Annotated in this window: 77 protein-coding genes, 1 pseudogene and 1 riboswitch; of the genes and pseudogenes, 32 read left to right on the top strand and 46 right to left on the bottom strand. The window is 71.9% G+C overall.

The genetic code is table 11. The features are described from left to right. Positions 1–214 precede the first annotated feature (214 nt). From ACH4PU_RS34060 to ACH4PU_RS34015, 10 genes are all read left to right on the top strand, one after another. Positions 215–823, top strand: coding sequence for a CDP-alcohol phosphatidyltransferase family protein (locus tag ACH4PU_RS34060; protein WP_398281130.1), 609 nt, complete (start codon positions 215–217; stop codon positions 821–823). A gap of 96 nt (positions 824–919) precedes the next feature. Then, the gene (locus tag ACH4PU_RS34055; RefSeq protein WP_398281127.1) at positions 920–3415 is read left to right on the top strand and encodes a sugar phosphate nucleotidyltransferase; all 2496 of its coding nucleotides are present in this window, start codon (positions 920–922) and stop codon (positions 3413–3415) included. A 101-nt stretch (positions 3416–3516) separates the two neighbouring features. Next, positions 3517–4434 (top strand): DUF881 domain-containing protein, encoded by a 918-nt coding sequence (locus tag ACH4PU_RS34050; protein WP_398281124.1) that lies wholly within the window; start codon positions 3517–3519, stop codon positions 4432–4434. Then, positions 4431–4763, top strand: coding sequence for a small basic family protein (locus tag ACH4PU_RS34045; protein ID WP_004947174.1), 333 nt, complete (start codon positions 4431–4433; stop codon positions 4761–4763). The genes ACH4PU_RS34050 and ACH4PU_RS34045 overlap by 4 nt, the downstream gene beginning before the upstream one ends. Positions 4764–4768: 5 nt before the next feature. Further along, positions 4769–5665: a DUF881 domain-containing protein gene (locus ACH4PU_RS34040; protein WP_398281120.1), complete on the top strand. Its 897-nt coding sequence runs from the start codon at positions 4769–4771 to the stop codon at positions 5663–5665. A 130-nt stretch (positions 5666–5795) separates the two neighbouring features. Continuing rightward, entirely contained in the window at positions 5796–6632 is an 837-nt protein-coding gene (locus tag ACH4PU_RS34035) for an FHA domain-containing protein (protein ID WP_398281117.1), read from the top strand. 73 nt (positions 6633–6705) lie between these two features. Next, on the top strand, positions 6706–7488 hold the full coding sequence (locus ACH4PU_RS34030; RefSeq protein WP_398281114.1) for a MerR family transcriptional regulator: 783 nt from the start codon (positions 6706–6708) through the stop codon (positions 7486–7488). 77 nt (positions 7489–7565) lie between these two features. Further along, a complete protein-coding gene (locus ACH4PU_RS34025) occupies positions 7566–8039 on the top strand; it encodes a bifunctional nuclease family protein (protein WP_004947186.1) in 474 nt (157 codons plus the stop codon). A 201-nt stretch (positions 8040–8240) separates the two neighbouring features. Next, positions 8241–8975, top strand: a complete 735-nt coding sequence (locus ACH4PU_RS34020; RefSeq protein WP_398281111.1) for a MerR family transcriptional regulator — start codon at positions 8241–8243, stop codon at positions 8973–8975. Between the two features lie 135 nt (positions 8976–9110). Next, the gene (locus ACH4PU_RS34015) at positions 9111–10538 is read left to right on the top strand and encodes a DNA polymerase IV (RefSeq protein WP_398281108.1); all 1428 of its coding nucleotides are present in this window, start codon (positions 9111–9113) and stop codon (positions 10536–10538) included. Between the two features lie 274 nt (positions 10539–10812). Here the strand turns inward: ACH4PU_RS34015 and ACH4PU_RS34010 are convergent, their stop codons facing one another. Further along, positions 10813–11181, bottom strand: coding sequence for a PRC-barrel domain-containing protein (locus tag ACH4PU_RS34010; RefSeq protein WP_398281105.1), 369 nt, complete (start codon positions 11179–11181; stop codon positions 10813–10815). A 191-nt stretch (positions 11182–11372) separates the two neighbouring features. Next, a riboswitch (glycine riboswitch) is annotated at positions 11373–11494 on the top strand. Positions 11495–11684: 190 nt separating this feature from the next. Here ACH4PU_RS34010 and gcvP point away from each other — a divergent pair. Continuing rightward, positions 11685–14570 (top strand): aminomethyl-transferring glycine dehydrogenase, encoded by a 2886-nt coding sequence (gcvP, locus tag ACH4PU_RS34005; protein ID WP_398281102.1) that lies wholly within the window; start codon positions 11685–11687, stop codon positions 14568–14570. A 79-nt stretch (positions 14571–14649) separates the two neighbouring features. Here the strand turns inward: gcvP and ACH4PU_RS34000 are convergent, their stop codons facing one another. Continuing rightward, a complete protein-coding gene (locus ACH4PU_RS34000; RefSeq protein WP_004947198.1) occupies positions 14650–14856 on the bottom strand; it encodes a DUF5999 family protein in 207 nt (68 codons plus the stop codon). 344 nt (positions 14857–15200) lie between these two features. Beyond that, positions 15201–15797, bottom strand: coding sequence for a hypothetical protein (locus tag ACH4PU_RS33995; RefSeq protein WP_398281098.1), 597 nt, complete (start codon positions 15795–15797; stop codon positions 15201–15203). 478 nt (positions 15798–16275) lie between these two features. On the opposite strand from ACH4PU_RS33995, the gene ACH4PU_RS33990 reads away from it, so the two are divergent. Both ACH4PU_RS33990 and ACH4PU_RS33985 read left to right on the top strand, forming a co-directional pair. Continuing rightward, positions 16276–17772, top strand: coding sequence for a glutamate--cysteine ligase (locus ACH4PU_RS33990; RefSeq protein ID WP_398281095.1), 1497 nt, complete (start codon positions 16276–16278; stop codon positions 17770–17772). A 311-nt stretch (positions 17773–18083) separates the two neighbouring features. Continuing rightward, positions 18084–18821 carry a CPBP family intramembrane glutamic endopeptidase gene (locus tag ACH4PU_RS33985; protein ID WP_398281149.1) on the top strand — a complete coding sequence of 246 codons (738 nt, stop codon included), beginning with the start codon at positions 18084–18086 and terminating at the stop codon, positions 18819–18821. 15 nt (positions 18822–18836) lie between these two features. On the opposite strand, the gene ACH4PU_RS33980 is transcribed toward ACH4PU_RS33985, so the two are convergent. Beyond that, positions 18837–19664, bottom strand: a complete 828-nt coding sequence (locus ACH4PU_RS33980) for a PhzF family phenazine biosynthesis protein (RefSeq protein ID WP_398281092.1) — start codon at positions 19662–19664, stop codon at positions 18837–18839. Between the two features lie 178 nt (positions 19665–19842). On the opposite strand from ACH4PU_RS33980, the gene ACH4PU_RS33975 reads away from it, so the two are divergent. Beyond that, positions 19843–20244, top strand: coding sequence for a hypothetical protein (locus tag ACH4PU_RS33975; RefSeq protein ID WP_398281089.1), 402 nt, complete (start codon positions 19843–19845; stop codon positions 20242–20244). On the opposite strand, the gene ACH4PU_RS33970 is transcribed toward ACH4PU_RS33975, so the two are convergent. Beyond that, positions 20225–21574, bottom strand: coding sequence for an LGFP repeat-containing protein (locus tag ACH4PU_RS33970; RefSeq protein WP_398281086.1), 1350 nt, complete (start codon positions 21572–21574; stop codon positions 20225–20227). The genes ACH4PU_RS33975 and ACH4PU_RS33970 overlap by 20 nt on opposite strands. A 338-nt stretch (positions 21575–21912) precedes the next feature. Here ACH4PU_RS33970 and ACH4PU_RS33965 point away from each other — a divergent pair, with 338 nt between their 5' ends. The 4 genes from ACH4PU_RS33965 (at position 21913) to ACH4PU_RS33950 (ending at position 25660) form a co-directional block, all read left to right on the top strand. After that, positions 21913–22521 (top strand): PadR family transcriptional regulator, encoded by a 609-nt coding sequence (locus ACH4PU_RS33965; RefSeq protein WP_398281083.1) that lies wholly within the window; start codon positions 21913–21915, stop codon positions 22519–22521. Positions 22522–22666: 145 nt separating this feature from the next. Then, entirely contained in the window at positions 22667–23209 is a 543-nt protein-coding gene (locus ACH4PU_RS33960; RefSeq protein ID WP_398281080.1) for a Clp protease N-terminal domain-containing protein, read from the top strand. Positions 23210–23221: 12 nt separating this feature from the next. Beyond that, positions 23222–24313, top strand: coding sequence for an EamA family transporter (locus ACH4PU_RS33955; protein WP_398281077.1), 1092 nt, complete (start codon positions 23222–23224; stop codon positions 24311–24313). Between the two features lie 219 nt (positions 24314–24532). Next, positions 24533–25660, top strand: a complete 1128-nt coding sequence (locus ACH4PU_RS33950) for a DMT family transporter (protein ID WP_398281074.1) — start codon at positions 24533–24535, stop codon at positions 25658–25660. Here the strand turns inward: ACH4PU_RS33950 and ACH4PU_RS33945 are convergent. Further along, entirely contained in the window at positions 25647–26357 is a 711-nt protein-coding gene (locus ACH4PU_RS33945) for a pyridoxamine 5'-phosphate oxidase family protein (RefSeq protein WP_398281071.1), read from the bottom strand. The two genes, ACH4PU_RS33950 and ACH4PU_RS33945, sit on opposite strands and share 14 nt — an antisense overlap. Positions 26358–26392: 35 nt before the next feature. Between ACH4PU_RS33945 and ACH4PU_RS33940 the strand changes: the two genes are divergently transcribed. Continuing rightward, complete coding sequence (locus ACH4PU_RS33940) at positions 26393–27724, top strand: aminotransferase class I/II-fold pyridoxal phosphate-dependent enzyme (RefSeq protein ID WP_398281069.1); 1332 nt, start codon at positions 26393–26395, stop codon at positions 27722–27724. 531 nt (positions 27725–28255) lie between these two features. Here ACH4PU_RS33940 and ACH4PU_RS33935 read toward each other — a convergent pair. Further along, positions 28256–29278 carry a DMT family transporter gene (locus ACH4PU_RS33935; protein ID WP_398281066.1) on the bottom strand — a complete coding sequence of 341 codons (1023 nt, stop codon included), beginning with the start codon at positions 29276–29278 and terminating at the stop codon, positions 28256–28258. Between the two features lie 74 nt (positions 29279–29352). Here ACH4PU_RS33935 and ACH4PU_RS33930 point away from each other — a divergent pair, with 74 nt between their 5' ends. Both ACH4PU_RS33930 and ACH4PU_RS33925 read left to right on the top strand, forming a co-directional pair. Beyond that, positions 29353–30297 (top strand): LysR family transcriptional regulator, encoded by a 945-nt coding sequence (locus tag ACH4PU_RS33930; RefSeq protein WP_398281063.1) that lies wholly within the window; start codon positions 29353–29355, stop codon positions 30295–30297. A 33-nt stretch (positions 30298–30330) separates the two neighbouring features. Then, positions 30331–31443, top strand: coding sequence for a DUF6183 family protein (locus tag ACH4PU_RS33925; RefSeq protein WP_398281061.1), 1113 nt, complete (start codon positions 30331–30333; stop codon positions 31441–31443). 26 nt (positions 31444–31469) lie between these two features. Here the strand turns inward: ACH4PU_RS33925 and ACH4PU_RS33920 are convergent, their stop codons facing one another. Next, the gene (locus ACH4PU_RS33920) at positions 31470–31967 is read right to left on the bottom strand and encodes a hypothetical protein (protein WP_398281058.1); all 498 of its coding nucleotides are present in this window, start codon (positions 31965–31967) and stop codon (positions 31470–31472) included. A 1665-nt stretch (positions 31968–33632) separates the two neighbouring features. Between ACH4PU_RS33920 and ACH4PU_RS33915 the strand changes: the two genes are divergently transcribed. Beyond that, on the top strand, positions 33633–34520 hold the full coding sequence (locus ACH4PU_RS33915; protein ID WP_398281055.1) for a DUF5655 domain-containing protein: 888 nt from the start codon (positions 33633–33635) through the stop codon (positions 34518–34520). 236 nt (positions 34521–34756) lie between these two features. Here the strand turns inward: ACH4PU_RS33915 and ACH4PU_RS33910 are convergent, their stop codons facing one another. From ACH4PU_RS33910 to ACH4PU_RS33805, 22 genes are all read right to left on the bottom strand, one after another. Continuing rightward, positions 34757–36139: a DUF317 domain-containing protein gene (locus tag ACH4PU_RS33910; RefSeq protein WP_398281052.1), complete on the bottom strand. Its 1383-nt coding sequence runs from the start codon at positions 36137–36139 to the stop codon at positions 34757–34759. 54 nt (positions 36140–36193) lie between these two features. Further along, entirely contained in the window at positions 36194–37327 is a 1134-nt protein-coding gene (locus ACH4PU_RS33905; RefSeq protein ID WP_398281049.1) for a DnaB-like helicase N-terminal domain-containing protein, read from the bottom strand. Further along, positions 37327–38583: a DNA cytosine methyltransferase gene (locus ACH4PU_RS33900; RefSeq protein WP_398281146.1), complete on the bottom strand. Its 1257-nt coding sequence runs from the start codon at positions 38581–38583 to the stop codon at positions 37327–37329. The genes ACH4PU_RS33905 and ACH4PU_RS33900 overlap by 1 nt, the downstream gene beginning before the upstream one ends. Beyond that, positions 38583–39458 (bottom strand): hypothetical protein, encoded by an 876-nt coding sequence (locus tag ACH4PU_RS33895; RefSeq protein WP_398281046.1) that lies wholly within the window; start codon positions 39456–39458, stop codon positions 38583–38585. Before ACH4PU_RS33895 ends, ACH4PU_RS33900 begins: the two co-directional genes overlap by 1 nt. A gap of 218 nt (positions 39459–39676) precedes the next feature. Next, the gene (locus ACH4PU_RS33890) at positions 39677–40540 is read right to left on the bottom strand and encodes a hypothetical protein (protein ID WP_398281043.1); all 864 of its coding nucleotides are present in this window, start codon (positions 40538–40540) and stop codon (positions 39677–39679) included. 111 nt (positions 40541–40651) lie between these two features. Further along, positions 40652–41452: a hypothetical protein gene (locus tag ACH4PU_RS33885; protein WP_398281041.1), complete on the bottom strand. Its 801-nt coding sequence runs from the start codon at positions 41450–41452 to the stop codon at positions 40652–40654. Positions 41453–41496: 44 nt separating this feature from the next. Beyond that, positions 41497–42099, bottom strand: coding sequence for a hypothetical protein (locus ACH4PU_RS33880; protein ID WP_398281038.1), 603 nt, complete (start codon positions 42097–42099; stop codon positions 41497–41499). An 86-nt stretch (positions 42100–42185) separates the two neighbouring features. Further along, complete coding sequence (locus tag ACH4PU_RS33875) at positions 42186–43988, bottom strand: type IV secretory system conjugative DNA transfer family protein (RefSeq protein WP_398281035.1); 1803 nt, start codon at positions 43986–43988, stop codon at positions 42186–42188. A 33-nt stretch (positions 43989–44021) separates the two neighbouring features. After that, complete coding sequence (locus ACH4PU_RS33870; RefSeq protein WP_398281032.1) at positions 44022–44792, bottom strand: DUF317 domain-containing protein; 771 nt, start codon at positions 44790–44792, stop codon at positions 44022–44024. Next, complete coding sequence (locus ACH4PU_RS33865) at positions 44789–45385, bottom strand: hypothetical protein (RefSeq protein WP_398281029.1); 597 nt, start codon at positions 45383–45385, stop codon at positions 44789–44791. The genes ACH4PU_RS33870 and ACH4PU_RS33865 overlap by 4 nt, the downstream gene beginning before the upstream one ends. A 104-nt stretch (positions 45386–45489) precedes the next feature. Beyond that, the gene (locus ACH4PU_RS33860) at positions 45490–46314 is read right to left on the bottom strand and encodes a DUF317 domain-containing protein (protein ID WP_398281026.1); all 825 of its coding nucleotides are present in this window, start codon (positions 46312–46314) and stop codon (positions 45490–45492) included. Positions 46315–46453: 139 nt separating this feature from the next. After that, the gene (locus ACH4PU_RS33855) at positions 46454–47260 is read right to left on the bottom strand and encodes a DUF317 domain-containing protein (RefSeq protein ID WP_398281023.1); all 807 of its coding nucleotides are present in this window, start codon (positions 47258–47260) and stop codon (positions 46454–46456) included. Continuing rightward, entirely contained in the window at positions 47257–47649 is a 393-nt protein-coding gene (locus tag ACH4PU_RS33850; protein ID WP_398281020.1) for a hypothetical protein, read from the bottom strand. Before ACH4PU_RS33850 ends, ACH4PU_RS33855 begins: the two co-directional genes overlap by 4 nt. A gap of 359 nt (positions 47650–48008) precedes the next feature. Then, positions 48009–48686, bottom strand: coding sequence for a hypothetical protein (locus ACH4PU_RS33845; RefSeq protein WP_398281018.1), 678 nt, complete (start codon positions 48684–48686; stop codon positions 48009–48011). Then, positions 48683–49444: a hypothetical protein gene (locus ACH4PU_RS33840; protein WP_398281015.1), complete on the bottom strand. Its 762-nt coding sequence runs from the start codon at positions 49442–49444 to the stop codon at positions 48683–48685. The genes ACH4PU_RS33845 and ACH4PU_RS33840 overlap by 4 nt, the downstream gene beginning before the upstream one ends. A gap of 29 nt (positions 49445–49473) precedes the next feature. After that, positions 49474–50169, bottom strand: a complete 696-nt coding sequence (locus tag ACH4PU_RS33835; RefSeq protein ID WP_398281012.1) for a hypothetical protein — start codon at positions 50167–50169, stop codon at positions 49474–49476. Between the two features lie 27 nt (positions 50170–50196). Beyond that, on the bottom strand, positions 50197–51006 hold the full coding sequence (locus tag ACH4PU_RS33830; protein ID WP_398281009.1) for a relaxase/mobilization nuclease: 810 nt from the start codon (positions 51004–51006) through the stop codon (positions 50197–50199). A gap of 41 nt (positions 51007–51047) precedes the next feature. Further along, entirely contained in the window at positions 51048–51827 is a 780-nt protein-coding gene (locus tag ACH4PU_RS33825; protein ID WP_398281006.1) for a tetratricopeptide repeat protein, read from the bottom strand. Then, a complete protein-coding gene (locus ACH4PU_RS33820; protein ID WP_398281003.1) occupies positions 51824–52267 on the bottom strand; it encodes a hypothetical protein in 444 nt (147 codons plus the stop codon). Before ACH4PU_RS33820 ends, ACH4PU_RS33825 begins: the two co-directional genes overlap by 4 nt. A 95-nt stretch (positions 52268–52362) precedes the next feature. Continuing rightward, positions 52363–52860, bottom strand: a complete 498-nt coding sequence (locus ACH4PU_RS33815) for a hypothetical protein (protein ID WP_398281000.1) — start codon at positions 52858–52860, stop codon at positions 52363–52365. A 27-nt stretch (positions 52861–52887) separates the two neighbouring features. After that, positions 52888–54144 (bottom strand): MFS transporter, encoded by a 1257-nt coding sequence (locus ACH4PU_RS33810; protein ID WP_398280996.1) that lies wholly within the window; start codon positions 54142–54144, stop codon positions 52888–52890. Between the two features lie 545 nt (positions 54145–54689). After that, a complete protein-coding gene (locus ACH4PU_RS33805; RefSeq protein WP_398280993.1) occupies positions 54690–55877 on the bottom strand; it encodes a hypothetical protein in 1188 nt (395 codons plus the stop codon). A gap of 400 nt (positions 55878–56277) precedes the next feature. On the opposite strand from ACH4PU_RS33805, the gene ACH4PU_RS33800 reads away from it, so the two are divergent. After that, positions 56278–56547 carry a DUF3459 domain-containing protein gene (locus tag ACH4PU_RS33800; RefSeq protein WP_398280990.1) on the top strand — a complete coding sequence of 90 codons (270 nt, stop codon included), beginning with the start codon at positions 56278–56280 and terminating at the stop codon, positions 56545–56547. Between the two features lie 107 nt (positions 56548–56654). On the opposite strand, the gene ACH4PU_RS33795 is transcribed toward ACH4PU_RS33800, so the two are convergent. Then, the gene (locus ACH4PU_RS33795) at positions 56655–64013 is read right to left on the bottom strand and encodes an SDR family NAD(P)-dependent oxidoreductase (protein WP_398280987.1); all 7359 of its coding nucleotides are present in this window, start codon (positions 64011–64013) and stop codon (positions 56655–56657) included. Between the two features lie 180 nt (positions 64014–64193). Here ACH4PU_RS33795 and ACH4PU_RS33790 point away from each other — a divergent pair, with 180 nt between their 5' ends. Both ACH4PU_RS33790 and ACH4PU_RS33785 read left to right on the top strand, forming a co-directional pair. Continuing rightward, complete coding sequence (locus ACH4PU_RS33790; protein WP_398280984.1) at positions 64194–64826, top strand: 3-oxoacyl-ACP synthase III family protein; 633 nt, start codon at positions 64194–64196, stop codon at positions 64824–64826. Positions 64827–64850: 24 nt separating this feature from the next. Next, the gene (locus tag ACH4PU_RS33785; protein WP_398281142.1) at positions 64851–65225 is read left to right on the top strand and encodes a 3-oxoacyl-[acyl-carrier-protein] synthase III C-terminal domain-containing protein; all 375 of its coding nucleotides are present in this window, start codon (positions 64851–64853) and stop codon (positions 65223–65225) included. 589 nt (positions 65226–65814) lie between these two features. On the opposite strand, the gene ACH4PU_RS33780 is transcribed toward ACH4PU_RS33785, so the two are convergent. The 14 genes from ACH4PU_RS33780 to ACH4PU_RS33715 all read right to left on the bottom strand — a co-directional run bounded on the left by ACH4PU_RS33780 (position 65815) and on the right by ACH4PU_RS33715 (position 82185). Continuing rightward, positions 65815–68385: a TniQ family protein gene (locus tag ACH4PU_RS33780; protein WP_398280981.1), complete on the bottom strand. Its 2571-nt coding sequence runs from the start codon at positions 68383–68385 to the stop codon at positions 65815–65817. Next, the gene (locus ACH4PU_RS33775) at positions 68382–69527 is read right to left on the bottom strand and encodes an AAA family ATPase (protein ID WP_398280978.1); all 1146 of its coding nucleotides are present in this window, start codon (positions 69525–69527) and stop codon (positions 68382–68384) included. Before ACH4PU_RS33775 ends, ACH4PU_RS33780 begins: the two co-directional genes overlap by 4 nt. Next, positions 69524–71704, bottom strand: a complete 2181-nt coding sequence (locus ACH4PU_RS33770; RefSeq protein ID WP_398280975.1) for an integrase — start codon at positions 71702–71704, stop codon at positions 69524–69526. The genes ACH4PU_RS33775 and ACH4PU_RS33770 overlap by 4 nt, the downstream gene beginning before the upstream one ends. Then, positions 71701–72369: a TnsA-like heteromeric transposase endonuclease subunit gene (locus ACH4PU_RS33765; protein ID WP_398280972.1), complete on the bottom strand. Its 669-nt coding sequence runs from the start codon at positions 72367–72369 to the stop codon at positions 71701–71703. Before ACH4PU_RS33765 ends, ACH4PU_RS33770 begins: the two co-directional genes overlap by 4 nt. 223 nt (positions 72370–72592) lie before the next feature. Next, entirely contained in the window at positions 72593–73339 is a 747-nt protein-coding gene (locus ACH4PU_RS33760; protein ID WP_398281139.1) for a glycosyltransferase, read from the bottom strand. 59 nt (positions 73340–73398) lie between these two features. Continuing rightward, complete coding sequence (locus tag ACH4PU_RS33755) at positions 73399–74031, bottom strand: hypothetical protein (protein ID WP_398280969.1); 633 nt, start codon at positions 74029–74031, stop codon at positions 73399–73401. A 261-nt stretch (positions 74032–74292) separates the two neighbouring features. Then, positions 74293–74856, bottom strand: coding sequence for a hypothetical protein (locus ACH4PU_RS33750; protein ID WP_358345609.1), 564 nt, complete (start codon positions 74854–74856; stop codon positions 74293–74295). 18 nt (positions 74857–74874) lie between these two features. Further along, positions 74875–76389 (bottom strand): ATP-binding protein, encoded by a 1515-nt coding sequence (locus tag ACH4PU_RS33745; protein ID WP_398280966.1) that lies wholly within the window; start codon positions 76387–76389, stop codon positions 74875–74877. Between the two features lie 29 nt (positions 76390–76418). Further along, on the bottom strand, positions 76419–76880 hold the full coding sequence (locus ACH4PU_RS33740; protein WP_398281136.1) for a DUF6238 family protein: 462 nt from the start codon (positions 76878–76880) through the stop codon (positions 76419–76421). Between the two features lie 38 nt (positions 76881–76918). Then, complete coding sequence (locus ACH4PU_RS33735; protein WP_398280963.1) at positions 76919–78391, bottom strand: SCO6880 family protein; 1473 nt, start codon at positions 78389–78391, stop codon at positions 76919–76921. 93 nt (positions 78392–78484) lie between these two features. Further along, positions 78485–79870, bottom strand: coding sequence for an ATP-binding protein (locus ACH4PU_RS33730; protein ID WP_398280960.1), 1386 nt, complete (start codon positions 79868–79870; stop codon positions 78485–78487). A 35-nt stretch (positions 79871–79905) separates the two neighbouring features. Next, on the bottom strand, positions 79906–80586 hold the full coding sequence (locus ACH4PU_RS33725) for a hypothetical protein (protein WP_398280957.1): 681 nt from the start codon (positions 80584–80586) through the stop codon (positions 79906–79908). Beyond that, positions 80586–80894: a DUF6112 family protein gene (locus ACH4PU_RS33720; RefSeq protein ID WP_221903327.1), complete on the bottom strand. Its 309-nt coding sequence runs from the start codon at positions 80892–80894 to the stop codon at positions 80586–80588. Before ACH4PU_RS33720 ends, ACH4PU_RS33725 begins: the two co-directional genes overlap by 1 nt. A gap of 130 nt (positions 80895–81024) precedes the next feature. Continuing rightward, complete coding sequence (locus tag ACH4PU_RS33715; protein WP_398280953.1) at positions 81025–82185, bottom strand: C40 family peptidase; 1161 nt, start codon at positions 82183–82185, stop codon at positions 81025–81027. 523 nt (positions 82186–82708) lie between these two features. On the opposite strand from ACH4PU_RS33715, the gene ACH4PU_RS33710 reads away from it, so the two are divergent. The 7 genes from ACH4PU_RS33710 to ACH4PU_RS33680 all read left to right on the top strand — a co-directional run bounded on the left by ACH4PU_RS33710 (position 82709) and on the right by ACH4PU_RS33680 (position 87313). Then, entirely contained in the window at positions 82709–83464 is a 756-nt protein-coding gene (locus ACH4PU_RS33710; protein ID WP_398280950.1) for a DNA-methyltransferase, read from the top strand. Positions 83465–83654: 190 nt separating this feature from the next. Then, a complete protein-coding gene (locus tag ACH4PU_RS33705) occupies positions 83655–84275 on the top strand; it encodes a DUF4913 domain-containing protein (RefSeq protein WP_398281133.1) in 621 nt (206 codons plus the stop codon). After that, positions 84272–84754, top strand: a complete 483-nt coding sequence (locus ACH4PU_RS33700) for a hypothetical protein (protein WP_398280947.1) — start codon at positions 84272–84274, stop codon at positions 84752–84754. The genes ACH4PU_RS33705 and ACH4PU_RS33700 overlap by 4 nt, the downstream gene beginning before the upstream one ends. Then, on the top strand, positions 84751–85350 hold the full coding sequence (locus ACH4PU_RS33695; RefSeq protein WP_398280944.1) for a DUF3631 domain-containing protein: 600 nt from the start codon (positions 84751–84753) through the stop codon (positions 85348–85350). Before ACH4PU_RS33700 ends, ACH4PU_RS33695 begins: the two co-directional genes overlap by 4 nt. A 493-nt stretch (positions 85351–85843) precedes the next feature. Beyond that, entirely contained in the window at positions 85844–86161 is a 318-nt protein-coding gene (locus ACH4PU_RS33690; RefSeq protein ID WP_398280941.1) for a hypothetical protein, read from the top strand. Positions 86162–86230: 69 nt separating this feature from the next. After that, on the top strand, positions 86231–86569 hold the full coding sequence (locus ACH4PU_RS33685) for a hypothetical protein (protein WP_398280938.1): 339 nt from the start codon (positions 86231–86233) through the stop codon (positions 86567–86569). A gap of 15 nt (positions 86570–86584) precedes the next feature. Continuing rightward, positions 86585–87313 carry a hypothetical protein gene (locus ACH4PU_RS33680; RefSeq protein ID WP_398280935.1) on the top strand — a complete coding sequence of 243 codons (729 nt, stop codon included), beginning with the start codon at positions 86585–86587 and terminating at the stop codon, positions 87311–87313. Positions 87314–87390: 77 nt separating this feature from the next. On the opposite strand, the pseudogene ACH4PU_RS33675 reads toward ACH4PU_RS33680, so the two are convergent. Further along, positions 87391–87490 (bottom strand): annotated as a pseudogene (locus ACH4PU_RS33675) (IS481 family transposase); the annotation flags it as partial.

Genomic DNA, 87490 nt, shown 5'->3' with positions numbered 1-87490 from the left:
GGACCGTGTGGGAGAGTAGGACGCCGCCGAGCAAATTTTGACAGTAAGCCCTGGTGGGGAGCATCGCTCCCTGCCAGGGCTTACTTGCGTTTACGGCACCTTCGCGCTCGTTTACGGCGCCTTGGCACTGCGCCCACCCGCGCATACCGACCGCCCCGGCTACCGGTAAGGTCAAGAAGAAATCAACAGGAACCGTCCCACAGGAGGCCCCCGGGTGGAGGTCCATGAGACGCGCGTACAGACCGACCGCGTCCTCACCATCCCCAACATCCTCAGCATGGCTCGCCTCGTCGGCGTCCCCCTCTTCCTGTGGCTGATCCTCCAGCCCGTCTTCGACGGGCCGAACTGCGACGGATGGGCGCTGCTGGTGCTGGCGTTGAGCGGCGTCAGCGACTACCTCGACGGGAAGCTCGCACGGCGCTGGAACCAGATCAGCAGCCTCGGCCGGCTGCTCGACCCCGCCGCCGACCGGCTGTACATCCTCTCCACACTGGTCGGAATGACCTGGCGGGAGATCCTGCCGCTCTGGCTCACCGCGGCCCTCCTGGCCCGCGAGGCGATGCTGCTGGTCATGGTGGGGATCCTGCGACGGCACGGATACCCGCCGCCCCAGGTGAACTTCCTGGGCAAGGCCGCGACCTTCAACTTGATGTACGCGTTCCCGCTGCTGCTTCTCAGTGACAATGACAGCTGGGTCCAGCTGCCCGCCACTATTTTCGGATGGGCGTTCGCCGGATGGGGTACAACCCTCTATTGGTGGGCAGGAATCCTCTATGTGGTTCAAGTCCGCCGACTGGTCAAGGCGGATACCACAGCCGACTGATCCCGTCGTAGCCGTACGTTCACGCGTACGTACAACGGAGGCGATCGAGGGGATTTAGTCGGTGGTCCGTCATCTCTCAAGGAGGACGCTTCCGACATGAAGGCCGTCGTGATGGCCGGTGGCGAAGGCACCCGCCTTCGCCCCATGACCTCAAGCATGCCCAAGCCGCTCCTGCCGGTGGCCAACCGCCCGATCATGGAGCACGTACTCCGGCTCCTCAAACGGCACGGGCTCACGGAGACGGTGGTCACCGTCCAGTTCCTCGCCTCACTGGTGAAGAACTACTTCGGTGACGGCGAGGAGCTCGGCATGGAGCTCACCTACGCCAACGAGGAAAAGCCACTCGGCACGGCGGGCAGCGTCAAGAATGCGGAAGAGGCCCTCAAGGACGACACCTTCCTCGTCATCTCGGGCGACGCCCTCACCGATTTCGACCTGACGGATCTCATCCGCTTCCACAAGGAAAAGGGCGCCCTCGTCACCGTCTGCCTCACCCGGGTGCCCAACCCGCTCGAATTCGGCATCACCATCGTGGACGACGCCGGAAAGGTCGAGCGCTTCCTGGAGAAGCCGACCTGGGGCCAGGTCTTCTCCGACACCGTGAACACGGGCATCTACGTCATGGAGCCCGAGGTCTTCGACTACGTGGCGCCCGACGTCCCGGTCGACTGGTCGGGTGACGTCTTCCCCCAGCTGATGAAGGAAGGCAAGCCCATCTACGGCTACGTCGCCGAGGGCTACTGGGAGGACGTCGGCACCCACGAGAGCTACGTCAAGGCCCAGGCCGACGTCCTCGAGCGCAAGGTGGACGTCGACATAGACGGCTTCGAGATCTCGCCCGGCGTCTGGGTCGCCGAGGGCGCCGAGGTCCACCCCGACGCCGAACTCCGCGGCCCCCTCTACATCGGCGACTACGCCAAGGTCGAGGCCGGCGCCGAGATCCGCGAGCACACCGTCGTCGGCTCCAACGTCGTCGTCAAGAGCGGCGCGTTCCTGCACAAGGCCGTCGTCCACGACAACGTCTACATCGGCCAGCAGAGCAACTTGCGCGGCTGCGTCGTCGGCAAGAACACCGACATCATGCGCGCCTCCCGGATCGAGGACGGCGCCGTCATCGGCGACGAGTGCCTCGTCGGCGAGGAATCGATCATCCAGGGGAACGTCCGCGTCTACCCCTTCAAGACGATCGAGGCCGGCGCGTTCGTCAACACCTCGGTCATCTGGGAGTCTCGCGGCCAGGCGCACCTGTTCGGGGCGCGCGGGGTGTCCGGCATCCTCAACGTCGAGATCACCCCCGAGCTGGCCGTCCGGCTGGCCGGCGCGTACGCCACGACGCTCAAGAAGGGCGCCACGGTCACCACGGCCCGCGATCACTCCCGAGGCGCGCGCGCCCTCAAACGGGCCGTTATCTCGGCCCTCCAGGCCAGCGCCATCGAGGTACGGGACCTGGAGAACGTCCCGCTGCCCGTGGCGCGGCAGCAGACCGCGCGGGGCAGCGCCGGCGGCATCATGATCCGCACCACGCCGGGGGTGCCGGACTCCGTCGACATCATGTTCTTCGACGAGCGCGGCGCCGACCTGTCGCAGGCCGGGCAGCGGAAGCTGGACCGGGTCTACGCCCGCCAGGAGTACCGGCGCGCGTTCCCCGGCGAGATCGGCGACCTGTCCTTCCCGTCGAGCGTCTACGACTCGTACACGGGCTCGCTGCTGCGGTCCGTCGACACCACGGGCGTCGCCGAGGCCGGGCTGAAGGTCGTCGTGGACGCGTCCAACGGCAGCGCCGGCCTCGTCCTCCCCAGCCTCCTCGGCCGACTCGGCGTGGAGGCGCTGACCATCAACTCCGGGCTGGACGAGGCGCGGCCCACCGAGACCGCCGACGCCCGGCGGTCCGGCCTGGTGCGGCTCGGGGAGATCGTCGCCTCCGCCCGGGCCGCGTTCGGTGTGCGGTTCGACCCCGTCGGCGAGCGGATCTCGCTGGTGGACGAGCGCGGGCGGATCGTCGAGGACGACCGCGCGCTGCTGGTCCTGCTCGACCTGGTCGCCGCCGAGCGGCGGTCCGGCCGGGTGGCGCTGCCGGTCACCACGACCCGGATCGCCGAGCAGGTGGCCGCCTACCACGGTACGCAGGTGGAGTGGACGACGACCTCGCCGGACGACCTGACCCGGGTCGGCCGGGCGGACTCGACCATCTTCGGCGGCGACGGGCGCGGCGGCTTCATCGTGCCGGAGTCCAGCAGCGTGTTCGACGGCACGGCGGCGTTCGTCCGGCTGGTCGGCCTGGTGGCCCGTACGCAGCTCACGCTCAGCCAGATCGACGCCCGGATCCCCCGGGCGCACGTCCTGCGGCGCGACCTGGCCACGCCGTGGGCGGTAAAGGGCCTGGTGATGCGTCAGGTGGTCGAGGCGGCCGGGGACCGCTCGGTCGACACGACCGACGGCGTCCGGGTCGTCGAGGCCGACGGGCGGTGGGTGATGGTGCTCCCCGACCCGGCCGAGGCCGTGACGCACCTGTGGGCCGAGGGGCCTGACGACGCGTCCGCCCAGGCGCTGCTGGACGAGTGGTCCGCCGTGGTGGACGGCGCGGGCCGCTAGCGGCCCGGACGGCACGCGAGGGCGTCGTCTTCCCGGTCCCGTTCCGGCACGCCGGTGGGGCCATTGGGAGACGACGCCCCCGACGTGCGACGATGTGCGGCATGTCGCAGCAGCCCCCCGTTCGGAGGACCCCCGCACCGCCGCCGCGCCCCGACGCCTCCATGTCGCTGCTGACCAATGTGATGGACCACAGCCTGGACGACGGCTACGCGGAGGCGGCGGCCCGGCGGGCCGAGGGCGGCCAGGGGCTGCCGGGCAAGCTCCGGGCGAGGCTGGGGCTGGCCGCGGCGCTGCTGCTGGCCGCCGTGGTGGTGACGCTCGGTGCCGCGCAGGCGCGCATATCGGCACCGACGCTGGCCAAGGAGCGCGAGCAGCTCATCGGCCGCATCGAGAAGGAGACGGCGGCGGCGGACGCGCTGCAGAAGAACGTCAACGGGCTGCGGGAGAGCGTCGGGGACCGGCAGCGAGAGGCCCTGGAGGAACACGGCGGCGACAAGGCCGAGTTGGTGTCCCTGCTCGCCGGGGCCACGCCGGTGCACGGCCCCGGGGTCAAGGTGGTCGTCGACGACGCCAAGCAGGCGAAGAGCGGGGGCGGCGGCCCCCGGGAGAGCAGCGGCTTCTCCGACACCGGCCGGGTGCGCGACCGCGATATGCAACGCGTCGTCAACGGCCTCTGGCAGGCCGGTGCGGAGGCCGTCGCGATCAATGACCAGCGCCTGACCTCGTTGTCGGCGATCAGGGCGGCCGGGGACGCCATACTGGTGGACAACAAGCCGCTGGCGCCGCCGTACACGGTGCTGGCGATCGGCGACGGCCGGCGGATGAGCACCTCGTTCCAGGACAGCGTCGACGGCCAGTACCTGCACGTCCTCCAGCAGAACTACGGGGTCAGGGCCTCCATCTCCGTCGAGGACGACATCCGGCTGTCGCCCGCGCCGAGTCTGACCGTACGAACCGCACGGCCGCAGGGGGGCGGCGCGGCCGGCCGCGCCGCCGACACAGGGAAGGGCACATCGTGATCGCCGTATTGGGCCTCATCGTGGGAGTCGTGGTCGGACTGGTCGTCCGCCCCGTGGTGCCGACGGCGGTCGAGCCCTACCTCCCCATCGCCGTCGTCGCGGCCCTGGACGCGGTGTTCGGCGGGCTCCGGGCGATGCTGGACGGCATCTTCGACGACAAGGTCTTCGTGGTGTCGTTCCTGTCGAACGTGGTCGTCGCGGCCCTCATCGTCTTCCTGGGCGACAAACTGGGCGTCGGGGCGCAGTTGTCCACCGGTGTGGTGGTCGTCCTGGGCATCCGCATCTTCTCCAACGCCGCCGCCATCCGGCGGCACGTGTTCCGGGCGTGAGGCCGATGAGCGACGACGACACGCCCGGGCGGCCGGAGGACACGCCCGGTCGGGGAGAGCAGGAGCGGAAGGCGTCCGCGCCGGGCGGTCCCGAGGCGCGGCCGGCTGGGGAAGCGGAAGGTCCGGAGGACGCCGGCGGGACGCGCCGGGACTCCGCGCCCGAGCCGCCCGCCGAACCGCCCCTGACGGGCCGTCAGCGGCTGGTGAAGGGCCTGTGGCCGCCCCGGTTCACCCGGGCCCAGCTGACCGTCGCCCTGCTGCTGTGCGTGCTGGGTCTGGGTCTGGCGATCCAGGTGCGGTCGAACAGCGAGAGCAGCGTGCTGCGTGGTGCGCGCCAGGAGGACCTGGTGCGGATCCTGGACGAACTCGACAACCGCACCAAGCGGCTCGAGGACGAGAAGCGGAAGCTGGAGGGCCAGCGGACGGAGCTGGAGAGCAGCTCGAACCAGGCCGCCGAGGCCCGTAAGCAGACGGCGCAGAAGGAGCAGCAGCTCGGCATCCTGGCGGGCACGGTGGCCGCCCAGGGGCCCGGCATCGTCCTCACGGTGAGCGACGGCAAGGGGGCGGTGGAGCCCGACATGCTGCTGGACACCGTCCAGGAGCTGCGGGCGGCCGGCGCCGAGGCGATCCAGCTCAACGATGTCCGGGTGGCCGCCGACACATATTTCTCCGGTGGCGCGGGGAAGGTGGAGATCGACGGCAAGAAGGTGTCGCAGCCTTACAAGTTCAAGGTCATCGGCAAGCCCGACGATCTGAAGCCCGCTCTCAACATCCCCGGTGGTGTGGTGCAGACTCTGCAGAAGGAGCAGGCCGGGGTCGACATCTCCCGGTCTGAGAAGATCGTTGTCGACGCCTTGCGTCCGGCGAAGCGGCCTGACTACGCTCGGTCGTCATCGCGGTGAGGCGGGCGAACGCAGGGGTTCTGCGGGGAGGGCGGGGACTTGCGGGGGGTCGGCGCACCAAGACGGGGGTGCGTGATGGAAACTGTCCATCGGCCTTGGACGTTGTAAGGATGTCCAGGTCGGACGGTGTGTGCAGCGAGGTTTTGTCCTGCCCCACGGGCGGGTCTGTTTCGGTCAAGGGGAATCGCCCGTGAAGTTGTTTGCGAAGTTGTTCGGCAAGAGCTCCCGCCAGAGCGGCGGCGGTTCCGCGCGTCACCGGGCCCAGGCCCCGGTGGAAGGCGATGAGCGGGGCCAGGAGGGGCGTCCCCTCTTCCGCGACCAGGCGGGTGTCCACGGCGGCGCCCAGGGGGGCCAGGGAGTTCCTCCCGGCGATCCCACGGCGACCGCGCGCATAGGTCTCGGTACGCCGATGTCGGGTGCGGGGGAAGGGGCTGCGTTGCCGGTCTGTACGAGGTGTGGTCATCGGAACGGCGAGAACAGCCGGTTCTGCTCCAACTGCGGTGCGCCGCTGCGGCCGGGTGCCGTCGCCGAGCGCGCCTCGGAGACCACGTCCACGATCTCCATCTCCGGTCTGGAGGCGTACGACTCCGAGACCACCGGCCAGACGGCCATCCCGTCGCTCTCCCCGGAGGCCCAGGCCGCCGTGGAGGCGCTGCCGCTGGGTTCGGCGCTGCTGGTCGTCCGGCGCGGTCCGAACTCGGGCAGCCGCTTCCTGCTGGACGGCGAGGTGACCACGGCGGGCCGCCACCCGCAGAGCGACATCTTCCTCGACGACGTCACGGTCTCGCGCCGCCACGTGGAGTTCCGGCGGGGGCAGGACGGCGGCTTCAGCGTCACGGACGTCGGCAGCCTCAACGGCACGTACGTGAACCGGGAGCAGATCGACTCGGTGGTGCTGTCGAACGGCGACGAGGTGCAGATCGGCAAGTACCGCCTGGTCTTCTTCGGCAGCCAGCGGGCCATCTGACCCCTCCCGGACGTGGTCCGGGAGGCCGGCCGCCCGGGAGACAGCCGCCGGGAGGACAGCAAGGGATAGGGCCATGCTTCAGACACCGTCGGGCGGTGCCGGCTCCTCTGGCACCGTCGGTGCGGAGGGCCGGCTGGTGAGCATCGGAACGGTGCTCAACCTGCTGCGCGAGGAGTTCCCCGAGGTCACCATCTCCAAGATCCGTTTCCTGGAGGCGGAGGGCCTGGTCGAACCGCAGCGCACGCCGTCCGGTTACCGCAAGTTCAGTACGGCGGACGTGGAGCGGCTCGCCCAGGTGCTGCGGATGCAGCGCGACCACTACCTGCCGCTGAAGGTCATCCGCGAGCACCTGGACGCGCTGGCCCGCGGCGAGCGGATCCCGCTGCCCGCCCCCGGGCAGCCCCGGGACGGCCTCGACCTCGGGGAGCTCGTCGAAGGGCCCGAGGATCCGGTGGAGGCCGCACCCGAGCCCGTTCCCGTGGGGCCCGGAGGGCGGATCGGCCGCGCCGAGCTGCTGGAGCTCACCGGGGTCACCGAGGGTGAGCTCGTGGAATGGGAGTCGTACGGGCTGGTCGTCCCCCACCCGGACGGCGGATTCGGCGCCGACTCCGTGGCCGTCGCCCGCCTCGTCGCCGACCTGGGACGATTCGGGCTGGAGCCGCGGCACCTACGGGCCGTGAAGGCCGCGGCGGACCGCGAGGCGGGTCTGGTCGAACAGGTGGTCGCACCCCTGCGCAGGCATCGCAACCCGCAGACCAGGGCCCATGCCGAGGCCACCGCCCGGGAGCTCGCCGGGCTGTCCGTCCGGCTGCACGCGGCGCTGGTGCGCTCGGCGCTCCAGCCGCGCGGACAATGACCGCCCGGGCGGTGCGGACAGTGACCGAAGGCGGCCCCGACTACCCAAACCGGCCGAGCACGTCCTAGGGTTGCTGTGTGAACGAGCTCGATGTCGTGGGTGTCCGGGTGGAAATGCCCTCCAACCAACCGATCGTGCTCCTGCGCGAAGTGGGAGGCGACCGCTACCTCCCCATCTGGATCGGACCGGGGGAGGCGACGGCGATCGCCTTCGCCCAGCAGGGGATGGCTCCGGCCCGACCGCTGACCCACGACCTGTTCAAGGACGTGCTGGAGGCGGTGGGGCAGCAGCTCGCGGAGGTCCGCATCACGGACCTGCGCGAAGGCGTGTTCTACGCGGAGCTGGTCTTCGCCAGCGGAGTCGAGGTCAGCGCCAGGCCGTCCGACGCCATAGCGCTGGCCCTGCGCACCGGAACGCCGATCTACGGCAGTGACGGGGTGCTGGACGACGCGGGGATCGCCATCCCGGACGAGCAGGAGGACGAGGTGGAGAAGTTCCGCGAGTTCCTCGACCAGATCTCGCCGGAGGACTTCGGTACCAACAGCCAGTGAGGCGGCCGGCGGGCCCCTTTCGGCAGGCTCACCAGGGCGTGCCCGGGGCCGCGGCAGGGTATTCGAGTAGCCTTTCCCCCGCGGGGACACGTAAAACCACTCTCAGGGTGATTATCACTCGGCGTGCCGAGTGTGGCGATCGTTGACGCACCCCGAGCGACTGCCTACCGTCGAGAAGGCAGGTCAAGGACGGAGGTCGGCGTGAGAAGCACGGGCGACGGTACAGCGGTCGGCAGTCCGTATCCGCTGCACGGGGGATCGGTCGAACCGGTGACCCTCCCTCATAGCCTGAACGGTGCGGGCGGTACCCCCGCCCACGGCCTGAGCGGCGTGGGAACAGCGGGGAGCACTCCCGTCCCCGGCGCGGCGGTCACCGCTCAGCGGGGGCCCCGGGCCGGCGGCTCGAGAGACGTGGACGGCGAGGGCGGCGCGGCGCCCGCCGCGGAGACCATCGGCTACCGCGGGCCCACCGCCTGCGCGGCGGCCGGCATCACCTACCGGCAGCTCGACTACTGGGCGCGCACGGGGCTCGTGGAGCCGAGCGTCCGGCCCGCGTACGGGTCCGGCAGCCAGCGGCTGTACAGCTTCCGGGACGTCGTCGTCCTCAAGATCGTCAAGCGGCTGCTGGACACCGGTGTCTCGCTGCAGAACATCCGCACCGCCGTCCGGCACCTGCGCTCCCGCGGCATGGCCGACCTCGCGCAGATGACGCTGATGAGCGACGGCGCGACGGTCTACGAGTGCGCGTCCACCGACGAGGTCGTGGGGCTCCTCCAGGGGGGCCAGGGCGTCTTCGGGATCGCCGTCGGGGTGGTCTGGCGGGACGTCGAGAGCGCGCTCGCCCAGCTCCATGGGGAGCGGGTGGACACCGGCGAGACGCTGATCGGCCACAATCCGGCGGACGAGCTGGCGCGGCGGCGCAATCGGGCGGGCTGAGGGCGGCTCCAGGCGGTACGAAGCGGGTTCGGGGTTCCTCCCCGGGCCCGCTTTCGTGTGGGCGTGACGCGGCGCGGGCGGGCTCGTCGTCGCACGTCAGCGCGATTGTCAGTGGTATGCGGGACCATTCGTGGTGTGAGAGGTTCACCGACGATCCTGCATCTCGACATGGACGCCTTCTACGCCTCGGTGGAGCAGGCGGCCAAGCCCAGCCTGCGCGGAAAGCCGGTCGTCGTGGGCGGCATCGGTCCGCGCGGTGTGGTGGCCACCGCGTCGTACGAGGCGCGGGTCTTCGGGGTGCACTCGGCCATGGCCACGGCCCAGGCCCGCCGGCTGTGCCCCAACGCGGCCTATCTGACCCCGCGCTTCAGCCTGTACCAGCAGGTGAGCGGCGTGGTCATGGGGCTGCTGGGCGAGCTGTCGCCGCTGGTGGAGCCGCTCAGTCTCGACGAGGCGTTCGTCGACCTGGAGGCGGGCGGCGTCGAGCCGGACTCTGGGGCCGTACGGGCGGTGGGGGAGCGCCTGCGCAGGGACATCCTGGCGGCGACGGGGGTCAGCGGGTCGGTGGGGCTCGCCGGGTCCAAGATGCTCGCCAAGATCGCCTCCGAGCAGGCGAAGCCGGACGGGCTGGTCGTCATCGAGCCGGGCACGGAGCTGGAGCTGCTGGGGCCCCTGCCGGTGCGGACGATCCCGGGCGTCGGGCCCGCCACCGCCGAGACGCTGCGGCGCGCGGGCATCCACACGGTGGCGGAGACGGCCGAGGCGGGGGAGGCGGAGTTGGTGCGGCTGCTGGGCAAGGCGCACGGGGCCGGGCTCCACGCCCTGGCGACCGGCCATGACGACCGGCCCGTCGTGGCCGAGCGGGACGCGAAGTCCGTTTCCGTGGAGGACACCTTCGCCGAGGACCTGACCGACCGGACGCGTGTGCAGCTGGAGCTCGCTCGCCTCGCCGACCGCTGCGTCCGGCGGCTGCGCGCGGCCGGGCGGTCGGGGCGGACGGTCGTCATCAAGGTGCGGCGGTACGACTTCTCGACGCTGACGCGCTCCGAGACGCTCCGGGGGCCGACGGACGATCCCGCGGTGGTCCGGGAGGCGGCCGCCCGGTTGCTGGAGGGGGTTGATACGACGGCGGGGGTGCGGTTGCTGGGGGTGGGGGTGAGCGGGCTCGCCGATTACACGCAGGAGGATCTGTTCGCGCAGGCGCGGGCCGCTGAGGCCGCGGGGGCGGCCGCGGACGAGGGAGGGCTGACGGATGCCGAGGGGGCGCCCGAGACGAGGGCGGACGACGACGCGTCGCCGGCCCGGCGGTGGCTGCCGGGGCTGGACGTGGTGCATCGGGAGCTCGGGCGGGGGTGGGTGCAGGGGAGCGGGCTCGGGCGGGTCACCGTGCGGTTCGAGGAGCCGTGGTCGGTGGCTCCTGGGCGGGTGCGGACCTTCGCCGTCGACGAGCCCGGGCTGGAGCCTGCCGAGCCGGTGCCGTTGATCCGGCCTTCGGGGGAGGGCGCCTCCCGGGGGCGGGTCGCCGGTGAACCGGCGGAGGGGACGGTTCGGTCGCGGGCTTGAGCGGGTCGGTGTCCTAGTGTGTCGGTCCTGCCCGGCGTGGTGGGGTGCCCCGATCCCGCCCTTTCACCGTTTCTTGCGGGGGCGAGCCCCCGCACCCCCGAAACCGCGCTCCGCGCGGTTGTCCTCAAACGTCGGACGGGCTGGATAGTCAGCCCGTCCGGCGTTTGAGGACGAGCGGCGAAGCCGCGACAAGCGGGGTCTGGGGCGCAGCCCCAGGAAACGGTGAAAGGGCGGGACCGGGGCACCCCACCGCCTCTGCGGGCACCCTCGCGGTTCAGCGGTCGGCGTCCCGCTCCCGCCCGCCCGTCCCGGGCGCCGGCGTGTCCGGGCCCGGCAAGGGCATGCGGTAGTGGTGGTAGAGGCGGAGTTCCTGTTCGGGGGAGAGATGGCGGCCCACTCCCAGGTCGGGGGCGGTTCTGATGAGGGTGCGGTCGTAGGGGATGCGCAGGGACTCGTCGACGACCTCGCTCGGTTCCAGGGGGACGAAGGCGTCGCGGCCGAAGAGGCCGGTGCGTACGGCCGCCCACTCGGGTTCGCCGGTGGCGTCGTCGAGGTAGACCTCGTCCACCGTGCCGATCTTCGCGCCGTCGCGGTCGTACGCTTTACGGCCGATCAGGGTCCGAGGATCGATATCCGACTGCATCTGTCCTCCCGGGAGTCACTTCTGTCCCCTCTCTGTCCCCTGGTTTCCCCGGGAGACCTCTCGCAAAGCCCGGAAAAACCCTCGGGAGGCGAGATAAGCCGCCAATCAGGAGTAATGGGGGAGCCCGCGGAAAAGCACCGGCCGGGAGATCCGTCGTCGGCATCGCCGCTGGTAGGCTGGCGATTGGCTGTGGACCCCGCGCGGGAGAGTCCTCCAGGAGCCGGAGAGGCATCCGCCTCGACGGGTCCGACGGGGGCGCCGAAGGAGCAAATCCTCCCCGGAATCTCTCAGGCACCCGTACCGCGCGGACGAGGTCACTCTGGAAAGCAGGGCGGGCACCGGACCGGGCACCATGCCGAGCCCCTCCTCACCGACGGTGAAAGCCGGGTCGCGTCACCAGGACCCGGTGAAGCTCTCAGGTCGAGATGACAGAGGGGGAGGCCGTCCGGGTACCCGCGCCGTGGTACCCCTCGCAGGTCGCAATGACCAGGAGGCCCCCGCAGATGACCGCCCACCGCATCGCCCTCTCCGACCTGGAGCGCGGCACTCCCTTCGCCGGCCGCCACATAGGCCCCGACAGCGGGGCGCAGGCGAAGATGCTCGCCCATGTCGGCTTCGGCTCGCTGGACGAACTCACCGCCGCCGCCGTGCCGGACGTGATCAAGAGCGCCGAGGCGCTCCGGCTGCCCGCGCCCCGCGGCGAGGCCGAGGTGATCGCCGAGCTGCGCGGTCTCGCGGACCGCAACCAGGTGCTCGTGCCCATGATCGGACTCGGCTACCACGGCACGTTCACCCCGCCGGTGATCCTCCGCAACGTCATGGAGAACCCGGCCTGGTACACGGCGTACACCCCGTACCAGCCGGAGATCTCCCAGGGCCGCCTGGAGGCCCTGCTCAACTTCCAGACCGTCGTCGCCGACCTCACCGGGCTGCCCACCTCCGGCGCGTCCCTGCTCGACGAGGGCACCGCCGCCGCCGAGGCGATGGCGCTCTCGCGGCGCGTGGGCAAGGTCAAGGACGGGGTGTTCCTCGTCGACGCCGACGCCCTGCCGCAGACCGTGGCCGTCATCGAGACCCGCGCCGAGCCGACCGGCGTCGAGGTCGTCGTCGCCGACCTCTCCGCCGGCATCCCGGACGAGATCGCCGAGCGCGGCGTCTTCGGCGTGCTGCTCCAGTACCCGGGCGCCTCCGGTGCCGTCCGCGACCTGCGGCCGGTCATCGAGCGGGCGCACGAGCTGGGTGCGATCGTCACCGTCGCCGCCGACCTGCTGGCGCTGACGCTGCTCACCCCGCCCGGCGAGCTGGGCGCCGACATCGCCGTCGGCACCAGCCAGCGGTTCGGCGTGCCGATGGGCTTCGGCGGGCCGCACGCCGGTTACATGGCCGTCCGCGAGCAGTTCGCGCGCAGCCTGCCCGGCCGCCTCGTCGGCGTCTCCGTCGACGCGGACGGCGACAAGGCGTACCGCCTGGCCCTCCAGACCCGCGAGCAGCACATCCGCCGCGAGAAGGCCACCAGCAACATCTGCACCGCGCAGGTGCTCCTCGCCGTCATGGCCGGGATGTACGCCGTGTACCACGGGCCCGACGGGCTCACCGGCATCGCCCGCCGTGTGCACCGGTACGCCACGCTGCTCGCCGAGGGCCTGCGGGCCGGCGGCGTCGAGGTCGTGCACGGCGCGTACTTCGACACCGTCACCGCGCGGGTGCCGGGCCGGGCGGACGAGATCGTCGCCGCCGCCCTGGAGCAGGGCGTCAACCTGCGCCGGACGGACGCCGACACCGTCGGCATCGCCTGCGACGAGACCACCACCCGCGAGCACCTGGCCGCCGTCTGGGCCGCGTTCGGGGTGACCGCCGACGTCGAGGCGCTGGACGCCGGCACCGCCGACGCGCTCCCCGAGGGGCTGCTGCGAGGCTCCGGCTTCCTCGCCCACCCGGTCTTCCACCAGCACCGCTCCGAGACCGCGATGCTGCGCTACCTGCGCCGCCTCGCCGACCGGGACTACGCGCTGGACCGGGGCATGATCCCGCTGGGCTCCTGCACCATGAAGCTCAACGCGACGACCGAGATGGAGCCGGTCACCTGGCCGGAGTTCGGCGCGCTGCACCCGTTCGCCCCGGCGGAGCAGGCCGAGGGCTACCTCACGCTCATCCGCGAGCTGGAGGAGCGGCTGGCCGAGGTCACCGGCTACGACAAGGTCTCGCTCCAGCCCAACGCCGGTTCGCAGGGCGAGCTGGCCGGTCTGCTGGCCGTCCGCGCCTACCACCGTGCCAACGGCGACGAGCAGCGGACCGTGTGCCTCATCCCGTCCTCCGCGCACGGCACCAACGCGGCCAGCGCCGTGATGGCCGGCATGCGCGTCGTCGTGGTGAAGACGGGCGAGGACGGCGAGGTCGACGCCGACGACCTGCGCGGCAAGATCGAGAAGCACCGCGACGAGCTGGCCGTCCTCATGGTCACCTACCCGTCCACGCACGGCGTGTTCGAGGAGCACATCAGCGAGATCTGTGCCCTCGTCCACGAGGCGGGCGGCCAGGTGTACGTGGACGGCGCCAACCTCAACGCCCTGGTGGGGGTGGCGAAGCCGGGCGAGTTCGGGGGCGACGTCTCGCACCTGAACCTGCACAAGACCTTCTGCATCCCGCACGGCGGCGGCGGTCCGGGCGTCGGCCCCGTCGCCGTCCGCGCGCACCTCGCGCCGTACCTGCCCAACCACCCGCTCCAGCCCGCCGCGGGCCCGGAGACCGGGGTCGGCCCGATCTCGGCCGCGCCGTGGGGCTCGGCCGGCATCCTGCCGATCTCCTGGGCGTACGTCCGGCTGATGGGCGGCGAGGGCCTCAAGGCCGCGACCCAGGTCGCGGTGCTGAGCGCCAACTACATCGCCAAGCGCCTGGAGCCGCACTACCCGGTGCTCTACACCGGTCCCAACGGCCTCGTCGCCCACGAGTGCATCGTCGACCTCCGGCCGCTCACCAAGGCCACCGGCGTCACCGTCGACGACGTCGCCAAGCGCCTGATCGACTACGGCTTCCATGCGCCGACGATGTCGTTCCCGGTGGCCGGCACACTGATGATCGAGCCCACCGAGAGCGAGGACCTGGGCGAACTCGACCGGTTCTGCGAGGCGATGATCGCGATCCGCGCGGAGATCGAGAAGGTCGGCTCCGGCGAGTGGGACAAGGACGACAACCCGCTGCGCAACGCCCCGCACACCGCCGCGTCGATCGCCGGTGCGTGGGAGCGCCCGTACGACCGGGAGACGGCGGTCTTCCCGGGCGGCGTCTCCGCGGCCGACAAGTACTGGCCGCCGGTGCGCCGGGTCGACGGTGCGTTCGGTGACCGCAACCTCGTCTGCTCCTGCCCGCCGCTGGACGAGTACGAGGGCTAGGCGGCAGGCCCGTCACACGGGGAGGGCCGGTCCGGCGGGAACGCCGGGCCGGCCCTTTCGTCGCGTCGTACGTGGTACGTCAGGCCGCCGTCACCACATGCTCGGCGCCGAGCGGCCGGTGCGGGGCGATGATCTGCCCGTCCGGCAGCAGTTCGCCGGTGTCCTCGAAGCAGAGGACGCCGTTGCACAGCAGGCTCCAGCCCTGCTGGGGGAAGTGCGCCACGAGGTGGGCGGCTTCCCGGTCGGCGGAATCGGCTGACGGGCACGCGGGATGGTGCTGGCACATGGGAGGGTTCTTTCGCTGGGATGTCTCTGCTGCTGTCGCTGTGCTGCGGCTCGATGCGGTGGTCATGCCGCCCCCCGTGACGATGTGGTCTGTCGGTCCCAGTGTTGCCCTACGGGCGTGATTCCGCAGGGATTTCGTAGCAGCGGTCCGCTGTGGAGGAAGACGCGTCACCCATGCGGACGGTTGCTGTCAACAAGTCTGCTCCTTCGGTCGGTTCGGGTCGAGCTCCGCGCGCTGAGCCATGTGGGTGACATGGGGTGACAGAGGGTGCACGAGGGGCGGGAGGGGCGGAAACTACGCGGCGCCCCGCGGCCGAAGGGGTCGCGGGGCGCCGTCGGGACGTGTCAGGCGGTCTTCAGCATCGGTGCCGTGAGGTGGGACGGGGTCAGCCGGAGGGTGAGGACCGGCAGCAGGTCGGCGAAGCGGTGCGGGCGGTGGGCGGCGATGCCGGGCGGCGCGGGGGCGAGCGGCACCAGGAGGTCGCCGGGGGCGGGCAGGCCGGACTCCGCGTCGGCCGTGATGTCGCCGTGCAGCCACAAGGTGAGCATGTAGAGGCCGGGCACGGTCAGCAGGCGCGGCTGGTACGGCGTCGACAGCGACTCCGCCTGCCGCAGGGCGAGTTCGGTGGAGAGGACGTACGGTCCCTCGAAGAAGTGCGAGAACGTCCAGCCGTCGGCGGTGGGCCGGGCCTCGCCCGCGGCGATGGCGCGCTCGTCCTCCTTGATCAGGAAGCGCCATCCGGTGAGCCGGGTGCGGGGCGCGGCGCCGGCCGGGGGGTGCTGTTCCAGGACGTGGACGGGGAGCGGGAGTTCGCAGCTGAGCGCTCCCTGGGCGGCCTTCAGGGACGGGGTGCGGGTCTCCCGGACCGCGGTGGGGGAGCCGAGGGCGGTGCGGACGCTACGGAGGGCAGGCGCGGGGGCAGGGGGGATGTGCAGCGGCATGATGGGTCGCCTCTCACTTCGGAGACACGCAGGTGCTGGCAGGTGACGACGCTGTCGGTGTGCGGGGTCAGAGGGGGGCCGGGACCGCTGCCGGGGCGCCTACTCTCTGCCTCACTCCGAGTTTATACGACACATGTTCACAGGGTGTTTCGGCTAGCTGTCGCCGGTATTTCCGGCAAGGGGAAATCAGGGCCGCCTGCGGGGTCGTTTTCGGTGTTTTCGTTCCCGGTCGCGCACACCTGACCTCGGTTTCTTTCCCGGGAACGGTCGGCCGAAACTCGTCGGTGTTTATCACCAGCGCAATGCGACATGCCATGAGCTGCCGTCATGCCATCGGAATGTGCCGGAGTGCGCTTGGTTGCCAGCCTACCGGTTATACGGGGACGGGGTGAGGCGTTTCGATCGCCTCGTCTGGGCATCATCGACCGTGACGGGGACGGGCCGGCGCCGAGGGCGACCGCTGGAGGAGGACGCGTCCATGGGTGAGAAGGTCGCCGCCGTGGAGTTCGGCCTGGACGACCGGCAGCGGCATCGGGACAAGCTCCGGCAGTGCCTGGAAGGGCTGGGGAGGTTACTGGAGGAGAAGCGTTTCGACCGGCCCCGGAACCTTATGGGGCTGGAGATCGAGTTGAATCTGGCGGGCTCCGACGGAATGCCGAGCATGATGAATGCCAAGGTGCTGGAACGTATCGCGAGCCATGATTTTCAGACCGAACTCGGTCAATTCAACCTGGAAGTGAACATTGTCCCGCACCGGTTGTCGGGACGAGTTCTCGACCAACTCGCCGAGGAGCTGCGCACCGGCCTCTCCTATGCCGACCGGAAAGCCCGGGAAGTGGGCTCCCGAATAGTGATGATCGGCATTCTGCCCACGCTCGGCCAGTCCGATCTCGTCCCCGACAACTTCTCCGCCGCCGACCGTTACGCGCTTCTCAACGAGCAGGTGATGGCCGCCCGCGGCGAGGACGTCAGCATCGACATCGCCGGCGTCGAACGGCTGACCTGCACCGCGCGGTCCATCTGCCCCGAGGCCGCCTGCACTTCGGTGCAACTGCACCTCCAGGTCACCCCCGGCCGGTTCGCGGCCGTCTGGAACGCGGCCCAGGCGGTGGCCGCCGCGCAGATCGCGGTGGGCGCCAACTCCCCGTTCCTCTTCGGCCGCGAGCTGTGGCGCGAGAGCCGGCCGCCGCTGTTCGTCCAGTCCACCGACACCCGCCCGCCCGAACTGCAGGCGCAGGGCGTACGGCCACGCACCTGGTTCGGGGAGCGGTGGATCGACTCGGCGTACGAACTCTTCGAGGAGAACCTCCGCTTCTTCCCCCCGCTGCTCCCCATCAGCGGCGACGAGGACCCCCTGCGGGTGCTGGACGCGGGCGGGGTGCCGCGACTGGACGAACTCGTCCTGCACAACGGCACCGTCTACCGCTGGAACCGGCCCGTCTACGGCATCGCCGACGGCGTCCCCCACCTGCGGGTGGAGAACCGCGTCCTGCCCGCCGGCCCGACCGTCACCGACGTGCTGGCCAACACGGCGTTCTACTACGGGCTCGTCCGGGCCCTCGCGGAGGAGCCGCGCCCGGTGTGGACGCGGCTGCCGTTCGCCGCCGCGGCCGACAACTTCGACGCCGCCTGCCGGCACGGCATCGACGCCGTGCTGCGCTGGCCCAAGGGGCGCAACGGGGGCGTGGCCCAGGTGCCCGCCGTCCGGCTGGTCCGCGACGAACTGCTGCCGCTCGCCGCCGCCGGCCTCGACGCCTGGGGCGTCGAACCCGCGGACCGCGACCGCTACCTCGGCGTCATCGAGGGCCGCTGCCGCCGGCGCGCCAACGGCGCGTCCTGGCAGGCCGCCACGTACCACGCCGCGCGCGACCGCGGCCTGGACCGGCACGCCGCGCTGGCCGCCACCACGCGGCGCTACTGCGAGCTGATGGCGACCGGGGAGCCGGTGCACACCTGGCCGGTGGGGATCGCCTGACCTCGTGACTCCGCGGCTTCGCGGCTTCGCGGCTCGGCGGCTTCGCGGCTCGGCGGCCTCGCGCAAAGAGCCCCTCTGTGGTCCGGGCCCGCGGGCGTCGGGCAAGCTGGGACGACGCGGTGGCGGTCACCGCCGCGTACGGACACCCCGTACCGCCCGCGCATCGACGCGCGGGCGGTACGGCGAGGGGCGCAGGCAGGAGTGGACCACGAGTGAACAGAGCGACACGGCGGGACGACGCCCGTGACGCGGAGGAGCGTCCGGACGTCCCGGCCGGCCCGGCCGCCGTCCCCGTACCGTCGCGGCGGACGCTGCGCACCGAGACCGTCCTCGTGCTGGCCCTCTCCCTGGGCGCCAGCGGGGTCTCGGCGCTGATCAGCTTTATCGGCGCGCTCACCCGGCCGGGCGGGCTCAAGGACCAGGCGGCCCGGCTCAACACCTCCCACGCGCCCGGCCGGCCCTGGCTGGACCTGGCCTGGCAGCTGTTCGGCATCGCGACCGCGCTGGTGCCCGTCCTCCTCGTCGCCCATCTGCTGTCGCGCGAGGGCGCCGGGCTGCGGTCGATCGGATTCGACCGCAGCCGCCCCGGCTCCGACCTCGCGCGCGGCACCGCCGTCGCCGCGGTCGTGGGCGGCACGGGGCTGCTGCTCTACCTGGGCGCGCGGGCCGCCGGGTCCAACCTGACGGTGGTGCCCGAGTCGCTGCCGGACGTGTGGTGGAAGTTCCCGGTGCTGCTCGCCTCCGCCGTGCAGAACGCGGTGCTGGAGGAGGTCGTGGTCGTCGGCTACCTGCTGCGCAGGCTGGGCCAGACGGGCTGGGGGCCCCTGGCGGCGCTGGCCGCGAGCGCGGTGCTGCGCGGGTCCTACCACCTGTACCAGGGCGTCGGCGGGTTCCTCGGGAACGTGGCGATGGGCGTCCTCTTCGTCCTCCTTTACCGGCGGTGGGGACGGGTGGGGCCGCTGGTGGCGGCGCACGCGCTGATCGACATCGTGGCGTTCGCCGGGTACGCGCTGCTCGCGGGGAAGGTGGGGTGGCTGCCGACGGCGTGAGCGGCCCGGCCCCCGTCAGACCAGGAACTCGCCGTCGATCACCGTCACCGCGCGGCCCGTCAGCAGCGTGCGCTCGCCGCGCAGCGCGGTGCGGACCCGTCCCCGCCGGGCGCCGCCCTGCAGGCCCGTCAGCTCGGTGCGGCCGAGGCGGGCCGCCCAGAAGGGGGCCAGCGCGGTGTGCGCGCTGCCGGTGACCGGGTCCTCGTCGATGCCCACGTTGGGGAAGAAGCCGCGGGAGACGAAGTCGTAGCCGAGGGCGGGGTCGGCGGCCGGCGCGGTGACGATGATCCCCCGGCGGGACCGGCCCGCCAGCGCGCGCCAGTCGGGGGTCAGGGCGTGCACGGTCCGCTCGTCGGACAGCTCGACGAGCAGGTCGCCGATGTGGTCGCTGGTGCCGTGCACGCTCAGCGGTGCGGCGCCGAGCGCCTCGGCCAGCCCGTCGGGGACGGCCAGCGGGGTGAGCGAGGACGTCGGGAAGTCCAGCGTCAGGGACCCGTCGTCGTGCGCCGTCGTGGTGAGCACACCGCAGCGGGCGGCGAAGCGCACGGTTCCGGTGGCGGCTCCGGTGGTGTGCAGGACGTGGGCGGCGGCCAGGGTGGCGTGGCCGCACATGTCGACCTCGGTGGACGGGGTGAACCAGCGCAGCGCCCAGTCCGCTTCTCCCTCGTCCCGCTCGCCCGTGCCGTCCAGCGGCCGGGCGAACGCCGTTTCGGAGAGGTTGACCTCGGCGGCGACGGCCTGGAGCCGGTCGTCGTCGGGGAAGGGGCCGTCGAAGAGCATGACGCCGGCCGGGTTGCCGGCGAAGGGGCGGTCGGTGAACGCGTCGACGATTCGGATTCGCATGGCAGGACCGTAGGACGCGGGGACGGTTCCCGACACGGCCAATCGCCGGGAGGTGGCCTTGTTCGGCCCGGTGGGGTACGGGCCGGGGCCCGGAGGACGGCCGCCGCGCGGTCTCCCGCCGCTGGGGGCACGAGCCGAAGTTCGCGACGCACGGCGGCCGGGCGTCCCGCTCGACGCGGTGCGGGGCGCGACGCCCGCCGTGGGCATGGGCGTCGTCGCCGACCAGCCCGGCAACGCCGCCGCGTTCGCCCGGCGCGGCCTCGGCCGCGCGCTGGAACTCCCGGCGTCGCGCGAGGAGATCGCCGCCGCCGTGGTGGCCGTCCTCGGCGACCCTTCCCAGGCCGCCGCCATGACCGCCGCGGGCGCCGCGCCGGCGGATCTGCTCCCGCTCGACAGCGGCGCTGCCCGACAGCGCGTGACGTGCGGGGCCCCCGCCCGGCCCCTCCGCGGCGCCGGGAGCGGCGCCACTTCGCCAGGGCGTCCATCGTGCCGTCGGACCGAGCAGGAGAGTCGGACGGAGACGGAGAAGACCGGACGGGCCGGCCCTCCCGCGGCGGTGGTCAGGTGCAGGTCATGTTGACGGGTGCGTGGTCCGGGTCGTTCCGGTGGCACAGGTGCTGCCCGGCCTTCAGGTCCGTGATGGAGCCCTGCCACACGGCGCCCTGCCACAGAGCCTGCGGGGAACCGGAGTTCTCCAGCAGACGCGGGTAGCGCAGGACCTCCCAGGACGGGTACTTGTCCTTGTTCGTGTCGACGTCGAAGCCGGTGAAGTTCTTGTTCTTGTCGTCGTAGCCGTGCGGGTGGATGTGGAAGGTCGCGTTGATCCGGCCGAGATCCGCGTACTTCGAGCCCGGGGCGTCCACGAACGAGTTGACCGCCGACACGTCCACCCGGATGCCGCCGTCACCGTAGGGCTCCGCCCAGTACTCGTTCCGCGGGGTCCGGTCGTCCTGGACGACCTTGGCGTGCTCGGTACGCGCCAGAGGCTTGGCGTTGCGGCACGTCAGGTCCCCGACACAGGACCGGTCGACATAGATCCCGACCTGGCCCGTGGCGGTGTCCCAGGCGATGGCCACCTTGGAGCTCGCCTCGGGTTCGGTGCTCCACAGGCGGTGGTTGCCCAGGGAGTGGTTGACCGGGTCGCCGTCGTCGCCGATGTAGCCGCGCACCACGACGATGCCCCGGTCGGGGCCCTTGGGCAGCAGTGTGGCGCTCTCCTTCAGATCACCCGGGGCCGGGCCGCCCTGGAAGAAGTGGGCGTTGGTGCGGGGGATCAGCGGGTTCGCGGTCTCGTTCGGCGACCACCGGATGGGGCCGTGCTCGAACATCTGGGTGACGCCCTCCTGCTGGAGTTCGTCGGTGACGGGGTAGCCGTACACCCCGCCTTCCCAGCCCGCCTGTCCCCAGCGCTGTCCGATGAGGCCCCAGACGGGGTGGACGCCGTTGGAGCGGGTGGGATGCCAGTAGAGCGAGCCGCCCTGGAAGACCTGACGCTTCCCGGCGCCGTCGGGGAGGGAGAGTTCGTCGCTGGTGGGGTAGCCGAGGGAGCCCTTCTCCCAGCCCATGGCGGCCCACTTGTCGCGGATGAGGCCCCAGATGACGTGGGCGTCGGTGGAGGGGCTCCAGTAGACCGAGCCGCCGTCGAAGACGCTGAACCGGCCCACCCCGTCGGGAGCGGTCTGTTCGTCGGTCCGCGGGCAGCCGAGCGTGTCGCGGTACTCCCGGTACTTTTCCAGGATGCGGCCCTGGACCGTGTGGCCGCAGATCCGTTCCGGGTCCGTCCCGGCGGCGGAGGCCGTCGCCGGGAAGAGGGCGGAGCCGGCGAGGAGGGCGGTGAGCAGGAGCGGAATTCTCGCTCCCCGTCCGCGGGCTCGTCCGCGGGGCGTCGAGTGTTCTCCGGTGATGTTCACCCGAGCGATTTTCGTGCCCATGTCAACGGTCGGACAGTGTCCGAAGAGCCAAGGGATCGGTGGGTCCGCGGCGGAAGTGCACAGGCGGGCCCGGCCGGGAGAGCCGCCGGGGATCCCCCGGGTGCCTGTCTGACTGGCCCTCTTGGACGCGAAACCGCAGTTCAGGGCGGTGCCTGCGGATGGCCGGCCAGCCGGGAAACGGTATGGCCACTATCGGTCGATGCCGCCTCGCGGGGAACTCGAGCAGTCCGGGCGCGGTCGGGGCGGGGTCTTGCCCTACACGCGTTACCGATATATCGTCGAAGCATCGCGAACGATCGATGAACTGGAGGAACGATATGCGGTACTCCCATGGTCACGAGCACCCCGGCTTCGGTCGGCGTGGTGATGGCGGGCATGGCGAACGGGGCGAGCGCGGGCGGCGGGCCTTCGGGCCGTTCGGACCGTTCGGGCCGCCCTTCGGCGGGCCCCCGTTCGGCGGGCGGGGGCGTGGTGGTCCGGGCGGCCGGGCGCGGCGCGGTGATGTGCGGGCGTCGATCCTGGCGCTGCTCAAGGACCGGCCGATGCACGGTTACGAGATGATCCGCGAGATCGCGGAGCGCAGCGGCGGCGCGTGGCGGCCCAGCCCCGGGTCGGTGTACCCCACCTTGCAACTGCTTGAGGACGAGGGGCTGATCAGCAGTGCGAGCGAGGGCGGCAAGAAGCTGTTCGCGCTCACCGAGGACGGCCGCGCGGAGGCCGACGCGGGCTCCCCGGCCCCCTGGGAGCAGGTCGCCGGGGGCGCAGACCGCGAGACCGCGCAGGAGGTCAGGCAGGCCGGCTTCGCGCTGATGGAGGCGTTCGGGCAGGTCTGGCGCACCGGCAGCGCGGAGCAGCGGGAGCAGGCGCTCGCCGTCGTCAACGAGACGCGCCGCAAGCTCTACCTGATCCTCGCCGAGGGCGACTGACGCGTCGTCGGTCCCCTGGGGGACACCGCCCGTGCGTCTCCTCCTCAAGGAGGAGCGCGCGGGCGTCCGCGCCCAACCGGAGGGGGACGCGCGAATGATTCCGCCCGGGGATGCCTCCAGCGCCCCGGACTGATGGGGTGGGAGGGTGCAAAGCCGTATACCTGACATCGGCGGGGCGGACGAGGTGCCGCTGAGCACGGAGGTGGCGGCGGCGGTCGCCGGCGCCCGCCGGCGCGCCCTGCGCGACGGTGACCGGCAGATCGACACCGCCCACCTGCTGCACTCCCTGCTGGAGGCCGACCCCGAGACCCGGCTCGCGCTGCCCGGCGGCCCGGACCGGGTCGTACGGCTGCTCGGCTACCTCGTGCAGCGCAGCATCGGCTACGGCCTGCGCTGGCGCGGCTCGGTCGAGGACTCCCGGGCGCTGCCGCTGCTGCCGGAGGGCAGGGTTCCCGGTTGGTCGCCCGCCGCGGCCATCGCCATGGGCGAGGCGTACGCGCGGGCCGCCACCCGCGGTCCGGGCCCGGTCGAGGGGCTCGACCTGCTGGCCGCGCTCGCCCTCGACCCCCGCTGCCGGGCCGTTGAGGTGCTGGAACGCGCCGGGATCGAGGCGGAGGGGCTGTGTGTCCGCCCGGCCGCCGGCCGATGGGTCAGGAGCCACACCGGTGACGGTCCTGTCGGAGCCTGACATGATGCGTCGATGCGGAAGGAACTGCGGTCCGGCCTGCTGCCCGGTGTGTTGTCCGGTGTGTTGTCGGGTGGAAGGGGGACGGGGCTTGCCCTCGCCCTCGTCTCCGCGCTCGCGTTCGGCGGCTCGGGGGTCGCGGCCAAGCCGCTGATCGAGGCGGGGCTCGACCCGCTCCACGTCGTCTGGCTGCGGTCCGCCGGCGCGGCCCTGGTACTGCTGCCCGTCGCGTGGCGGCACCGCGCCTTGGTGACGCGCCGTCCCGCGCTGCTCGCGGGTTTCGGTCTGCTGGCCGTCGCGGGCGTGCAGGCCTGCTACTTCGCGGCCATCTCACGGATCCCGGTCGGTGTCGCCCTGCTCGTCGAGTACCTGGCCCCCGCCCTGGTGCTGGGCTGGGTGCGGTTCGTCCGGCGGCGGGCGGTGTCGCGGGCCGCGGCGGCCGGCGTGGTGCTGGCGGTCGGCGGGCTGGCCTGTGTGGTCGAGGTGTGGTCCGGGCTGCGGTTCGACGCCCTGGGACTGCTGCTCGCCCTTGGCGGGGCCGTCTGCCAGGTCGGCTACTTCGTCCTGTCCGATCACGGGGGCGGCGACGCCGAGGCCGCCGACCCCGTCGGCGTCATCGCCTACGGCTTCCTCTTCGGCGCCCTCCTCCTCACCGCGGTGGCGCGGCCCTGGAGCATGAACGCGCACGTGCTCGCCGGGAGCGCGGAACTGCGCGGCGGGGACGTCCCGGCCGTCGTCCTGCTGGCCTGGCTGGTGCTGGTCGCCACCGTGGCCGCCTACCTCACCGGGGTGGTGTCGGTGCGGCTGCTGTCCCCGCAGGTGGCGGGGGTCGTGGCCTGCCTGGAGGCGGTGGTCGCCACCGTGCTCGCCTGGGTGCTGCTGGGCGAGCGGCTGTCCCTCCCGCAGCTCGTGGGCGGCGCGGTCGTGCTGCTCGGGGCCTTCGTCGCGCAGCGCTCGGCGCCGCTGGAGGGCGGGGTGCGGGGTGGCGGGGGTGACCGGCCGGACGGGCTCCGGGACAGCCTCGGGGACGGTGTTCCGGGTGGCCTTCGGGAGGCGGAAGGCGGGCCCGGCGGGAGGGAGTTGTCCGGCGACGCGCCGCGGTCCTAGGATGTGATCATGCCTACGAGTGCTGTTCTTCCGCCTCCCGCCGCTTAGCGCGGGCGGCCCTTCTTCCCCCCACCCGATCACCTGTGATCCGTTCCCTGGGGGTTTCCCGGACCTCTTCCGGGTGACCGGCCCGGTGCGCGATGACGCGCGCCCGGGTGCCGGCCGCTGCCCGCGTTCGAAGACCACGCGACCTTTCACGTCTTCAGCGGGAGAACAGTCATGTCCGACACCTCCGTGTCGTCTTCCCTTCCCACCGCCCTTCCTTCGGACCTTCCTTCCGTGCGCCCCGACGGCCCGCGGATCCCGTCCGCCGGGCGCGGCCTGCTCTACGTCACCTTCACCGCCCTCACCTGGGGGACCACCGGGGCGACCGCGACCCTGGCGATCGACAGCAGCGGCCTCGACCCCGTCGCGCTCACCTTCTGGCGCTGCGCCGGCGGTTTCGCGCTGCTGCTGGCCGTACGGTTCCTGGTGCCCTCGCGGCGCGCGGCCGGGCGTCCGCGGCCGGCCGGGCCGCGGCGGGGCAGGGTGGCGGCCGCCCTGGTCAACGGGGTCGGGCTCACCGTGTTCAACGCGGCCTTCTTCGCGGCGGTGGACGCCACGGGCACGGCGGTCGGCACCGTCGTCACCCTGGGGGCCGCACCCGTGCTGGCGGCGCTCGGCGGCCGGCTGCTGATGGGCGAACGGCTCGGCGCGGGCGGCCGGTTCGCCGTCGCCGGGGCCCTCGCCGGCCTGGCCGTGCTGGTGCTTGGCGGCGGCTCGGCCACCGTACGGCCGGCCGGGGTGGCGCTGGCGCTGCTGTCGGCGGCCGGGTACGCGCTGTTCGCCGTCCACGCCCGGCACCTCGGCCGGGCGGGCCGGGCGACGGACCCCTTCACCACCACCCTCACCTCGTTCGGCGTCTGCACCGTGCTCCTGCTGCCGTTCGCGCTGGCGGGCGAGGTGCTGCCGAGCGCCCAGGGGCTGGGGCGCACGCTGTTGCTGATGGGCTATCTGGTGACCGTGCCGACGGCGCTGGCCTACGCGCTGTTCTTCACCGGGCTGCAGGCGGTGCGCGCCACCACGGCCACCGTGATCACCCTGCTGGAACCGGTCACCGCCGCGGTCATCGCCGTGACGGTGCTGGGGGAGCGGGTGACGGCCGCGACCGTCCTGGGCACGGTGGTGCTGATGGCCGCGGTGGCGGGGCTGGCCCTGGTGGAGACGCGCGGGGCGGGGCGAACCGCCCGGTCCGCGACGGCCGTTCCGGCCGGTGGGCCGGCCGGTAAGTCGGCCGGCGGTCCGGCCGGCGGTCTGGTCGGAGGTCCGGAGGCCGGCGCGACCGCCGGGCCGGTCAGCGGGGCGTGAGGTAGCCGGGCAGCGGGACGCCGGGGGCGAGGTCGTCCGCCGGGACCGGCGTCCCGCGCACGGTGGTCACGGGGACGACACCCGTCCAGTACGGCAGGTCGAGGTCCTCCGGATCGTCCCCGGGGCCGCCGGTGCGGACCTTGGCGGAGACCTCCGCCAGGTCGACGCGTAGCACCGCCGTGGCGGCCAGTTCCTTGGGCGACCCCGGCCGGGAGTCCGCCGCCCGGCCGGGCACCGCCTGGTCCACCAGGGCGTCGAGCGCGGCCGCCAGCTCCTCCGGGTCGGTCACGCGGCGGGCGGTGCCGTGGACCACGACGCAGCGGTAGTTGACGGAGTGGTTGAAGGCGCTGCGGGCCAGCACCAGGCCGTCGACGTGGGTGACGGTGACGCAGACGGGTATGCCCTCGGCGGCCTCCCCGGCGGCACGCAGCGGGGCGGAGCCGGTGGAGCCGTGCACGTACAGCCGCTCGCCGACGCGTCCGTAGAGCGTCGGCAGGACGACCGGCGCGCCGTCGCGGACGAAACCGAGGTGGCACAGGTAGCCGTCGTCGAGGATGGCGTGGACCAGTTCGCGGTCGTAGGAGGCGCGGTCGCGGTAACGGGTGGGCGTGGTGCGGGCGGTGGGCTCGTACGTTCCGCCGCCGCCGGAGGAGGACGGAGGCGGGGACGGGGTCGAGGCCGGGGCCGGGGAAGACATTGCGGACTCCATTGCACTAGTGCATAATCGAGTTTGTGCTAGGAGAGTATCGGATCACGGGCCGCCGCGCAGCGGAGATCTCGGAGAGTGTGGAACGTGCCGTCGGTGACGGCCGCCTCCCTCCGGGCGAACTGCTGCCGCCGCTGCGGGAGTTGGCCGTCGAGCTGGGCGTCAACCACAACACGGTGGCGTCCGCCTACCGGATCCTGCGCGACCGGGGGGTGATCGAGACGGCCGGCCGGCGCGGGAGCCGGGTGCGGCCCCGTCCGGCCAGCACGCCCCGCGAGCTCATCGCGGTGGAGGTGCCGGACGGGGTGCGTGACGCGGCGACGGGCAATCCCGATCCCGCGCTGCTGCCGCCGCTCGGCGCCGCGCTCGCCGCGGCGGCCGAACGGTCGGCCCGGACGCCGGTGCTCTACGGCGAACCGCCGGTCGGCACCGAGCTGGAGCGGATGGCGCGCGCCGCCTTCGACGCGGACGGCGTGCCCGACGGGCCGGTCGCGGTGGTCTCCGGCGCCCTCGACGGGTTGGAACGGGTGCTGGCGGCCCATCTGCGCCCGGGCGACGCCGTCGCGGTCGAGGACCCGGGCTGGGGCAGCCTCCTCGATCTCGTCCCCGCCCTCGGCCTGCGGCCCGTCCCCGTCGCGGTGGACGACGACGGGCCGGAGCCGGAGGCGGTCGCCCGCGCCCTGGAGGGCGGCGCCCGGGCCCTGGTCGTCACCGGCCGCGCGCAGAACCCCACCGGCGCGCTCGTCGACGCGGACCGCGCCCGGGAGCTGCGGTCCGTCCTCGCCGCCCACCCCGGCGTGCTGCTCGTCGAGGACGACCACGGGCACGGCATCGTCGCCGCGCCCGCGCACCCCCTCGGCGGGATCACCGAGCACTGGGCCTTCGTCCGCTCCGTCGCCAAGGCGTACGGCCCCGACCTGCGGCTCGCCGTGCTCACCGGCGACGCCGTGACCGTGGACCGGGTGCGCGGGCGGCAGCGCCTCGGGCCCGGCTGGGTGAGCCACGTCCTGCAGGACGCGGTGCTCCACCTGTGGCGGACGGGGGCCGTCGACCCGGTCGCGACGGCCGCCGCGTACGGCCGCCGGCGCGACGCGCTCGTCCGCGCCCTGTGGGAGCGGGGGCTGGCGGCGCGCGGACGCAGCGGGATGAACGTCTGGCTGCCGGTGCCGGACGAGACGGGCGCCGTGGCCCGGCTGATGCGCGCCGGCTACGCGGTGGCGCCCGGCGCCCGCTTCCGGCTCGCCTCGCCGCCCGGGGTGCGGATCACGGTGTCCGCCCTGGGGCCGGAGGATATCGAGCCGGTCACGGACGCGCTGGCGGCCGCTACCGGACCGGCCGCGGCGGGGCGTTACGGCTGAGAGGGCTGAGAGGGGAGGGGAGAGTCGGGATGTGAGGGCTACGGGGGCGTCGACGCTCGGTCGGGCCGCAGCATGGTGCGGGCGAGTTCGCGCGGCACTGTGGCCGGGCCGGCCCGGCCCGGCCGGCGCCGGCAGCAGGGCGCGTCGGCAGCCGCACCGTACGGCGTCGGCGCCGCAGTGGAGGCGGCGCGCGAGCCGTCACCGTCGCGCGCATCGCCCGGCGCCGCTATGTGTCATCGCGGTCCCGCGCGGCTGTTGAGGTGCCTGTGAGTGTCCGCGCGTACGCCCCTGGGCGCGGCGGACGCGCCCGGCTGCCACCGTCGCGCCATCGCCCGGTGCCACTACGTATCGCGCGGTCTCGTGCAGCTGTTGAGGTGCTGCGGGCGTCCGCGTCGTATGCCCCTATGCCGGCACTGCTACGTGTCGTCGCGTCCCGCGCGGCTGTTTGGGTGCCTGCGGGTGTCCGCGCCGTACGCCCCTGGCGCGCGGCGGCGCGCGCGAGCCGCCGCCGCGTTCCGGCCGGTCGACCCGCTATGTGTCGTCGCGGTCCCGCGCGGCTGCCGAGGTGCTGCGGGCGTTCCCGGTCCGCGAGGTGCCCCGGGCCTGGGTCAAGGCCGCGCCTGCCAGGACGATCAGGGCGCCGACCGGTGTGTTCCAGGTCAGGTCCTCGCCGAGCAGCGCGGCCCCGGCGGCCGTCGCGACGACGGGGATGAAGTAGGTGCTCAACGCCGCCGTGGTCGGGCCTACTTCGGCCACCAGCCCGTACTGGACGAGCATGGCGATCCCGGTCCCCAGCGCCCCGAGCGCGGCGATCGCCAGCAGTGACACCGGGTGGAAGGCGGACGGCAGGGGCGCGGCCAGCGGGGCGACGACGGCGAGCTGCGCCGTGCCGACCAGCAGCTGGCCGGTGGACAGGGACAGGTGCGAGTCGCCCGTGCTCGACAGCGTGCGCCGCACGTAGATCCAGCCGATCGCGTAACTGGCCGAAGCCGTCAGCGCCATGACGGTGCCCCACGGGTCCTGTCCGGAGAAGCCGTTCCAGGCGCCGAGCACCACGAGCACGCCCGCGAAGCCGAGGAGCAGCCCCGCGAACCGGCGCCGGGTCGGACGGTCCTCCGACAGCGCGACCAGGGAGAACACCATGCCCCACAAGGGTGTGGTGGCGTTGCAGATGCCCGCCAGGGAGGAGGGGATGCGCAGCTCGGAGTAGGCGAACAGGGAGAAGGGCAGCACGTTGAGGAGGAACGCCGCCACCGTCAGGTGCGCCCAGGTCCGCGCCGAGCGGGGCAGCCGCTCCCGCTTGACGAGCAGGGCCGCGGCGAGCACCGCCGTACCGAACAGCATGCGGCCCAGGGAGACGAAGAGCGGGGCGTACCCGTCGGTTCCCAGCCGGATGAACAGGAAGCTGAAGCCCCAGACGAGGGCCAGCGCGCCGAACCGGACGCGCCAGTCGACGGCGGAGAGTGCGGAGGCACGAGAGGGGGAGGAGGGGACGGCCGGGGTGGCCGAGACGGCTGGGACGGCCGTGGGGGGACGTGGGGTGACGGTGCTCATGCGGCTCAAGATGTCCGACCGGACCTCTTAGAACAAGCAAATTATCGTACGCGCATTCACGTAGCATCGCTGAGATGTTGAACCTGGAGCGTTTGCGTACCCTGGACGCCGTCGCCCGGTACGGATCCGTCAGCGCCGCCGCCGCGGAACTGCAGGTGACGACCTCCGCCGTCTCCCAGCAACTGGCCAAGCTGGAGCGCGAGACCGGCGAGCGGCTGCTGGCCCGGCAGGGCCGCGGCATCCGCCTCACCGACGCCGGCCGGCTGCTCGCCGCCCACGCGGAGCGCATCCTGTCGCAGGTCGCCCTCGCCCGGTCGGACCTGGAGGCGCAGCGGGGCCGGGCCGTCGGCCGGCTGCTGCTCGGCGCCTTCCCCACCGCCGTCCGCGGAGTGCTCCCAGCCGTCCTGACCAGGCTCCGCGCCGACCACCCCCAACTCACGGTCACCACCGAGGAGATGCGCCCCGAGGAGGCCGTGCGGCGGATCGAACGCGGCGACCTCGACGTCGCGGTCGTCCTCGACTGGACCAACCGGCCGATGCCCCTGCCCGCCGGACTGTCCAGGGCCATGGTCCTGGACGACCCCGTGGACGTCGCCGTGCCCGCCGCGCACCCGCTCGCCGACCGCCCGGACGTCCTCCTGGAGGACTTCGCCGACGACGAGTGGGTCTCCTGGCCCCAGGGCGAGTTCTGCCACGACTGGCTGCTGGGCACCCTGCGCGCCCAGGGCATCGAGCCCCGCATCGCGCACATGGCCGACGAGCACCACACCCAGCTCGTCCTCGTCGCCGCCGGCCTCGGCGTCGTCGTCTCCCCACGCCTGGGCCGCGGCCCGCTCCCCGCCGGGGTGCGCATGGTGCCGGTGCGGGAGGCGATGTGCCGTCATGTGTTCGCGGTCTGGCGCGCCGACGCGGGCGCGCGGCCGTCCGTCCGTGCCACGGTCGACGCGCTGCGCGCGGCCGGGCGTGAGCTCGCCCCCGCCTCATGCCCGCCGGCGGATCACTCTGACGGATCATGGTGACGGACGGAATCCCGCGCGCGATGAGGACGGACCATGGATGCGGCAGAGATCGACGAGTTGCCGTGGGACGCGGCCGTGACCTGGGGCCAGGCACGTGACGTGGAGCGGCTCACCGCGTTCGGCGAAGCTCTGGCGCGAGAACGCGGAGGAGCGCACAAACGTCTCCGTGACCTCGACCACCGCCTCGCGCTGGTCCTGCGGGTCCTGGCGCTGACGCCGGGCCGGCGGTTCGTCGAGCAACTGCTGCACATCTGCCGCACGGCCCAGGCCACGGGCGCCGGCACGCCGTCCGGACCACGGTTCCTGGCCTCCCTGCTCGCCGAGGCCCAGAGCGTGGACGACCTGGAGCCCGTCCTGAGCGATGAAGGGCCACACCGCCCGTACGACGAACTGCGCACCTGCCTGTTCCATGAACTGCTGTTGCGCGGCGTGAAGACCGACGAGATCCACCGGGTGGCGGGCAGCAGGCCCTTCGGCCACCCCGGGACCGGCCTGGCCTGGCTCCCGGACACGCTCGCGGAGATGGAACGCGGCGCCGTGTTCCCCAGCCGTCACTACAACGGCGGCGTGGGATCAGGGTTTCCGGATCTGTCCTCGCCCGTTCCCCTCGACGCCGCCGCACGCCGCGCCGGAGCCGGGCACCCCGTGACCGTCGCCACCACCCCGCGGCTCGCCGACCTGATCACAGGGCCTCCGGAACAGGGCAACTGGGGCGCTCACGACGTCGGGGTCTTCACCACCGAACGGCCCGTCACGCCGGAGGCGTTCTCCGGGGTCGTCGCCTCACTGCCGATGGACTGCCTGGAGGGCCTGGGCGAGGACGACCGCTTCGTCTTCGCCCCCTGCACCCTCAAGGAGGTCTGGCACATGCTGTACGAGACCGCCTCCCACACCGCGATGTACGGCCCGGGGGCCCTGGGCGCCTACGGCCGCCTGTCCGCCTGGTGGTCGCTCGCCGGACTGGCCGGCGCACGCCCCGAAGACGGGCCGGCGGAGGTCGAGCGGCAGGCGGCGGCCTGCGCCTGGCTCCGCTTCGAGGCCGACTCCGAGTGGTTCCACAACGAGATAGGCAACGACTACGGCATCGCGGCACTGTCCCCCGACGGCCGCCGGATCGCCGTGCTGGCCGCCACCGACACCGACTGAGCGAGTGGCCGTGGAGCGGCGGTCGGTCACGGGTGTGCCGTGGGGCGCCACGTCCCCTTGGCGGACTCCTCGGGCTCATACGGGCCGGAGGGTTCGGCGGACGTCCACTCGTCGGCCCGGGCCGCTTCGACGAACTCCTGGTGCTGCGGGCAGGAGTACCGCAGGACCCGCCAGCGCGCGGCGTTGAAACCGGCGTGGCCGCTCCACCCGGCGACGGCCTGGCACAGGTGGATCCAACCGAAGTGGATCTCCTGCCGGAGCACGTGTTCCGCCACGGGGTACTCGTGCCGGTGCTCGACGTCCCGCCACGCGTTGACGTAGTCGCGGAGCTGCAGGCCGTCCATGGCGACGAGCCGGGAGAACCCGACGGCGGCCGCGTGCTCGTCGCTGCCTTCGGGGTGACGGCCGGCCACCTCCTCCAGCCGCCGGCCGAGAAACTCCGTCAGCGCGATGACGTCCGCCTCGGTCAGGTCGTCCGTGTACAGCAGAGCCTCGCCGGGCACGGTGTCGACGTCCTGAGCCATGGTTGTCCCCTCCATCGTGGGTCCGTCACGGGCGTCGGCGACGACGCCCCGCCATGTGGTCGCCGCCGCGGCATCCGCGGCCTGCCCAGCGCATCCTGCCACTGCCGGCCGGGCCGTGTGCCCGATCGTGGAGGGAGGGTCCGGACCGGGACCACGCCGCTCCCCACCGCCGGTCACGCTCGGTTACTATGCTCACTTCATACCGGAAGCCGGCGCCCGAGGTTGTCGCGGCGGTTGCCCGGAGCGCCCGTCGGGAGAGGGTCATGTGGTGCGAGCCGAGAGAGCTGCGAGGCCTGGGGTGATGCTGCCCGAGGTCACCGCCACCCGCTACGTCACGCCCCTGCGGGAGGGCGGGTCGCTACCCGGGATCGTCGAGGCCGACGATCTCGGGACGTACGTCGTCAAGTTGTCCACGTGGTGTCGCTGACCAGCGTCGATGCGGCTACACCAGTCTCTGACCTGCGGGGGCGAGTCTTTCAGCGTCTTTCAGTATGGTGCTGCGTTACGTGGCCGACTCTCCCCAGGTGCTCCCCAGCGCTGTTGATACTCCCCAGATTCTCTCCAGGATGTATCGGCAGCGGGCTGTGATGGTATGGAGATCAGCCCACCGGAGGCGCTGTTTGGGGCATGCTGGGTGACTGCCGTGTACGGGCAAGGCATATGGCTGCCGTTGTGTTGGCCGTTGTTCAAGGGGGGGCTGCCGTTTGCTCTGAGCCATGACGGTCCCACCTGCCACAGGTCGTAAAGACCGTCCGAGGTCGTCTGTCCAGTCCGGATTGGGAGCGTAAGGCCAGGTCAGAGCCTCATTGCGCGGGCGAGTCCACACGGGCTGTGAGATCTGTGTGAGAGCTCGTGACACGACGAAGCCCCACCGGAACACTCCGGTGGGGCTTCTGTGTGCGGCGGGCTACGACGGTGCGCAGCATCCGGCGCGGGCGTCGCTGTACTCCGGCTCTCCGCTCTCGAGCACCCGAAGCAGTGATGCGGTGACGACGCGTGTCGTACGGCCGATGCGTATGACGCGGCACGGGAACTCCCCTCGGCGGACCAAGTCGTAGCCCTTCGCTCGCGAGAACCCGAAGGCCCTGGAGGCGTCCTCTACGCTTCCTGTTCCGCTCCAGGTGGCGCGGATGTGCGTAGGGCTGTACTGGGGACCCAGCAGCTCGTCAATCGGCTTGAGCATTGTGAACTATCCAGTTCCTTCGAAAATTGCGCTGCTTGCGTCCAGTGAGGCTGCGATGTGACGCGACTAGTCACCCCAGTGCTGATGATCAGAAGCTCCACTGCTTGGCGTCAGGATTGTCAAGCCCTCCCGCGGCCTTGTTCTGTGCGAACTATGCGGTGACACGAGGTGCTGACGACGCGCGAGAAAGTGAATTGATGGTTGTCTCGGTCAACGCCTTTCGGAGAGCGGGCAGATAGCGGTGGTGGTCCGTCAATCATGCGCGGTATCACCGTTTGGCTAACCGGTGTTACCGCGCTATCCTGCTTCGTTTTGAAGTGAACTGATTATTCCGCTCTGATCCGCCCGATCACATGGTCGGCCGTTGCCGCGCCGATAGGTTCGACCCCGGACTTCACGAGGGGCCAGCGACCTTTCGGTCGCTGGCGGAAATACCTTTCCCCCTGCCGACGTTGAGTTCATGGAACTGAGGAAGGGGAAAGGTGTCGGGGCTGAAGCTGTTTGATACGAAGGATGGCGTGACGGAGGTCGCGTCGCGTCTTGCCGAGGCTGAGGCAGATGTGCAGGACCTCGTTGAGGCCAACCTGGAGGCGATGCTCGGCGTGCGCTTCCTGGCGAGTGAGTACAGCACCGGTCCCGTGCACGGCGGCCGGATCGACACCCTGGGGATCGACGAGAACGGCGCTCCGGTGGTCATCGAGTTCAAGCGCGCGACGGATGCCGGCGTGATCAACCAGGGGCTCTTCTACCTGTCGTGGCTGGTGGATCACAAGGCGGAGTTCGGGCACCTGGTCCGCGACCGGCTCGGGGCAGTGGTCGCGGCCCAGGTGCTCTGGAGCGCGCCCAGGCTGATCTGCGTCGCCGGCAACTTCACCCGCTACGACGTCCATGCCATCCGCGAGCACCGGCGCAGCATCGACCTGGTCCGCTACCGCTTCTTCGGCACCGACCACTTCGGCCTGGAGACCGTCGCCTCCGTCGCCGCCCAGACGGCGGTGCCGCGCACCCGCCGGGCGAGTGAGACCGCGGCACCTGGTGCCCGTGTGGCCGAGGGGGCGATGGAGGAGCTGTACGCCGAGGTCGATCAGGTTCTGCTGGGGCTCGGCGACGACATCACCAAGGTCCAGCGCAACAGCTACCGCGCGTACCAGCGCCTGCGGAACTTCGCCTGCCTCTGCCCACCGCAGAAGAACAAGCTGCTCGTCTACCTCAGGGCCAACCCCAAGGAGGTCGACCTCGTCCCCGGCTTCACCCGAGACGTCACGGGACTCGGCCACCATGGGACCGGCGACCTGGAAGTGCAGCTGCGCACGGACCGCGACCTGGAGCGCGCCCAGGACCTGTTCCGGCTCAGCTACACAGCGGCCTAGGCGCCGGCTGGTGCTTGGCCTGTGCCCGGGCGGCGTGCGACGGCGGATGGAGTTGTCAGTCGGTCTCGTTGGGGCCTCTCGACGCGGCGGTCATGGACTGGCGGTGGATTTCCTATGGTGCAGTGGACCCCCGGTTTCGCTAACCGGGGATCCACTGCTATGAGCGCTGAGCGTATGACGGCTGGCACCAGGCTGGTGTTCCCCCTGGTATTCGTTCGGACAGCCGCCCTCGTTCGTCAGCGGGCGCGTACACCGTTGCCGGGAGAAGGGATGGGCGGGCCCAGCCGTGAGGCGAGGGGCAGGGCAGGGTGTGTTGGCCTGGAAGGCGATCGGAGCCCATGCCCGAGGACCATGTGGGCGGTGAGGTCCTTGACCAGGGCTGCCGGAGCGTTCGCGGACAGGTGGATTTCCCAGTCCGGCTGGTGGGCCGCGTGACCGCCCCAGACGGTCCACGTGGGGACGGGACTGTTGATCTGCTGGGCGGCGAAGGCGTCGAACTGGACTCCGGCGGCGTGAGTACCGGGGGCTTGCCAGGTGAGGTAGCGGCCGTCGACGGCGTCTTTCCAGCCCGCGTTGGCGAGTGGCCGGGCCGCCTCGGCGATGGCGGTCTCGGTGAGGCTGGTGGATAGGACCCGGCCCCAGGCGTTCTCCGAGGCCATGAAGTTCAGCAGGGTGCGGACGATCTGGGACGGGGTGGAGGCGGTGGCCTTGCCATGCCACAAGAGGTCGCTGACCGGGGTCTCGTAGGCGGCGAAGGCCCACTTGACGTCGCGGCCGTCGGCTTCATGGTCGAAGAGGGCGCGCAGGGTGAGGGATTCGTGGCTGGCGATAGTGGCGTTCTCGCCCCGGGCCCGCACCTTTTCCCAGTGGGTCTGTGTGGCGAGGAAGTCGTGCAGAAGGACCTCGTGGTCACCGGCCTCGGCGGCATACACGGGGACGATCTCCGGCGCCGGCTGCGCGGGCTTGCGTTGTGCTTCGGATGCAGTGGAGGGAGGCGCGGTTGTGGCTGTGGTGGCCAGGGCCTTGGCTGCTTGCTGCTCGGTTTCCGTGGCGGGCGCCGGACCGGGGCGGGCCGCCTCGCCGTGCAGCTTCTGGAACTCCGCGATGGCCTGGGTGGGGGTGTCGTAGACGAGGGCGACCTGCCGCAGGTGGTCTTCGCCGTGGAGGTGGATGCTTTCGCCGCCCTGGTAGGTGCCGACCGCGACGTGGGTCCAGCCGTCGTGGGCGTGGGCGTGGATGACGAGGCGGCCGGAGGCGATGTCGTCGTAGACCTTCTGGGCCTCGGCGGAGACCTCGCGGATTTCGCCCCGGTTCAGCCAGTGCATGGGGTAGTCGAGCCACGTCCACTCGCTGTCGATGTCCTCCTGCAGGCTGGGCGTGATCTCGACGGTGACGCCTGCCTTTCGCAGGGCGTGGGCGGCCTGGTCGGCGTAGTAGGGCTCCTCGTGGTCGATGCGGGCCAGGATCATCGTCTGGTCGTCGGTGGGGCAGAACCCGTGGACGCTCAGCAGCGCTCGGGCAGCGTAGGTGTCGCTGCCGACGGTGGTGGCGGTCACGGCGTTGGGGTGCTCGGGGTGCCGGCCGAGCCGGACGTGGACGTGGAGGGCGGGATCTGCCATGGGTGTGCTCAATTCGCGGGGCCCGGCCGGACGGGTGACGGCCGGCCGGCGAGGTCATCGGGTGAGGCGTTGCGCTGCGGAAGCGGGAAGACCGGAGATGCGGGGCGGCCCGGCCCGGGCGACCGCCGGTGCGCGGGGCGTGTGTGGGCGCCTCGCCGGCGCTGGGGGAGTGGTAGCGCGCTGCCAGCGGGCCCGGACGGCGGTCAGCTCGGCGAGAGCCCGGCGGCTGCCGGTGACGAGCTGGTGAGGGCTGTTGGCCGGGTCGTCGGCGAACGCCTGGATCCGCAGGGCGGCGAGACGCGCGTGGTCGAGTAGGGAGCGTTGGAGGACGCGTTCACCCCAGTGTTCCGGCGAGCCGACGGGGTTCGTCACCAGGGTTATGAGGGCCGTTGGCGTGAGGTCGGCGGTAAGCAGGCCGTGGTGCTGGGCCTCCCAGAGCACGGTGACCGGATCGACGGGATCCCCTCGGTGGGCCAGGGCGGTCAGAGCGCGGAAGAGGGCGCCGTGCAGGGGCAGGGCGAAGTCGTCGCCCTGCAGCCATCGCATGGTCTTCAGCTCGTCCGGGCGCGTGGTGGCGGCGGCCAGCAGCAGTTGTTCCTCCGACAACGCCTCTTCACTGCGCCCGCGTGGCGCGAGCGAGGGGAGCAGGGTGCGCGGCAGGGAGCCGGGGTGCGGGGGGAACCGGCCGGCGAGGTCGTCCAGGAAACGGGTCAGCGTGTCGGCCTCGGCGAGGACGGTGACCGTCGGGTTGGGGCCGGTGGTGTCGGTGGTGGCCTGGGCCAGGCGCTCGGCGTGCATGCGCAGGCTTCGGCGGGCGTGATCGGCGCGGACCATCCGCGCGTAGGCCGCCGCGTGCTGCGGCCAGGGGCAGGCGTCGACCAGGGTGTGCAGGTAGGACGCGGTGAGCCCGGCCGCTTCACCGCGCGCCGCCACAAGGACGGCGTTGAGCCAGGCCGGCTCCCGCCGGTGCACCTCGGCTACGGGAGCCGGCACTTGCCGCATGGCAGCGAAGAGGGCGCTGTGCGCGGGGTCGCCGAAGTGATCGGGCGTGAGGGCAGTGAGGGTCTGGAGACGGTTGGGCTCGAGGACCAGCGCTCCGAGCAGGGCCTGCTCGGCGTAGTACACGGCCGGCCGGGGCGCCGGCTCCTCCAGGTCGATCTCCTCGTGCGGCAGGTCGGGGCGTGCCATCAGGCAGCCAGGGTGAAGTCGTCGCGGCTGAGGGCCTTGCCGACGTGCGGGGCGAGCAAGTGCGCGGCGAGCCGGGGCGGGACCGCGTTGCCGATCTGGGAGAACTGCTGCCCCTTGTTTCCCTGCCACGGGTAGTCGGCGGGGAAGGTCTGCAGCACCCCGGCCTCGGCCGCGGTGATCCGCACCGACTCCGGCACCGGCGCTGCCGCACCGGATGCGCCGGACGCTGGCTCAGGCACCCACAGGCACTCGTTCGCGCGATGCCCGAAGAACAAGGTCCCCGCCGGCTCATCCGCGCGCCGCACCGTCGCGTGGGACTGATTGTTGCTGCGCAGCGACCAGGACCAACGATGGACCTCGCAGGTGTGGGCGGGTCGGGCCTCAGCAGCACCGTGCCGTTCGGGCGGCTCCGAGCCGTGGTTCCGCGACAGGAGAGTGATGCTTACCGGTGTTGTGGCGTGGGTCTTCCAGGTTCCGCGGCTTCGGGCGTCGGCGAGGGCTTTGCGGGAGCCGGAGGGGAAGGGCTCGGGGCCCCCGCCGGGGCCTCCGCCGGCGCAGACGGTGGGGACGGGACGGTCGGTGGCACCCCAGCCGAGCGCTTCGGCCATCGACACCCACCGTGCCCGACCGGGCCCGAAGAGCGTCTGCGGCTCGGCGGACTTCGCGTGGGTCGGGGCCGGCGGCTCGGCGGTGCGGGCGCGGGAGGCGAGCAGGATCGCCCGCCGCCTGGTCTGCGGCACCCCGTAATCAGCGGCGTTGAGGATCCCGGTCCACACGGAAAACCCCCAGCCGCGCAGGATCGCGGCGTACTGCTTCCACAATGGCAACACGTCCGGCACCTCCTCCATGGCCACCCACTCCGGCTCGCCGACTCGGTTGAGCGCGTGCAGGTAGCGCATCGGCTCGGCGGCCAGCAGGGAACGCTCGTCCCGGCACGCGCTCAGCAGTCCGGCGCGGGTGTCGCGGCCACGGGCGAGGTCGGCGACGGCCTGATGAACGAGCGGCTGGTCCACCAGGCCGAGGCGCTTACCGGCCATCGACCACGCCTGACACGGCGGACTCGCAATGAGTCCGGTCGTCCTTCCGACGAAGGGCGCGACCGGATACAGCGCCACATCGGTGCAGACTGTCAACTGCCCGGCCGCCGCTCGCGTTTTGCACGCCCAGGCGTCCCACTCCAGTCCCACGTCGCGTATGCCGAGCACGGACAGCGCGTGCGACCACCCGCCGGGCCCGGCAAAGAGATCGACAACGATCACGCGGCCAGCCCGAAGTCGCCCTGCAGAGCCTCCGTTTCGGCGCCGCGGCACGCCCACGGGGAGCAGCCGTTCTCCACGCCCTGTTCCAGCTCCTCGGCGTCCACCGCGAATGTGCCGGACGGCTGTTGGAGCGCGGACCATTCGGCGGCGGTGACGTGGTCGATCGGGGCCTGATCAAGCGGCAGGCAGGAGCGGTGGAGGAACGCTTCGCCGAGCAGGCGGTTGCCGGTGGCGTTGGCGCGGGCGTTGCCCTTGCGGATGGCCGCGTCGAAGGCGACGACGTCCTTCCACTCCGCGGGCGAGGTGTCGCGGATGTGCCGCCACTGGGCGTCTCCGTGGAACGGGCAGCCCAGGCAGCTGGATTTCGGGGTGTCGGCCAGACCGAGCGTGGTCAGGTAGCGGGTGCAGTCGGTGCGTGACCAGCCCATGTCGATGAGGGGATGCCGGTTGCGCATGTACTTCACGTCGGCGTCTTTGGCGCGGTGGAATTCGTCGGTGGAGATTCCCACCCACTGCTCGACGAAGGTGCCCTTCGGGATGCGTGCGGGATAGGGATAACCGAGGAGGTCGCGGACCTTCGCCTTGATCGGCTTGATCTTGTATTCACCGGTGCACTGCCTGCGGGTCATGCCGGGCCGGCCGTCCTGGTTGAGGATGTGCAGCGGCATGGAGGCGAAGCGATGAGAGGGGTTCAGCGCGTCGTTGCGGATGTTGCCGGAGGAGACGCGCAGGATCGGTATTCCGGCCGGCGCGGCTACTTCTCTCTCCAAGCGGTCGAGATGGGCGTAGACGGCGGCCGGTTCCCAGCCGGTATCGGCGAAAATCGCGTAGTCGACCTTGGGGAGAACCCCTTCGGCTGACAACGCGAGCATGGCGCTGGACTGAACACCGGCGCCGAGGGAAAGGGCACGGAATCGGGGAGCGGTTGAAATGGTCGTTCCTTGAGCGGTGGGGGCTGTAACTGCCGAGTGGTCGGCAGGGCAAGGCCGCGGTGCGCCGTGATCGGCGGAGGGCACGCTGGCGGCGGCAGGCGGTGACTGAGCAGGTTCTGCGGTTGGGCGGTGATGTCGAGCGGACGGGCTGGGCCTGATCAGCGAGTGCGGGCCGTTGAACGGGCCGCCGGCCGGGCAAATGCTGCGGGGGGCCGAGTGAGGGCGGGGCCGAGGCCGTGGAGGGTGTCTCGGCCGGTCTTGGTCAGGCGCAGGCGCTGGCCGGTGAAGAGGCTGGTGGTGTTGTCCTGGCGGATCAGGCCCTTGGACAGGAGGGCCTCGGCTGTGCAGATCGTGATGCGGTCCCCCGCGCCGGTCGTCACGTGCTGCCGGTGGCCCCTGTCCTGGTAGACCCGGACGTCGTGCCGGGCGATGACCTCAAGGGCGCGGTGCTGGGTGTCCGTCACCTTCACCGGCGCTCCGGTCAGGGCGGACGCCCGGTCGGCGTCGGGGCTCATGCTGGCGCCGGTGGTCCGGCTGTAGGTGCGGGTGGCGTCTTCGATGAAGCGGGCGGCGGACAGCCCCATGGCGGGCGCGTCCTTCAGGACAGCGGCGGCTCCGGCGAGCTGTTCGTCGAGAGCCGCGCGGAACCGGGCGGGGCGCGGGCCGTCGGAGCCTGGCTGGCCGTCGATGCGGTGGAATTCGGCGGCGATAGCCGCCGCACCGGTGATGCAGCCGGTGGCGCTGCCGGCGGCCCGGGTGAGGTGGCCGAGGTACTCCACGGCTGACCGGCCGGTGGCCACCTCATGGGCCCATGGTTGCTCCGCCACACTGAGCAAGAGCGACAGCGAGGTGGCCGTCAGGCCCTGGGCGGTGGCGTATCGGGTGGCCAGCGTCGGGAGTGACTGGGTGCCGGCGGTGAGCCGGTCACGGTGCAGCTGCTGATGGAGCGTAGCGAAGTCATGCGTGAGCCGGGCCAGTTGCTCCACGGCACGGATCGCTGGTGTGCGGGCGGGTGAGGACATGGGTTTGCCTTTCCAGTGGAGGCTGTGGGGCGGGGCACCGATAGCGGAGGGCGTTGAAGCGGCGATCACCGCCTGTGCTGTGCGGGAGAGGCAGGTGAGCGAGCGGTCCGGTCAGCGAGTTCGCGCTGTGGCCGTGCCGGGTGTCGGGCGGGGCGCGGCGGGGGAGCGAGGGGCGGGCGTGCCGGTGGCGAAGGCGGCGGCCACGGTCCGGCGGCCGGCGGCGGTCAGGTGTGGGCGCTGTCGGCGAGTGCCGTTCGGAAGGGCCTCACGCAGCAGGAGGTGCTTGGCTTCCAGGGCCCGCAGCGTCGTACTGCTCACCCGCGTCTCGCCACTGAAGACGCCGAGCTTGTCGTCCTGGTCCTCGACCGTCACCTGGCCGCGGGCGATGGCCCGCAGGGCCGCCAGCTGCGCGGCGGACAGCGCGTGGGGTGGGTGGACGAGGGCAGCGTGCTGCCGTTTCATCTCGCCGCCGAGAAGTTCGGCGGCCTCGACCGCGTCGTCCGGGCCCAGCGCCGTCAGGTCACGGGCGATCTCGATACGGGCGCGAACTTCCTGGTAGGCCAGGGCGAGAGTGCGCTCGTCATGAGGCTTGTGGCCCTGGGGGCGGGTTGCTTCCAGGAGGTCTGTGGCGTCGAGGAGGTGTTCGGCGGCTTCGGTGATCAGGTGGGCCAGCTGTCTGATCCGCAGCGCGCCCCTGCGTACGGCGGGGGTGGGGTGCAGGGGTTGGTGTGCGAGGGCGTCGGCGGTGTCGAACGCCTCGTGGGCCACGCGCTGGGTGATCGGGAGGTGGAGGAGGAGCTGTCGGGGCGACTGGGGTGAGGCGAGGTTGATGGTGGGGAGGGAGTCGTTGTGACGGGTGATGTGGGAGGCCAGGGCGAGGATTTGCTCGGGAAGGAAGGGGTCGGCGGCCAATCAGGGGATCCTTGGGGCGAAGTGTGGTGCGGCGAAGGGGCGGTTCAGCGCGGGCGCCGGCTCTGCCGTGGGACGGGAGACGGCCGTGCCGGAGCGGTCGCGCTGGTGTGGCCGGGGGCCGCGGGGATCGCCTTGGGCGTGGGTATGCCGAGGGTGATCTCGCTGGGGATGCCGAGGGACCACAGGTGTGCTTCGGCGCGGGCGACGGCGCCGACCGTTTCGCGCTCGCTCAGCTGGGCGGCCAGGACGTATCCCTGCGGGGTTGGGGCGAACCCGTGCTGCGCGATCACGTCGCGGGCGGCCGGCGTGTGGACGGTGGCGGTGACCCGGCCGTCGGAGAGATCGAAGCGGACGGCGGCCTCGGACACGGGCCCAGTGGCCGTGTAGCGGGTGGTCCAGCTCAGGTCGACGAAGTCCATGGTGTGCGCCAGGAGATGGTGCAGGGCGTCGCCGGTGCGGTCGTGCGCTTCCTCCGTCGAAGTGCCGGACGGGAGCAGGTACATGGTGCGGCCGTTGTGTTCACGGGCGGCGAATCCGCTGGCGGTGAGGGCGTGGTGGGCGGTGCGGATCGGGCGGTTGAGGACGATGAAGGTGTGTCCGTCGTCGGTCGAGCCGACGACCACGTCATGGTGGTCGATGAAGGCCATGTCACTCCATGAGGAGATACGGATGGAGGGCAGGTGCCGGTATCGGGCAGGAGAGTGCAAGGGCGTGCTGCGGCGGGACCGGCGGATCAGGCGGCGGTGCCGAAGTCCGTCTGCTTGGGTGCGGCCTTGGCCACCGCGCGGGTGGTAATGGCCTTCGAGGCGCGGGCGGAGGCGGCGGAGAGGTGTTCGGCGTTGGGTTCGAGGTACCAGGGGCGCAGGTCGAGCATGGCGGCGCGCATGCCGGTGGCGAAGCACAGGGCGGTGCCCTTGGGCAGGGCGCGGATGGCGTCGGCGGGCAGGATGCGTTCTTGGCGCATGCTGATGCTGGTGGACTTGCCGGACTCGGAGACGGAGGTGGACTTCGTTTCGACGTCGTGGTCGCCGATCAGCCTGCTCAGCTTGTCGGCGAAGTCGGGGTCGTCGATGCCGGATCCGATGACCTTGATCGTGGAGGCGGACCACATGGCGTCCATGCCGGCGTCGCCCCAGACCTTCTGGCCCTGGCGGTAGGACTGCAGGATGGTGATCGGGATGATCCCGCGGGAGCCGAGGTGGGAGTACAGGTCCGGAAGGTCGCTGATTTTGCAGACGTTGGCGGCCTCGTCGAGGATCGCGAGCATCGGCGGGTCGAGGCGTCCGCCGGCGCGTTCGGCTTGGGCGGTGGCGGCCCGCATCACCGAGTCCGCGCACGCGGCGATCAGCGCGCTGGCGCCGCCGCCGCCGTCCTTCGATAGCAGGTAGAGGGTGTCGCGGGAGGTGACGAAGTCGGCCGGCCGGAACTCGGCGACGTCCTTCTGGTGGGTGACCCAGGCGGCGATTTCGCTGTTGAGCAGGGCGGCGGCGTACTGGCGGGCGGTTTCGTAGATGCCGTCGCGGGTCTCGGGCGGGCCCTCGACGGTGCCCTTGAGCTGGGCGGCGACGGCGCTGAAGCCGTGGTCGCGCAGGATGTCCAGCGGGCCGCGGTCGGCGGGGAAGGCGAGCCACTGCATCACGTCGGTGATGGGCCGCTTGTCCAGGGCGGCGGCGAGGAAGAGCTGGCTGAGGATGTTGGATCCGGCCTTGGACCAGAAGTCGCCCTGCTGGGAGGCGTCGACGGAGGCGGCGAGGAAGTGCCCGGCGAGTCGGCCGGCGCCTTCGAGGGTGGTGGCGTCGTCGAGCGGGTTCCACCACATCTCCCGCTTGGCGTGGGCGATTTGCTGGGGGTCCATCGACCAGGTCCGGCCCACCTTCGCCCGGGCTTCGAGGGTGGCGGTGTATGCGTCGCCCGCGGCCTTGTTCGAGGTGAGCAGGACGGGGCCGGGCGCGGCGAGGATCGAGGGGATGGCGAGGCTGGTGGTCTTGCCCGAGCGCGGAGCCATGATGGCCACGGCGACGTCCTCGTATCCCATGCGGACTTCCCGTCGGGTGCCCTGGAGGTTGCCGAGCAGGATGCCAGTGTCCTTCGCCTCGACCGTCTTGGCCTCCTTCAGACTGGGGCGCAGCGAGCGGGCTTTGGCAGTAATCGCCTTCGACAGCAGCGGTTCGATGTCCTTCTGCTTCGCCATCCCGGCGACCTTCTTCTTCCGGCTGCCGGTTCCGCCCCGGTGCCGCGACCACAGCACGGCTGCGGCGATGGCCAGGGTGATCAGGAGGGTGGCGGGGATGATGTGCGTGCCGACCAGCAGGGACGTTTCGCCGGCGTCCGGCCAGAGGCGTTCGGGACGAAGGAGGGCTTCGACCGGCTGGTAGGCGGCCCAGGGGCCGGATCCGGTCAGGTAGGCGGTGAGGTTGCCGCCGAGCCAGGCGAGGTTGGCCAGCGGCACGGCGATGGCGAAGAGGGCGAGCAGGACGCGGAAGGCTATGTCGTAGCCGTCGGAGCTGCCGCCAGGAGCTGAGGGAGACGGAGGCACGGAGTTCCAGGGGGCGCGGGGGAGGGGCTGCGGTCAGCGCGAACGGCGGCGCGGAGGAACGCCCGGCGGGCTCGTCGGCGGCTGCGTCGGTGCGCCGCGGCTGGCGAGGGCCTTGACGCGCTTTTCCAGCGCGAAGGCGACGGCGGCTGCCGGGACCTGGCGCGTGGTGGCGCGCTGGTGGTGGCGTCCCAGGAGGGGGACGTGGAGTGGGTCGCGTGGCAGCGGGCTCTCGCCGGCGAGGGCGTGGGTGAAGGCGGTGATCAGATGCGGCGGGGCGCTTCCGCTGAAGTACGCCCGCCACACCCGCTCCTGCCGGCTCTCGTCCGCGACGTCGACGAACCAGCTGTTGGACCGCCCCTCGGCGAAGTGCTCGACACAGGCCATCCCGTCGGGCGAGACGAGAGCGTGGCGTTGCTCGTCCTCGTGCCAACCGGCCTGACGCAGCGGCTGGTAGGGGTCGGCGGCGAGCGAGGCGGTGGGCAGCGCCGGGTGGGTGAGGGTGTCGGTGACGGCGGCGATGATCTCTACCGGGGTGCGGGCGCCGAAGGATGCCGACCAGGCCGGCGACGCGGCGGTGCGGGCGTGCTGCACGGTCCACCACTGCTGGTCGGGGGTGGGGTCGAGGCGGAGCATGGCCTGCTGGTCGGGGCTGGTCAGCAGAACGCGGGGCATCAGCGGGTCGTTGCCGTGGCTCCAGCCGCAGGCCCGGTGGAGCGCGGCGGTGATCCAGGCCGGATCGCCGCCGCCGGCCAGGTACCGCGGGGCGATCAGGACCTGCTCGATGTCCTCGGGTACGGGTGTCACCGGCGGGCCCCCGGTGCCTTCGGGGACTGCACGGGGGCGGCCGGGGCGCGTGAGGGCAGGACCGGCGACGTGCGGGAGGCGGCCTCGTCCTGCGCGGCGGCGTGGATGTCGAGGACGCTCTGCCCGTGCAGGGACCACTGGTGAAGGTGGTGCCAGGCTTCGTCGTTGCGCTCGGCCAGCGCGTCGTCGTACGCCTCGGTGCCTGGCACGGCCGACGACGGCACCGCATCCCGTCTCTGGAGCCATTGCTCTTGGAGGGCGGCGAGCTGGTCGAGCGAGTCGTCCAGGGCGGAGAGCTGCCACGCCCACCGCGACTGGATGCGGGAGGCGGGCAGCGTGCGCAACTGCGCCTGTGCGGCGGCGAGGAGATCTTTCGCGGCGTGGCGGACGCGGCTGAACGAACGCCAGGTATCGGCATCGCGGCGGCCGGCGCGCAGGCCGTAGGTGATCTCGTCGTGGGGCCAGCCGTCGGGGTCGGTGTGCTGGTCGGAGTAGGCGTCCCAGTCGGCCAGGGTCTGCTCGCTCTCTTTGAGGAAGGCGGCAAGCTGGTCAAGGAGCAACCGGTGGTGGGTCGCGGCGGGATCGGTTGTCAAAGTCGGTGAGTCTCCGAAGGCGGGGTGCAGCCGCGGGGGAGGGAGAGCGGATCGGTGCTGCTCTCCCTCCCCTCGGCGGGCGGGGGCGGAAGGGCGGGTAAGGGTCAGCGGCTGCGTGAGGCGCGGGCAGCAGCGGCCGGACCGGCACCGGGCTGGGCGCGCGGTGATGCTGCGCGGCGGGCACGGCGGGCGGCGGCACGGGTGGCGGTCAGGCGTTCCTCGTGGGCGGCCACGAGCTGTTCGCCCTGCGGCCCGCTGATCTCTTGGGTGACCAGGTGCGGGTGCGGAACGCCGGACATGGCGCGCTGGACCGGTTCGTTACTGGCCAGCGCGGTGGCGAACGCGGCGATCAGATGAGGCGGGGCGTTCTCGCTGAACCAGGCTTCCCACAGGCGGCGCTGGCCGCCGAGGCCGGTGGGCAGCGCGGCTTCCGCGCGCCAGTGGACGGATACGGGGTCGTGGCTGGCCTGCCGGCGCAGGCTCAGAATGCCGTCCGGGTGAAGTGCCTGCTCGCTGCCGTGCTCGTCGCGTTCGTACGTCCAGCCCGCCCTGGTGACCGCCGGCCACACCTCCGGCTCGGATTTCGGTGCGGGCCGGATGAGTGCGTCGGTGTAGGCGGCGAGGATTTCGACGGGGGTGTTGCCGCCGAAGGAGGCGTGCCAGTGCTGTCCGTCGGCCTGGGAGGAGATGCGCCACCAGGCCGCGTAGGTGTCGGGGACGGGTTCGAGCAGGGGGGTGTGCCGGTGGTCGGCGCTGGCCAGGACGACGTGGGGGTAGTCCGGGGCGGAGTGGTTCTTCCAGCCGGCTGCCCGCAGGGCCTGGGTGACGTGGCGGGGGTCGCCGGGCCCGGCCAGGTGCCGGGGGCGGGTGGCGTACCAGATGAGATCGCGGGGATCCCTGGCGCGGGTGGGGGTGTAGGGCTGGCTCATGGCTGGTGTCCGCGCTGGTCGCTTGGCCGCCGGAGTCCGGCGACGGCGATGTCGGCCTTCCGTGGGGTGAGGCGGGCGGGGTGGCGCACGCGCGGGGTTCTCTCTCAGGTGGGGCCCCCGGGGGCGGGGGCGTGGTTGGTCAGCGGCGGGAGCGGGCGCCGCCGGCGGTGGCGTACGGGCCGGTGGCGGTTTTCCGGGGGCGGGTGCTGGCCCAGGAGTTGCGGGCCCAGGTGGCGGCGCGGGCGGCACTGACGCGGGCCTGCTGCCAGGCACTGAGCTGGGAGGGCAGCACCGAGACGGAGGTGGTGCGGATGCGCTGGGTGGGGGGTACGTGCCCGCGCGGGCGCATCACCGGCTGCGGATCGGACAGGGCGGTGGTGAACGCCTGCACCAGATGCATCGGCGTGGTCGGGGTGAACACCGCGCTCCACGCCGGCCCGTGCTCGGTCTGGGCCGCGGCCCACCAGTACGCCTGCCCCTGCCCGTCCTGGTGGAACTGCACGACGGCGTTGCCGTCCGGGCTCACCGCGGTGACGTGCTGCCCCTGCTCGGTGCGCCACCCGTGGTGCTGCAGCGGCTGCCATACGTTGGGGGCGTGCGCGGAGCGGGGCCGGGTGAGGGCGTCGGTGAATCCGGCGACGATCTCCACCGGGACCTGCTTGCCGAGGGTGGCGTGCCAGGCTTCCTGCCGGCCGGTGGCGTTGCCACGGATCGTCCAGCCGCCGGGCTGAGAATGGGGGTCGTAGCCGATGCGGACCGTGCGGTCGGGACTGTCGAAAACGACGGGGAGGCCGGCCTTGGACGAGCGGTCCGTCCAGCCGGAGGCGCGCAGGAATTCGGTGACGTGGCGCAGGTCGCCGCCGCCGGCCAGGTGCCGGGGTTCGATGAGGTAGTGCTGCTGGGCCTGCTGGCCGGCCGGCCCCCAGCCGGCCCACTCCTTCTTCATCGGCGCCTCCGGGCCACGAAGGCCGCGGCCACCGGTGCCGGCGGCCGGGGCGCGGCCTCGGCGCGTGCCGGCCGGGCCAGGCGCTGGAAGTCCTCCGCGTGGTCACTGAGGTCGGCGCACAGGCCGTTGAGATCGTTCGCGGCACGGCCCAGAGCCAGCCACAGCTCGGGCGGGAAGGTGCCCTGCTCGGCGTGGGCCCGGGTGGAGCGGGAGCCGGTTTCGACCAGGGCGGTGACCTGGCCGAGGACTCCGATGTCGGGGTCCAGGACGCGGCCGAGGATCTGGGCGGTCTGCTCCGGCGGCGCCTGGGCGAGGTGCTGGGCGAGGAGCCCGAGTTGACGGGCGATGTTGTCAGCGAGAAGTACGGGGTAGGGCGTTGGATCGGGCATGGCGCTCCGGGCAGTGCAGTGAAGGCGGCGGTTGGTCAGGGGCGCTGGCCGCGGCGGCGAGCGTCGTCGAGAGACCCGTACGGGCCGGTGGCCAGGGGATGGCCGCGGGTGCTGCCGCCGAGGGCGCAGGCGTGCAGGTAGCGGCGGAAGAGGAAGGTGGCCAGGCGGGGCGGGCGGTCGGCGGTGATCGGCGGCGGGATAGTGCGGTCGCGCTCGGGTATTGCTCAAACTCCAGGTATCGGGGTGGACGGCCGGCCCCCGCTGCGGGCCAGGGCCGGCCGGTAATTTCAGATGCGACGCCGCGCAGCGCTGGTCAGCGCCGGGCTGGGTCGGCAGGCGTCACGGGTCGCCCGCCCGGTTCAGCGGTGGGCGTTGGCGTGCGGGCCTGTTCGGCGGGACGTGGCCGGGAGAGCGGTGGAGACCGGGGAGGAGGCCGACGGCACGGGCCGGGTGGCAGCCTTGTCGCGGATCGTGGCGATGACGTGGGCGTGGCTGGAGAGTCTGCTGGTGGTGTTCATCAGCTCCTCGGCGAGGTCGGGCTTCTTCCCCGCTGTTTCCAGGCGCTGCGTCCAGGGCGCCCAGGTGGCGATCAGCGTCTGGGCGATGCGGGGCAGCAGGCCCTCGTGGGGTGCGGCGATCTCGGTCAGGACGGCGGCGATCTCGCGGTCGTCGGCGGCCTGCCGGGCGCGCTCGGTGAGTTGGTCGAGGTAGCGCAGGGCCGCTTGCCGGTCGCCGTCGTGGCCGGAGAGGGTATTCAGCGACGGGTCGAGGTGGACACTGAAGCCGGCCAACAACAGACCGTGGGCCGCTGCGGTGGCACCGTGACGCTGCCGGTCGAGGGACAGGTCATGCGGCTGGCGGTGGTAGGGGCCGCGCGGCCCGGGGGCGGACACGAAGCCGCCGAGCGTCTGCAAGATGCCTGCGGCCTGGTCGTCTCCTCCGATGGCCACGACGAGCTGAGTGCGCCGGTCCCGGGTGATGGTGATGTAGCCCAGGACGGAGAAGCGCGGCTCTTCCTGCACAGTGGAGGTGTTCATCGGGTGCGGGTGGACGGCTTGGCCGGCTGTGGGGGCGGGACGGCCGTGGTCTCCAGCGCGGGGCGGCTGGGCGGGTGGCGCAGGATGACGCCGATGCCGTGGGCGGCCAGCTGGGCACCGGCGGCGCGCACGGCCCGGGCCTGGAGGGCGGTGTCGTCGCCGGAGAGGACGAACGCCTGCTCGCGCGGGTCGTAGACGAAACCGGCCTTGTGCAGGGCCGTGGCGGCCTCGGGGCTGTCGGGCTTGGCGGCCAGCATGCCGTCGCCGAACCAGGTCATCACCACGCGCTCCGGCTCCGGGGCCGGAGCGGAGGCCGGCGGCTGTGGGTAGGCGGCGTTGTACCGGACCTGGGCGACGGCCTGGTCGTAGCGCGGCAGCAAGTCGGAGGCGATCTCGTGCGCCGCGAGGAAGGGGTTGTCGGGGACGGCGATGCCGTCCGGCTCGCGGACCCCCCGAAACGCATCCGGTTCGAAGCCGGGCGGGGCCATGGCGCCGACGAGGTATTCCTCCGCGTGGCCGGGACGGCCGGTGAGGTAGAGGCGGGCCCCGTCGTCGCGCGTGAGGACGGCGTCATGGCCCAGGACGTACTCGGCGACGGCGCCGGAGACCAAGTCCATGTCCCACACCTCCTCGGCGAGCGGGAACTGGTCGGCGTACTCGGCGTGGCGGTGGTAGGCGCTGGTCCAACGGCCGGGCAGCTCACCGGCGACGACTTGCGCGAACGACTCCAGGTCGTGCATGTCAGCGGGGTCGGGCATGTTCTCCTCAGGGGCAGCGGGTGGGGGGTTCAGCGGCGCCGTCCGCCGGCCGCGACGGCGGGCGTGGAGGCGACGCGGGGCGGCGGGGCAGGGCAGGCGCACACGGTGGACGCCTCCCGCTCGTCGCCTGGAACCTCGCCTTCGCAGGCGGTGCGCCGCGGGTGGGGTGTGTGCCGGTCGGCGAGGTTGTTGCGCAGGCCGCACACGTCGGAGGTGATGGCGCCCAGACGCTCGTCGGCGAGGAAACGCAGCCGTTGGGCGAAGTACGGATCGGCGCCCTGGCCCAGGTTCTGGTAGAAGTCGGCGGTGGCGATGAGGACTTCGCGCAGGGCGTCGAGGACGCCGTCGTGGGCGGCGGTCAGTTCCGTCAGGGCGTCGGCGGCGTCCTCGGTGGTTTCGGCGGTGCGGATGCGGTCGGCGATGGCCGCGACCTGGGCGCCGAGGGTGAGGTAGCGCGGCTCGCGGTGCTCGGTGTCGAAGTCCGGGTCGCAGTCGACGTGGTATCCCACGGCCCGTAGGCGGGCCACGGCTCGGGTGGCAAGGCGGATCTCCTCGCTCGTGTCGAGTCCGGTGGGCAGGCGGTGGTAGTCCTCGTGCAGGCGGGCGACGGGCACGAACATGGTGCGCTGGAGGATGCTGTGCGCTTCCACATCGCCGCCGCGGGCGAGGACTTCGCCGGAGTGCACATCGCGCCGCAGGGTGAGCAGACGGTCGGCAAGAGCCAAGAACGGGATCTTTCTGGAAGGGCACGGTCATCGGGAACGGCGGGCCGGGACGGCGGCGGTGGTCGCCGGAACCGGAGTCGTGGCGGTGGGCGGCAGGTGCTGGATGCCGCGGCCCAGGACGGTGGCGGTCTCCTGCAGGTCTTCCTGCAGGGCGTACAGGCGGCGGGCGGCCCACTCCAGACGCCGGCTGGCGTCGCCGCCCTGGCCGTCGGGGAGTCCGGCGAGGAGGTAGGCCGCCTGTTCGAGCTGCCGGCGGACGGCAGCCAAGGGCCCGTCGCTCTCCCCGGCGAGCCGGTGCACGCATGCCGCCTGCGCCGCGCCGGCGACCGCGGACTCCGCGTCGCTGGGCGCGATCGGGCGGCTCCCGGCGGTACGAAGACCGAGATCTTGGCTGATGCGGCGGCACTCGGACTCCAGGTGCGTGTGCAGGGGGCGCGACGGACGGGCGCGGGTGCCGTCTTCTCGAATGAGGTTGGCCAGCAGATCGAGCCGGCCGGCCCGGGGCTGGAAGGCCACCCAGCGGCACGCCTGCTCCTCCCCTGGCGGAGCGATGCCGGCGGCCCGGACGATCCGGTGCGCGACCTGCGACCACTCCGCCCTTGATACCGTGCGCTCGTCGGGGTGAAGACGCACGGCAAGGTGGAAGAGGAACGGCCTCTCCTCGTGCTCGCCGTATCCGCTTTCGCGGGCGGGGCCTGCGAGATACTCCGTCACATCCCTGCCGCCCCAGGGCGGCCCTTCCCGGCCGGCGGCGGCGAGGCCGGGGGAGTGCGCGAGGACCGTCTGCCCGCTCAGCTCCTCCTCCAGCGCCCGGAGCCGGCCGGTGATCTCGCGCACAGCTTCACTGAAGGACCGGAACGAGCCGGTCACGCGCGCGATCACCGTGCCTCGGCGCGGCAGGGCCGGGCAAGGCGGGCCCAGTCGTCCGCTGCGGTGATCAGGGAGCGCTCGCGGACGAAGTCGGCGTGCACGGCCGGGTCGCCGGGCGGCAGCAGATCCAGCGCCCGGTCGATGACGTCCAGCGCCTTGCGGTAGTTGCCCAGCCCACGCAGGGCCGCGGCCTCGCGGAAGAGGGCGACCGGATCCGTACGGTCCGCGAACGGCGGCCGGTCCAGCAGACCGAGCATGCGCTCCTCGCGGCCAGGGAGGCGGTGTCCCAGCCACAGCCTGTGCAGCAGCACCTGCAGAACCTTCGGGTGATCCCCGGCGTCCACGAGCACCCGGTCCATCATCTCGAAGCCGTCCGTGCGGGACTGGCCAAGAAGAGCGAAGGCCCACAGAGCGCGGCTGTAGACGTCCAACCGGCCCACGACCTCCGGCGGCATGAGCTCGAAGAGCGCCTCGATGCTGGGACAGCGGAAGTCATAGCGCAGGCCCACCAGATACAGGTGCCGGTGCGCCCGCGCGATAACCGGATCAGCGACGGGGTCGGTGATCTGTTCGGCGCGCACCGCGAGCAGGGCGCTGGTGCCCGTGGCGCGGGCCTGCCAGGCGATGTCGGAACAGACCTCCGCCGATTCCTGCCAGGTCGCGTCGATGTCGCCGAGGAGTCCCGCGAGGACGTCCGGCCAGCCGGCGCCGGAAGCCAGGGACGCAGCGGCGGCGGCACGGATGCGGTCGAGAGCGGCGCTGCGTGCGGGGATCGTGGTGGTGGTCATCGGCCGTTCCGGGCGTCGTCGATGTGGACCAGCTGGTTCAGGGCGGTCACGCTGTACCAGCCGCAGTCGACGATGCCGGCCGCCTTCGCGTACGCGGGCAGCAGGATCTCCTTCAAGGCGCGGTGGTGGATCAGGCAGTCGGCGCAACGCCGGGAGAGGTGGATCATGTAGCGGGGGTGGGCGGTGATGTAGGTGCGCTCGCCGCCGTTGGGATTGCGCAGCCGCCAGCCGTCCTCGTCGGTCGGGGTGTGCCACGAGGGGGTGACGACCGTCATGGCCTCGCCCCACAACTCGCCGTCGGCGACGCCCTTGACGATGACGACCTGTTCGCCGGGGCGGAAGTGCGCGTGGGTGATGTCGCGCTGGGGGGTGAGGCGGTCGGCGACTGGTGCCCAGATGGTGGGGATATGCGGTGGGCGGGGCGCGGTGGCGTCAGGCACTTCGAACGGGTCCTTGGGGTGGCGGTGGGAGGATCAATGGTCCGGAGGATCCCCGGTTTCGCTAACCGGGGATCATCGGGTATGAGCCCGCGCTTCTATCGGAACGGGTTCTCCGTGCCGCGGTCGTCGTCGGTGGCGGCGTCCAGGAGTTCGGGGAGGTCCGCCGCTTCGGCGTCGCGCTGGTCGATCCACCAGCCGGCCCGTGTGACGGCGCGGACCTTCTCCTCCAGCTCGGCCCAGTCCGCCTCGTCCCACGTTCCTTCGGTGACCAGGGCGGTGTAGGCGGCGGTCACCAGCTGGTGGCGGGAGCGCTCGCCCCAGTCCAGGGCCTTTGCCGGGCCGTCGAGCGGCGGCATCTGGAACTGGCCGGTCCACGCGGCGGCGGCCTGCTGTTCCTCGGCACGCTTGGCGGCGAGCCACTCCTCCTTGCCGGCACCGTCGCCGTCGCGGGCGGCCTTCCAGCAGTCGGTGCAGTCCTTGCCGGCCAGCCAGCGGGCGAAGCCGGCGCGCTTGTCGGCCGGGCGGTTCGCCAGGTCGTGCTCCACGCTGTGGCCACAAGTGTGGGCAATGGTCCAGGTCGTACGGACAGCCATCGGTGAATCTCCTTGCGGGAAATGGGGTCAGGGGCGGGCGGCGTGAGCGGGAACCCGGCGGTGCCGACCTCGCTGTCGCAGTGCGCCTGCGGGGGTGATCCGGCGGTGCGCGGCGACGAGCACGGCCAGGCAGGTGAGGGCGCCTGCCGCGGGGAGCGCCGAGCCGGTGAGCGGGTGGGCGGCCACGGTGCCGGACAGGGCGGTTCCGGCGGCTTGGCCCACGCCGATGGAGGCGATCAGCCAGGCGTACGCCTCGGTCGTGGTGCCGGCCGGGGCGAGCTGGTCGACGGCGAGGAAGGCATTGGTGATCAGCGGGGTGAGGAACAGGCCCGGCAGCGCGGTGAACACAATCGCCGGCATCGGCCCGGGGCCGCTCATCAGCCCCAGCCATCCGCTTGCGAACGCCGCGGCGGCAACGGTGAGCTGGGTGGTGACCGCACCCGGCCAGGTCCGCCGCCCGTACAGAAGCCCGCCGACCAGGCTTCCGGTGGACAGCGCCGCAGGAATCAGCCCGGACAGCAGGCTCATCTCGTAGCGGTCGGCCATCGCCACGGCCCATACGTTCATGGCACCCAGGGCGAAGCCGACGCCAGTCAAGGCGATGAAGAGCAGGAGCAGTCCGCCATGGCGCAGCGGCCCGAAGCCGCCCGACCCGGCGACGGGAGTGGGCGCCCACCTGCGGGAGGGGGCTGCGGTCAGCACGACGGCCGCACCGAGCAGTCCCAGGACGGCACTCGCGGTCATCGCGGTGCCCGGGCCGGCGGCGGCGACGAGGGCAGCCACCAGCGGGGGCCCGGCGACATAGATCAACCCCTGGGTGCCGGTGTCCAGGGCCAGAGCGGCCCGCTGACGGTCCGGATCGGGCAGCACCTGCGGCCACAGCGCCCGCAGACCAGCCTCCAACGGTGGCGTGCTCAGCCCGGCGACCGCAACCAGGCCCGCCGCGACGCCGGGCTGCGCCGCCGCGTTGACCACGGGCAGCAGCAGGAGAGACACGGTGGTGACGATCACTGCCGCCGAGGTGACCAGACTCTGGCCGCGCCGGTCGACCATCCGGCCGAGCAGCGGCTGCCCCGCGGCGGACGCCAGACCGTAAAGGGCGCACAGCGAACCGCCGAGCGACAGGGCTCCGCCCTGGTCGGCAACCAGCAAGAGAATGGCGACCGGCGCCATGCCGTTGGGCAGCCGCCCGATCAGGGTGCCCACCAGGAGACGGGCGACGTGCGGATGGGCCAGCACCGGGCGGGCACCAGGTGGCGTGGTCGGGTGGGCGGTCGTGGTCAACGCGAGGGGCTTTCCGTGATGGGCGACGGCACGCCTACGGCGCGGGCGGGTCGATCAAGGGGGTGGCGTCCTGGGGCGCGGTGAGGACGGGGTCAGCGGCGCTGCCCGACGGTGGCGGCCGACGGTGGAGGCGGGAGTGGCAGAGACCGGCCCCCAAGGGAAGTCGCCGGAGCGTGACCGCGCTGCGGTGAACGGGCGGCGGCTGCCCGGGCGATGCGGCTGCGCTGTACCAGCTGGCCAAGCTGCGCGGGGTGTTGGGGCGGGCCGGGCGTCAGGGCCGGGTCGAGGGTGTAGTCGGCTTGGACGGTGTAGCCGTGCCGACGCAGGTCCTGTACGGCCTGGCGGGTGCGCCGCTGCCCGTCGCGGTCCGGATCACTCAGCCGGTACAGGCCGGGGGTACTGGGGACGGGTTCGAACTGCTCCCGGGTCAGGAACCAATCGGCCAGGTGGGCTGGCAGGTTGGCGGTAGCGGCGGCGACGAAGCCGTGGTGGGGGTGGGTGCCGAAGTGGAAGTGCTCGGGCAGGGGGAACCTTTCTGCGCGGGGTCAACGCCGGGCGGGTGCGGAGCCGGGTGGTGCCGGCACAGCGGGCGGGAGCGCGGGGAGGGCACGGCCCTGGCCGGACGGCCCGCTGGGTGGGGCTGGGGTGACGGCGCGGGCGTGACGCAGGAAGGCGTCGCCGTCGGCGAGCCACGTCTCGATCACCGGCCGCAACCGGGCGTCGCGCTCGGCCTTGGCGTCGATGTAGGAGTCGGCGGTCAGCGCTCTCGGCGTCCTCCGCCAGTCTTCCTGCAGAGCGTCCCAGTCCGCGATGACCTCCTCCCCGCGGGCCAGGGCCCCGGCGAGGCGGTCGAGAGCGGCAGCGTCCTGCGGTGCGACGGGCCCAGCAGGCGGGCAGCGCTCCAGAACGGCCAGGCCATGGCGCAATGTGTCGCCGAACGCATTCCAGGACAGGTTCGCGAACGCCTCCTCGGCGCCGGGCAGAACCCCGGCCATCAGAGGACTGCCGTCGCTGTAGCGGCCGGACGCCTTGATCATCTCCCAGGTCTGGTACTCCTCGCGGAGGCGCTCCAGGGTCGAGGCGATATCGGCGACGCGCCGTGCACGCACCGCCTGCTGGTAGGCAGGCAGGAAGCGTTCGCTGATCGCCTGCGCGGCCGGCTGCGCCACGCCGGGTATGACGATGCTGCTCGGCGCGTGCGGATCCTCGTAGTTGTCGTCGAAGCCCTCCGGAGCGAACGCGCCGACGAGGTAGTCCTGGCGGTGACCGGGCCGTTCGATGAGGAGAAGCTCGGTGCCGGCGCCGTCGTTGAGCACCGCGGCGCAGGGGATCCTGGCGGTTCGGACCTCCTGAGCGAGTTCTCCGGTGTCCCACAGCAGCGGGACGAGGTCTTCCTGCCAGACGGGATGGCTGTAGACGTCCACCGTCGCGCTCCACCGGCCGGGCAGATGCGCGGCGATGCCCTCGGCGACATCACCGATGAAGGTCCGCCCGCTGATCTTCACCACGCTCAGGTGGCGGTCGGCGGTCCGAAGAAGCTCGGCCATCGTGGCCTGAGCAGCCTGCGGGTCCTCGACGGGCAGGGAGTACGTGCCGTCCTGGCGCCGCTGGAAGCCGGTGGCCTCCAGCGCGGTCCGCGCCCAGGGGTACTTCTCGCCGGCAGCGACGGCGACGATGCCGGCGCTCCGGCTGAAGGAAAGGGTGATCTGCGCGGGTGTGTTCGTGGAAGTCATCGAGCTCTCGATCGTGCGGGGTGAGGGCGAGCCCTACGCCGTGGTGACAGGTGTAGGGACCGCAGCTTCGTGAGCACTGCCTCCTGCAGTGATGGTGGTTTCCGCGCTTGATGAGCACTGCTCGTGTGGGTGGATCATGAGCAGAGCGGCCCGACACACTGCCTTCGGCGGTCGCTCTGCGTGACTTCTGCTGTGTTCGGCTGTCCGGGCAACGAGGGGCGCCGGTGGTGCGTTGTGGACGGGGTCTCCAATGGCGTCGTCGGGGCGGTTGGTGCACCAAGAATCGGGGTGGATCCCCGGTTTTGCTAACCGGGGATCCACAGCTATAGGTGGGAACGTTTGGTCATGGACGGCCTAGCGATCGAACGGTCCAGCCGGCCTCTTCGACTGGTACCGCCAGTTGATTGCCATTCGGCAGACGGAACCGGCCCTCACTGATCCTGACTGGACCGGCACGGACCCTGCGGTGGACCCGGACCGTTGCGTCACCTTCCGGCGCGGCCCCCTGCTCGTCGTCGTCAACCTTGGCCGCGTTCCCGCCGAACGCCGGGTGCCCGTCGGCTCGGAGGTCCTAACCGCCTGGCGGCCGGTGCCGACGCCCGACGGGAGCGGACCGATCCGGTTGTCACCGGAGTCGGCGGCGGTCCTGCGGACGGGTAGCCGGCGTTGAAGACCGAGGGCTCGTCGGGGTGCGGCTGCGGCAGGGCTCGGGCGAAATCGGTGGATCGGGTCGGATTTTCGGGGCGAGTAGCCGTATTTCGCGTCCCATCACCCCTTTCAGTCACCGGCCCGCAGGCGCTGCTGGATCAGTGAGGCGATCCGGGTGAGGGTGCCGGCGCCGCTCATGAGCTCGGCCGGTGAGATGCGCACGTCGAAGTACTCGTGGCTGCGGACCAGGAGTTCCGCGCCCATCAGGGAGTCGATCCCGCACTCCGTCAGCGGGCGGTCGACGTCGAGCTCGGCCGGGTCGGTGCGCAGGACGCCGGCGAGCAGGCGGGTGAGGACCTCGGTGATGGCGCGGGCGGCCTCGTCGGTGTCCATCGTGCGCAGTGAGCGCACGAAGTCCTGACGGGTGTCGTCCTCCTCAAGGGTGTGGGCCGGGGTGACCGGCCGGAAGCGGGGCGCGTCGACGGTGACGAAGAGGCGACGGGCGCGGGCCCAGTCGCAGCGGATGATCCCGGCGACGGCCGTACGGTCGGCCAGGAGGCCCTCGGCGGTGCGGAGCAGGACGTCGGGAGGGGTGAGGTCGATGCCCAGGGCGGCCAGGGCGGCGTCCAGGTGATGGCGGGCGACGTAGCCGGTTCCGGCGACGCCGCCCCACGCGACGGCCGTGCCGGCCAGGCCGGCGGAACGGCGGGCGCGGGCCAGGGCCTCCAGGTAGCCGTTGCCCGCGGCGTAGGCGGCCTGCCGATGGTTTCCCACGCGGGCAGCCAGCGAGGAGTGGAGCAGGAACAGGTCGAGGTCGCGGTCGGCGGTGAGGCGGTGCAGGACGGCGGCGCCCGCCGCCTTGGGGGCGAGGACGGCGGCGAAGCGTTCGCCGGTGAGGTCGGCGAGCGGTGCGTCGTCGAGGTGCATGGCGCTGTGCACCACTCCGCGCAGCGGATGCCCGGTGGCGTCGACCGCGGCGATCACCTTGCGCAGGGCGGATTCGTCGGTGACGTCGGCGGCGTAGGGGGTGGCGCTGACGCCGCGCCGCTCCAGCCGGTCGAGGACGGCGGCCGCCTCGGGTGCGGCGGGGCCGCGGCGGCTGACCAGGGCGAGGTGGCGGGCGCCCAGTGCGGCGAGCCAGTCGGCGGTGGCGGCGCCGAAGCCGCCCAGTCCGCCGGTGACGAGGTAGGTTCCTTCGCCGTCCAACCGCACCGGGCCGGGGTCGCCGTGGACGGGGACGGGTTCGTCGAGGGGGTCGAAGGAGACGACGACCTTGCCGATGTGGCGGGAGTGCTGGAGCAGTTGGAACGCCTCGTGCACGCGGGCCGCGGGGTGGACGCTGTGGGGCAGGGGACGGTAGTCACCGGCGTTGACGTGGTCCGCGACCTCGCTCAGGAGCGTGTCCGTCGCCCCTGGTTCACTGAGCAGCGCGTTGAGATCGGTGCCGAAGTAGGCGAGATTGCGCAGGAACGGGCGCAGGTGCACGGCCCGGTTCTCCAGCATGTCGCGTTTGCCCAGTTCGATGAAGCGGCCACCCGGGCGCAGCAGGTCCAGGCTGAGTGCGGCGGCTTCTCCGCTGAGGGAGTTGACGACGACGTCGACGCCTCGTCCGTCGGTCAGCTCCCGGACGCGGGGGGCGAAGTCCAGGGTGCGGGAGTCCAGGACGTGCGCGGCGCCGAGGGCGGCCAGCACGTCGCGCTTGGTTTCGCTGCCGGCCGTGGCGATGACGCGTGCGCCATGGAGGCGGGCGTACTGCAGGACGGCGAGGCCGATGCCGCCGGCGCCGCCGTGGACCAGCACGGTCTCCCCGGGAGCCAGGCGGGCGAGGTGGGCCAGGCTGTGGTGGACGGTGGCGAAGACGACGGGCAGGGTGGCTGCCTCGGTGAAACTCATGGTTTCCGGGATGGGGGAGGCGATGTCGGCGGGGACGACAACGTGTGAGGCCAGGGCCGCGGGCGCCAGGCCGAAGACCCGGTCGCCGGGCGCCCGGGCGGTGACGCCCGGTCCGGTCGCGGTGATCACACCTGCGTACTCCATGCCCAGTCCGTGCTCGGTCAGTGTGCCCTCGGCGGCCTCGGCGGGCAGCAGGCCGTTGGCCTGCAGGGTGTCGCGGTAGTTCAGGCCCACCGCCCTTACCCCGACGACGACTTCGCCGGGTCCCGGTCGGGGCAGGGGGCGCTCGGTCCAGGCGAGCCGGTAGGACAGGCCGGGGTCACGGACGGCCAGAGCGAAGGAGTCGGCCGGGCCGGTGCGTGACGGCTCGTGGGCGGGGTGCCCGGTCTCACGGGGCACGAAGCGGCCACCGCGGGTGAGGACGATCTCGTCCTCGTCCGAGGGTTCGAGGAGTTCGCGGGCGAGGCGGCGGGCGTCGGTGGCGGCGTCCTCGGCGCGGTCGAGGCTGATGCGGCGGATGTTCAGCCCGGGTTTTTCGTTGGCCAGGGTGCGGGAGGCTGCCCGGGTGGGGGCGTCGCCCGGGTGGGCGGGGCGCTCGGGGGCGGGCAGGAGTCCGCTGGGGCGGGTGACCAGCCACGTCCGGGTCCGCATCCCCTCCGGCAGCCGGTCACGACGGTCGGCGAGCTCGCGCAGGGCGGCGGCCCTGCGGGTGCTGCGGACCACGAGGGTCTCGGGGTCCTCCTCGGGTTCGCCGAGGAGGACGACGGTGACCAATTCCTCGGTTCCGAACGGGGGTTCGGCCGTGAGGCGGTCGAAGGTAGTGACTTCGGCGTTGTCGCCCAGGAGTTCCGCCAGAGCCCGGGCCAGTGGCTCCTCGGCCGGGGTCTCGGCCGCCACGGTCCAGACGGCGCCGGCTGGCGCGGGTGCGAGAGCGGGGGTGGCGGCGGGCCGGTCGGCCGCCGCGGCAACGAGCACGGAGATGTCGGCCGGCTCCGCTCCGGCCTCGAGCCCGATCCGCACGGCACCGGTGAGCCCGCACCTTTCCAGCAGGCCCGGCCAGCGCGCGGCATCCAGGAGGACGCACTCGGGGCGCAGGTCGCGGTCGCGGCGGCTCCAGAAGCTGTCCAGGGTCCCGAAGATCGAGGCCAGCTGGAGCAGGTCGTGGGACTCCGCGGCCAGCAGCCGGCCGCCGGGAGCGAGCAGCCGTCCCACACGGCGTACGGCGGCCGCCAGATCCGCGGCGGTGTGCAGGGCGTTGGCGGCCAGCACCACGTCGAAGGCGCCGTCCGGCACTCCTTGCCCGTCACTGTCGGCGTCCAGGTCGAACGTGCGGTAGTCGATGCAGTCGTACGCCTGGAACCGGTGCTCGGCAGCGCTGAGGAACGCCGGGGAGATGTCGGTGAAGGTGTAGCGGGTGCGGTCGGCGGGCAGCACCGGGAGCACGGCGGCGGTGAGTCCGCCGGTGCCCGCGCCGACTTCCAGGATGCGCAACGGCCGGTCCTGCGGCCACAGGCGGACGATCTCCTCCAGCACGGAGCGCAGGAGGAGGTGGGAGAAGCGGTTGTGCGGGCTGAGGTCGTAGAGCTGCTGAAGGCGGACCGGGTCTGAGGCCAGCAACTGGAGGGGATCGGACACGCCGCGCAGCAGACGGGGAAGATGTTGCAGGTGCCGTGTCGTCAGGACCGTCTCGGCGCCGATCCCGGGGTGGTCCGCGAGGATCGAGCGCAGGGTCTCCTCGGCACGGGCCGGCAGGGGAGCCAACTGCCACCGGCCGTCCGGGCGGAGGCGCACCACGCCGTGTTCCTGGAGGCGGGGGAGCATGGCCTTGACCAGGCGGCGGTGCTGGGGCAGCAGTCCGGCGGTGACGAGGTCGCCCACGGTGAACGGCTCGGTCGCGTCCGTCAGGAATCCGGCCAGTACGCCGGCCCAGCAGGCGGCGACGGAGGTGAGCCCGGACGCCATGTCGGCGGTGTGGCCGGAGTCCCGCCAGGCCGTCCGCAGTGCCGCGATCCGTCCGCTCGCCGCCGTGACGAGACCGGCGGGACCGGGCCCGACGGTTTCCCGGTCGTCGTGTCCGGGCCATGGAGCGGCCCGCAGAACCGTCCGTTGCACGGTCAGGGGAACGCGCCCGGAGGGCATCCGGCGCAGCCACAGGCGGTCGGCTTCCAGGGTGACCGTGCCGTCCTCGTCCATGACGGTGACGTCCCAGCCGGCCTCGGCCTCGGACGTGACCCGTCGGCGCACCCGGATCAGCCCGGTGGGGGCGGGCGCGCGCCACACGCGCAGGGCTTCGAGGGCACGGGGCAGGTAGAGGTCGCCCCCGGTGGCGCGGCCGTGGAGCAGGGGGGCGCCCGCCTGGAAGGCGGCGTCCAGCACGGCCGGCCACACCTCGTGGTCGGCGGCGCCGGACGCGTCACAGGCGTAGGAGGCCAGTACCTCGCCGTCGCCGACCCGCAGTTCGCGCAGCACGCGGAAGGCCGGGCCGTAGTCGATGCCCGCGGCGGCGGTCTCCCGGTAGTGCCGCGCGCCGTCGATCACATGCGGGCAGCGGGCCCGTACCTCCTCGACGGCGACGGGGGCCGGGGGGTGGCCGAGCACCGGTCGCACCTGGGCCCTGACCAGGATGTGGCACTCCTTTCCGCGGCCTTCGGCGGTGCTGATGGCCAGGGTGCCGCCGTCCTTGACGACGGTGGTCTGCAACCGTGCCCCGCCGGGGTCGGGCCAGGACACGGTCAGGGGCCGGGCGATCTCGAAGTGCCGTACCTCCACGGCCGCTTCCAGGGCCCGCCGGCCTGCGGCGAGGGCCATATCCAGGTAGCCCGCGGCGGGCATGACCACGGCCCCCTCGACGCGGTGGTCCGCCAGCCACGGCACCAGTTGGGGCTCGATCGCTCCTTCCCAGGTGGGATGCGGGGCGGGCAGCCGTTCGCCGAGCAGCGGGTGTTCGACCCGCCCGGTGCCGCTGCTGCGCTCCCAGTCGCCCGGGCCGCCGAGCCACAGACGTTTGCGCTGCCAGGGGTAGGCGGGCAGGTCGGCCACGCGGCCCGGGCGGGGGAAGTGCACCGCCCAGTCCACCGCGGCGCCCGACGCGAGCACCCCGGCGACGGCCGCGCGCGCCGCGGCGGGTCCGTCGGCGTCGCGTCGCAGGGTGGGTACGTAGGTCGCCCCGGTGCGGCGGAGATAGGGGCCGAGGACGGGATGGGGCCCGATCTCCACCACGGTGCCGGGTTCGGGAGCCAGTGCGTGGGCGACCGCCTCGGCGAAGCGGACGGGCTCGCGGATGTTGCGCCACCAGTACGCGGCTGTCAGCTCCTGGCCGGCCAGGGGTGCGGCGGTGACGGTGGAGACGAAGGGGATCCGCGCGGCGGACGGGGTGAGTCCGGCGAGGGCGGAGAGCAGGGCCGGGGCGATGGGGTCCATGGCGCGCGTGTGGAAGGCGTAGTCGAGGTCCAGCTCGCGGAAGAAGACGTCGCGCGCGGTGAGTTCGGCGCCGAGGGCGGCCAGGGCCCGTGCCGGTCCGGCGATCGTGACGTCCCGGTCGCTGTTGACCCCGGCCAGTTCCAGGGCGCCGTCGTAGCGGGCAAGTACGTCGCGGGCGTCCCGTTCGGACAAGCCGACGGCCACCATGCGGCCGGTGCCGGCGGTGGCGGCCTGGGCGCGGCTGCGCTCGGCGACGACCAGTGCGGCCTGCTCCAGGGTGAGCGCACCCGCGGCGTGGGCGGCGGCGACCTCGCCGACGCTGTGCCCGAGGACCGCGGCCGGGCGGATCCCGTGCGCGGCCAGCTGGGCGGTCAGGCCGAGTTGAAGGGCGAAGAGGGCGGGCTGGACGACCTCGGTGCGCTGCCATCGGGGCGCCTCGGGGCGGGCGAGCTCCCCGGCCACCGACCAGCCGAGGCGGGGGGCGAGGGCGGCGTCCGCCTCCTCGACGGCGGCGCGGAAGACCGGGTCGGCGGCGTACAGGTCGGCGCCCATGCCGGGCCATTGGGAGGCGTTGCCGGAGAAGGCGTACACCACGGCATCGTGCCGGGCCTTGGTGACGACGGCGCCGGCGGCCGCTTCGCCCGCCAGCACCCGCTCCAACTCCTCGGCCGCCGCGCCCGGTTCGTCGGCCAGGACGGCGGCGCGGTGCGGGTGGGCGCTACGGCGCCGGGTGGACGTGTGCGCGAGGTCGTAGAACTCCTCCGGTGCCGCCCGGCGCAGCCGGTCCGACATCCGGGCCCCCAGCTCCTGCAGTGCCTTGGGCGAGCGGGCGGAGATCACCACCGGCAGCGGTCCGGCGGGGGACGGACCGGCGGGCAGCTCGGCGGGCGGCAGTGTCAGCACGGCGTGGGCGTTGGCGCCTCCGAAACCGAAGGAGTTCACACCGACGGCCGCCCCGGGGCGCACGTCGAGCTCGACGGGCTCGACGGTGGGCGCGAGACGCAGCCCCGTGAAGTCGATGCCGGGATTGAGGGGAAGCGCGTGCAGGGTCGCCGGAGCCATGCCGTGTCGCAGGACGAGCAGAGCCTTGAACAATCCGGGCATTCCGGAGGCCGGTTCCAAGTGCCCCAAGTTCGACTTCACCGAACCGATCGGCAGCGGCCCGCCGGAGCGGCGCCGGCCCAGGGCCCGCCCGACGGCCTGCGCCTCGGCCGGGTCCCCGACGGGCGTGCCGGTGCCGTGCGCCTCGAAGTAGACCAGGTCGTCCGGGGCGATTCCGGTCCGCTCGTAGACGTCGCGCAGCAGCGCCTCCTGCCCCTGTGCGCTGGGCAGCGCCAGCCCCGCCGTGCGGCCGTCGCAGTTGCTGCCGCTGCCGGCGATCACCGCGTGGATCCGGTCCCCGTCGGCGAGCGCGTCGGCCAGGCGCTTGAGGACGACCACACCCCCGCCCTCGGCCCGTACGAAGCCGTCCGCCGCGGCGGAGAACGCCGCGCACCGACCGTGCCGCGACAGCATCGAGGCGGCCGAGAACCCGGAGAAGCCGTCCGGGCCGACCAACACGTTGACGCCGCCGGCGAACGCGACACGGCTCGTGCCGTCCAACAGGGTGCGGCAGGCGCGGTCCACGGCCACCAGCGCGGACGAACAGGCGGTCTCGACGGCCATGCTCGGGCCGTGCAGGTCGAGGCAGTACGACAGGCGGTTGGCGACGATCGACAGGGCGCCGCCACTCATCACGTAGGGACTGGCCTCGTCCCGCACCTGCGCCTGGAGCCGGATGTAGGCGGGGTCGGAGACACCGATGAACACCGACGCCGACGAGCCGGCCAACGACTCCGCCGGCAGCCCGGCGTCGTCCAGCGCCTCCACGGCCATCTCCAGCACCAGCCGCTGCTGCGGATCCATACGGACCGCCTCGGTGGGGGCGATACCGAAGAACCCCGCGTCGAATCCGGCGACGTCGGGGAGGAATCCGCCCGCCGCCGTATAGCTGCGGGCCACCCGTACGGGGCCCGGATCCACGTAACGCGCCCGCGCGAACCGGTCCTCCGGCATCTCGCCCACCAGGTCACGGCCCCGCACCAGGGCGTCCCACAACTCGTCCAGGCTCGTCAGCCCGCCGGGCAGACGGAGGCCCACCCCGATGATGGCGACAGCCCGGTCGCTGTCCGTCATGCACCCCACCCCCTGGCACACGGCACCGCTCGCCGAGAGATCAGACCCTGAACTCCCAACAAATACTGCCCAATTGAGCCATCAGCCCCCTTTAGCTCTTTTGTTCACGCATTCCGTCGTCCCAGTGAAAGGGGGAATGCGAGGGAGCTGCGCTCGGGGTGCCCTCCGTACGGTGTGGGAGTGCGTTCCGCTGTGCGTGCCAGGCTGCTGGCGACCGCCGTCCATCTGCCCGCCTCCTACCGCGTCATGGACGAGACCCGCGACCGCATCGCCCGGTCGGGCAGCGCCTACGTGCCGCCGCCCGGCCTGCTGGAGGACCTGACCGGCGTTCAGGGAGTGCACGAAAAAGGCGAGGGCGAACAGGCATCCGACCTCGCCGCCATCGCCGCCCGCAAAGCGCTGAGCACCGCCGGTGCCGGCATCGACGAGGTGGACCTGCTGCTGTTCGCCTCCTGCAGCCAGGACCTCATCGAACCGGCCACCGCGCACATCACCGCCGCCAAACTGGGCGCAACCTGCCCGGCCTTCGATGTGAAGAACGCCTGCAACAGCGTGCTCAACGGCATCGAGACCGCCGCCGCGTTCATCGAGACCGGCCGCTACCGCACCGTACTGATCGCCTCCGGGGAGGCACCGACCCTGGCCACCCGCTGGGACGTACCCGACCACGAGGCCTTCCTGCGCGCCATGCCCGGCTACACCCTCTCCGACGCCGGCGCAGCCCTCCTCCTCACCGCGACCCCCGCCACTGACACCGGGCCGGGCGTGCTGGCCACGGTCTTCGGCGCCGACTCCACCGCCTGGGAGAACTGAACCCTCACCGCGGGCGGCACCCTCATTCCCGTACGCTCCGCCAACCTGGAAACGACCTATATCCGGCTCAACGGCGACCTTCTGCGCGACACCGCCCTCGCCGCCCTGCCCCGGGCTCTGGAACAGGCGGGCAGCGAACTGGAGGCAGCCCGCCGGAGCGCCTTCATCGCCTTCCACCAGACCACCCTCCCCCAATATCACGAGGTCATCGAGCGCCTTCGTCTGCCGCCCGGCCGCTGCCTGCCCACCGTGGCACAGCACGGCAACGCCGCTTCCGCTTCCCTCCCCCTGCAACTGGTCACCGCACTGGAGAACGACCGCCTGGAGCCCGGCGACACCGTCGCGCTGATCGGCATGGCCAGCGGGTTCAGCGCGGGAGTGGTCCTCATCCGGCTGTGAACCCTTCGGCCCGGCTCCGCAGCGCGTCCGTGCCCCTGGAACCCGGGCCACCGGACAGCCCCTTGACCAGGAAGCGTCACGGCATCCGTCCCCGCCGGATCCCGCATCGCGGCCGCCGCATGCTCCCGCACCGTACCCGGAGTTCCTCCGCGTGCCGAACGACGGCGTCAGGGCCGAGTCACGGGCCTACCTGATCCGCGTGGGCTCCCTTTCGGGCCGGGCGGATCGCCCGTATCTGGCGAGCTATGCGAGAGGGGTGAGGATCCCGTTATCTCGTTTCCTCTGGGCTTCCGCCCTGCCAGCCTTCGCTTCTCGGACCATCCCGTCCCGCTGGAGAGTTGGTCCTTCGTTGCCTCTGGCCTACCGGATCTATTCCGGACTCCGACGAGGTTTCCACGTTCCGCTCCTTCGCTCACCCAGACAGACAGCCCGTCAGACTGCCCGTGGCTGCACCATGCCTCCCCGCACGCGCCGTTCAGCCGGAACCCGACGCGGTGTCCGAGGCCGTGGTGCCGGGCGGATCGGCAGTAACCGGTGGCGTCAGCCCTGCCACCTTGGCGAGCAGGGCGAGCTAGGGCGCCAGGCGCGATCAGACCGGCCGCTCGTGGTCGAGGCGCTGTAGCAGTATCTGCGCTTCGTCCAGGAGGGCCTGGCCGCGCACCGTCGCGGTGACGGGGCGCTTGCGATGGTTGAAGATCGCGAATCCCGCGGCCGTCTCCAGCTTCTTCAGGCGCCCGTTGAGGGAGGTTCGGGGGATGCCGAGCTTGAGTGCCGCCGCGCGGCGCGTGCGATACCCGGGAAGCAGCAGGGCAGTCCGTAGTTCTTCCAGTGCGCCCACGCGCGTGCCGATCCGTTCCATGTCCGGCGACAGCGGCACGCCGAGGCCGGCGAAGGGGCTCGGCTGCCACGCTGGCGGTGCCCTGTGACCGGGCGGATGGCGGGGGATGCCCCACGCGTCGAGGAGCTGGGAGAGGTTCGTGCCGGGGGCGGACAGTTCGCGGGCGATGTCGGCCGCCGTTCTGCCCTTGTCGTGGTACTCGGTGCGCAGCCACACCGGATCGACCGATCGTTTCAGTTCGCCCGGTGCGCGGCGGGGCCGTAGTGGGATGTTCGCCTGCTTCAGCGCGGTCTTGACGACCGCAGAGGTGCATCCGGCGAGTTCGGCGATCTGCAGTTGCTGCAGGCCCTGCCGCTGGTAGAGGTCGCGCAGCTGGTCGGGTACCAAGTATCCCTGGCGCGCAGGGCGGGGGTAGTTGCCCTTGTTGTGCGGGCGGGTCTGCGCGCTCAGGTGGCGGTCCTCCATCAGCAGGCGCAGTTGGTGCACCGTGAGGCCGAGGGTCTGGGCGACGTCACGGGCAGTGGAGTCGGGGGTCAGCAGCGCGCGGACACGCTCGGTGGAGGCGGCGACGGGCGGCTGAGGCAGAGCGATGTTGTCGAGCCAGTGCGCTGGCGGCTCCCACGTCACCGGCTCGTCGGTGATGTGGTGGGCGGCGAGGTTGCGGTGCGCCTGCTCGTCGAGGAAGGCGAGGATCTCCGGATGCGTCCGGTAGGTGAAGCGGTGGGTCCAGGCGGGCGCGTGGTTGCCGAGTTGCGGGTCGGCCCCGAGCAGCAGCCGCCGCAGCTGCCAGCGCAGCCGGAAGAGGTGGACTTGTTGGAACTGCCGAGCGCCCAGGCTCTTGCAGATGCGCCAGTGGGCGTTCTCGTCGAGGAGCAGCGGATGCAGTTCGTCGGTGAACAGAGTCCGGCGGCGTGCATAGTCGATCGGCACCTCGTGCGCATCGAGCACGCGCGCGTAGTGGGACAGCGTGCTGCAGATGTGATCGACGTCGACGAAGGCCAGCAGAGCCTCCAGGTTGCTGCGGAAGTGCGGATTGCCCATGATCCGGGCAGCCTGACGGTGTCCGGCCGGGCCGCCGGGAATGAGCATGAGGCTTGCGCAGGCGCGTCGCAGGCCGGCGATCCTCGGCTGGTGCGGGCTCTTGGGCGGCAGCAGCCGCAGCGTCCAGGACGGCCAGAGCATGCCGGGCTCCTTGGACGCCCGCACGATGATGTCGGCCTCGCTCAGGGACGGCTCGGCGGGCTCGGCGGTCGCTGTGCCGTAGCGCAGCCGGGCCTTGAGCGTGAGCTGGCTGTCGGACGCGGTGAGGATGCGCTTGACCACGCGGGGGCCTGCGGACCTCCAGTTGGTCAAGTACCGGGTGGGGTGTTCGCGCAGCACACCCAGTTCGCCGTCCGAAGCAAGGCACATCCACGCGAACACGTCCTCGCGCAGCGGGTGCTGGGGGTCGGTGGCGATGGCGGCCAGGGTGGTCCCGATGGCAACGTTGCGCGCGTCGTGGATCTCCATCGCCGCGGCGCCGGCGAGAAGCTCGCCGCCGCAGGCCGTGATGATGTCGCGTGCGATGGGTGGCACGACATCGGGCCGGGTGCCGATGTTGCGTAGCGCTCGTCGTCCCAGATGTGACAGTTCCCCGGCTCGTTCGCGCGCCGCGGCACTGCGATGCTCCGCGATGACGTGCGCGTTGACGCCGGCCTGCGAGAGCAGGACCGCACCGCCCTCGGCGAGAGAGACGGCGGGGGCTTCGGTCAGGGGGTAGCCGCAGCGGGTGCCGCAGCCGTCGCGTTCGGTCAGGGAACGGCAGGCTTGTGGCCGGGACAGCATGCGGTGGTTGCCGCCGCTGAGCACGGGTGGGTGCTGGCCGCAGCGCGGGCAGCGCTCCAGGAGCAGGAGCAGGAGCCGGTGGCGGGCGCAGGCGAAGGTCCAGCCCAGGCGCCAGTGCACCTGCCACCGGCCCCCGTTGTCGGCCAGGCAGGCGGGGCAGTAGCGCGAGGTGGTGCCGTAGAACCGCCAGTGGGCGGGCGCTGTCAATCGGCGGGTCGGCCCGGTGATCCGCACGAGGGAACCGTCGAACGACTCCAACGTCATCGCCTTCAGCTGCTCGGCCCCCATACCGGTGCGCCGCTCCAGCAGCTCCCTCTCGCCCTCGGTCAGGCGCCGGACCATCCTGCGCAGGGACGTGTGCTCCAGCCCCAGGTAGTCGGCGAAGTCCACGGTGTGCGTGCGCAGGCGGTGAGCGTAGCGCTCGCACCAGCTGTCCAGGGCCTCCCCCGGGGAAGGCCGTACCCCGATGGGAATGCGCTCGTCGGTCCAGCCCGTCATGCCGACTTCCTCCGCCGCCGTGGCTCCTGGTGGGGCCGCGTGGTCTTGAGACCGGCCTTGATCTCGGCCTCCAGTTCCTTGCGGGCCTCCTCGGCCGCGGCGTCGTTCTTCACCTGGTTCATCAGCTCCTCGTCCAGGCGCTCGTGCCCACCTCGGATCGCGCGCAGGCAGCCGCGGTTGATGAGTGACATCAGTGATGCGAAGTGCCCGGTGGAGCGGGCGAAGAGGTAGTCCGAGAGGTCCTCGGCGAGCATGCCGGGGTACTTGTCGGCCAGGACGAGTTTCTGCTCGATCGTTTTGAGCAGCCGGCGCCACTGCACGCGCCCCTCGTCGTCATCGACCTGGAAGGGCGGCAGTGTCAGCGCCGTGGTGCGGCGCCCGAACTGGGCGAGCGGGCTCTCCCTGGGCGAGAAGCCCTCATGGAGGATGCCGCGCTCCTGGACGCCGACGCCCACGTAGATCAGGGTGACCGGGAAGACGTTGGAGAGGTACTTGAGCTGGTTGGCCATGCGGACCGAATTCGACTTCGAGCCGGCCAGGAAATGGATGTCGTCGATGACCATGGCGACGGTCTTCATCGACAAGACCGCGTCCACGGCCCGCTCGGCCAGCGTGTCCGCGTCTCCCTTGACGGGCAGCCCGTAGAACCGGCAGATCGCCGCGTTCAGGCCGCGGATCTGCGTATTGCCACTGAGCGCGATGTAGATGACCGGCACTCGCCGGGCGCCGTCCGGCGTGGTGTCTCCGCGCAGGTTGACCTGCCGTCTGAACAGGTCGCAGCCGTATGCCCGCACCGCCGTGCTCTTGCCGAGCCCAGGGTGGGCGTCCACCAGAGCGGCCGGCTTCGTCTTGTTGCCGTCCTGCCGGTTCGACTCGACGATCTCCCGCAAGTCCGCGTGAAGCGCGAGCAGCTGCGGGGTGTCGATGGGGCCGATGTTGGCGTGCCAGACCTCCCGGTTGTCGTTGTGCACCGACAGCGCCCGCGGCGACAGGCCGGCGAGCTGGGCCCGGCTCAGATGCTCGGGCCGGATCCGGTCGGGTCCGTAGACCTCCTGCAGCCATCCGGGCAGCCGGGTCGGGCTGTACTGGCGGTCATCGCCCTCGAACGGCTCGACGTCCGCGGCACCGCCCGCCGTACTCAACGGCTCTCCCAGACGTCGGCGTAGTAGTCGTCCTCGTCGATCGTGGCGCCGTTCTCCTCGCCCGGGAAGACGGCTTCCAGCTCATCGTCCTCGTCATCGTCCCCGCCCGGCACCTCGTACACGCCATCGATGACCCGCAGGTCCGGGACCTCCACCTCACTCTGATCGGCCCCGGGACCGCCAGCGGCTGCCACTTTCCGCAGCGACGGGAGGGAGGCGACGAGGTCGGTGTCGGCGGGCGCTTCGTCGTCGCCGACCATGCGCAGCCGCTCCTGGGACAGCCGCACCGCCATGCGTCGCTCGGTGCGGTCTCGCGTCAGCCCGGCACCCCAGCGCTCCAGCAGCTCGATCAGCGCGCGCTTGGTGTCCGGGAACCGGTCCTTCTGCCTCGCGAGCCGACGGGCATATCCCAGCGCCTCCCGGCTCACCGGCATACCCAGAGCAGCGGCATGCTCCCAGGTGAGGACGTGCCAGTCCCGCGTCTGCGGGTCCTGGAAGTACGCCTTGGTGACGTCGCCGGAGTCGATGGCGATCGGCCACTTCCCCGCGTCCACACCCCGGTAGGGGCTGGGCTGATTGCGGTGGCCGTCCAGCCCGTCACCGTTGTAGCGCAGGCCGTCAATGTCCACGCCGTAGTGGTGAACCGGGACGCGGAACTCTTCGAGGAAGTCCAGGGCGAGATGGGGACGCAGAGGGATCCGCAGCGGGCCAGCGCGGGTGACGCCGTGCTCGAACATCTCCAGCGGGCTCAGCTTCAGCCCCGGCACCTCCGGGATGCACAGCCCGCGGTGGCGGCGCCGGTGATACACCGTCGTGATCCAATCCCGGATGACCGCTTCGAGCTCGTCGAGGAAGAAGAACGCCTCGTCCTCGACCTTCTCGCCGCGGCTATGCACGTCGGAGCCCTTGTAGCCGGGCAGCGCGGCCAACAGGCCCTGGTTCAGGGTCAGAAACCAGCGCTCGACCGGTTTGTCGGTCGGGGTCTGCGGGCGGGCGGGCTGCAGGGAGATCCGCAGCTTCGCGCAGACGCTCTTGATGTGGTTCGACAGATAGACCTTTCCGTGGTCGAAGATGATCGTCTCGGTGGCGACCGTCGGCAGCAGCGGCTGACCATCCCGGTCCACGAGCGTCTCCGCGTCGACCACCACGGTGGACGGCACCCCGGCATACGGCAGCCCCTCCCCGCCGCCGGTGCGGACTTCGCGCGGACGGACCGTCTCGTACAGCACCCCGGCGACATCCACGGACTTCGTCGAAACCGGCGTCAGCCGCAACCCCACGATGCACCGGCTGTAGAGATCCATCGCGACCGTGAGCTCACACCGCACCCACCGGCAGGTCAGCGGCTCCATCGCGAAGACATCCAGACTGTTGGTATCCAGGACCACGTACTCGCCAGGCCGCGTCGCGCGCAAGCGGCCGTACGTGCCCTGCGGGGCGTCCGCGATCGACCGCTTTCCCCTGGTGCTGCCCTCGAACGCGTTGGTCCCCTTGGTCAGCTGCCGCAGCAGTTCGTAGCCCATCGTGCTCGCCGGCAACGGCACCGCACCCTTTCCATACTCCTTGACCAGGCGCTCCTCGATCTCGGTGAGAACCAGCCCGCGCACCGGACGGCTCGCCTTGACGTGCGCCTTCAAGACCTCCTCGGCCATCTCCACCCAGCGGGGATCCGCCCTCTCCACCACACGGCGTACGGGGCGGTCGATCACCAGCCCGACCGGGCCGGCCTTCTTGAACGCCGCGGTCCACCGGCGGATCGTGCTGGCCCCGACACCGAGCTCGGCGGCCTTGACCGCATAGCGGTGGAGCAGCGGCATCCCCGGCGCAAAGTCCTCGCGCGGCTCACCTTCCACGGCCAACGCGGCGTCTCCGAGCCGGAATCCGGTCAGAACCTCCTGGACGTGCTGGACCTTCACGGTCAGCTCGTCGTCTTCCTCATCGGCCAGGCCGCTCAGCAACGCTGCCGGTGCCGTCGCCTCGTCCTGGGCCGGTTCCAGGATCTCGGTGCTGGGATGGGTGAGCAGTACGGAGATGTCGACCTGCCGCAGCTTCGGCGGCCCGGCCACCGCGGTCTGGCGCAGGAGAATGCGCCGTCCTTCGATCTCCGCGACGGTGAACTGCTCACCGTCGAAGGCGATCGGCAGCCCCGGCCGCAGCGTCGTCGTCCACTGGCTCATCCACGCCTCCGCAGAACGCATTCTCCCGACAGAGGCCCGGCTGCGAGATCCGTGGTCAGCCGCCCCGACCACAACAGAGTCATCAGCGCCGGACGGACTTCTTCGGGTTTGCCGTCTCTGGCCAGTCGCCGCTCAGCCAGCCCCAGCTCCTCGCCATCGACGACCTCCTGCCAGGCCCGTTCGACGTCGGCGACGGGCACGACACCGGGGTGGCGATAGGCGGCCAGGAACCGGACGTTCTCCAGCAGAACCGGATCGGCTCCCGACCAGATCTCGCACTCCCAGCCATGACGCTCGATGAGATGCCTCGGCCAGGCCAGCGCCTGCGCGACCTTGGGGTCCTTCAGGCGCGAGGCCGGCTTGACGTTGACGACGCGCACCGTCCCCGAGCCCGTCACCAGAAGGAAGTCCGGAACGTGGCTGCGGACCTTGCCGTCGATCCGAGCCACCATGCGCAAGGGCTGGGCGTAGATGGCGCACACTGACGGGTCGAAGTCGGCGAGCAGCAGGCGGGCCAACTCGAGGCGGCTCTCGTAGACGATCTGCCCACCCGTCGTCGCCGAGGCATAGTCGCCCGAGTAGTGCGCCATACCGTGGACCGAGCGGACCCGGCGCCACGGGGCCGACTCGTCGAAGTCCTTCAAGCGCAGCAGGTTGAAGGGCACTTCGCGAGTCGACCCGTCGGTGTACCGAATCGACGCCGTAGGGGCGTTGTGCTTGCTCCGGCTTTTTCTCGGGCGCGGTGCGTCCATACTGAAATGGTGCGAAGAGGACACGTCACCCAAACCAGGAGCCCGTTAACGGCCAACACTGACCGCTACTGACCGTTACCGCTGCTCATGATCACGCGGAAATGCTCGATCGGTGCTCATGATCCCGCGGAAGTGCTCACGAAACCGCGGAACCTACAACAGGGGGCACGGCGAGGGCGGTGCGCAGACTGCGTCCAAAATTCCAGGCGTGCTGCCGTGCAGCTGCCTCCAGCGCGTCGTACTCGCCCTGTTGGGTCATCTGACCTGCATGTTTGCGGTATCGGTAGACCGGCTGGGGGAGCACGATTCCGGGGGCGAGGCAGGTGACGCCGACAGCGGCCATGTAGTCCTCTCCTTGAACGAGACCGCCCATGGGCGCCGCCCGCATCAGCTCGGTGCGGGCCAGGATCGTCGTCGGGCCGATGGGGATGGTGTCCGCCGGATCGTTCCAGTACGTCCAGACATCCCCGGCCCCGTGCCGTCCGGGCGGTGTGGGGCACTTCCACAGGGTGGTCGCCCCGTCCGGGTGGAGGTCTTCGCTGTACCCGGCGACCCATCCCACCTCTTCCGTCTTCAGCACCTGCAGCCGCGCGGCCATCGCCGTGTCGTGGAACTCGTCGTCATCGTCGCCCCAATTGCAGAATTCGGTGCGTACCTCGTTCAGGGCGAGGTTGCGGGCGCAGGCGGCTCCGACGGGGCGGGGCAGTGCCAGAGTGCGCACCCGCGGGTCGCGGGCGAGGGATCCGGGCAGCCGGGCGGGATCGGCACCGTCGATCGCGATCACCGCTTCCCAGGGGACGGACTGCCGGGTGAGGCTGGCGTGCATGGCGGCCAGGTACTCCAGTCGGTCCTCGCGCAGCTGGGTGGCGATGACGACGGTGATCTCGGGGTGTTCGGACACGGGACGGAGGTTCTCCAGGTGACGGATGTGGCAGGAGGGAGTCAGCGGCGTGCAGCGCTACGGACGGCACTCGTGGTGGCCGGCTTGGCGGGTGCCGCCGGCTGAGTGGTGGGCGGGGGTGCGGTGGCCGGTACGGGGCCGCCGGGTGTCCACCGGGCGTGGCCGTCGCTGAACCGGGCGCGGGGGTCGGTCTTCCAGCCCACGACGGGTCCGCGGGCCTCGTATTGGTGGATGACCTCGATGCCGTGCGGGCGGAGGACGTATCCCCAGTCCAGCCCCTCGGTGGAGGCTTCGGTGACGGTCATGCGCTGGGGCGGGGAGCCGTCGGGGGTGATGAGGTCGTCCAGCTGGCTGCTGGGGTGGTTCTCGCCGCCGGTCAGGGCCTGGCGCAGAGGCTCGGGAGCACCGTTGAGGAGATCGGTGCCCAGTTCGGACCAGCCGACGGAGACGTTGTCGACGAGGTGCTGCGACATGGCCTCCAGGTCGCCGGCGAAGCGGTGCTGGTAGGCGGCGAGCAGGAGGGGGAGGTGGTGGCTGGGGTAGCCGTCCCAGTGGACGTAGATGCCGGTGAACCCTGTACTGGTGGGGCGGGCGATGAAAGAGCGCGTAGCCAGGGGAATCCTCCTGAGGGGGGACGGGGAAGGGACGCGTCCCCGGTATGTCGTGAGCAGCACGACCGGGACGCGGCGAGGTGGAGCGGTGGTGTGCTGGCCAGTGGCCCGCTCACCCGGCAAGTTCCGAACTGTCTGTACTGCCGTGGGTTCGTTTGGGGCTCAGCCGGGCCGACGACCTGGGGATCCAGGCAGCCAGGGGCCCGCTCAAGGTTGCGGAGAAGTCGCCGTATCGTCGGGGTTCTCGATGCTGCAGCGACATTTGTGGCGTACCGGGCCCCTGGCCCGACCGCACCATCGAGGGTGCGGGTCCGCGTTGCGATGTCAGCGGGACCGGCGGGACGCCTGCTCGGCAGACGGTGCCACGGCGGTGGGCACCACGTGTGACGGCGCGGTCAGGGCTCGGGCGGCAAGCGGGCGTGAGAGCTGGGTGGCGTTGCTGCGCAGCTGCCCGGCGGCCGTACGCAGGGTGCTGCCGGCTTGGTCGAGGTGGCTCTGAAGGGAAAGCTGCACGTCGTCTGGGGCGGGAGTGCGCGGGCCGGTGGCGGAGTGCCGAGTGTTCTCGTGGAGGAAGCCGAGATGGCCGATTACCTGGCTGAGGTGGGCGAGGGCGGTTCCGAGAGGTACTGCGCACTGGGTGAGCGCTGCTGTGCCGGAGCGCTCGGCGTGGCTGTACGCCGAGGGAGCCTCGGCCTCGTGGCGGCTACTGGTGGCCAGTTCTTCGCTGATCTCGGTCAGGACGTGGCCGGTGTTGGTGACCACTGTGTGGACGGCCGCGCTGATGTCGTCGCCTCGCCGCACACGCTCGGCCTGCGGAAGGTCGTCGAAGATCCTGTCGAGGCTCCGTGCGAGTCGCAGGAAGTAGTCGGGGCTGGTGATGTCAGGCATGGTGAACTTACGGACCTTTCAGTGCATCCGGGCGTCGGTGTCGAAGAGTCGGCTCTCGTGCGGGTGGAGGAGGTGCTGGACGATGAAAGATCGTCCGGCGACCTTCCATAGGCCGCGGCCCCGGTTGAGGTGGGCGATGGCTTCGGTTTCGACGGAGGTGAGACCGAGGAGGGCTGCTGCGGCGTGGAGTTGGTCGGTCTCCTGTCGGTAGACGATGCGGGTGGAGCAGTCGGCGAGCAGTCCTTCGGCGAGGGCGCGTCCGCGGGATCCGGCGTCGCCGGCGGTGAGCAGGTCGGACAGGCGGTGAATGACCATCAAGTTCGCGATGCCGAGGCCACGGCTCAACTTCCACTGGGATTGCATGCGCTGCAGCAGGCCGGGGTGGCGCATCAGGCGCCAGGCTTCGTCATAGACGATCCAGCGCCTGCCGCCGCGCGGGTCGGTGAGGGCGGATTCCATCCAGGCGGAGGCGCAGGTCATGGCGAGGACGAGTGCGGTGTCGTCGCCGGAGCCGCCCAGGCGGGAGAGGTCGATGGTCAGCATCGGCGAGTTCGGGTCGAACCGCACGGTGGACGGCGCGTCGAACATGCCGGCGAGGTCGCCGTGGACCATGCGGCGCAGGGCGTGGGCGAGGTCGCGGGCGGCGTCGCCGAGGTGCCCGGACATGCTGCCGCCGGCCGTGTCGAGGGCGGTGGGGTTGTTAAGAGTGGCGGCGATGTCGCTGAGCAGCGGGGTGCGGCCGGTGGTGGTGGCGTGGGTGACGACGGCGTCGAGGGCGACGTCGAGCGCGGTGTGCTCCATCGGCATCAGGTCCCGTCCGAGGACGGTACGGGCCAGGGAGCCGAGGAGGAGCAGGCGGCGCTTGCGGATCTCGCCTGCCCAGTCGGCCTTGGAGACGCTGTTCGGCCGGGGAGCGGCGTCGAGCGGGTTGAGCTTGCCCGGCAGGCCCGGGCCGAGGGCGATCGAGGTGCCGCCGAGAGCGTTGGCCACCGGTGTCCACTCGCCCTTGGGGTCACAGGGCACGTAGACGCGGTAGCCGAAGGCGACCGACCGCAGCGCGAAGGACTTCGCCAGGGCGCTCTTGCCCTGCCCGATCACGCCGGCCAACAACACGTTGGGGTTGGTGAAGCCTTCGATCTTGCCGTAGAGGGCGAAGGGGTCGAAGCAGAAGGAGGCTTCGGCGTGGACGTCGCGGCCGATGTAGATGCCCTCGGCGCCGAGGCCACCCTCGGCGAGGAAGGGGTAGGCGCCGGAGGCGGTGGCGGTGGTCATCCGGTGGGCGGGCAGCTTGAGCTTGTTGCCCCGGGCCGAGGCGGGGCCGGGGCGTCCGCGGAGCGGGTAGAGGGGAGCGGGGGTTTCCTGCTCGGCGGGGTCCTGGCCGTTCGGGTGGGCGGCGGCTTCGGCACGGGCCTTGGCGGCGGCCTCGGCGAGCCGGCGGCGGGCGGCTTTGCGGGCGGCGCGGTCGGTGCCGTGCGGGGTGAACAGCGGGGAGGCCGAAGCGCGTCGGGCGCGGCGGGCGGGCCGGTGGGTCACTGGGTGGTGCTCGATTCGGCGGTGCCCGCTCATGCGGCGCGGTCGGCGGTGTGGCCGGGGAGCGGGGTGTGGAGATCGGTGGGGGTGGTCCTGCGGCGGACGGAGTGCCCGGCGTCGAGGTGGCGATGGCAAATGGTCACCACCGGTGGTCCTTCCGGCAGCCGCTCGGGCCGGCACTCGGCGCCTGCGGCACCGTCGGGAGTCGGAGGCAGGAGGTGGAAGGCGTCATGCACGGCGGCGGTGGCCTGCCACAGCCGAACGTGCGCCGTGGCCAGGTGCCGGCCTGCCGCCGGGTGCGGGAGCCGGGTGGTCTCGGCGAGGTGGTCGAGCAGCTCGTGCAGCGCGGTGAGGTGCGCGTGGAGCACGTCGAGCTGGACGCGGTCGGCCGGAGTCGGCGGCTTCGCGTTGAGCGAGCGGGCGTGGTGGCGGATGCCCGCGGTGGCGGCCCGCAGGTACGGGTGCGCCTCGGCGGGGGAGAGGGAGGTCGAGATAGCAGGATCCTTCCTGCCGGGTACCGGCAGGGCGCGGGTTACAAGGTGGTGCGGGCCAGTGGCAGGGCGCCGGCGGTGAAGGCGTTGGGCTGCTGGTACGTCAGGCGGCGCAGGTCGACTTGGGCGGTGACGGCCGCGGTCTCGATCTGGGCGCAGGCGGCGTCGAGGAGGGCGTCGGTTTCGGCGCTGACGGTGAGCAGGCCGGTCAGGGCGACGTCGGCGTGGCCGGCGATGAGCTGGCGTTCGCGGACCTTGACGTCGGCGTACTCGATGGAGTCGGCTTCGTTGTCGACCTGGCCGCGGCGGGCGCGCTCGTTGGCGTCGGCGATGATGGCGGCCTTCTTGCGCTGCACGTCGCGCAGGGCGGCCTCCAGGCCCTGGGGCACGTAGATGAGGGACAGGCTGCGGCGGACGCCGGCGGTGAACATCAGCCCGTGCAGGAAGCCGGGCGAGGTTTCGGTGCGGGGCCAGTCCTCGATCCAGTAGGTGGCGTGGCGGGCGGAGTCGGTGATCACCCGGTCGGACTCCTCGACCTGGACCACGGGGCCGGCGGCGGCCGGGTCGGCTTCGGCCCGGCCGGAGTCGGACCATTGCTGCAGGCCGGAGAGCGCCTTGGGGTCGTAGGCGGTGCGGATGACGGCGGCGATCTCGCGCGCGGTGAGCCAGCCGGTCACCATCAGCCCGGCGGTGCGGGCGGCCTGCGCGACGGAGGCGGTCGTCTGCTCCATCACCGTGAACGCGCCGGGCAGCCCGCCGCCGGCCTGGCTGATGAGCCGCTTGGTGGCCTTCATGTCCAGCGAGATCGCCAGGTACGCCTCGTGCGGGGCGGCGGCGGGGCCGGCGGAGGCGACGAGGTCGGCGTAGACCTGCCCGGCCACCGGGGTCTCGGGCCGGCCCTGCTGCGTCCAGTGCCGGGCGAGGGTGTCGCCGGAGTCGGGGACGGTGCGCTCGAGGACCTGGACGGTGGCGACGTGGCCGGTGCGGGCGATACCGGCCAGCGCACGGCCCCAGGACTGGACGTTGTGGTTCTGGGTGGCGGGGTCGAGCAGGGCGAAGGCGCGGGAGGAGACGCGGGCGACGGCGGTCAGGGTCTGCTGGTGCGGGTCGTGCACCGCGGCGGCGCCGTTCGCCGAGTCGCCGGGGGTGACCACGCGCAGCGAGGCGGTGGTACCGGGCAGGTGCAGCAGGCCGTCCTGGCGGGGGCGGGAGACCGGCCGGGCCAGCCACAGCGTCTGCCCGGTCCGCCGGCGGTGGGCGTAGCGCGCGGCGATCGGCGCCCAGTCGATCAGCGACCGGCCGCCTCGGCGGATGGCGACCAGGGCCGCGCTGGCCACCCACAGCGGGGCGAGGACGACGGCGCCGACCAGACCGGTGCTCATCACGGTCAGCAAAAGCAGCGCCAGGGTGCACGAGACGAGGAGGAGCTGGGGCAGGGACAGGCCGAGCAGGATCCCGCGCCGGGATCGGTGGGGGAATTTGACCGTGATGGGGGCGACGGAGAGATCAGACATGGTTCCGGGAGGGGTGCGCGGGGCGGGGCCGGGGGCGGGACGCACCGGTGAAGTGGCCGGTGCGTCCCGCCTTCGGCGTCGAACGGAGCGGGATCAGATGCCGGTGGGCGGTGGCGTCGGGGAGACGGGCCCGTTCGCCGCGTCACCCGTGGCGGGCGGGGCGCCTTGCGGCGGGGGCGTGGCGCCGGTCGGCGGGGCGGACATCCATCCGCCGCCCTGGCCGGACGCAGCTGCGAATCCTGATCCTGATCCGCCTTGGCCGCCTCCGCCCTGGGTGGGGCTGCCTCCGAGGCCGCTGGTGTCCTCGGTGGTACGGGTCGGCGGAGGCTGGACGGCCTGCTCCAGGCCGTTCTTCGCACCGTTGCCGGAGGACTCGCTGCCTCCGCCCTGGCCGCCGCTGCTGGTGGGGGCGATGTCACCGGGAAAGCCGCCGCCGGGAATCGCGTCAGGACCCTGGGGTGCGGCGCCGCCGGCGGCGCCCGCTCCGGCAGCCGCGCCGCCGGTTCCGGCGGTTGCCGCGGCCTGGGCGGCCTTGCGGGCGGCACGCTCGGCGTGCTGCTTGGCGAGCTGAGCACCGGCTCCACCGGCGCGATGGATGTCCTCGCCGGACGTGCCTTCCGATGCCCAGTGGACGAACTTGAAGGTCGCGTACGGGCACAGCAGCACCAAGATCATGATGACGATGCCGGACATGACGTCGGCGAGCGCGTCGAGGCCGCCCTTGGAGTCGGCCTTGCCCATGGCGGAGATGCCCAGGAGGAAGATCACGGTCATCAGCAGCTTGCTGCAGACCAGCGTGGCGGTGGCTTCGATCCAGCCCCGTCGCCAGCGGCGGGCGACTTCCCATCCGCCGCCCGCTCCGGCGAACACGGCGAGGGTGACCATGACGAGGATGCCGACCTTGCGGACCATCATCACGCACCAGTACAAGAACGCCCCGATCGCGGCGCCGATGCCGCAGAAGGCACACACCAGCCAGCCCAGTGGGCCGAGAGCGCCGAGCTGGGAGACCTTGACCATGCGCCGCACCGCGTCGGACAGCGAGGAATCGGCGGCCTTGAACAACCCGTCGGACAACGCGTCGACGACTTCGATCGCCACGGTGGTGCCGGCGATGGCGCAGAAGGCAAACAAGACGCCGGACATGGTGCCGGTGAAGGCTTGGCCCAGGGCCTGGCCGTCGCGTTTGACCGCGGCCCGGATGAGTTGGGCACAGAAGGTGGCGACCAGCAGCACGAGGCCGATGGGCAAGATCAACTCATAGTTGCTGCGGAACCAGCCCGCGCCCAGATCGACGTTGGTCGTCCGATTGACGGCCTCGGCGGCAAGGTCGGCCGCCGCAGCGGCCAGCTGCCCGGTCGACTTCGCGATCCAGTTGCCGATGCCCTCGGTGATCGCCTTGCCGGGGTCGGACACGAAGTCGATGGCATCAGCGGCGGCGCACAGTTTGCCCGCGAGGGGGATGTGACAGAAATCCACTGGAACGGTTCCTCCTTTCTTCGGTCAGTGGCCCGTCACGGGGCGACGCGGGGGGCGATGGAGACCAGGGCGCAGTCGCGGGAGGGGCGGCACTGCACGGCGAGGGTGACCGAGCGGTCCTCGGCCCCGCCCCCGCCCTTCTTCCAGCTGATCTGCTGCTTGCCGGTGACGGTGACGGCGTAGATGTACGCCTCCGTGAGCGCCGACGGGTTCTCCGCCAGGGCCTGCTTGAAGGCCGACGGGAAGTGCGCCTCGGTGACCTGCACGGTGGCGAACTGGGCGTTGTCGCCCATCCGCGACCACAGCACCGGGTCGGGGACCTGGCCGGAGATCGAGGTCCAGTCGGTGTACTTGGTCTCCTTGGTCATCCACGCGGCCATCCCCGCGAGTTGCTGGTCGCGGGTGGTGGTGCGGGCGTCGTAGGACCACAGCATCACCGCGGCGGCCTTGGCGTAGGCGAGCGGGTCGGACAGCTGCGGAGGCTTGGGCACCGAGCCCGTCCCCGGGGCCGGCTTCGGTGCGGACTCGGGCGCCGACGTGCTGCTCGGGGAGGGGGCGGCGGTGTCGTCGTGGTCCTGGCCGCCGCTGCCGGTGGCCCACGCGGCAACGCCCGCGACGGCGAGCAGGACGGCCAGTACCAGGGCGCCGGCCAGGACGCGGCCCCGGGTGGACCAGGTGGCGCCGTAGCCGGAGAAGGGCGAGGGGAAGCGCGGCATCAGTGGACCTGCGACCCCAGCGCGGAGAAGAAGGCGACGATGCCGTTGGCGGCACCGAGGCCGAGAGCGGCGCCGGCGGCGACGACGGCGCCCTTCTTGCCGTTGGCCTCGGCCTGGTGGCCACCGGTGTGGTGACCCCAGGCCCACACGCCGAGCGAGACAGCCAGCGCGCCGACCACGGCGATGATGCCGAACAGGTTGATCGAGCTGACCACGTTCTTCAGCACCGACAGGCCGGGCAGGCCACCCTCCTTGGGCGCGACGCCTGGATCGTAGGCGAGGATGATGACGCGGTCTGCGACAGACATGGGTATGGCGAAACTCCTTGCGGGCGCGGGCAAGCAGCAGCCCACGGTGAGGGGGAGAAGCGAAGAGGAAGGCGGCGCCCGGGAGACAGCCCGGGCGCCGGTGCGCGGCCGGAGGGCGGCGGCAGGGGTGTCAGATGACCCGGCGAGCGGCGAGAATGGTCCAGTCCCTGACCGGCTGGATCCGCACCGGCTTGGTCGTGCGCGGCGCTTCGATCACCAGGCCCGCCCCCATGTACATCCCGACGTGTTCGGGGACGGCGGCGGTGCCGCGGGCGAACAGCAGGTCACCGGGCTGCAGGCTCTTGGGCGAGACGGGCTTGCCCTCGTTGACCTGGGTGTAGGTGGTGCGGCTGAGCTGGATGCCGGCGTGGGCGTACGCCTGCTGCATCAGCGAGCTGCAGTCGCACCGCCCCATCGGGTCCGGGCCGTGGGGGTTGGTGCACTCGCCGCCCCACTGGTACAGGGTGCCGAGCTGGTGCATCGCCCACTCGATGGCCTTGCGCGCCTTGGGGTTGGCGTCCTTGGGAATCGAGTAGCCCTTGGGGACCGCGCCTTCGGGGATCGGGCCGTACCCGGACCCGTCCTCGCCGGGCTTGCACCCCCCACCGCCCGGGGCCGGCGCGTCCTTGTCCTTGCCGTCCTTGCTGCCCTTGCTGGTCTTCGTGCCGGTGGCGTTCTTGCCGCCGTTCGGGAGAGTTTTGACGATGGCCTGCAGCAGGGCCCGGGACAACGGCTCCCACTGCGCGTACGCGTCCGGGAGCCCGGATGCCTGGACGGCCTGGGCGGCCTGAGTGACGGTCATCTGCTGCCACCCGTGCACCTCGAGCAACGCCTTGTAGAACCGCGTGCTCGCGTACACCGGGTCGCGGATCTGCTGCGGAGTGCCCCAGCCCTGACTGGGGCGCTGCTGGAAGATCCCGAGCGAATCGCGGTCGCCGTAGTTGAGGTTGCGGATCCGTGATTCCTGCATCGCGGTGGCGAGCGCGACGATCTGCCCGCGCTCGGGCACCTTCAAGGAGATGCCGGTGGCCACGATGGTCTTGGCGTTCGGGATCTGCTCGGCGGGCAGCTCCAGGCCCTCGACGTGGACATCCTTCTTCGAGCCCTTGCCGCCGAGGATGGAGGCGACCTGCTTGGCGACGGCGTCGGTATCGACGTCCGTGCCGGTGGTGCAGTTCGCGGCGGCCTGGGAGTGGGCGCCGCCGGAACCGGCGGCGGCGGTTGCCGCGGCTCCGGCGATCAGGAGGGGAGAGAGGCAGACGACGCCGAGGACGGCGGCTATGCCCTTCAACCCGTTCCGCCTCCCGGCAAGCGCTGGCAACGCGGCCGTCGGTCAGGCAGCGGAGGGGGATGGTGAATCACTGCGGTGTTCCTTCGAAGTGAGGCCCGGCTGTGCACGCACGAAAAGTGTGGAAAGGGTGCGGAGGCCGGAGTGGTGGGTAAGGCGAGGCCGGCGGACGAGGGCGCGAGTGGCAGCTCGGCGCCCAGGCCAGCGGGCAGGTCAGGTGGACCGGGACAGGGCGAACCTCCGTGAGGGCACGAGAGCAGAAAGGGAGCCAGCGGCTGTGTGAACCGGGCGGTTCCAAGACAGTAAGCGGCGATCCCCGGTTGGCGAAAAAACCGGGCGGACCGCGCTCCACTCTCGAGCGCGCGTACCACTCAACCGGGGATCGTGACCTACAGTTTGAAACTCTCCCCTCACGCCCCGTTCATCGGCTTGTGGGCTTTCTTGTGCCCGCGTGCGGCCGCAGGGGTCACGTGAGGGTCGTAGCAGTCTTCTCTTTCATCTCCCGCACTCGGATTGGGATTTCCCTTTGCCTTTTTCTCTCCACCAGGGCGACGCGCTGAGCGTGCTCTCCGGCCTGCCGAACGACTGCGTCGACTCCGTCATCACCGACCCGCCCTACAACTCCGGTGGCCGGACGGCGAAGGAGCGCACGAGCCGCACCGCGCGGCAGAAGTACACCTCCGCCGATGCCGGCCACCAGCTGCCGGACTTCACGGGCGAAAACATGGACCAGCGCAGTTACGGCTTCTGGCTCACGCAGATCATGACCGAGGCCCACCGCCTGACCAAGAACGGCGGTACCGCGCTGCTGTTCACCGACTGGCGGCAGCTGCCCGTCACCACGGACGCCATCCAGGCCGCCGGGTGGCTGTGGCGGGGGGTGCTGACCTGGCACAAGCCGCAGGCCAGGCCACAGAAGGGACGCTTCACCCAGAACTGCGAGTTCATCGTCTGGGCCTCAAAGGGAGCCATCGACGGCTCGGCCAACCCTGTGTACCTGCCGGGTCTGTACAGCGCCTCGCAGCCCTCGGGGAAGGTCCGGCAGCACATCACGCAAAAGCCCGTAGAGGTGATGCGCGAGCTGGTGAAGATCGCTCCGCCGGGCGGCACCGTCCTGGACTTCTGCGCCGGCTCCGGGTCGACGGGGGTGGCCGCCCTGCTGGAGGGCTACGACTTCATCGGAGTGGAGAAGACCAAGCACTACGCCGAAATCGCCGCCGACCGGCTCACGGGCACCCTGCGCCAGACCCTCAACCAGGACGACGTCACGCTCTCCGCCTGAGCCGCCGCCCGGATCCGCAGCACGAAGAAGCATCTTCCGCTTGGGCGTCGGCGCTTTATAGCAGGCATTGCCCGGTTAGCAAAACCGGGGAATGTCCGGATGGTTGGAGCCGCACTTCATGAACTGACGGCTGTGGCTGCAAGGAGATCCATTCGTGCCTGAATCCGTAGACCCCCGCGATGAGGGGGAAATGGAGCCGGTCCGCCTCCCGGACTCCGACCTGGAAAGCATCGAGGCGAGCGTCCGCCGGCTGATGGAGCAGTCGGCCGAGCAGGCCCGGCAGCTGGATCACCTGGCCGCCGCCCCTGAGGCGTCCCCCTCGCCGTTTGCCGCCTTGGGCATGCCGGGCCTGCCGGGCATGCCGCCCCTGCCCACCGCGCCGCCGGAACCGCGCCCGATCCTGGAGCTGGAGGGCGAGGAGTACGAGAACGAACTCGACTCTCTCAGCGACTGGGTGGACGACTTCCTGATGCCCACCTACGGCGCCGAGGTCACCACCGCCTTCCCGTGGTGCCAGCAGTGGCAGGAACACGACGACGTCGTGGCCTGGCTGCACGCCCTGTGGATGGCCTACCAGCAGCACAAGGACCCCGAAGCGGGCCCGTCGGGCCCGTTCGTGTGGCATCGCGACTTCCTCACCCACGCCATGACGACCGTCCGGGCACCGGGCGGACCGCTCTCGGCGTGCATGACCGACCCCGACCGGCCCGCCCACCGCCTGCTCCCCGGTCCAAAGCCCTCCCTGCGCACAACCCGTGCCGACTCCGAGGACCCGGGGGAGAGCGCGGCCGAGTCCGGGGCCGGCTCATGAACGGGGAGCCGGCCTTCGGGTTGAGCTTCGACCCGCGGGCGCTCACCGACCTGCTCCAGGCCCCAAGCGACATCCGCGACCTTGCCCTCGACCGGCTCCAGGACGTCGTCAACACCGAGCTGTTCGGCGGCAGACTGGCCGGCGACCTGGAGGGGTACCGCAAGGTCTACGTCGACTCCCGCAACGCCTGGCGCATCGTCTACGCCCAGCGCCCGGCCCCCGTCGGGTCCGCCCACCGCACCGAGATCCACGTCGTCGCGGTACGGCAGCGCGCCGGATTCGACGTCTACGACACCGCCCGGGCCCGCCTGGGCATCACCGCGCGCCGCACCAGCGCGCGCACCCACGCCGCCCGCACCCGCTCCCCGCAACTGGCCGATACCCATCGGCCCGTCCCGAAGCCGGGCCCGCCGTACGCGATGCCCGGCCTGCCCCAACCCGCGAACAGCCCTGCCCTGTCGAAAGGCGCCCACCGTTGACGACGTCCCCCGCCCTCCTCGAAGCGCTTGTCACCCGCCTGCTCACCGAGGGCGCACCACTCCATGAGAACCCGCACCACCGACGGCTGCTGAAGACCTTCCTCACCGTCCAGCACCTCGACGAGCACATCCTCGACCTCGTCGGCAGCGACACCCTCGCCTTCGACGAGCCGGTGGACCTCACGGACCTTCTCCTCGCCCGGCTGCACGCCGGAGACGAGCTGCGAGCGCTGCTGTCGTCAGCCTGCTGCTGCACCCCCACCACAGCGGACGGCGCACCCGCGGACACCGCACAGGCCCCGGACCCGGGCCGGACCGAACCGTCGGACAGCATCGTCGAGGCGTGCCTGAAGGTCTTCGCCGACCGCGGCCGCCCCGACGCCATGGCCTCCACCGACCTCGTTACCGCGCTGCAGCACCTTCCCGGAGTCGCCGAGGACCGCCGGCGCTACGCCGACCTCACCCCGGCACGCCTGGCCAACCTCTTGTCCCGGTACGAGATCGCGCCCCGCGACGTCACCCTCCCCGACGGCCGCCGCCGCAAGTCCTACCGGCGCGCCGCCCTCCAGGCGGCCGGGCGGGAGCGCCGCTGCTGAACCACCCCGCCGTCTCTCTCACCCGGCCTGCACAGGCGACGGACCGACACCTGGTCGACGACCTTCACCGGCGCTGCTCGCCGGAGAACCTCCTGCGCCGCTGGGGCCGCACCCGCGTCACCCGCCGCGATCTCGAACGCCTGCTGGAGCACAGCACCTGCTGGATCAGCCTCGACGCCGCAGGACGCCCGATCGCCCTGGCCTCCGCCGGCTGGATCAGCCAGGAATCCGGCGTCGTCGACCTCGCCCTCCAAGTGGCCGACGCCCATCAGCGCCATGGCATCGGCACCGCCTGGCCTGGCACGTCGCCGCGCACGCGCGTGCCCGGGGTGCGCACACCCTGGCCGTGCACACCGACGCGGCCAACACTGCGATGCTCCGCCTCCTGCAGCGCCTTGGCCCTGCCCAGCACGCGCGCGACGGCACCCGCATCGACGTCCGGATTCCCCTCGGCCGTGCGCTATGACACCACCCCAAGGAACCCCTGCACCTCATGTCCACCACTCGCGCGCCGGCACCGGCACGAAAGGCGCTGACGGCACTGGATTACCGCGTCGAGGCCGCCACCGGCCGCAGCGTCGACCAGCTGTGGGAGCACCGCGACCGCGGTCTGCTCGACGAGCCCCACCGCCGGCTGGTCGATGTCCATCGCAGCCTCGCCCAGGCAGAGACCTCGGTGACCTTCCACCGTGTCCTGCTGCACCGCTTGTCCTCCGGCGAGTTCCCCGCCGGTGCGGCCCTGTTCGCGCGCATCGACCGCACCGTCGATCAGCTGAAGCAGGCAGCAGCCACCCGCGACGAACGCCAATAGGACCTGGTAGCCGTCCTGGAGCCGCTCGAAACGGCCGCCCGTGAGCACGCCTCCTTCGACGGCCGGGAGATGACAGCACCGGATATCGCCGCCCTGCTGGCCATCGCCCAGGGCGCCAAGCTGCACGAGCACCTGCTCACCCAGCGCCTGTCCGTCGTCACCGCCTCCGGAACCCGCCTTCCCCACAGCCAACTTCAGCGCCTGGAAAACGCCGGTCTCGTCCAGCGCGACACCTCCCATCCCGTGCACGCGGGACAACCCGTCACCCTCACCGATGCCGGCCGCACGGCGCTGCCCGGATCACGCCGTACGAACCCACCCGCCGCGCCCAGCCGGCGGGCCGGCACTTGGCCGGTGCCACAGATGACCGATGTCGGCGGCTCCCGTGCCGCCGGCCGCCGCCCCTGACTTTCGAAAGCCACCATGCCGCACACCGAACCCGACCTATTTCGCCTTGACGGATACGAAGGCGAAAACCCTGACGTAGAAGAGCATTTCTGGGAGCACGTCGCCGCCGAGCAGGATTCGTTCACGCTTCTCGCCCAGCACCACACCGACGATGCCCGCCACAGCTTCTACGTTTTGCACGATGGTTCTGCCACCTGGGGTATCCCGGGTGAACCGCAGATCGCCGCGGTGCATGTACGGCGCGATCCCGACGCCCGTGTGTTCAGCTTCGAGCATGCCGCCCTGCCGTTGCCGGCGATGGCTCAGTCCTGGCTGATCGCCCGCGGCTGCCCCAAGGAGGCAATCGGCCTCCCGGACCGTGTGGGCACGCGCCCCGCCGACGAGGCAACCCGCGTGTTGCAGAGACGGTTGATGGCCGACGGCGGTCACTTCGCACTGTTGCGCAGCTATACCGACGACACCGCCGAGCGGCCGGAGGTCGTGGTCCTCCTTCGAGCCGCGGATGAGCGGACACCGTCGCCCTTCCGCATCCTGCTGGAAGAAGCCGACCTCGACGCGGGAACGCACACCCTGCGCGAAGGAGGCTTCCTCTCTTACGAGGCTGCCACGTACTGGTGGGAAAATCACTTCACCGGCGACGCCGCCCCCCTACCCACCGCTCCGCCGCTTGCGCACCGCAGCACCCTGCCCGCGACGCCTGCACGACCTGCGCCGGCTGCGCCACCGCGTGGCCGGGGCCGTTGACCAAGCGGCACCGTACGCGCGCATCGACCGCACCGTCGACCAGATGAACAGGGTGGTGGGAGCAACCGGCAGCCGCCCTAGATGTATTGACTCGCAACGTTGTTCACTCGGCTGATTGGCGGGTGGCCGCCGAGTGCGGTGTGGCAGCGGTGGTGGTTGTAGGCGTGGAGGAAGTCT

The organism is Streptomyces sp. NPDC021100 (assembly GCF_044333095.1).
Classification (GTDB): Bacteria; Actinomycetota; Actinomycetes; order Streptomycetales; family Streptomycetaceae; genus Streptomyces.
The sequence above is the reverse complement of the archived record's forward strand: the minus strand, read 5'-3'. Positions and strand labels throughout refer to the sequence as shown.

What these genes read in the sequence shown, in the direction of transcription:
- ACH4PU_RS33880 (WP_398281038.1), bottom strand. Translation starts at nt 42,099, where the DNA reads ATGGCCTTCATCGACCACCATGACGTGGTCGTCGGCTCGACCGACGAC.
- ACH4PU_RS33685 (WP_398280938.1), top strand. Translation starts at nt 86,231, where the DNA reads ATGACAGCACCGGATATCGCCGCCCTGCTGGCCATCGCCCAGGGCGCC.
- ACH4PU_RS34010 (WP_398281105.1), bottom strand. Translation starts at nt 11,181, where the DNA reads ATGCAGTCGGATATCGATCCTCGGACCCTGATCGGCCGTAAAGCGTAC.
- ACH4PU_RS33705 (WP_398281133.1), top strand. Translation starts at nt 83,655, where the DNA reads ATGGAGCCGGTCCGCCTCCCGGACTCCGACCTGGAAAGCATCGAGGCG.
- ACH4PU_RS33890 (WP_398281043.1), bottom strand. Translation starts at nt 40,540, where the DNA reads ATGTCCTCACCCGCCCGCACACCAGCGATCCGTGCCGTGGAGCAACTG.
- ACH4PU_RS33690 (WP_398280941.1), top strand. Translation starts at nt 85,844, where the DNA reads ATGTCCACCACTCGCGCGCCGGCACCGGCACGAAAGGCGCTGACGGCA.
- ACH4PU_RS33750 (WP_358345609.1), bottom strand. Translation starts at nt 74,856, where the DNA reads ATGCCTGACATCACCAGCCCCGACTACTTCCTGCGACTCGCACGGAGC.
- ACH4PU_RS33945 (WP_398281071.1), bottom strand. Translation starts at nt 26,357, where the DNA reads ATGTCTTCCCCGGCCCCGGCCTCGACCCCGTCCCCGCCTCCGTCCTCC.
- ACH4PU_RS33995 (WP_398281098.1), bottom strand. Translation starts at nt 15,797, where the DNA reads ATGCCGCTGCACATCCCCCCTGCCCCCGCGCCTGCCCTCCGTAGCGTC.
- ACH4PU_RS33720 (WP_221903327.1), bottom strand. Translation starts at nt 80,894, where the DNA reads ATGTCTGTCGCAGACCGCGTCATCATCCTCGCCTACGATCCAGGCGTC.
- ACH4PU_RS33795 (WP_398280987.1), bottom strand. Translation starts at nt 64,013, where the DNA reads ATGACGGACAGCGACCGGGCTGTCGCCATCATCGGGGTGGGCCTCCGT.
- ACH4PU_RS34030 (WP_398281114.1), top strand. Translation starts at nt 6,706, where the DNA reads ATGCTTCAGACACCGTCGGGCGGTGCCGGCTCCTCTGGCACCGTCGGT.
- ACH4PU_RS33955 (WP_398281077.1), top strand. Translation starts at nt 23,222, where the DNA reads ATGCGGAAGGAACTGCGGTCCGGCCTGCTGCCCGGTGTGTTGTCCGGT.
- ACH4PU_RS33735 (WP_398280963.1), bottom strand. Translation starts at nt 78,391, where the DNA reads ATGTCTGATCTCTCCGTCGCCCCCATCACGGTCAAATTCCCCCACCGA.
- ACH4PU_RS33860 (WP_398281026.1), bottom strand. Translation starts at nt 46,314, where the DNA reads ATGAGCCAGCCCTACACCCCCACCCGCGCCAGGGATCCCCGCGATCTC.
- ACH4PU_RS33700 (WP_398280947.1), top strand. Translation starts at nt 84,272, where the DNA reads ATGAACGGGGAGCCGGCCTTCGGGTTGAGCTTCGACCCGCGGGCGCTC.
- ACH4PU_RS33855 (WP_398281023.1), bottom strand. Translation starts at nt 47,260, where the DNA reads ATGAAGAAGGAGTGGGCCGGCTGGGGGCCGGCCGGCCAGCAGGCCCAG.
- ACH4PU_RS33680 (WP_398280935.1), top strand. Translation starts at nt 86,585, where the DNA reads ATGCCGCACACCGAACCCGACCTATTTCGCCTTGACGGATACGAAGGC.
- ACH4PU_RS33990 (WP_398281095.1), top strand. Translation starts at nt 16,276, where the DNA reads ATGGGTGAGAAGGTCGCCGCCGTGGAGTTCGGCCTGGACGACCGGCAG.
- ACH4PU_RS33925 (WP_398281061.1), top strand. Translation starts at nt 30,331, where the DNA reads ATGGATGCGGCAGAGATCGACGAGTTGCCGTGGGACGCGGCCGTGACC.
- ACH4PU_RS34000 (WP_004947198.1), bottom strand. Translation starts at nt 14,856, where the DNA reads ATGTGCCAGCACCATCCCGCGTGCCCGTCAGCCGATTCCGCCGACCGG.
- ACH4PU_RS33950 (WP_398281074.1), top strand. Translation starts at nt 24,533, where the DNA reads ATGTCCGACACCTCCGTGTCGTCTTCCCTTCCCACCGCCCTTCCTTCG.
- ACH4PU_RS33815 (WP_398281000.1), bottom strand. Translation starts at nt 52,860, where the DNA reads ATGGCTGTCCGTACGACCTGGACCATTGCCCACACTTGTGGCCACAGC.
- ACH4PU_RS33935 (WP_398281066.1), bottom strand. Translation starts at nt 29,278, where the DNA reads ATGAGCACCGTCACCCCACGTCCCCCCACGGCCGTCCCAGCCGTCTCG.
- ACH4PU_RS33930 (WP_398281063.1), top strand. Translation starts at nt 29,353, where the DNA reads ATGTTGAACCTGGAGCGTTTGCGTACCCTGGACGCCGTCGCCCGGTAC.
- ACH4PU_RS34055 (WP_398281127.1), top strand. Translation starts at nt 920, where the DNA reads ATGAAGGCCGTCGTGATGGCCGGTGGCGAAGGCACCCGCCTTCGCCCC.
- ACH4PU_RS33895 (WP_398281046.1), bottom strand. Translation starts at nt 39,458, where the DNA reads ATGCTCGCGTTGTCAGCCGAAGGGGTTCTCCCCAAGGTCGACTACGCG.
- ACH4PU_RS33920 (WP_398281058.1), bottom strand. Translation starts at nt 31,967, where the DNA reads ATGGCTCAGGACGTCGACACCGTGCCCGGCGAGGCTCTGCTGTACACG.
- ACH4PU_RS33770 (WP_398280975.1), bottom strand. Translation starts at nt 71,704, where the DNA reads ATGAGCCAGTGGACGACGACGCTGCGGCCGGGGCTGCCGATCGCCTTC.
- ACH4PU_RS33980 (WP_398281092.1), bottom strand. Translation starts at nt 19,664, where the DNA reads ATGCGAATCCGAATCGTCGACGCGTTCACCGACCGCCCCTTCGCCGGC.
- ACH4PU_RS34040 (WP_398281120.1), top strand. Translation starts at nt 4,769, where the DNA reads ATGAGCGACGACGACACGCCCGGGCGGCCGGAGGACACGCCCGGTCGG.
- ACH4PU_RS33845 (WP_398281018.1), bottom strand. Translation starts at nt 48,686, where the DNA reads ATGAACACCTCCACTGTGCAGGAAGAGCCGCGCTTCTCCGTCCTGGGC.
- ACH4PU_RS33805 (WP_398280993.1), bottom strand. Translation starts at nt 55,877, where the DNA reads ATGACTTCCACGAACACACCCGCGCAGATCACCCTTTCCTTCAGCCGG.
- ACH4PU_RS33965 (WP_398281083.1), top strand. Translation starts at nt 21,913, where the DNA reads ATGCGGTACTCCCATGGTCACGAGCACCCCGGCTTCGGTCGGCGTGGT.
- ACH4PU_RS33725 (WP_398280957.1), bottom strand. Translation starts at nt 80,586, where the DNA reads ATGCCGCGCTTCCCCTCGCCCTTCTCCGGCTACGGCGCCACCTGGTCC.
- ACH4PU_RS33910 (WP_398281052.1), bottom strand. Translation starts at nt 36,139, where the DNA reads ATGGCAGATCCCGCCCTCCACGTCCACGTCCGGCTCGGCCGGCACCCC.
- ACH4PU_RS33780 (WP_398280981.1), bottom strand. Translation starts at nt 68,385, where the DNA reads ATGACGGGCTGGACCGACGAGCGCATTCCCATCGGGGTACGGCCTTCC.
- ACH4PU_RS33850 (WP_398281020.1), bottom strand. Translation starts at nt 47,649, where the DNA reads ATGCCCGATCCAACGCCCTACCCCGTACTTCTCGCTGACAACATCGCC.
- ACH4PU_RS33840 (WP_398281015.1), bottom strand. Translation starts at nt 49,444, where the DNA reads ATGCCCGACCCCGCTGACATGCACGACCTGGAGTCGTTCGCGCAAGTC.
- ACH4PU_RS33825 (WP_398281006.1), bottom strand. Translation starts at nt 51,827, where the DNA reads ATGACCACCACCACGATCCCCGCACGCAGCGCCGCTCTCGACCGCATC.
- ACH4PU_RS33905 (WP_398281049.1), bottom strand. Translation starts at nt 37,327, where the DNA reads ATGGCACGCCCCGACCTGCCGCACGAGGAGATCGACCTGGAGGAGCCG.
- ACH4PU_RS34050 (WP_398281124.1), top strand. Translation starts at nt 3,517, where the DNA reads ATGTCGCAGCAGCCCCCCGTTCGGAGGACCCCCGCACCGCCGCCGCGC.
- gcvP (WP_398281102.1), top strand. Translation starts at nt 11,685, where the DNA reads ATGACCGCCCACCGCATCGCCCTCTCCGACCTGGAGCGCGGCACTCCC.